Origin of the sequence: Bacillus sp. PPSBB_2 (assembly GCF_045291115.1) — a bacterium.
GTDB lineage: Bacteria > Bacillota > Bacilli > Bacillales > Bacillaceae_G > Bacillus_A > Bacillus_A cereus.
Map to the genome: position 1 here is coordinate 4,694,232 of NZ_CP147983.1, position 115,343 is coordinate 4,809,574.

A 115,343-nucleotide genomic window follows, 5' to 3' on the forward strand; every position below is an offset into this window, starting at 1 on the left:
AGTTCTACATGTATCCCGAAGCGGGTATTATAGATGGCGAAATCACACCAAAAGTCCCAAGCAAATATCAAGGGAACACTTAACTAAAGAAATACATTGTATTTTTCTAGAGCCACGTTGTTTATATGGAAGCCCGAAGGTAACATCTGTGTTACGCCAAAAAGGAAAGTATATTTCACAAAAAACAGTGACCAGAATCATAAAAGAACAAGGGTTACAATCAAAAACTATAAAAAAAGATAAAGCTACTACAAATTCCAAATATTCTTATCCGATACATAACAATATGTTGGATCGTCAATTCAAGGTAGAAACGCCAAATCAAGCTTAGGTAGCTTATATTATTTATATACCGACGAAAGAAGTTTAGTTTATTTAGCAAGTCTGATGGACTTGTATTCTAAAAAAATTGTGGGTTGCCATGCTAATCCAGGGTATTTTTTGTCCGATTTTAAGACAAATTCATCAGTGCTTTTATACAGATGCAATGTTATCCTTAGACATGTAACTTGTAGTTACATGCAGTTTCCCTAAACAAGTATCCTGTAGGCCCTAGACTCATTCTAGGGCTTCTTCCCATTTATCTAGAGTGATATCTTGTGTACTTCCCTCCCTTAATAAAGTACTCAGATGGATACTTTCACTCTAAATCCTTATTTATTTTTTCAATTCTAAATACTGAAGGTATATGAGGTTGCATTCTTATATTTGACTCTTCAATCGCTACTATATACCGCGGATTTAAAGCAACTTGCATTTCGTTTCCTGTTTCCACATCTATATGAGGTAACACAACAAACGTATTAAGAAATTCTCCCTCACCATTTACAAGTGTCTTTCCAATGAGGGAACCAAGCTGAATCGATACAATATATTCTTTCCCATTTGATAAAATAATTTTAGCCAAACTGTCCATCCGTATCCCACTCCTCACTTTGTCAAAATAACCAATTTATCATATATTTTCTATATACTTTATATGCCCATTTTTCATATCTATGCCTCTTTCTATAAAAGTACATATGGACGTAAAAAGAGAGCGACCAAGGGAATGGCTGCTCTTGCATCATTTATATAGAAAGGAAGGTCTTTGGAAAAGCACTATCAATAAGTGTTGTCCGATGCTTCATTATATGCTTATTCTTTAAAAAAAGTTCTAGACAACACATTATTTTTGGTTTTAAAAACCATTTTTCTACATATACTAAAAATGGTTGGAAAACTGACGCTGTCTACTGTTTATTTCAGACCCTTAACTTAGTAAGCAGTTACAATCCATCTGTTTTCCTCCAACATTTCTTTCAGAAGGGTGAAGAATGCGAATGGGTATCCCTTATCCCGAAATTAACCTACCACACATCTATATCTTTGCATTCTTCATTCCTTCATACATCTCTTACCACCTTCATCCATCACCCCATTATAAATCCTATAAAAAAGAGGGTTCTGGTGCAAAGAATATAATACTTGTGCAATGAATTTTTAAATCTTGGACATACTGATACTATTACTCTACAAAGGAGATGTGATCAGTATGAAAAAGGACAATTTGTTTAAATGGAAGCATTACCAACCAGATATCATTCTATTAACTGTTCGTTGGTACCTGCGGTACAATCTAAGTTTTCGAGATTTGGTGGAAATGATGGAAGAAAGAGGATTAACCTTATCCCATACAACGATTATGCGTTGGGTCCATCAATACGGACCGGAACTAGATAAACGGATCCGACGTCATCTGAAACAAACAAATGATTCCTGGCGAGTGGATGAAACATATATAAAAGTAAAAGGGCAATGGGTGTATTTATACCGTGCTGTTGATTCTGAAGGAAATACGATTGACTTCTATCTCAGTAAAACTAGAAATCATAAGGCTGCAAAGCGATTCTTTAAGAAGGCTTTGCAGTCTTTCCATGTCTCAAAACCTCGTACAATCACAATTGATAAAAATCCTGCTTATCCAGTTGCCCTCACTAAATTAAAGAGCGAGAAAAAAGTGCCGTTAGGCACTCAAATTCGGCAGATAAAATATCTAAATAATGTAGTGGAGCAAGACCACCGGTTCATTAAAAAACGTGTACGCTCTATGTTAGGATTTAAATCTTTTGGCACAGCTACATGTATTCTTGCAGGAGTAGAAGCCATGCATATGATAAAAAAAGAACAGGTTGATTTACGGGATCAGTCTGTTCAAAATCAAAAAGAATTTATTTATCAATTATTTGGATTAACAGCGTAAAGAATGATTCCAGTAGGAATCTTCATTATTTCTTGGGACTGTATCCTTATCTTTGCACCAGAACCAAAAAGAGCACCTCAATAATAAAAGTGCTCTCTTCTAGTACAACTTGTACTGCATGTACCTATTATTAAAAAATTACCCTAAAAACGTAATCTAACATTATGTATTATTTAGCCCCTCTTTCAACCGCTAAGCATATATGTTTAACTTTCCCGGTTATACATTCATGTCTAAAACTTAGCGGCTGAAAGAAGAGCAAAAGCTCTTCCGAATTACAATGGATGCCCGTAAATCTATTTATACATATATTGTAAAAGTGGTTTCCACCATCATTTACCTAATTTAAAATACCATACAATCCTATATTCAACTATCTATTTTTTGTCCTTTATTAAAGAACACTTTTCTCTCCTCGCTACAAGTCCTGCATGTTAAAATACATATATCCTAATTAAATTTCTGCGAGGACGTAAAAACTCACTTGTCCTCCTACTCACTTCCAGAGCTACATGACTTGTCTTATACAGACCATGTAGCTCTCTTTTTTATAGCAAGCTATAGACTTATCTTGCACATTAGCATTCTGTGAGAACATACGAAAAAATTATAATTTTTTAATAACTTTATCCCTATTTTTTCTTTTCCTCCTTACATATAAAAATAACGATTACATTCTTATCACCATTATCTGAACCTCATAATATAATACTATTGATATAAATTACTTTTAAAGGATGAATAACTATGAAGTTCAAAAAATTACTCTTAACTGTCTTATGTTTCTCATTATTCCTAATTATACCCTCGATTAGCGTGAGCGCTCAAAAAGGACAACCTATCATTTCTGATAAAAATACAACGAATCACTCTGTCTCTATCTCTCCTTTCTTTCCATCCATCCTTCCCAGTTTCCAAAAACTGCACACACCATCACCGGCGAATCTTCCTCAACAACTTATCATCGTCCAAACTTCCGGCAACTATAATCAACAAGAAGCCGCCAATATGATACAGCGTATTAGCAACATTGATAGCAAAACTCTATATGCTCTTTACCATAAAAATATTCGTATTAAACTCATTAACTTTCCAATCACTTATTTACCCGAATATTCTTATTTAAGAGGGCAAATCCCTAGAGGCTGGGAAGGTACAGGCTATACCTGGGACTCTGTTCCAGGTATTGGCGGGAATCCTGTTGTTGCTCGTATAGGATATAGTAATTACGGTAATATGCATACTTCAATCAATCTTGAATTACACGAAACAGCTCACGCTATTGATCGNGTAGGCAAATAAAATTTGTAAAATGGATTGATTTTGATCAAAATTGGTTATCATACTAGTAAATCCGTCCTTTCTGGAGATAGTTTTAGGATACTATCATTCTTCCAGGAAAACGGGTTTCTTTATGCATTCATTTTTGGATATTTATGAGTTTTGCAACACCCTCTTTAATGATTATTTCTAATAGTTCTTCATTTAACATGAATCACAATTACCTCCCCTTACAGTTTATATTTATGTATATACACCATCCGATTTCTCGATACCTGCAGTTACCCATATCTTATATTGTGTGTAACTGACGCCTTCGCTGAACCCCTTGGTATCATTGATTTCATTTCACTTTCTCTTTTGAGTTACACAGTACGAAATTTATGAGTAACTGTATAGATTTTAAACCTAGTCATTGCTTTATCCATTGCATTTTGGTTTACACCTATATAACGTAACGTGACCTTCTCTGACGAATGATTGAATATCTCCATGAGTAGTAATACTATGTTTTTTGTTTACATGTACATATGATACCCATACGTCTTTCTCAGTGTATGTGTTCCTATTTCATCTAGCCCAAATTCTTCTGCAGCTATACTTAATATCACTTATATGCCATGCTACGACCGGTTGGAAGATTCTTCCCCTGTCTACTTTGCAATAAATACTCACTATCTTCTCTTTCTTCAATAAACCATTTGAGTTCTCTTTTCAATGCTGCAGTAATTTGTATTCGTTTCTGTTTCCCGGTTTTCTTTTCTCTTATAGATATATGACTATCTTTGACATCCCCTACCTTCAATTTCAAAATTTCCGATATTCTCAAACCTGTATTGATTCCCATAATGAAGAGAATGTAATTACGTAAGCTCTTTTCTTTAAAATACTCTTTTAGCTGCTGTATTTGCTCTGGATTACGTATAGGCTGAACAAAATTCATGATTCATTACCTCCCGTTTCTTCAGTCTCATAAACTTCTAATCTAAGAGCAAAAGCAAGTTTATAAAATACTCTAGCCTTAACACGTCGATACGTACGCTCATGCCGATTTCGCTATATACCATATAATCACATACATCTTCATCTTCTAAATAACGTTTAATGATGATGTCTCTTTGATCCTTTCCTGCGCGCCCATTACCCAAACGACTAAGAAACTGGTCAATACGAAATGATGTTTGCTTAATCCACTCTTCTCTTTTACTTTGTTGAATATTAACCATCGCTACATCATTTGTAGGTCCATGATATCTAATTTCATAAGAAGGAGTGACTTTCATTTCTTCATGCATCATTCCAAACTGTCTATATAAACGTACATTTTCGAGAACACCTTCTAATTTTTTCTGCGTTGCTATTCTATCAATTTTTTGTAAGAAAGATAATCATTTCGTCATACAAGACCACTCCTTTTTATTACTTTTGTCTTAATGCTCTAAGTCTACATTCATAATGCGAACCACGAACCCCTATTCATTCTTCAATTTCACGCATACTTAATTTTTATTTTCCACTTGTTTTCCCCACTCATGTAATTAATCCTTTAGTGTCTTCCTTCCCCATCTCCCTTCCAAAATAAAAGAGGCCACCATTTCTTAAGACAGCTGCAATTGCTGTTTTAAAAATTGGTGGCCTCTAGTTTTTTAGCCAGACTCTATCCAAATTCCATTTATTTCAAATAACCAGTTCGTACAAAAATATTCCTCCAAGCCTTATCAAACTGATATTTTTCCACTACCTTCGCACGACGCGCAATTGCTTTTCTAATTTTTCTTTTCTTCAAAGCTTTCATTCTTCTACCCTCACTTTACAACAGCATTTTTATTTTATGGTTTTTAAAACCATTTTTCTCCCTAATTAAGAATAAATCATTTAACTCCGAATATATTATAAACATCTCCCCTTCAGGAGAAATCCCATATTTGAGTCACCATCGAAGTTAAGCACTTAGTTTTACTAACTTGCTCAACTTTGGTTATTTTAACCAAATAATTCGATTACCATACATAAAAAAAATACAATCAACCATTACAAGGAGGATTTAATAATGAACGGTATTAAGCAGAAAAACCTCTTTACTAACAATACTGACTTTTACATTTTACTTGGTGATTATACAGATATTGTAAGCTATCACGAAACATGGAACGATGCCACAATAACTTTAAGGTCTATTCATATCTCTGATAGTAGCTGGACTTCCATTTGGATTTTGAAACCAGGTGAAACCCTTTCAGGTACTTACATAAATGCTCCCCACGAGGAACATAGGGATGTTTCATATAGATCATAAAAATCCCTTTAATTCGATTGAAAACATCATAGGTGTTAAATAAGATACTGAATTGTTATATAACAATTCATATTTCTAACTCATTCAGTAGCTCACCAATGCCTTCCTAAAACAGGTTTATTTTTCATTCTCAAATTCTTAATTTCTACCCGTCTATCTTTTCATGACCGATTAACAAAATCATCGTTCAACATTAGGTATATATAACCAAACACTCATGACTCCCTGGTATAAAAAACGGACTCATGTGCATACTGTAAACACCTCCTTTAATCGAGTTTTTGTTATTTCGGTCACCCTTTTGTTTAAGCAGTTAGCTTTTGCTAGCTGCTATTTTTTGGTTCTAAGAACCAATCACTCCAGCATACATATACTATCTTGAATCCTTACTTTCCTAATTATTCCTTGTTCATGACTCACACACATAAACATAAATAAAATGGTTTAAGGTTTCATAAGCGAGCACTCTGGCACAAGTGCTCGTTTTTATTAAATAACTATCCTTGCTATTGCAATCACTATTGTTATAAGCGACATTCCTATCAAATATGCTGTCCATGAAACGGATTAAATCCCATCATCTTTCATCACCTGCCTTTACTTCCGTGCGTGATAGGTAAGGCTTTGATATTATTTCCACCTTTTCCCCCACCTAACACCGTACGTGTCAGTTTCCCGACATACGGCGTCCCATCTTATCCTTTTATACTAAAAGCAACTAGATTACAAATAATGTTGTACTCACCAACGTATTAATTCCCCTTTCTTATGAAAGGTCACATCATCTTACTCGATCCTGTGAGTTACATCTAATTGATTTAGTCTTCAACGAACAAAACTAGGGACTATCCCTCCACATTCATTACATGATTCGTCGGTACTGTGTCCCCACCTTCACAAGAATAAAGCAATTTCGGTTCGTTAGAACCTTATATGCACCTGTCTGCTAGTAGGCGTTTGTGACAGTTTCTTGCTTACCACGTTCCGATTGATTTAGCTATACATGTATTCTTAGGTGCTTGCTGTAAGCCTGTTATCTTTACATCCTCATCGTTAGATGTTCCGAAGTTCATATTATTCAATCTTACTTTTCGGTAGATAACGTCGTCATTGACGACATACACATTTCTAATGTATTAAGCGTTTAGACCCATACATTCACATGTTCGTCAGTCCTTTTTGGACATTCTCACCATAGATATTTTGTAGCATCCCGGCCTATCCATCACCATATGATTTCTCACTTAGGTTTTGTTCAGCCGACTTCACCTAGCTTCATACAATTTATGACTACTCTCACGCCTTGCATGTAGGAGTATCAGATAAGTAGTTTCAGCTCAACCTGACGGCTTTCATTCCTACTTTCAGCCAATCAGTTGTTGCTATCAAATTGATAACCCTCCTATTTCGTATATACACACTTATAAGGAAACGTGTCGCACAAATAAAGCTTTTGTTTGATTGTCATCCGCCTATATTAGGATTGATACATTCCCACATGTAATCATCAAATTCAATCTCTACGTTCTTAATAATTTCGCCCTTATAAATTTCAACATCTTGATTAAATTCCATACCACGCCCAAAAATATAAATTTTTATATCTACGTTGTATTCTTTAGACAAGGTTACTAATAGAACTACATCTATTTCCCAAGCCGCTTTATAACCTTCCAGTATACATATCTCTAATTTGTCTTCATCATCTACAAAATGAAGTGAGTTACATGAATTACTTATTATTAGAAAATCATCCTAAAACCTAATTTTAAATTATATATTATTTAACTTCTCTTCCAAACAAACATACGTTTAACTTTCCCAATTATATATTCATGTCTCAAACTTAACCGCTGAAAGAAGAGCGCAAACTCTTCTGCTACTTCAACACTTTTAATTCGCTAACCTCGTCTAGAAATAAGACATCAAAATAAAACTGACAAGTCTATAATTCTCCCCCTTCATTCATACAAAAATAAAAAATAGAGAGCCGATGGCTCTCCTTCCCCTAATATAAAAATTAAACAACTATCCTCTACTTCAATTCTTATCCCTATAAGAGGGGATCCTAAAATAATTAATAAATAGAACAAAAAATAGCCAGTGTACCCTCCGATAGTAATCTTCATTCCCCTACCCTTCACTATGTATACCTAAAATTAAAGCTTCACGATTTAATACATTTATTGATTAAAAAAACATTTAAATCAATATAATCAACTTAACGACACAACAGATATATACGCAGCTCATATTTTAAATTAAGATAGGGCAAAAGTGAGATACATGATTATTTTCAATGCTAATATAATTTCGCCCTATATTTTTTATTAGGATAAGAGTACTTCAATTCCGATAATCTGGCCGCATTCTACTAAGCGTTTTGTTACTGCAATATCTTCACGGCTCGGCGTGGGATCTCCTGAGGGATGGTTATGAAGACATATGATAGAGGCTGCTGCACGACGGAAGGCTTCTTTAAAAACTTCCCTCGGGTGTACAATTGACGTGTTTAAACTTCCAATAAAGATCGTTTGCCTATGTATAACTTGATTTTTTGTATTTAAATATAAACATATAAAGTTCACGTAAATACGAAAAATTACAAAACAAAAGAGCACAGCGTGTATAAGTAGTGCTACCAACACTCTTATACCGTTCACCTGAGCTGACCAGGTAAACACTTGCTATACTCTCATGAGTTATTGTACATCATGCAGGGTCTATTAAGCAACGTTTACCATATTATTGGTGACGTTGCTTTTTTGTTTCCAAGAAGGAGACATATAATATGGAAAAGAAATGCATAGATGTTATAGCAAGTGAAGAATCATTCCGTAACTTATCACCATTTATAGAATTAGAAGAATTGAACAAAACTATACGTACATATAGAGACATTATCCGTATGTCTATTAAGCGTACCGATGTACAATCTAAACTAATTGAATTACTTGAAATTTTAAAGCGCCACAGCTGCAAATATGTAGGCGTTAGTTTCCTTTGCAAAAATTCAATTGCTGACATGATAGGAGTTTCATATAAAACTGTACAACGTTTAATGAAGAAACTTGTGGATCTAGAGATGATTCAGCAAGTAGCGATGAAACGTAAAAAAGATATGCTTCAAACTTCTAACGCTATTATCATTCAACCAATTGTGGAAGAAGTGTCCAACAAGGTAGATGCAAAAAGTCCTACAAAGTGTCCTACCATTAAAACAAAACCTGTTTCCTTAAAACAAAATATAAAAGATATAAACAAACGTAATAGTAATGAGAATAGCAATGCTCTAGAAGAGAATATTGAACAAGCTGATTTTGTTGCTCACTGGGTACCAGAACGTTTTGTTTCTTTAGTTAACTCTTTTCACAGTGAATCTAAAACAATTCAAGAACTGTGGAAGGTCGTAAGACAGTGTAATAAAGTTACAAACTTCTCTACAGGTGATAAAGCATTTACTAAAGACCAAGAACTTACTATTGGCTTAAAAGCTATTAAAGAATTTGTTATGAAGATTAAATCCGGAGTAAAAATGAAGAAAGGTAAATTCGCTTATTTCAACGGGATTGTAAATAACTTAATGGACAAGTTCTACTTTGATAAAGAGTTTATGGGAGCATAACCCCCTAAAAATACGAACAAGCGTTTGGTTTATTCTCAATGTCTTGGTATCATATGGTTAGATATTCCATGCATAAAGTGAGGTATACACCATGAAACCATTAACAAGTAGACAAGCTGAAATTTTAACTTTCATCCAAGAAAAAGTAGTAGAAAACGGATATCCTCCCACTGTTAGAGAAATTTGCCAAGCAACCGGACTCGCCTCTAGTTCTACAGTACATATGCACTTAATACACTTGGAAGAAAAGGGATATATCCAACGCGATCCATCTAAACCACGTACAATAAAAATTTTGAAAGGAGGATTTATATGATAACGAACCAGGTAGCATACGACAAAAAACTATTAGGAAACAAAATCGAAGGAACATTTAAAGAGGTTAGTTCTTTATTAAGGCTACATGATTCAAGTGAAACTATGTATATTATGGGAGATTGGCACGCCTTTAATGACTTCTGGTCAAAACATGCAGACCTAGCGGAAATTTCTTTAGAAGAAACTCAAGAGCGCCTTCAACAAGTAACGGATTTACTTGAACGAGTTAAAAACCTCTAAAAGCGAAATTAAACGTAATATTTACAGTTGTTGCATGAAATTGGTATGATTTAGGTATTATACCAATTTAATTTTAAGGAGTGGATTTTTTGTTAAACGCATTAGAAGTGATACTATTTCTAGTATCTATTGTGTCAATTATCGTTCTAATTATAGGTTTATTCATGCCTAAAATTGTATTAAGAGGAGAGAAAATCAATCGTTTACGAGTAGTAAAAATTTATCTTTCTACAGCTCTAATTTCATTTATTGTATGTATGGTTTGTATCAATTTAAATCCTGATCGCAAAGATTCTAATAACCAAGACAAAAAGACAGTCGCTACAACTACTGCATCTAGCCAATGGAAGAGTAAAATTACAGAGATAGCTTCAAGTAATAAAACTCCAAATGAAAAATTTGATGAAATTAGTAGATATGCTCATAGTTATAAACCAACTAAAGATGAAATTAAGACTTTTGGAGATGAAATCATTAAAGAATATACAAATAAAACATATATTAAAGATGTATCTAATCATGAATACATGCTCACAAATATCTTTAAATCTGAAGTTGTTGAGAGAAATGCATCCGAAAAGCCATTAAAAGATTTCGCTTTCGACTTCTGGCAAAACTCTAAATACAACTACCGTGGTGTTGAAAATGCAACAAGTAGCGCAACACAAGCAAATGAACGTCAAATGGATAAAGCTTTAGGGAAAATGAACAAATAATGGAGGGACTTTTGCATGAGTTATGACACGATTGCATCGCTACAGCGTATGCAACAATTAGAACAAGCTCAAGCTTCATCTGGTAAACGTTTAGTTCTAAAAAGAGTTTATGAATCAGATAAGATTTCTGCCCTTATTCTCGTTCTCTGTCTCATTGCCATTCCATTTACATTGTGTATATCCCTTTTAGTGGGATTAATTATCTATTACATTAGGGAATTCAAACGCACAACTTATCTGGTTAAAAATGTTGCTACTGGAGAGAAATTCAGAGTGGATAAACAAGACTTCAAACAGTATAAGAAGAATTTTAAGAAGAAAGAAAAGCAAGTTAGAAGAATTTCTGATTTATAATAAAAATCCCCCTCTAAATATAGAAGGGGATTTTTTAAAATATATGTTGGAGAACTCTTTTTCGATAGCACTACATCACCTAAGTAACAATGTAGTAGAAGTTTAGAACAAACAGTGCGCTATCAAAAAACAACATGTAAAATATACAATATTTAAATGTAGAATGTCAATATACTCTTATTTAATTTCTACATAATAAGAACTAGCTGTAATATAAAACACATTACCTCTACTATTCTTCACTTTATATTGCTGCGAGCCATTTACAGATACTTTATCAATGATTGTAAATCCTAATCCTTCATCGACAGTTCCTGCTACATCTCTATCAGCTCAGGAAGCTTTTGAATAGAATCGTAAATCATTCACTTTAGAAACCACACACTTATGATAGAAGTATCCACTATACTTTTCATAATTGTATCCATATTTCATATACGAATGCAGCCATACCAAAAACATTCCATCTAGTTCACCAACTCAGTATACTTTCTTGCAAATTACAACCATTTGACTACATAGACTCATACTGCGTGAGGAAAACATCAACAATTTTCTTTACCCCAAAGAGTACCTTCTCCTCACTCTGAAGGCGCTCTTTATTGTGACATTCCCCGCACCTCACCGTCGTTCGATGAGGCAACTACAACATATAATTTTCTTTTTATCATTTTACAAATGATAATATTTCCCTACAAATTTAGTAATAGATTGAAAAGCATTTCTTGTATCAAAAATAATTTTCGCATGATTAGCAATCTGCTGATATTCAAAATCTGTATGATCTGTAGCTAAAAGAACCAATTGAGCGTTNCCTACACGTGAAAAAGTAGAAACGTGAGGAACGAAATATAAACCACAAGATACACGAAATGAAGGATATTGATGCAAAAAACGTGTTAATTTGCGTAAAGAGTCAATTTGAAATACAGTTTTCAAGAAAAAGCATTTCAGTAAGGCTTTTCTACAGATTGGTGGGCGACCTGTCACAGGCGGAACGCCTTCAATAGTTAAACTGTCTACGTATGCAAATAAAATCTGTAAAATGGATTGATTTTCATCAAATTTGGTTATCATACTAGTAAATCCGTCCTTTCTGGAGATAGTTTCGGTTACTATCATTTTTCCAGGAAAACGGATTTTTTTATGCATTCATTTTTGGATATTTATGAGTTTTGCAACACCCTCTTTATATTTAATTACCACATATACACCATTACACTTTGTTTCCTTTTGAATCATTTAAGTTCACTCTCCTTATAATGATTAATCCATGTAGCAATCTTCATTGTTAATAAAGCAGGCCAGAATATTGCTAAAAGAAAAACCAAAAATAAAGATGACATTAGAATTATATATCCATGCTCCTTATCCTTTTTAATTGCTTCCCTTATGGCTGAATAAATATCTAACGATGCATAAACCATACCTACTATTAGATAAGCTAATAACCAAAGCATTGTCATACACCACCTATATAATTATTTGCTTTCTTCCAAGTCTCAAACTCTTCTTTAGCAAGCCCCAAGCCTTTATCTAACCATTGCAACTGTATCTTGTTTTGTTCCACAATCTCAGAGCTAGTTTTAATTGTTACTACAATCTGTTCTCTTCTAGCCTCTTGTTCTTTAATCCACGCATCCATTTGCTTTACATATATCTCATCTGGACTCATTTACTTAACACCCTCCTTTTTAAATGCAACACGTTTGCGCTTATCTTTACCTAGATAACCTCAAGAACTCTCTCATGCCATCTACAACCTCTTTATCGTTTTCAACAAGCTTACCTTTAACATAGATATCTCCATTGCTTTTCAGAGATACCATTTCTTGTTCACCAACTTTTAAAATGATACTGTCCTGTGAAGTATCTCTTGCTAACTTATTCAAATCTCCATTATGCAACGTTAAAGTCATCTCTACACCACCTATATAATTTTTACATAATAAAAAAACACTCCATAAGGAATGCCTCTTCAATCCTTTGCAAACAATATTGTTTAAAAGGAGCATGTTATGAAATTCTCACAAATACTAATCATTATCTTTGCTGTTATCATTATTATATGGATATGGTTTGTCTAATTAAAAAGAGCAACCGTGCACCAGTTACCCTTTCGTCAATTTCTTATGTTATTACTATAATTCATATTTTCAATAGTTTCGTTTCCCTAAAAGTACCTTCCCTAAAAGTAACCTTACAGATCATCCACAAACTTGATTATCTTTCTTACTTCGGCATGCTTACGTTTAATGTAATTTGGACTATAATTCAAATCACATGCAATTTGTTCTAATGTCATACCATATATGTATTTCTTTACAAGTATTTGATTATCTAGCCCTTTAAACTTACTAATCAATTCCATAAGGTCATACATGGCATTCATTTCATTTGCTAACTCATATTCAATTGCTTCAATACGTTCTTCTACTTTTGCACCTTCCGATTCAACAGTTAAACGTATCTCTCGCAAATCACCACTGACCCAGCGTTTTAATTCAGCTTTTGTTTTATCTAAGTTGTAATCTAAGTATGCAATTCTTTCTTCTAATTTCTGATAGTCTTTCAGCCAGTCAAACAAATGATGATTCACCTACTTTCTATAAAAAACAACAAATCTCTTAAAACACGTTTATTTTCCTTTCTGAGACGCTTTAAAACTTGTACATCTATTTGTATTCAGAAAGAAATAAAACTTCAAATCACTATGATTCTGACGGTCATTTTCATATCGGAACATGTCGATTAGATTCAAACATTGCTTTTATTCCATATCATTAATTTTTAAAACAGAATGACTAGTATCTTGATAATCTAATTTCTCTTGATCCATTGACTCCACTTTTTTCTCAACCAACCTTTGGAAATCATCACTGTTTGCATCTTCTGGTATTTCAACTTCAACAAGAGCTTTATACGTTTTCGTTACTTCCACTTCTACTTGATACTTTTCCATCTTTATACCCCTCCATTTTTTAATAAAATTCTAATTGTATTAATATCCTGAGCCGAAGCCCAGGACACATTTTTATTCAGCAATCGTTTCTTCATCAACAATCTTCAATTGCCCCGGAGCAACATCATTTGTTCCATCAGGATTAACGTTATACTCGACACCTTCATGTTGTTCTTCGTAAAACTCATCAATCGACATTTGCGAAGGTTCTAGAGTAATAGAAACATTTTCACCCGCGAATGGATAAAGTTTATTAATTTTATCTTTCGTATCGCCTTTTACATTGAATTTAAGAACGGTCTTCTTGCTATCACGTTGAATAGAAACAAATTCAGCACCAATTGCTTCAACATCGCTTTTTTCCACAGTTAGATGAACAATAGTACCTGGCATCTTCAATAACTCATCAGCATGTGGTAATTCATCACTTAATACGTGGAACATCAAAACTTCCTTTTTATCATCTTTTTGCATTTTCTTAAATAATACGTTCAATTGAATTTTAGTCATGGTTTATTTCTCCTTTAATTGTTTTAGGTTTCATCAGATAACGCCCTTCTTCAAATACTCACGAGCCATATATAAGAAATGATGATATATGTAATTACCGGTTGTAGTTGGCTCAATAAATACCGTTGAAAATCCATATCGTACTTCAAATGTTTTTAAACTACCAAGTAACGCTTCTGGTTTGTATTGACTTATATACTCACCTTTTAATATTTTTTGATAGCCTTTTAAATCTTCCACAAGAAGAACAAATGGATGTTTAGCAGCACGAATCAATTCATTTTCAAATCTCGTACGATCTTTAATTGATTGAACCAATTCATCTACGCCATTTTTACGTTCTACCCCAGCACTTAAATAAACATCTCGTGTAATGCCCATTTCAGGATTTTTAGGAATTACCGCTGAATAATCGGCTGTATCAATTTTTCTAAGTCTGAATTTAACATCCTTTTTACGGAAATAATCAAGTACATGTTGGTTTTTCTGTTCCCTTGTATCCACCATGATTTCTAATGTATCCAGGATTTCCTTTAACTCTTTTTCTGAGTATCGATAATGTATAGCACTCATATTTATCGCTCCAATAACTCTGGATTTTCGTAAATATTTCCGATGACTTCAATCTCTGTTGCTTCGTTAAATATCGACCATCCGTTACTTCCGTCTGTCTTTTCAAACAGAAAGGCACATTCTATAAACTTAACTATTCCTATTTCGTCAATGTCGCATCCTGGCGTAACGCTATACATATGAACAATATCCCCTTCATAGATCTCCTTACCGTTTTTGTCTTTTAATCCTGTATATTGCTGTGGATCTAAACACACCAACCAATTATCATCTTCATTATTTAATATCCACCAATTGATGCCATCTTTTGATATACATTCGCTATAAACCCAATCCGTTCCATCCCAAGCACGGAATTTTATCTCTCTCATTTTCATGCCCCTTTCTTAAAATAAGCCATCGCACGATTATATAAATTCAATGAAAGCTCGTCCGTTAATTTATTTTCATAGTTAGCCACAGATTCTTTTACATATAACCAACCGTTAAGTGAGAAGTTTAAAGTTAATTCCATAACTAACCTTGCTGCAACTTCATCATGATTAAACCAATCATTTATTTTTGGATTCATGTCTTGCTCAACACCGATAAAAAAATTAATAATTTTATCTATCGTTTGTTTTACTGCATGATCTTGGTCTGAATAATTACCTTGTAAATATTTAATAATCCGTAGCTTGTATTCTTTAATAACCGATTCAATTTCAGGAGCAACCTTTTCAGGATTCTCAATATATAAATCACTTCCATCAAAAACGAGCTTCGCTCCCATCGATTGAACATCAGCACATATTTGTTTTGGATGCATTCAATCACCTATTTCAAAGTTAGTCCAAAAATATAAAGTTTATTATTATTTGATTTCTTTAATACAAGACCCATATTTTTTAGGTTTTTATAAAAAGTTCTTGTACCAATGAACGAAACTTTAGTTAAACCAAATGCTTTCATACAAGCTTTATAAAATAATTGGGCTTCAATTTTTTTATCGATAGCAACAATACATCTTTGTTGAATAAATTCATCTAGATTTTGCGGTTGATTCACTTTTTCAAGATGTTCCATATCACAATCCCCTTAAAAGGAGTTACTGAAGTTATTGAATGAAAATTTTCGATAACTCACCAAAAACCAGTCATATCAATGGTTTAAAGCATATTGAGTTATCAAAGTTACTAAAGTTATCCATTTTTCTATTAAAGGCTATATATTATATATATTTTTTTATTTATTTATTTTCTTAAGAGCCGATATAGGAAACTCAGTAACTTCAATAACTATTCATCTATAAACATTGTTATATCAACGTTTATAAGAGTTATCGAAAAAAGCAGTTCAGTAACTTTAGTAACTATTATCTAAACTTTTTTCCTATTGATTGCAGTTACATTGTGTTTTTCTTCTTTATCTCCAGTTGAGAATAGATTTGCTCCCGCAAATTGATTTAATGTAATTCCAGTAATAAATGTTTTATTACCTGTACCCTTTTCTTTCTTAAATCCACGAATCTCTAATTGACGATAAAAGGCACGATTCTTTAAATCCATTTCATTATTTTGATAGCACCACTTGGTATAACTTTCATAAAGTGATTTCGCTTCAATTTGCGCCGTAGAATGAACCGTACAATTTTCATCAATAAATGGTCCTAATATATCCATGTCTTCACGATATTCGGCTGTCGCTGCCTTCACGGCTTCAGGAGCATGCAATCCTTCGGTCTGCCACTTCATGCAACCTTCAACAGCCCACCGTAAAACTCCAGGCATCTCTTTTGCTAATTTATCAGGTAGATCATAATCAATCTTGTCTTTTGGGATTGTTACGGTAAATGGAATAAGCATAATCCTTCTCCATATACCTTCATCCGAACCTTTTACAATCGGCTTATGGTTGGTAGTGAAGAATACTTTAAATTCAGGTGTAAACTCGAAATATTCCTGGCGTAAGAAACGAGCTGACATCTTTTCTCCACCGGTGATTTGTTTAACCAGAGCTTCAGATAATTGTTGCCCCTCTTCACTCTCAACGGCCGATACAAAACGCGCTCCATCTAATCTGGCCACATCGTTATTGATTCCTGAATCATTTCTCTTTTTCAAGAACGTGTCACTGTTTGTCTGTCTTCCATAATCACCGAGTAGATCCTGGATGATATTAATAAAAGTAGATTTACCATTACGGCCATTACCGAATAAGAAAAACATTACTTGCTCTTTGGTTACACCGGTTAATGAATAACCAATTGCTTTCTGCAGGTAATTTATTAATTCATAATCCGCTTCACCTGCAGGTGTTTTAAAAATACTCTCCAAGAAAGCTTTCCAGTTTGGACACTCAGCATTTCTGTCATACTTGATTGGAGAAATCTTTGTTAATAACAAGTCACGGTCATGCGGTAATAATTCACCTGTTTTTAAATCGATAACTCCGTTATCACAGTTAAATAAAAAGTTATGAGAATCTAATTCTTTCTTTTTCACTGATACCATAGGTCTCACATCCAATATGCTATTTATTCTAATTGACCGTCTTTCACATTTCTTTGCCCAATCATGTAATAACTTTGATTGATATTTATCTTCTGTAGCCTTCGCTTCTCCATATATGGCCCTAAGTGTTTTAGCCGTGATAGCTTCAATCTGTCTCTTACTATCCTCATGCCAATGTTTACCGTTCCATATAAGCCATTCCAATTCATTACAATAACGAACATTCTCGCCATGATAATATGCAATACGTTCTGCATTTCCTAGCTCAGTTAAATGAAACTTTGGTGCTTCATCAATAATTTCCTCAGTATCTTCAATTGAGTTATCGGATATATAAACTTCATATTTTTTCTCTTCGGGCGGTTCATAATCAGCTATTGTGGAAGGAGTTGAAAGAATTGCTGTATCAATTGTCATTTGGCCATATGTGCGGCCATCACTTGAATGTGGTTTATCCCACTTCTCACGAAGTAAGGAAGACTCTCTAAACATCGAATCCATCTTTGCAGCATCTTTATCCGTCCAAAATGCTAAATGGTTGCATAAAGCCATATCAGTTGAAGAATGATCTCCGTTAATCAACATACCCTGGAATAAATCTTTAATGGCTGCACCGCTTTTACTATCAAACATTCGCTCCCATAATTCTGCATTCGATAAACTAGTAATATCTTCTCGTTCGAATGAAGTAGTGCTTTGTTTCTTTTCTGGCTTTGGCTTTTCTTTCAAATACTTCTCAAATAAAACTTTTAATTCTTCTGTTCTATCTTCCACAGGAACTTGATCCAAGCAATCACCGGTGAAAGTAAAATAGCGTCCATGTCTGTACACTTCTAATCCGATATCAACATTTTTCCGTCCTGTACCTGGTCCTTTTAATGGTAGCTTACCTTTTGCAATAATGTGGATGCCATCACCACTTGGTGAATATTCCGTGTAACTATTTACGATTTCAATAACATCCTCAGCTAAACTTGTAAGAGCACCTTCCTGAATACAATGGTCAATATCTATTCCAATGAATGGATCATCCTTTGAAAACATGAATCCAATTCCGTCATAATCTCCTTGTTCAAAGAATTTTATGATCGTTGGGAACGTTGACCAGCTCCGTTTATTATTCGATTGAGCCATTTCCCCATTGATTTGATAAGGAACTTTTGTTTTCTTACCATTTCTTACTTCTGACCGCCATAAGATCCAATGAGGAGTATTTTTAAGCTCTGCCGGTATTTGATTAAATTTATATCTCATTTGATTTTCTCCCTTTGGAAAAGGGAGCCGTTAGTAGCTCCCTCCTATTTGAATCTTGTTAATTAACTTTTAGAACGGAACATCCTCATCCGAAACTGTAAATCCAGTACTTGGAGCCGATGCTTCTGATTCTTTAAATCCATTTACTTGTGGATATTTTTTACCGTTATATTCACGCTCACCTACTACTACACGAAGATGTTTATTTAAAAGTGTATCTGCCCATTCTTTATAAGAAGCAAACTTCATTCCTGTTGGAAAAGCTGCCGCTTTAGAAATCGCTTGTAATCTCCACATTGATTTTTTAGTTACAACAAAATTATCAAATAAGAGCTTCTGTCCTTGGAATGCCTGGTCTACATCACTACGAATTTCATAATCCACAACAATCATGTTGTTTCCAGATTCAGCGTTTTTTAATTCATAATTAACAACTATTACCTCATATTCTCCTGGCTTAACTTGTTCAAATCCTTTAGCTTGTTCATGATCTACTGTAAACATTATTTTTCCTCCTTGTTGTTAAAAACTTGTAATCTATCTAAAGCAGCATTTAAATATTTAAGATTGAAATCTTGAAGTTTTTGTTTTGTTTTAAACTCAATTTCATCTAGCATCTTCGCTGCTTCATCACTGGATTCAACAATTTCTATAATTTTTGCAATAAGAGCATTTCTTTCATTCTCTTGCTCCGCTCTTACATCCACACCAAGTTCTAACCATTTATAAATGATTGCACCATGCTCTGGCTTAATTAATTCACCATTTTCATTTATTAAATTAGAATTATCTTTAGTTGGGGTAGCTGTATGATTTTGCTCCATACGTAGAACAATCATGAATTCGTACTCCAAATCATCTTTCTGAATTGGTTTTAATCCTAACTTACGAATTTGAAGCTTATCATTATCATCACGCTCAGCTTGATATTCTTGTTTAGTACGTAACGTAGCGATAATATGAACATCATTTTCTGTAAGTGATTTAATGAACTCTTTAATAACCGGCTTCATTGTTTTCCAATCTTGAAAACGCCCACCTAAATCTTGCTGCTGGTCCAAGATACCTCCGATACCTTCCCAAGCATGTGAAAGACTATCTGCAATAACAACCTCACAACCACTTTTCTTTAATAATTCAATCGCTTGTTGGTATCGCACTGTAGAATATGGTGCATCAAGTTCTACATATTTAAAGCTACCAATCTTGTAACCTTTAATTGTATTGTTCGCATAAAGAAGTGAGCGTTTGTGCTCCGTATCAATAACACCAATCTTCTTCCACAATACTTCTTCTGGTAAATCAGGATAAGCTTCTTTCATCATTCCATATGCCAGGATTAAAGAAGTTAATGTTTTACCTCCGCCACTTGCACCGAATAATGCTATACAAGCTTTCAGTTTTTCACGTTGTGCATCGGTTACTTGCAACATATTTATACCTCCACACTATAAGAGATAAATTCAGGTTTAACCGTAATCCCTGGAACAATTTGTCCATTTTCATCCACAACGACTTTTTCTTCACCGATTTCTACAATCTTTAATTTCTTCTTAAAATCAGCCCATTTGACTTCTGTTTTTAAGCAATCATCAAGCTCGTTTTCAATGGCATATTGAAGTACCTGGGCTTTATCTTTTTGCTCCGGCGCTTCACTACTCTTACGAGTTTTTGATTTACCATAAGGCGTACTAATTGTTTTCTGTTTTGGATCCATTTCAAGCTGTTCCATATGATAACGTCGGATATGAGTTTCAAAGAATGAAATATCATTGTGGATGGGTTTCAATTCACTTTGCTCCCATTGTGTAATGCGATCACGTTCAACATTTGCTAGTGTTGTAACTTCTTTTTCTTGCGCTTTAAGTGCTGAAATTTTACGGAATGCCCAGTTCAAACTATTAATATCCGTAATTTCAAACTGTTGCTCTGCATCTTGCAATTGGTCTACTTCTAATAATTCATTTTGTTGTAATGCATTCATCGATATTACCTCCAAGTTTAGTTTTTAATTTTTCTAAAGTATAAAGAGAGAAATAAATCACATGGTCACTAATAAACGAAACTTCATAAGGATAATCCTTTGATTCACGTTTTAGTATTAATGGTTTAACCTTTGATTCATCCAACAATGATTCCAATACTTCATTACTGAGATGAACCTCTTTTCCACGAACACTGATAATGCCATGTTCATTTCGTGCTTCACGAATAGCTTGTACAGCTTTAGCAACTTCTTTAATACTCATTAATATGTAACCTCCTAATCTATAAGTTTGGAATTTTACGAGTCGCACCAGTAGTTCGATGAACCAAATGCATTTCTCCATTTACTTTCTTATAAATCAACCAATCCTCTGAATTTAAATCATGTGATTGAATATGAATCTTTTCACGTTTGTTTGGCTTTTTACCGTTCTTCATGTTTGTCCTCCTTAATCATCATTGGAGTAAGTTCAAATGTCTTATCAACAATACTTTTTATATCAATCGTTAATTCTTCAAAGGCCTTATTTTTTCATTGTAAAAGCCAACTACAATACTTAACGGCTTTACAAATTTAACAATGCAAGGTGTACTAATTTCTGTACGTCTGCTGTAGTTGTATTTACTCAACCAATATGCAGTTCCACTTTGAATGTTTTCCGTATCAAATTGCGGTTTATTTACTATCATGCCTTTCACTCCTTTACACAAAGTCAATTCATGCTATAATGACCTCAACATGTGTTTTTATTAGACCGTCAGCCCCAACTGGCGGTTTCTCTTCAATGTTCGCTTTCCTAAGAAAAATGTTCTTAAATTTAACGGTGTATACTTAGGATTGATTTTGAGAAATGCTTCATTTTTCTTTTTATTCACTGTGGATTTCCCCATCTCAAATTTCCTTGCAATTTCTCTTGTCGTATATCCCTCACCCACGTGCAGAATGATTAATTTTTCCTTTTCTTCTAGCACGCTTGTTACTTCTTCAAATTCAACTGATAACAGTGCTTCTTCTTCCACATTGATAGGAGAAACTGCATAAAATTCATTTACTGTTTCTTCATCTCGATGCAAATCAATTGAATGAATATTGATTTGATTTTTCTCCTCATGACTCACTTTTCTACTTACTTTAAAAGGCGTTCCTCTCATATGCAGTTCATCACTCATTGCCCATTTCATACCTTTCATACCTTTCATACCTTTCATAACATATGCATTAAAGGTTTCCGCTCTCCCTGGATCATATTTCACACAACAAGCCCATAAGTGCATACGACCAACTTGAATTAAATCGTCCAACTCCATGTTGTTCATTTCTGCAATTTGCTTGGCTCTTAACATACTTCCAAACCTTTGTTTAATTGCCGCTATCACTAAATGTTGTTTCTATTCAAACAACTCTTCAGGTGTCATTTTCTTTTACCACCCTTTCTTTAATTATTGAACTTGATAGCATTCAACTTCGTATTCTTCTGTCAAATATTGCTTTAAATTCTGTTCAAGTACAACATCGCAATCAAACACAAAGTAAGTTTCATCTTTCATAATTTCATTACCATAAAAATCTTCAATTGGATAATCCGGTTCCTTAACCGATTCCTTTTCAGTGATGTCTTCCACAAATATTGCATCGATATTACTTAAACCAATGTGGAATGGAATTTTCTCATTAGCACCTGCATATTCGATTTTTGTTAAAGAACCAAACCCATTTTTAAATGTTGCAAATTCCTTAGCTGTAAAGCTTACTGTTGCTCCTGACTTAAAAATAACCGTTACTTCCTTCAATTAATTCACCTCATTCATTTTCTTTTCCATTTCAACCCACTCTTGCGGAAATACAATCTTTCCATCGAGTGCATGAATTACAGTAAAATCATCTTCATCGCAAATTCGAACTTCAGGGAAAATACACTTTTGTAAATTTACGTAATTCCAAGTTTCTTGTGCATTTGCAAGGTTAACCGCTGGACAAAATTCTCCGTCTTTCTCAATAAAGCAATAACCTTTGAACAATTAACTCACCTCCCTTCGATTTGAAACCTTACGGTTCATTTCCCTTAATTGACACTTTGCTTCTAATTCAGTAATGAGTAATAACGCTGGACTATTTCTCATTTCTGCACATCTTTTTACAACATCTGATGCTTTCATTAATTTACTTGCGGATAATACTCCGTTCATGATTGGTCACCTTCCTTATATAATTTTTCTTTACGTTCTTCTTCTAAAATACGAGGGATAGATGTTTTCATGAAGAATTCCACCATTCTTAACTTTGTTTCTTCACTTGGTGGATTATCCAATACAGTTCGTTCCATTAACAGCACCATCCATCTCCGAAACTTCATGTTTCATGAAGTTAGTTGGTAAAAAAATTTCTTCAATACCTTTTCCAAGTTTTTGAGCGATCAAGAACATTTCATTGGCTTTAAATTGGGTAACTCCATGCTCTTTATTAACATATGTTCTTTTATCAGTTCCTATTAAATCAGCCATATCTTGCTGCGTTAACCTGTTATACATACGCAATGATACTAGTTTTTCTTGCAAAATAATCCACCTCACTTTCAATAACTTCATATTACATGAAGTTATGACATAATTCAACAATTATTTTCATATTTTATGAAATTTATTATTTATTTTCTTGTTATATGAAATTTTTAGTTTAAAACTTCATGAAATATGATATAATAAAGTAAGAAAGAAGGTGAAACTTCATGAAACAAGATGTTTCTAAATATGTTGGTCAACAAATTAAAAACTTTAGGAAACTAAAGAAAATGACACAAAAAGAATTGGGTTTACAAATAGGAAAAAAACATAATACAATTTCATCTTATGAAAATGGTACAAATGAACCTGAGCAAGATGTGCTCTTCGCAATTGCACAAGCATTAGATATATCCATTAATGATTTGTTTCCGCCTACAAATGAGGTGTATAAAGCTAATAATCAAATTATTTCTTTAGTAAATGAATCTGATTACACTTATTTCCCAACTTCAATTTCAGCTGGTTTACCTATACAAGTTGACGGAATGACAGAAATGGATTTGGAAACTATACGTATTCCTGATTCATTAATGGGGAAATGGGCAGGTAGAGAAGATATTTTTATGACTCGTGTTAATGGTGATTCAATGAATAAAGTCATACCTCACTCTTCTTTAATTGCCGTAAAAGAAGTGACATTAGAAGAACTTTATGATAATGACATGGTTGTTTTTAGTAATGGGTGTGATTATTGTGTAAAGCGTTTCTTTAATGACAAGGAAAATAAACGGTTAATATTCCGACCAGACTCTTATGATAATTGTTTCTTTGATTACACAGTATCTTACGAAGATGCCGCTAATATAAAAATACACGGTAAAGTAGTAATGTACTTAGTTTCATTAGACTAATACAAAAGGTGATTAAATCCTTAGCGCTAGGAATTTAATGGACAGCCCGTACAGCTGTCCTATTTTTTTAAAAGGAGAGATAATAGTGACTGTTGGGATTTATATAAGAGTAAGTACAGAGGAACAAGCACGAGATGGTTTTTCTATCTCAGCTCAACGCGAAAAATTAAAAGCATATTGTGTAGCACAAGACTGGGATAATTTTAAGTTTTATGTGGATGAAGGTGTATCAGCAAAGGATACGAATCGACCACAATTAAGTATTTTATTAAATCATATTCAGCAAGGCTTAATCACTACTGTTCTCGTTTATCGTTTAGATCGTTTAACTCGTTCTGTTATGGATCTGTACAAGTTACTTGATGCATTTGATAAATATAACTGTGCTTTTAAATCTGCAACAGAGGTTTATGATACTTCTACAGCAATGGGAAGAATGTTCATTACAATTGTTGCTGCACTTGCTCAATGGGAACGAGAAAATTTAGGTGAACGTGTAAGAATGGGTCAATTAGAAAAAGCTAGACAAGGAGAATATTCAGCAAAAGCTCCTTTTGGATTCGATAAAAATAAACATAACAAACTTGTAATAAATGAGATTGAAAGTAAAGTGGTTTTAGATATGGTAAGAAAAATTGAAGAAGGTTACTCCATCAGACAACTCGCCATCCATCTAGACAGCTACGTTAAGCCTATAAGGGGCTACAAATGGCATATACGTACCATATTAGATATTCTTTCTAATAACGCCCTGTACGGAGCTATAAAGTGGTCTAACGAAATAATTGAAGGTGCACATGAAGGAATCCTTACTAAGGAGTGGTTTATACAATTACAAAAGATATTATCTAGCAGACAAAACATTAAAAAGAGACAAACACATTCAATTTTTATATACCAAATGAAATTAATATGTCCTAATTGTGGGAATCGTTTAAGTAGTGAACGATCCAGATATTACAGAAAAAAAGATGAGCAACATGTGGAGTGTAATCAATATCGATGCCAGTCGTGTGCACTGAATAAACTTACAACTAAACCTTTTGCTACTAGTGAAAGAAAGTTAGAAACTGCATTAATGAATTACATTTCAAATTTACAGTTTAAACAAGTACCTAAAATAAATAATGAAAATAACGAATTAGAAATACTAAAAAAACAAATAAAAAAAGTGGAAAAACAAAGAGAAAAATACCAAAAGGCTTGGTCAAACGACTTAATGACAGACGATGAATTTACAGAACGGATGAATGAAACAAAAATACTATTGAATTCTGCCAAAGAAAAGTTACAAACTTTAGAGGTGAATAACCATCAAGAGATAGATGTAGCTGTGATAAAAGAAAAAGTGAATAATATCAAAAAGAATTGGTCTCATCTATCTCCTGACGAAAAGAAACAATTTATGAGCATGTTTATAGAGAGTATCAAAATTGATAAAAAAGATGGAGTAACAGAAGTATTAGATATAGAATTTTATTAGTGTTTATGTTACATTTACACAAACAAAATGCTCTTGTTGTAAAAAACGCATTTCTTCCATCATGTATTTCGCACAATCTTCTGGACTTCGAATACTATATCTATTTTGATATTCTAAACGTACCATTCTTCTGCCTAGTTCAAAGGCTGCCATAAGTTGCGATGCCTTTGAAATCCCAATACCATGTATACTAATTAGCTCTTCTAATGTTGCATCTTTCAACATACGTAAGCCATCAAATTGATGTAAAATTTTATCTGACAACTTTAAAACTGTTTCTTCTTTAGAACCTGTTCTGAGTAACACTGCGAGAAGCTCTCGATTTGATAAACTTCCAGCACCTTCTAACAATAAACGCTCCCGTGGCTGTTCTTCTCTTACAACATCACGAATACCGTTCATCTCTCCACCCCTTTATTTGTTCTCTCAAAGAAAACCCCATGCAATTTTACGCATGGGTTACATCAATATCAAATTGTTTTAATTCCCGAACGAGACGTGCAATTGGTAAGCCAACTACACTATAGTAGTCCCCTTGAATATTTTGAACGAAAATAGATCCTTTACCTTGAATCCCATAACTACCGGCTTTATCAAGAGGTTCTTTCGACGCGACGTATGTATCAATTTCCTCTTCTGTTAACTCCCAAAATGTAACTTCTGTACGCTCATAAAAAGTAACCGTTTTTTCTTTTGCTATAATCGCAACACCTGTATACACTTCATGTGTTTTCCCTGATAGTAATTGTAACATCTCTTTCGCCTCATCCTCATTAGAAGGCTTACCAAGAATACGCGATTCATATGTAACAATTGTATCTGCACCTAACACAATGTGATCACTATTATTTTCTGCCACCGCTGATGCTTTTTGCAAGGCAAGCGACATTACAATATCAGAAGGCGATGAATATGCACCAATTGTTTCCTCTACTTCACTTACAACGATTTCAAATGGCACACTAGCTAACTCAAGCAATTCCTTCCTCCGAGGTGACCCTGAAGCTAAAATTATTTTTCTCATATTTTCTCCTTCCTTTCTCACATGAAGCAGAACAATTTATATTAATCGTATCAAAGGAATAGTTTGCCCACAAATGAAAGAAATATTAATTTCTCTAACTAAAATAACACTTCTTTATTGCATACGATTATATTCCTGTCATAGAGAAAGCACTTTGCTCTAAATTCAAAAGAAAAGAAAGAAGTACATGTACTTCTTTCTTACTCATTTTATTATCCTATCATTTCACTTTCTACGAAACAATTTTTTCATACGAGAGTAAACCATCAATAATAACTTGATTTAATTTCGCCAAAGATTCCTTATCCATCTTCCCATCTTTTACTGTTTGTACAGCTACCGACGTATACATATACAGTTTCTTTGCTTCTTCTTGTTTCATACTTTTCCCTTCTTTTTCAACCTTTTTCCATTCTTTTTCAATTGCTTCTATATCTTTTGCGCTGCTTTTTCCACCAACTTGTACGCTAGAAGCATATTTTGCTAAATGAGTGTATAATGGCTGCACTTTTGTTAAAAATGTCCCTACTTCTTTATCATCTTTCAGCAATGCTTTATCTGTTATATCCCAGTTCTTTTTTAAAACGGAGACACCATCATTTTTATACTTAGTCATTAATTGATTTATAGACTGTTCATCGCTAGCAATACCAACAACTATTGCATACTTATCACCGCTCGGTCTCAAAGCACCAATGCCCCCATTGCCTTTCCATTCTTCAAGAGCTGCCTGTCCCTTTTCTTCAGAAGAATAAAGCCCCCCTTGAACAAAAAATAATTTCATCGGATCCAATGACGTTCCTGCCTGTGCTTTTTGTTTTTCTTCTTTCGGTGCTGGTGTTTGTTCTGCCGTTCCACCCACCTTTGATTCTCCATTTCCAGTCGGCCTTGAAGCTGTCACTTCACTTCCTCCTGTCGTTCCTTGTCCAGTAAGTAAATGAAGCATCCCCATTCCAAACGCCGTACCGATAATGATTGCAGTTGCAACGATTACAATTAATGTATTACTCCACTTCTTTCGGTATTTTTCCACAGACATTGATTTCGCTTTTTGAAACGGAACAACATTTTTCGGTCGTTCACTTTCTACTACCATCCATTCAAATTCATCTTTCTTTTTTTCCTCATACTTCGCTTCTGTTCCATTCACTTTCACTGAGATCGTTCGTGATTGCTTGTCCATACACTCACACCTCACCTCTTATCGTTGTCCGCATCATATCATATTCATTCCATAAAAAAACGAGATATTTGTCAGAGGAATTCGCCAAATAACCCTATATATTTATCTTATATGTATGCATTTGACTTCATTTGTAGAACAAAAAAACTAGATAGCAAAGACTATCTAGTTTTTCTCGCGAATATATTTTCGTACTTCAGAAATGAAATAAAGAGAACCTGTTATGATAAAAACATCATTTTCTGCTATCATTTCAACTTTTGTATCAATTGCCTCTTTCCAATTTTCAAAAACTAATTTTGATTCTTTCTGTGAATATGATGCAAGCTTATCAGCAGAAATAGCACGATCAAAGGCGAATGTTGTAAAAATAATTTCATCTGCAATGGTTTCTAATTGGCCTACCATGTTATGTAATTGTTTATCACCAAGGGCAGTAAATAACACTATTACATTTTTATCTTTGTAATGCGCTTCTACTGTTTTCACAAGGCTTTCGATACCTTCTGGATTATGAGCACCATCTATAATAATATCTGGATTACTTTGCAGTTTTTCAAAGCGCCCCACCCAATACGCTTCCTGTAATCCAGTTCTTATTTCTTCTTCCTCAATTAAAAATGATAAGTATGTTTTTACATACATGACTGCCATAAGCGCAAGTGCTGCGTTTCCTACTTGGTGGCTGCCTTTCATTGTGATTCGCACATCTTCAAAAGAGGCGAAAGGACAAGTGAAATCGAACTGTTCTCCATCTTCACTAGACTGTTTATGTAATGCTGTAAAATGGTTGCCCATCTCGTATAAGTTTGCATGATTTTCCTTTGCAACATTTTGAATGACTTGCAAAGCTTCTTCATCTTGTACACCAGTAATTACCGGCACGCCAGACTTAATAATCCCCGCCTTTTCATATGCAATTTCTCCTAGTGTATTTCCTAAAATATGCATATGATCGTGACCGATATTCGTAATAATCGTGAGAACAGGGTGTATAACATTGGTAGAATCAAAACGTCCACCAAGCCCTGTTTCAAATAAAACAACATCACAGAAATTGAATTTGCCGAAATAGCAAATCGCCATAACAGTAATAATTTCAAACTCTGTCGCTTCCCCTAAATCCGTTTCATCTAGTTTTTCCACGACTGGTTTTACCAGCTTTACAAGTTCAGTAATCTCTTCGTCTGCAATTGGTGTTTCATTCACACTAATGCGTTCATTAAATGATTCGATGTAAGGAGAGGTAAACGTTCCTACCTTATATTTCGCGCCTTCTAACATGTAACGCATATATGTTAACGTTGAACCTTTTCCATTTGTACCAGCAAGATGAACACATTTTATATGACGCTCTGGATTTCCAAGTTCTTCTAACATCCATCTCATTCTTTCTAATCCTGGCTTAATTCCAAATTTCAATCGGCTATGGATCCACCCTATCGCTTCTTCGTATGTATGTATCACGTATGTTTTTCCCCTTTCAAAAGACAACTTTCATAGTTCTATTATACGCAAAGAAAAGAGACTCACCAATATAGTGAGTCTCTAAAAACATTTTTACTTTTCAAGATCTGCTAGACGTTGACGAACTGCTTCGCGTTTTTCTAGGTAATCTTGCTCTTTCGCACGCTCTCCTTCAATAACCGCTGCAGGAGCTTTCGCTACGAAACCTTGGTTAGAAAGTTTCTTCTGTACACGTTCTACTTCTTTATCGAACTTCTCAAGTTCTTTCTCAAGACGAGCTCTCTCTTCATCAAGATTGATAAGATCAGCTAACGGTAAGAATAACTCTGCACCTGATACGATTGCAGTCATTGCCTTTTCTGGCGCTTGTAAGTCTGTTTGAATTGTTAATTCGCTTGGGTTACAGAAACGCTCAATGTAAGAGCTATTTTTCGTAAGTTGAGCAAGTACAGCCTCATCTTTTGCTTTAATTTGCATTTGAACTTTTTTGCTCATTGGCGTATTTACTTCTGCACGGATGTTACGAACAGAGCGAATGATATCAACTAGAAGGTGCATTTCTGCCGCAGCCTCCGTATCTTGTAAATCTTCGCGAACTGTTGGCCACGCAGCTACTGTAATAGACTCGCCTTCATGCGGTAAATGTTGCCAAATTTTCTCTGTTACGAATGGCATGAATGGGTGTAATAGACGCATTGTTTGATCTAATACGTAAGCTAAAATAGAACGAGTTGTTTTCTTAGCTGCTTCATCTTCACCGTATAGTGGAAGTTTCGCCATTTCAATATACCAATCACAGAAATCGTCCCAAATGAAGTTGTATAATGAACGACCAGCTTCACCGAACTCATATTTATCCATGTTACGTGTTACGCTTTCGATTGTTTCGTTTAAGCGAGTTAAGATCCACTTATCCGCAACTGATTTTTCACCAGTTAAATCGATTTCTTCATACTTCATATCATCCATGTTCATTAATACGAAACGTGATGCGTTCCAAATTTTATTAATGAAGTTCCAAGTAGATTCTACTTTTTCCATGCTGAAACGTAAATCTTGACCTGGTGCACTTCCTGTTGATAAGAAGAAACGCATTGCATCTGCACCGTACTTCTCGATAACATCCATTGGGTCAATACCGTTACCAAGAGATTTACTCATTTTACGACCTTGCTCGTCACGAACTAAACCGTGAATTAATACATCTTTAAATGGACGCTCGCCTGTAAACTCTAAACCTTGGAAAATCATACGAGATACCCAGAAGAAGATGATATCATAACCCGTTACTAGTGCATCTGTTGAATAGTAACGTTTGAAGTCTGCTGAATCTTCATTTGGCCAACCAAGTGTTGAGAATGGCCATAACGCTGAACTGAACCATGTATCAAGTACATCGTTATCTTGATTCCAGTTTTCAATATCTGCTGGTGCTTCTGTACCTACGTATACTTCACCAGTTTCTTTATGGTACCAAGCTGGAATACGGTGTCCCCACCATAATTGACGAGAAATACACCAGTCATGAATATTTTCCATCCAACGTAAATATGTGTTTTCAAAACGCTCTGGTACGAACGTTACTTTTTCTTCTTCTTTTTGTTGAAGCGCTACTGCTTTTTCAGCAAGTGGAGCCATTTTTACGAACCACTGTGTTGATAAATAAGGCTCAACAACTGCACCGCTACGCTCACTATGACCTACTGAATGCATATGTGGCTCGATTTCTACTAATACGCCAGCTTCTTGTAAGTCTTTTACTAATTCTTTACGGCATTCGAAACGATCCATACCGTTATACTTACCAGCTTTTTCGTTCATTGTTCCATCTTCGTTCATTACTAAAATGCGTGGTAAGTCATGACGGTTACCTACTTCAAAGTCATTCGGGTCATGAGCTGGTGTAATTTTTACAACGCCCGTTCCGAAATCTTTTTCTACGTACTCATCAGCAATAATCGGAATCTCACGGCCTACGATTGGAAGTGTAACTGTTTTTCCGATTAAATGTTTGTAACGATCGTCTTCTGGATGAACTGCTACTGCTGTATCACCAAGCATCGTTTCTGGACGAGTTGTCGCAAGACGAATATGACCAGAACCATCTGTTAACGGATAGTTCATATGGTAGAATGCACCTTGAACTTCTTTATGAATTACTTCAATATCAGAAAGAGCTGTACGTGTAGCTGGATCCCAGTTGATGATATATTCACCACGGTAAATTAAGCCTTTTTCGTATAATTGAACGAATACTTTATTAACCGCATCTGATAAACCTTTGTCTAATGTGAAACGTTCACGAGAATAGTCTAGTCCTAAACCAACTTTCCCCCATTGTTGACGAATGTGAGAAGCGTACTCTTCTTTCCACTCCCAAGCTTTTTCAAGGAATTTTTCACGGCCAAGATCGTAACGTGAAATACCTTCTTCACGAAGTTTTCCTTCTACTTTCGCTTGTGTTGCGATACCAGCATGGTCCATTCCTGGAAGCCATAGTACATCGTATCCTTGCATACGCTTCGTACGAGTTAAAATATCTTGAAGAGTTGTATCCCAAGCATGACCTAAGTGTAACTTACCAGTTACGTTCGGAGGTGGAATTACAATTGTATACGGTTGTTTCTTCTCGTCTCCTGTTGCTTCAAAATATTTGCCTTCAAGCCACCATTGATAAAGGCCTTCTTCAACGGACATATGATCATATTTAGTTGGTAAATTCTGTTCCGTGTTTGACATTATTTTCCCTCCTTAAAATAAAAAATGTCCCTCATCCAAAAAGGACGAGGGACATCGCGGTACCACCTTTATTTACAAACAAATTCATAATTTGCTTATACTCTTAATTTGATAACGGACAAATCCGTCTTTTCCTAATAAGAACTATTCTGTTCAGAAAAGATGCTCCAGGGCTACCTTCTAACATAACTATCTAGAGAATCTCCCAGCTAATGATTCTCCTCTCTGAAGACGTTTCATGTTATACTCTTCCCCTTCAAGGCATTTATATGATTGTTAATTATTATATACAATAGTGTAAAAAACGAAACCTTATTCGTCAAGATAAATTTAAAACTACAGCTTTTCGTGCCAAAAAGAAGATAAGTAGAATCCTCTACTTATCTTCTTTACCACGCTATTTGTGGGCAGTAAGACCTCCACCTCAAAACTCAGCTGAAGCAAAGAAGTTAGATGGGAGCCCTGCTGCCCGTAAACGCCCAATTGGTGAAGGCTAATCATCAGCGGGGAATGTTTACTTTATCCGTTCCCTTGCTGGGCAGCTTGTAATTGTGACAGGAAATATTCTATATTGCTAACGAGCCAATGCGATTGTTGCAAACTCTTTACTCCGCGCAGTTCATTTTCCTCGTTGCGATTATCTCTTCTTTTCTTATAAGACTGGATTTGCCGAATAAATTGTGATGGATACGTCATATACGCAAACATAAGTAGTTGCTCTTCTTTCGTAAAAGGGAAATTTTTTTGATACATTTGAAACCATTCAAACCGATCACTTCTTGCGATTGGATATGTGTTTAAAGACCGTGAATAAAAACCTACTATATCTTGCACAGGCGTTGCAAACTTCGATTTTTCTAAACTAATAAAATAGCCATTCCGCTCATAGTCAAATAAAAAATGATTCAGTGACACATTACCATGCACAAAAGTAATACGCGTTTTCTCTTTTTCTTTCATCGCATCGTTCCACTCATTTAATTGCTTCGTTGCAAATTCACGCGCTCTCATTACATGATGATAGTACGTACAATATTGCAATTCAAACGGGGACATATACCATTTTGATTCAGATTCTACGAGAAACTCTTCTAACATCTCACCATCATTTTCCCAACGATCGGATATACTTGTATAATGTTTTTCTAAATCTTCTTCCGTATACGTTTCTTCCTTCACAGTTTTTTGATGCAACGTTCCAAGTGTCTGAAACATTTTATGGTATTGATCATTGTCCTCACCGTTTCCTTCTGCACGTTCTAACCAAGGCATTAAATAATAATTATACGTCCCGTCACTTAAAATATAACTTCCATCCGTCGCATGATATATAGGTACATAATTTGAAAAACCTTTCTCCTTCAAATATTGAATATGATGCAGAAAGTTATTCCGCTCTAACTTTCTGCCTTCTATTTTCTTGAGTGCATATGGACCTTGATTCGTATAAATTTTCATTACATTTCCGTGCTCTTCCATATGCTGCGTATCCAATCTATATTGCCTCACGATAGGTTCATAGTGATTTCGCAACTCAATATCCATACGAATAACCCTTTCTATTCAAAACATAGCCTCTAAGAAAGGAAGTGAGTGAAAACACTCACTTCCTTATTTCGCCTTTACCCTTGAAACGGGAATATAAATAATTTGCCCCGTATTTAAAAATATATCTTCTGTTTGATTGACACGGTATAAATTTTGTACAGACGTTTCATAACGGTCTGCAATAGATTCAATTGTATCCCCTTCTTGCACGAAATACATTCTTAACTTTGTAAATTCTTCTTCCGGTTCTTTCGTAAATAGTTTTGTTAAATAAAGCGCATTTTCATCTCGCTGTGAGTACTCTTCTTCTTGTTCTTCCTGCTTTTTCGCTTTTTCTTTCTTGAAATCTTTTCGTCCGAACAGTTCAAATTGCGGCGTTGTTTCTTGCTCCTCTTCACGTTCCACAAATTCATGTTCTTCTATTTTCTCTTCTTCTAATTCCTGCTCTTTTCTTTCCTCTAATTGGAACGGTTCAAACGCGTAATCTTCCCACTCATCTGATTCCTTATATGCTGGTTCTTCTACATGCGGCGCCGGTCTATTTTCATCCTCTTGCGCTGAATCTTCTTCTAACTCAGCATACACCGTTTCTTCCTCTTCAACTTCATCCTCGCTTCTCTCTTCATCACACAAACCGGTAATAGATATATCCGCTAATAATTGTAAGCAACCATTTTCCTTTAATTCATAATCAAATTCCTCGATTGATACATATAGCTCTTCAATTACTTTCACTCGATTTCTCGGAATTGATATTTCAAGTGGAAAGGAATGAACAAGTTCATTAACCCCATCTTCTCTTGTTTCTACATAATCAATTGACTTTGCTGGCGATAGTTCTCTTAATGAATACGCGGAATCATCTTTTCGTGCAACATACTCTCCCGTTAAATCTAATTGTCCTCTCACGATTACTTCATGATCAAGCTCTTCTATCTCAACGTCTGGATCTAACGAAATTGACAAAAGTTCTTCGACTTCCTGTCCTTTTTGGAACCACACAGATTCTTTTAATGAAAATCGTAATGAATGATCTGTAGCCACTTCTTTTCCCCCTCCCAAACTATATGTCATTACAGATTTATGTGTGGGAAGCTTACTTTATGAATAAAAAAAATCGCTCCCCTTATGGAGAGCGATTTTCTCTAATACACTACGCTTTTAATTTTGACATTGCAATTTCAGCTGCTGCAATCGTCGCTTCAATATCTGCATCACTATGTGCTGTCGATAAGAATAAACCTTCGAATTGAGATGGTGGTAAGAATACACCTTGTTCTACCATTTCACGATAGTAAGCCGCAAAGAATTCTAAGTTTGAAGATTTTGCTGCATCGTAATTAATAACGGGTTCATCTGTAAAGAAAATACCAATCATAGAGCCTGCACGGTTAATATGATGCGGAATGCCATGTTTTTCAGCTGCTTTACGTAATCCAGCTTCTAACATTTCAGCTTTACGCTCAAATTCTACATATGATTCTGGCGTTAACTGTACTAACGTTTCATAACCTGCCGCCATTGCAAGTGGGTTACCTGATAAAGTACCAGCTTGGTAAATCGGTCCGCTTGGCGCAACTTGGCGCATAATTTCCGCTTTACCACCGTATGCTCCTACCGGTAAACCACCACCGATTACTTTACCTAGGCATGTTAAATCAGGCGTTACGCCATAATAACCTTGGCCACAATTATAAGCTACTCGGAACCCTGTCATTACTTCATCAAAAATAAGCAATGCACCGTTTTCTTCTGTTACTTCACGAAGACCTTCTAAAAATCCAGGCTGCGGAGGAACGACCCCCATATTTCCTGCTACTGGTTCTACAATTACACAAGCAATATCATCACCGAATTGTTCAAACGCGTATTTTACGCTTTCTAAATCGTTATAAGCTACTGTAATCGTATTTTTCGCTACACCTTCTGGTACACCAGGACTATCTGGTAAACCTAAAGTCGCCACACCAGAACCAGCTTTAATTAATAACGAATCACCATGACCGTGGTAACAACCAATAAATTTCAAGATTTTATTACGACCTGTATAACCACGAGCTAAACGTAGTGCACTCATTGTTGCTTCCGTTCCAGAGTTAACCATACGCACAATCTCAATTGATGGCACGCGCTCAATAACAAGTTTTGCTAATTTATTTTCAATTTCTGTTGGTGCACCGAAGCTTGTACCTCTTTCAGCAACAGATTTTAACGCTTCTACAACACGATCATTTGCATGACCATGAATTAAAGGACCCCATGATAATACGTAGTCGATGTATTCATTCCCATCGATATCATATACTTTAGAGCCTTTTCCACGCTCCATAAACAACGGATTCATCCCAACAGACTTAAAGGCACGAACCGGGCTATTTACGCCACCAGGCATTAAGTCTTGCGCCTCTTCAAACGCTGCAATTGACTTATCAAACTTTTTCATTATTTAGCGCCTCCTTCTTGTAACCATCTTGCTGCATCTTTTGCATGATACGTAATAATTAAATCTGCCCCTGCACGTTTCATACTAATTAATTTTTCAAGAACAACTTCTTTTTCATTAATCCAACCATTTTGCGCTGCCGCTTTAATCATCGAATATTCACCACTTACATTATAAGCGACAACTGGTAAATTAAAGTTATTTTTCACATCACGAACAATATCTAAGTAAGAAAGAGCTGGTTTTACGATTAAGAAATCTGCACCTTCCATTACATCTGATTCTGCTTCACGGAATGCTTCCATACGGTTTGCCGGATCCATTTGATATGTTTTACGGTCACCAAATTGCGGTGCACCGTGCGCAGCATCACGGAATGGTCCATAAAATGCTGATGAATATTTCACAGCGTACGACATAACTGGCACGTGTCCAAAACCATTTTCGTCTAATGCATGACGAATTGCTGTTACGAAGCCGTCCATCATGTTTGATGGTGCAATAATGTCCGCTCCTGCTTTCGCTTGACTTACAGCTGTTTTCGCAAGAACTGCAAGAGACTCGTCATTTAAAATAATCCCATCTTCAATTACACCGCAATGGCCATGGCTTGTAAATTGACATAAACATGTGTCTGCAACTACTACTAGCTCAGGGAAATCACCTTTAATTTGCTGAATAGCACGTTGTACAATTCCATGATCACAATATGCTGATGATCCAACTTCATCCTTTTCAGCAGGTAAACCAAATACAATAACAGAACGAATACCTAAATCAACAACTTCTTGCATTTCAGCTTGCAATAAATCTAAAGACATTTGATATACGCCCGGCATAGAAGGAACTTCATTACGAACATTTTCACCTTCTAATACAAAAATAGGGTAAATAAAATCTTCCGTATGTAAAAACGTTTCACGCACAAGTGCACGCATGCCCCCGCTTTGTCTTAAACGACGATGACGATTAAATTGTAAAGAGTTCATAGATTTCTATCCCCATTCTTTCATTTTATAGATTCACAAACATATTGTAGTAATGCTTCTACAGTGTACTCTTTCGGCACAATAACAGACGGAAAATAAAGACTTGCCTCTTTTTCCGTAATAGGTCCTATACAAGCAATTGTACATTTTTTTGTCCATTCTCTCCAGTTTGTACCCTCAAGTAAACGAACAAAACTAGTAACAGTTGAAGGGCTCGTAAATGTAATAATGTCTACTTTCCCTAACTTCAATGCTGCTATAAGCTCTTGCTTTTTTTCTATATTCACTTTCGTACCGTATACGATTAGCTCATCAAGAGAAACACCAATTTCCCGAAATGCAACCGGAATTATCTCTCTTGCTAAATTCCCTTTCGGAAATAAAATACGTTCGTTTCCACTTAATTCTTTTAGAAACTCTTCTGCAAATGCTTCTGCAACAAATGAAGTCGGAACAAAATGAACTTGATAGCCCCTTTTTTCTAACTCTAATTTTGTTTTCACACCTACCGCAGCGATTTTAATGGTTAGTGGTAGTTTCTTTTTTAAACTATCTAGAAAAAAAGCTACACCATTTCTGCTCGTAAAAATAACCCAGTCGTATGAATGTAGCTGCTCTTCAATATGTTGAATTTGCCTATGAGACATACCTTCCATACGCAAAAGCGGAATTTCCAATGGAATTCCGCTCTTTTCTTTCACTGCTACACTCATTTGTTTCGCTTGATGCTGGGCACGTGTAATCAATACCGTTTTTCCAGCGAGAGCGTTCATATTTATTGTTGCTCCTTATTTGCAGCAAGAATGAGTTCTTTGGCGCCTTGTTTAATTAAACGGTCCGCGGCCTCTAACCCTACTTCCTCAGGATTAGTACCCACTACTGTCTCTTTTAATAAAACAGAGCCATCCATAGAGCCGACAAGAGCTGTTAATTCGATTGCATCGTTTTCTGTAAGGGTTGCATATCCAGCAATTGGAACTTGGCATCCACCTTCAAGTTTATGAAGAAATACTCGCTCCGCTGCCACTGTTCTTTCTGTTATCGTATCATTAATATGCGCTAACAACTGCAATAAATCCTTATCATCCTCACGACACTCAATCGCTAATGCACCTTGTCCTACAGCAGGTACACATAACGTATCATCTAAATGTTCTGTAATAACATCATCATCCCAGCCCATTCTTTGTAATCCAGCTGTCGCTAAAATAATCGCATCGTAATCTTCTTCTTTTAATTTACGTAAACGTGTATCGATATTCCCGCGAATCCACTTCACTTGTAAATCTGGTCTCGCAGCGAGTAGCTGTGCACTACGTCTTAAACTACTCGTACCTAAAATAGCACCTTCCGCTAATTCTTTAAACGATGCTCCATTTTTTGAGATAAAAGCATCACGAGGATCAACACGCTTTGGTGTACAGCCAATCATTAAACCTTCTGGAAGTACGGCTGGCATATCTTTCATACTATGTACAGCCATATCGATTTCTTTCGTAAGTAACGCATGCTCAATTTCTTTAACGAACAAGCCTTTTCCGCCTACTTTTGAAAGAGTAACATCTAAAATAACATCACCTTTTGTGACAATTTCTTTCACTTCAAATTCATATGGTAGACCTAGGGCTTTTAACTGATCAATAAACCAGTTTGTTTGCGTTAATGCTAGTTTACTCTTTCGTGATCCTACAATAATTTTGCGCATAATTCTCTCTCCTCATTATAAATACCAAAAGTGGAAATTGGACAAACTGCTTAATAGAAAAATGTTTACTAGCATTACGAGAAACGATCCGATATTCCACTGTACAATTTTCTTACCTTGCAACACATCTGCCGCTCGTAAATATAAACCTGTGCAATACACAAATAGAACGACAAAAGATCCGATTACTTTCGTATCATACCAATGGAAATTATCCAATTTTGTATATCCCCATATACATCCTAATAAAATTGCTAGTAAGAAAAATGGAACAGAAAATAAATTTAATCCGTAAGACATAGATTCTAGCTTCGGTAAATTCCCTAACCTTCTTAATCTCGCATTCCATTTTTTCTTTTTTAATAGGCGATATTGCAATAAATACATAATAGAAAAAATGAACGATACAGTAAACGTTGCGTAAGAAATAATTGCCATACCGACATGCACGTATACAAGTTCTGAAACTAATTGTTCCGCAAGTACTGGCGACATCTTTCCGAGCGGTGTAAAAATAGAAAAAGCGCTTACGCCAAATGCTACAACATTTGTAAAAAAGACTAAAAAGTCAATTCTCATAAATCGATTAATAACTAACGACATCGTAATCAATAACCAAACATAAAAATAAATCCCTGATAATAAAGTTAAAATAGGATTCGTTTCTGAATCTGTAGCTCTAAGCAACATAAAAATAGACTGCAGGACCCATACAATCGCAAGTAACCAAAAAGCAAATCGGTTCGCCTTTCGGTTACTTTGGAAATAATCTATAAAATATAAACTAATGCTACAAGCATATAAAATAATTGCAATATGATAAATAATACTGTTATTTAAAAAACTCATCCGATCATCCTTCCAAATTATAAAGATGGAACGGATGGTGTCCACACTCTTTTATGTTCTACTTCTTCCGCACGACTCTCTACTTCTTCCGTTTCTAAATCAAAAATCTTTGCAAATAACGCTAATTTTTCGCTCGCTCCCTCTTCAGCAGCTATTTCTTTCGCTACTAAAATTGGGTCTTTTAATAATTGATTAATAATACTTTTCGTATGCTTACTAATAACTTTTTTCTCACGATCACTAAGGTTTGGTATTTTTCGCTCTAGGCTTACCATCGTTTCACTTTGGATTGCAAGTGCCTTATCACGAAGAGCTGATATTAATGGAACAACACCAAGTGTACTTAACCACGTTTTAAATAGAACAATTTCCTCTTCAATCATAAATTGAATTTTCTCTGCCTCTTTCAAACGCTCAGCACGGTTTGCCTCCACTACTCCTTGTAAATCATCAATATCATACAAGAAAGAACCTTCTAGCTCATCAATCGCTGGATCAATATCACGCGGCACTGCAATGTCAACCATAAATAATGGACGACCAGAGCGCATTTTCTCCACCTTTGTCATCATCTCTTTCGTAATGACATACTCAGATGCACCAGTTGAACTAATTAAAATATCTGCTTCTAATAATGCACATTGTAATTCGCTTAACGATTTTGCATGTCCCATATATTTCTCAGCCATTACTTCTGCTTTCGAAAGCGTCCTATTCATAACTGTTACTTTACGAGCACCACTTCCATATAAGTTTTGTAGTGCAAGTTCGCCCATTTTACCAGCACCAAGAATAAGCACATGACAATCTGTTAACTCGCCAAATATTTTCTTTCCAAGCTCAACAGCAGCATAACTAACAGATATCGCACTTTCACCAATTGTTGTTTCTGAGTGGGCACGTTTTGCTAATGTAATGACTTGCTTAAACAATTCATTAAAAATTGTGCCTGTTGCTTTAACTTGTTGCGCTTCTAAAAAGCTATCTTTTATTTGACCTAAAATCTGTGTTTCTCCGACTACCATTGAATCTAAACCGCACGTTACGCGGAATAAATGATCTATTGCGCCATCTTGTTCAAAAATAGTTAAATATGGCGCGACTTCTTCTATTTCAAGCTGAAACCAATCAGCTAAAAACTTCTTAATATAATACCGTCCCGTGTGTAATTGATCGACAACAGCATAAATCTCAGTGCGATTACAAGTTGATACAATGACATTCTCTAACACGCTCTTTTGATTTTGTAATGTAGTCATCGCTCGCTCTAGTTCTGCTGCCTGAAATGTGAGTTTCTCACGAAATTCTACAGGGGCTGTTCGATAATTTACACTAACAACAAGAATATGCACGCAGCATGTCCCCCTTCACCCGTTTTATCACTTTATCTACTATCATAATACAACTTTCCTCTTATGAATCTGACAATCGTGTGAACAACCGATTATTTTTTAATTATTCTCCGTATGTAATACAGGAGATTCAGTAACACTAATAAAAAAAATTCTACTTTATAATGATTATAAATTAATAACTCTATTTGTACGTTACCAAAAAAAGCCCTCATAATCAAGTGATGGAAACTATTCCATATAAATTATAACATCATCTTCCCTATCTTCTTTCATCATGAAGGAAAATATGTATGATTGTTCCAAAATGTAACAAAGACTTTCTCAATACAATGTATTTGACATTGCATTTCTTTTTCGTTATATTAGTTTTACAAAATTAAATTGTGCACAACTTAATTAGAAGGGAGTTATTTATGACAGAAGACTCTTTGTATCTAGATAACCAACTTTGTTTTTCTATTTACGCCTGCTCTAGAGAGGTTACTCGTTTTTATCGACCTTATTTAGAAGAAATGGGTATTACGTATCCCCAGTACATTACTTTACTCGTACTATGGGAGCAAGATGGACTAACAGTAAAAGAAATTGGAGAACGTCTATTTTTAGATTCTGGTACGTTAACACCTATGTTAAAACGTATGGAATCATTAAAACTTGTAAAACGTGTTCGTTCCAAAGAAGACGAGCGAAAAGTTTGTATTGAATTAACAGAACAGGGCAAAGATTTAAAGGAAAAGGCTTGTTCATTACCGACAACGATGGCTACAAACTTAGGAATTACAGAGCAAGAATATCGCTCTTTATTAATTCAACTAAATAAACTGATTGACACAATGAAAACAATTAATGATGGAAAAGGGGAATAAATATGGATAAATTATATACTGCTTCAGTAACAGCAACAGGTGGAAGAAATGGGAAAGTAGTTTCAGATGATGGCATATTAAATCTTGATGTAAAAATGCCGAAAGCACTAGGTGGTGCAGGCGGAGAAGCAACAAATCCAGAACAACTATTTGCAGCTGGTTATGCAGCTTGTTTCGATAGTGCATTACAACTTGTCATTCGTACAAAACGTGTGAAAGTAGAAAGTACAGAAGTAACTGCTCACGTTTCTATCGGAAAAGATACAGATGGTGGTTTCGGCCTATCTGCTGTACTTGATGTACATGTGGCTGGCGTTTCACATAGCGAAGCACAAGAACTTGTGGAAGCGGCTCACGGTGTATGTCCTTACTCGAAAGCAACACGAGGAAATATTGAAGTTACATTAAACGTACGCTAAAAAATTTAGCAAAACAAAAACGCGCGACATTCGTCACGCGTTTTTTGTTTTTGTAAATTTATGAATTGCTTTCCACGCTTCTTCTTTTCCAAGTCCTGTTTCAGAAGAGAATAGAACAATTTCATCGCCAATTTCAACAGCAAGCGTTTCTTTTACAACTTTTAAATGCTTTTGCCATTTCCCTTTCGGAATTTTATCGGCTTTCGTCGCAATAATAATTGTTGGGATTTCATAATGCTTTAAGAAATCATACATCATCACGTCATCACTTGTTGGTTGGTGACGTAAATCAACTACTAATACAGCTGCGTCTAATTGTTCACGCGTTGTAAAGTACGTTTCAATCATTTTCCCCCATGCAGCGCGCTCCGATTTAGATACTTTCGCATATCCATAACCTGGAACGTCAACAAAGTGCATCATCTCATTGATTAAGAAAAAGTTCAGCGTTTGCGTTTTTCCTGGTTTAGAAGAAATACGTACTAACTTTTTACGATTTAAAATTTTATTAATAAAGGAAGACTTCCCCACATTTGAACGACCTGCTAATGCAATTTCTGGTAAATCACTGTCTGGATATTGTTCTGGTTTAACAGCACTAATTACAATATCTGCTTTTGTTACTTTCATTGTTTCACTCCTACTAATGCGTGCTCCAATACTTCATCTAAATGAGATGCAAGCACAAACGTAAGGTTTTCTTTTACGCTCTCTGGAATATCATCTAAATCTTTCTCGTTTTCTGCTGGCAAAATAATTTTTGTTAAGCCTGCGCGGTGAGCACTTAATGTTTTTTCTTTTAAACCACCAATTGGTAATACACGACCACGAAGTGTAATTTCACCTGTCATACCCACTTCTTTACTTACAGGAATACCTGTTAGCGCAGAAATAAGTGCCGTTGCCATCGTAATACCTGCTGACGGTCCGTCTTTTGGAACTGCTCCTTCTGGAACGTGAATATGAATATCATTTTTCTCATGGAAATTCGGATCGATCTGAAGCTCTTCTGCACGAGAACGTATATAACTAAACGCAGCTTGTGCTGATTCTTTCATAACATCCCCAAGTTTCCCTGTTAAAATTAGTTTCCCTTTTCCTGGCGCTACAGAAACTTCAATGGCAAGTGTATCGCCGCCTGCTGCTGTGTAAGCTAGACCTGTTGCCATACCAACTTGGTCTGTTTTTTCAGCTTGCCCATAACGGAATATGTGTTTACCAAGTAAATCAACAATCTTTTTCTCTGTCACAACGATACGTTTACGTTCTGCTGTAACGATAATCTTCGCTACTTTACGGCAAACTTTTGCAATTTGGCGCTCTAGCGTACGAACACCAGCCTCACGTGTATAATAACGAATAATCTCAAGCAGCGCTTCATCACGCACTTGTAAATTACCTTTTCGTAAGCCATGTTCTTTTAATTGTTTCGGCAATAAATGCTCACGAGCAATGTGTACTTTTTCAAGTTCTGTATAGCCAGCAATCGAAATGATTTCCATACGGTCAAGTAATGGACCTGGAATACTTGAAAGTGTATTAGCAGTTGCTACAAACATAACTTTTGATAGATCATATGGCTCTTCAATGTAATGATCACTGAAGTTATGGTTTTGTTCTGGATCTAATACTTCAAGTAATGCCGCTGATGGATCTCCACGGAAATCGTTAGACATTTTATCAATCTCATCTAATAAGAAGACTGGATTAACTGTTTTCGCCTTTTTCATACCTTGAATAATGCGTCCTGGCATTGCTCCAACATATGTACGGCGGTGACCACGAATTTCAGATTCATCACGCACACCACCAAGAGATACACGGACGAAGTTACGATTCAATGATGTTGCAATTGAACGCGCTAACGAAGTTTTGCCGACCCCAGGAGGGCCTACTAAACAAAGGATAGGTCCTTTTAATGAATTCGTTAACTTCTGTACAGCTAAATATTCAAGTACACGCTCTTTCACTTTTTCAAGACCGTAATGATCGTTATTTAAAATCTCTTCCGAATGAGCAAGATCAATTATATCTTCTGTTGCCTCTGTCCACGGAAGCGCTAATAACCAATCAATATAATTGCGAATAACACCACTCTCCGCAGAACTTGCTGGTAACTTTTCATAACGATCTAATTCTTTCAGCGCAGCCTTCATTGTTTCTTCCGGCATTCCTGACTGTTCAATTTTCTCACGAAGTTCTTCTACTTCTCCGCCCTTGCCTTCTTTGTCGCCAAGTTCAGTTTGAATCGCCTTCATTTGCTCACGTAAGAAATATTCTTTTTGCGTGCGCTCCATGGAACGTTTCACTTTTTGCCCAATTTTCTTTTCTAGGCTAAGTAACTCTTGTTCATCTTGAATAATTGAAATAAGTGTTTGTAATCGTTCTTTTACAGATACAATCTCTAGAATCTCTTGTTTCTGCTTCGTTTTAATCGGCAAGTGAGAAGCAATTAAATCAGCTAATCTCCCTGGTTCTTCCACATCAGCTACCGTTGCAAATGTTTCATTTGAAACTTTTTTCGAGACTTTAATATATTGTTCGAAATGCTCCAGTAACGTACGCATAAAAGCTTTCTCTTCTAAATCATCTTCTACTTCTTCAGTTACCGTTTTAATAGACACTTGTACTACATTTTCTTCTTCGATAAACTCTATTACTTCTGCTCTATGTAAACCTTCCACAAGGACACGAAGCGTACCGTTCGGCAATTTTAACATTTGCTTCACTTTCGCCACCGTACCTACACTATATATGTCATCTTCTTTCGGATCATCGATATTCATTTCTTTTTGCATTGCTAAAAAGATGATATTTTCATCCATTGCCGCCTGCTCTAGTGCTTGTATCGATTTATCACGTCCTACATCAAGATGCAAAACCATCGTTGGATATACGAGAACGCCTCTTAATGGTAGGAGGGGCACGATTCTTTCGTTCGTATTCATACTAGACATAGCACCTCCATAATAAATTAAACTCCTGTTCAACTATTTTATATTACAATACACCTAGATGCAATTGCTGAGATTCCGCGCAATTGTAAATAGCTTGTTTTTCTACCTCACGAAAAGAAAAAAGACTCCGATTAAGCATACAAACTTAAACGAAGTCTGGCAAATTTTATTATTGTTTATTTTTACATAGATTGTGCATCTGTTTCGTCTACGTGAGTATGTACATCTAGCTCTCTATGCATATTTTCTTGCATAAACGTTAACTCAAATACTTCTTTTAACTTACGGACAGGAATAATTTCAATTCCCTTGATCGTATACAAAAATGGTTGCATATTTTCAGCAGGAATAATGACTTTCTTAGCTCCCGCTTTTTTCGCAGCTTTTATTTTTGCGTACACGCCACCAATAGGTTTTACTTCTCCGTGTATACTTATTTCCCCTGTCATCGCTACTTCATTATTTACATACGTGCGGTGCACCGCAGAATATACACCTGTTGCCATAGCGATTCCTGCAGAAGGTCCATCAATTGGGATACCACCTGGAAAATTAATATGTATATCATATCCTTCTGGCAACACATCTAAAGAACGAAGTACTGTTAATACATTATCAACAGAGCCTTTCGCCATACTTTTACGACGAATCGATTTCGTTTGACTACCAATACTTTCTTCTTCCACAATTCCGGTAACATTTACCGATCCTTTATCTTTCGCCTTGATTGCTGTTACTTCAATTTCTAATAACGCACCTGTATTTGGTCCGTATACAGCAAGACCATTTACAAGACCAATCCTTGGAATCGGATAAATGTGCTTTTCATATTTCGGTGTAAGCTGACTTGAGTGAACAACCCACTCTATATCTTCATCCTTAATGAAAGAACGTTCTTCATTTATCGCCATACCAGCAGAGATTTGCACGAGATTAATCGCTTCTCGTCCATTCCTTGCATACATCCCGATCATTTCAATACCATTTTCACCTATTTGCATTTCCACTTTTTCCGCGGCATTTTTCGCTACTTTTTGAATTTCTTCCGTATCTAATTCACGGAAAAATACTTCTAAGCAACGTGACCGAATAGCAGGAGGAATTTCCTCTGGCGAACGTGTCGTTGCTCCAACTAAGCGAAAATCTGCCGGTAAGCCTTTTTGGAAAATATCATGTATATATGTTGGGATCATCGTATTTTCTTCACTATAGTACGCACTTTCTAAAAATACTTTTCGATCTTCTAACACCTTTAACATTTTATTCATTTGAATCGGATGGAGCTCGCCAATCTCATCAATAAACAAAATACCACCATGTGCATCTGTTACAGCACCTTTTTTCGGTTGCGGAATACCTGCTTGCCCCATCGCCCCAGCACCTTGATAAATCGGATCATGCACCGAACCTATTAAAGGGTCTGCGATACCACGTTCATCAAACCGAGCTGTTGTCGCATCAAGTTCAATAAATGTTGCATTCGTACGAAATGGAGATTTAGGATTTCGTTTCGCTTCTTCTAATACAAGACGTGCTGCCGCTGTTTTCCCAACACCTGGCGGGCCATATATGATTACATGTTGCGGATTCGGACCACAAAGAGCCGCTTTTAACGACTTAATTCCGTCCTCTTGCCCTACAATATCTAAAAAGGTTGTAGGACGCACCTTTTCTGCTAGCGGCTCTGTTAAAGAAATCTCACGCATTTTACGAAGCTGTTCTAATTCTTTTTTCGATTCTCGATCAATTGAAACTTTTTGTGTTCGTTGATTTCGAAGTAAATGCCAGAAATACAATCCGACAATTACACCAAAAACAAGTTGAACAACTAAAAATATATTTGTCCAGCTCATTATTTATTTCCTCCCGCAATATTTTATCTCTTAGTATTTCCGCGGAGGAACGTAGCTAAACATAAAGAAAAACAGCAATTATAAAAATTGCTGTTTCCCTTTCGCATTATGCAGATGTTTTTGTATCAAGTACAGTACCGTCTTGTAACACCAATTTTGGCGGCTCATTATCAGCTACTGTTTCTTTTGTAAGAATACACTTCTCGATATCTTTACGAGATGGAAGTTCGAACATTACATCAAGCATTAAGCCTTCAATAATAGAACGAAGTCCACGAGCACCCGTTTTACGTTCAATTGCTTTTTTCGCAATTTCGATTAGTGCACCTTCTTCAAACTCTAACTCAACATCGTCAAGCTCCAATAATTTTTGGAATTGCTTAACAAGTGCATTTTTCGGTTTCGTTAAAATATCAACAAGAGCATCTTCATCAAGTGGCTCTAGGTTCGCAATAACTGGAAGACGACCGATAAACTCTGGAATTAAACCAAATCTTAAAAGATCCTCTGGTAATACGTGAGATAAAACATGCTTCTCATTCACATCAGCATTTTTCTTCTCAGAACCAAATCCAATTACTTTTTCACCAAGGCGACGTTTAATAATCGGCTCAATGCCATCAAACGCTCCACCACAAATGAATAAGATGTTCGTTGTATCAATTTGAATAAACTCTTGGTGCGGATGCTTACGACCACCTTGAGGTGGAACGCTTGCTACAGTACCCTCTAAAATTTTCAGAAGTGCCTGCTGCACACCTTCACCAGATACATCACGTGTAATTGATGGATTTTCGGACTTACGTGCCACTTTATCAATCTCATCAATATAAATGATTCCTTTTTCCGCTTTCTCTACATCATAATCAGCTGCTTGAATTAATTTTAGTAAGATATTTTCTACATCTTCCCCAACATATCCAGCTTCTGTTAAAGATGTTGCGTCCGCGATTGCAAATGGAACATTTAAAATACGCGCTAAAGTTTGTGCCAGTAATGTTTTACCACTACCTGTTGGCCCGATAAGTGCGATATTACTCTTCGCTAATTCTACATCATCAATTTTGCTGTTAGAATTAATGCGTTTGTAATGGTTATATACCGCTACCGCTAGTGCTTTTTTCGCGCTATCTTGCCCGATGACATACTCATCTAAGATTTCACGAATTTCTACCGGTTTCGGTACATCTTTGAATTCTACTTCTTCGTCCTTCGCAAGCTCCTCTTGTACAATTTCAGTACAAAGTTCGATACACTCGTCACAAATGTAAACACCTGGACCTGCCACTAACTTTCGAACTTGCGTTTGTGTTTTACCACAGAAAGAACATTTTAATTGCCCTTTTTCATCATTAAATTTAAACATATTTTCACACCCCTTACAAAGTGCTAACCTCTTGCCTTCGTATGTACACGATAAATGTATCGTATGTAAATACATATTATGTCACTACGTGGCGAGAAATACAAATAATATGACTAGTTATGTACAAATAAAAAATTTTTAAAACTTTTGAAATATGTATATTCGACTTGTAAAGGAACTTTTCCTTCTCCATCGAAAAGTTTTATAAATATATTTCTATATTTATAAAACAAGGCACGATTTTAATCGTGCCTTGTTATTTTATTATGCAGCGTTTTCTACTAAGAAGTCTACAGCTTTACGCACTTTAAGATCTTCAGCTAAAGCGTCTACGCTTCCAAGAGCTTGCTTGATAGCGTCTACTGGCATACCGTACATTTCAGCCATTTTTTCAACTTCTGCAGTTACTTCTTCTTCAGTAACTTCGATGTTTTCAGCTTCAATGATAGCTTCAAGAACAAGATTGATTCTTACACGTTTTTGTGCATCTTCTTTCATTTGCTCTTTTAATTTGTCAGCATCAGTACCTGTGAATTGGTAGTAAAGCTCAAGGTTCATACCTTGTTGGCCTAAACGTTGCTCGAATTCACGAACCATACGATCTAACTCAGTGTTGATCATAGCTTCTGGAATTTCGATTTCAGCGTTAGCAGCAGCTAATTCTACTACTTCGTCACGTACTTTGTGCTCAGCTTCGTGCTTTTTGCCTTCTTCTAAGTTTGTGCGAAGTTTTGCTTTTAATTCATCAAGAGTTGCAACCGCTTCGTCTGCTTCTTTAGCGAACTCGTCGTTTAACTCAGGAAGTTCTTTTGTTTTGATTTCGTGAATTGTTACTTTGAATGTTGCTGGTTTGCCAGCTAATTCAGCAGCATGGTACTCTTCTGGGAATGATACTTCAACGTCTTTAGACTCACCAGATTTAAGACCGATTACTTGCTCTTCGAAACCTGGGATGAATGTACCAGAACCGATTGCTAGAGAGTAGTTTTCGCCTTTTCCGCCTTCAAATGCTTCGCCATCAACGAAACCTTCGAAGTCGATTACAGCTGTATCACCGTTTTCAACAGTTCCTTCTTCTTTAACAACTAGTTCAGCTTGACGTTCTTGTAAAGATTTTAATTCGTTCTCTACATCTTCGTCAGTTACAGTTGTTTCAACTTTTTCTACTGCTAAACCTTTGTACTCACCTAATTTAACTTCAGGTTTCACTGTAACTTTTGCAGTGAAGATAAGGTTAGCATTTTTTTCGAACTTCTCGATGTCGATTTCAGGATGATCAACTGGGAAGATACCAGCTTCTTCAATCGCTTCACCGTATGCTTTTGGTAAAATGATATCTAAAGCATCTTGGTATAAAGATTCAATACCAAAGCGTTGTTCGAATAATGGACGAGGCATTTTTCCTTTACGGAAACCTGGTACGTTAATTGTTTTTACTACTTTTTTGAACGCAGCGTCGATAGAGTTGTTTACTTCTTTAGCATCAACTTCGATTGTTAAAACGCCAACGTTACCTTCTAATTTTTCCCATTTTGTAGACATTTATTCTTTCCCTCCAACTATAATAATGTATGCACATACCTCTATAGATTAAGATCTTCATTATCTCTTTTTTGAAATAACAAATACACAAATAATCCTCTAGCAAAAGCTTTCAGATATAATGTTCCAATCTACTAATTGCCCAGAAGACAACTACGGTATATTTTGTTCGAGAATAATATGAAACATATTAAGTAAGAGAATTACACTTCTCTTCTCTTACAAACAGGCAGTTTTCTGCCTTTTGCAACCCTTACATTATAACATAGAATATGCTCGTTTCAAGAACTGAACGATTCTTTTTCATAATTATACGGGCAAATATCCTTCTCTTTCAACACGTAATAACCATTGATAGGCAATATGAAACTCTTCCAATTCGATATTGTATGCTGCCATAAGCTCTTCTTCATCAATAGCCAATCCGAAACGCTTTCTTCCAATTCTCTCTAAAACAGCTGACCAAATCTCTTCTTTATCCATTAATAGAGCGAATGGGAAAATGCTAATTTGCAATTCTTTCCAATATGTAACCATCGCTTCAAATATATCGGGATAATTTTGCTCTAATCGACTTGATAATTTATGTATAATGTTATTGGATTGCTCCTCATTATGACCTGTAAATGCTGGAATTACCTTAATCGTATTCCCAAACTTTTCTACCTCTATTTCCTCTTCTACCTGACTTTCTATCATTTTATACAAAATAGAAGTTTTCAAATAGGGGTGTTGCTCTTCATCTATTAAAAATTTCTTTAAAATAGGTAATGCAAGATCTAAGTCTTTTAATGAAAGTCGCTGAATCGCTCTTAGCTTCTGTCCAAAGTTTTCTCCAAAAATTTCATTAGTAAACTCATTCAACTCAAAATTTGAATCCACTAGCGATGCGTCTCCCTCATTTAGCATACCTTCTGCAAATAAAGCAAGCTGCGCTAATTTTTCCTTTTGATCAGGCATTATATCTTTCGTTTGTAAAACCTTTTCAACAGTTTCAATAACACCTTCATAATCATTTGTTTGAACTAAAATAGTCACGTACGTTTCAAGAATATCACCAAATAAGACAACTCCTGTTTTAAGCAACTGTTCACATTTGTCTTTCGCTTCTTCCATACGTTTTAATTCGAGTAAACAAATAACTGAAGCTAATTCCGTTTGTTCCGTTTCCGCATTATACTGACGTAATATTTCAAAGCAGCGCAATGCATCTTCGAACTTCCGCTCTTTCAACGCTAAAAAACCTTCATCAATATAGCGCTCTGATAGCTGCGGAAACAATACGACCGTATTTTCTTTTTTATCCATACGTCCGCCTCTTTTTCTTGATTTTAATTATGTTCAAAGTAAATATATCAAATGCGTAATGAGAACACAACATCCCCAAATTATTTGTTTGAAATATGAAAATATTTAATTTTTACATTCCAATACGAATAAATCTCTACTAAAAATTAAAATTGTACAAATAAAAATCCCCAGCAACAAACGCAGAGGATTCATCATTAATGGAAAGCTTTTATAATTGTGGGGTATATTACAAGGGTAATAATTTGGAGAACAATAATTGCCATAACAATCATGCTAAAATAGAAGATTGGCTTACTTCGCTTCATTAAAAACATAATAATAAGCATCGTACAAGCAAACAAACTTAAGAAGAACAAACTTGTTGTCGAACTAAGTATACCACTTGGGACAAAGAACAATAACACTACACTACAAGTACCTATAATTCCAAATAACCATTCCATTCATTCACTCATTCCCTTTCCCTCTCATGGCTGTTTTCTCTAAGCAATCAAATGTTTCACAACATCAACTACATACGTTAATTTCTCATACGCTACAAATCCAAAAGCAACCGTTAAGCCCGTTACAACTAATCCTTTCATCATTTCTGCCTCCTCGTTTTATCGTTGTTATCTTCATTATAAAAGATTAGCAATTTGTTACCATCGAACTACCTTACAGTTACCTTACAGAATTGTAAGATTTCAAAAGAGGATAGAAAAACACCTCACATAGCTTGAGGTGCTTTCACGGAATTTCTCTATAATCACTTGCAAAATTAACTTTTTTCTCTTGGTTATTTTTCGAAGAATCCAATCTTAAACTAATAGATTTACTAAATAATTTAGGATCAAAATAATTATTCATTACTTTTCTTAACTTACCTTCAGATATTTTCGTATTACAAGAAAACAAAGGATGAAAATCATGTTAATATATTTTTGTACAATTAAGAATTTAATTTACAAGGGGGATTATATATGTTTAAAAAAATGGCCGCAGATGTATTAGGACTAAGCGATGTAGGTTCTGTTATTACACCTAAAGACTATGATAAGGTCGATGCCGATGATTATGTAATGCATGAAGATGGGGAGAAAATTTACTTTCTAATTAAATCGAAATCAGATGAATATTGCTTCACAAACAAAGGGTTAATTCACTTAGACGGTACAAGCGCAACAAGTAAAAAACGTACACTACGCCGCTTTAGTTATAGTAAATATCAAATTAAAAACGTAGCACTTGAAACTGCAGGAACGATTGATTTAGATGTAGAAATTAAGTTTCAAATGGGCGATGAACATTACTCAATTGATGTTCATAAAAAACATATTGAAGAATTAAAAGATTTATATAAGACTTTACTTAAAATCGAAGAAATTTCATACGACAACGATATTACATTACAATATGCACATAAAAGTTTAGATATGGCATCTAATGCCTTTAGCCGCATTTCAAACGCACAAGTAAATTTAGCAGAGCAATTTAAAGAAATGAACGAGATTGCCTTTAACTGGCTTGTTGATACGAAGAAACAATATAATGTGAAAGATTATGGTTTTGTATTTGAGAAGTTTATTAATAGCTAAACAGAAAACCTTGTTATCAAAAGATAACAAGGTTTTTGTAGCGTACCAGGAGAGATTCGAGCTCCCGCTCCGCCCATTTCCGTACTATTTTATATATTTTGATCGCAGTCTTAATATATCTTCTCCTTCGCGAATGCCTGCCGATCCCTTCCTCACATTTTTTACGATAGTCCAATTCGGGTTAGTTTCATCACCGATGTTCTGTACTGTAAAATTGCCATCACCATATTTTCGGTGACCTTCTGCCAATTTCTCCGTTAAATCGTTCTCATTTGATCTCGCCATCTTTGCGCCATCTCCCTTTTTTATACGACCTTCTTAAACCATCTAACCAATCACAGGTCCAGTCAATTGGAGATTCTCGTTTTCCGCTTCTATTAATTGTAACACACTCACAGGGATAAGTTCCGATAACTGCTGCTCAATCGTACTAGAATGGTAAAGAGTTTTATAATATTGTAAGTAAACAATTAAGAGAATCTGGATATGGATTTGAGTTCCATCATAAACCTATTGATTCTTTAAATTAAATAAGAGGAATAGGGCGCATAAATGGTCCTCTTTTTATTTAAGAAAAAGAAGTACATATGCAACTGCTTAATATCAAAGGAAAGGTCGCAAATATTAAGCATGAACTACACTTATAACCCAAACAAAAAACCTTGTTATCAAAAGATAACAAGGTTTTTTTAGCGTCCCAGGAGAGATTCGAACTCCCGACCGTACGCTTAGAAGGCGTATGCTCTATCCGGCTGAGCTACTGGGACATGGAGCGGGTGAAGAGAATCGAACTCTCGACCAGAGCTTGGAAGGCTCTTGTTTTACCACTAAACTACACCCGCATATGTTATTTTCTTTTCTTCGTTAGCGCCGTTGCCCTATCGACAATATTTATTATATGTATAACCACACATAAAGTCAACACCTTTTTTAAAAGAGGATAAATTTTCTTATCCTCTTTTAAAAACTGCCTGTTCAACTAGTTGTCCGTCTAACGTTTCAAAACGAACTTCCATTTGATTTTCATCCATTTCTAATAAAGCAAATGTCTTTTCTACACGCTGACGTGGTAATAAAATACTGCCTGGATTAATAAATAAAACGCCCTCGATTAATTCCGCACCTAATACGTGAGAATGTCCGAAGCATGCAACTTGCGCTCCCACTTCTTCAGCATGGTACGCTAGCGTTTGTAATGTCATTTTCACATTATGGCGATGTCCATGCACAACTAAGAAGCGAATTCCATCTACATCAGTTACAATTTCATCTTGAAAGTTAGCATAATCACAGTTTCCTTTTACAACATGGAAACCTTGCAGTTCTTCATGAGCAGATGTTAGCTCTGAATCACCGCAATGAATCATGATATCTACTTTCCCTTCATACTTCTCTTTCAACTGCTGTAATTCCTTCACAGAGCTATGACTATCGCTTACGATTAAAGCTTTCATCATTCTCTCTCCCTTATTCTCCTAAAAACCATTCCGGGATTTTTTCTTCTAACTTACGAAGAGCACGTCCGCGGTGACTAATAGCATTTTTTTCATCTGAACTTAATTCCGCCATTGCTTTTTTATACTCTTCCACATAAAAGATCGGATCGTATCCAAAGCCATTTTCTCCGCGGCGTTGTTCTAAAATAAATCCTTCACATGTCCCGTTTACAATGACAGGCTTTTTATCACCTTCAGGGAAAGCTACTGCTAATGCACAGTAGAAGCGAGCTTTACGCTTATCAAACGGTATTTCATTTAATTCTTGTAAAACTTTATCAATATTCGCTTGATCATCTTTTGGCTCTCCAGCAAAACGAGCTGAATACACGCCTGGTTTCCCGTTTAACGCATCTACAATAAGACCTGAATCATCCGCAATTACAATTGCATTCGACTGTCTACTCAAACTATCCGCTTTTAAGATCGCATTTTCTTCAAATGTTTCACCAGTTTCTTCGACTTCTTCAATATGAGGAAAATCGTGTAATGATTTCACTTCTAAATCAAATCGCTCAAATAACTCAGCAAATTCACGTACTTTCCCCATATTTTTTGTCGCTACAACAACTTGTTTCATACTTTCCACCTCTACTCTATATGAGATACGATGTCACCTAACGCTTCTTTTTGCATATCAATCAGTTGGAAAATGCCTTGTTCTGCTGCATCAAGTAATTCATTTAACTGCGCTCTACTAAACGTCGCTTCTTCTCCAGTTCCTTGCACTTCAACGAACTGACCTTTTCCAGTCATAATTACATTCATATCAACGTCTGCTTTAGAATCTTCTGCATAGTTTAAATCTAAAACAACACCTTGCTCTTCAACAATTCCTACTGATGTTGCTGCTAAATAATCTTTTACTGGAATTTTAGATACTTTTTCTGCTTGTAATAATTTCTCGAAAGCTAATACCATCGCTACATATGCACCTGTAATAGAAGCTGTTCTCGTTCCACCATCTGCTTGGATGACATCACAGTCAATCCAAACTGTTCTCTCGCCAAGCGCTTCTAAATCAACTACCGCACGTAATGCTCGTCCTATTAAGCGCTGGATTTCCATTGTACGTCCTGTTACTTTCCCTTTGCTTGACTCCCTAATTGTACGTTGTTCTGTCGCACGTGGAATCATCGCATATTCAGCTGTTACCCAGCCCTTTCCTTCTCCACGCATAAATGGCGGGACACGCTCTTCAATTGTCGCTGAGCAAATTACCTTTGTATCCCCAACCTCAATTAACACTGATCCTTCTGGATGTTTTAAATAATTCGTATGAATATGTATATGGCGTAATTCTGTTTTCTCTCTACCATCTACTCGCATAAAAATAACCTCCTCATAACTACTTGTTAGTATAGCCAAATTTAAATGTATGATATGTATACAATAAAAGAAGAGGAACCCAAAAAGCAATTCCTCTTTCTTACTTAAGTATATCAAATTATTGACGATTAAAAACTACCTGTATTCACGTTTTCTGGACGATCTACAGGTTTTATTAACTTTCCGCCCTTTTCATCTATAAGATTTGCTTTTCCATTCACTTCAATAGAAATATTTTTCACACCTTTCTTTTCTGTTAAAGATAAAACTAACGACTTCAATACGTAATTTGAGATCATATTTTTATCTGGGTTTACAAATATATTTTCATTAAAGTTTAATGTAAGATTTCCGTCTTGTAATTTCGGATTCGTAATAAGCTTAACGCCTGGATTAAAATCATTCAGGAGCGATTGATGGATCGGACCTTTTACAAGTTCATCTATAATTGTTGCATAGTCATTTTCTTTACCTTCCGCAACGCGGCGTGTGACTGGTACGTAGTATTGCTGTTTATTATTATTTTGCGCCATAAAATACAGTGTGACTGGTTTTGTATTTGTTACATCTGCTACTTGTTCATCATCGAAGTTAATACCATTTGCACGGCTCACTCCTTCACCAAGCGGTGTACCACCAACCGGCATCTTTGCCAATTTCTCACCATTTATTTGGAACTGCACTTGTTTTATCTCTGTAAATTGCGTCAACGTCCAAGCTATAGATTCAACGATTTGACGCTCTTCTTCTTTCGCATAGTTTTTCATTTCTTTAGAGAAATCAATAACTGCCGTTCCGTCCTTTTTCAAATCTAAGGTCATCGTTGTATTCGCCGGAATGACTGCACGAAACCCATTCGGTAATAAATTCGTTACCGGTCCATCTTTCACAAGGTATTCTAACGTTTGCTTCACAGTCTCATTTGCTTTCGGAGTAGGTATAGCTAACGTTTGTGGTACAACATAACCATTTTTATCAACAAGGTATAGTTCTCTATTTACCATTTGCCCTTGCTTATCTTTTTTAGCTACTTCTTTCTTCCCACCCTCTGTATACGTAACTTGTTTTGGCGGATCAATTTGTTCAGTTGCTTTCTCTTGATTTATAAAGCCACACCCTGTTAGTAAAACAGCACTCACAGTAGCACCAACAACCCATTTAAAAGTGGATTTAGGCATGCCATTCCCCCCTAAAATCTAAGTTTGTACTATTATGTATACGAGCTGTTTCACGTTTTAGAACAAGCTGCGCCTCTTATAAATTGAAACTTTAATCAACAGGGGTCTTACTCCCCAGCAAATAGCAAGATAAAACAAAAACTCCTGATTTCTCAGGAGCTCACTTATATAAATTCTACTATTATTCTTTTTCTAAATGAATATGCTTCACATTTTCAATCGGTTGACCGAACCATTTTGATGCAATTTCTTTAAACAAGCCTATTTTTCCTGTTGTTAAGAAGAGATGATCGCTTTGTTCTTCTCCTTCATTCAACATTTTACTATGATATAAGATTGTACTTACTTCACGTGCTGTTTCATCACCAGAACTAATTAGTTGCACTTTATCTCCCATTACTTTTTTAATAACAGGTCCTAAAATCGGATAATGTGTACACCCCAATATAAGTGTATCAATATCGGTACTTTTCAGTGGTTGCAACGTTTCTCTTACAACTTCATACGCCATTTCACTTTCGAAATTCCCACTCTCTACAAGTTCAACGAAAGGTGGACAAGCTAAACTTTCTACCATAACACGGTTATTAATAGACTTTAACGCCTCTTCGTATGCACCACTTTTCACCGTTCCAATCGTTCCAATAATCCCAACGTGATACGTGTTTGTCACTTTTAAAGCTGTACGTGATCCTGGGTGAATAACTCCTACTACTGGAATTGGTAATTGTTTTTGCATCTCTTCTAATACAACTGCAGTTGCTGTATTACACGCAATAACTAACATTTTAATATTTAAATCTAGTAAATGCTCTGTCATTTCCCACGTAAATTGACGTACTTCTTCTCGAGAACGTGGACCATAAGGACAACGTGCTGTATCTCCTAAATATATGATACGCTCTTTCGGCAACTGACGAATTAATTCCTTCGCTACTGTTAAACCGCCAACTCCTGAATCGATAACACCGATTGCTCTATTCAACTTCATCACCCGTTTTCTCATTCATCATCTTTTATGTTTATCATTATATTTTACACACTTTAAGTTCGCTCACTTCAAATGCTTCTGTATGAAAATTTTCATTTTCCCATGTATAGACTAGGACCTTTTTTATTTTGCTCCTTTTTTTCGTAATTTGCAAGACAGAAAAATAACCGACCTTCTATAAGAAAGTCGGTTTCTTCTATATAAAGTGCATATTCATTGCTCCATCTTTTTTTGAAAAGAAGACATTCCCATTAATAAGAAGAAATGAGCAGCAATTAAAATGACGATCAAAATAAAATTCAATCGATAACTATTTGTAGATTCCATAATTTTGCTCGCTACAGCTGGTCCAAATGCCATACCGAAAAAGTTAATTAAATTATATAAACCAAGACCGACTCCAACTTTAGCTGGATTTAATGTTTTCGGGATAAATGTGTTTAATGATACTTGAATTGCCGAATAACTCATAAATGTTAAAATAACCGCAAATAAAATAAAGAGTAAGTTCCCGTCCGGAATAATCCCTAAAATTAAAAAGCCAATGATCATAACTACAGAAGCTACATACATCATCTTCACATTCCCAAACGAAGGAATAATCTTTCCGGTAATAAAACTAGATACAATACCAAAGAGAGATGCAATAAACAATACAATTCCAATAACGAATGGAGACAATCCATGTCCTCTTCCTAACAGTAATGGTAATAATAATAAACTAGCACATAACGCCACATTAATGATAAATCCGACCGCTATTAAACGAAGTAATGGTTTATTTGTAAATAACTCAATATCAATAAACGGCGACTCTGTTCTCTTCATATGAGCCTTAAATAAAAATAGAAAAACAACAGATAACACAAAAAGCCCACTATTAATATTAACTCCTAATAAAATGGTCGTAATCAATACAAATAATAAAACTGCTCCAATGAAATCAAAGCGAAACACTTCATCTGTATGTCGCGCCTCTTCTGGCATAAATTTTACGAGTAAGAAAATACCAATCATTGAAATAACCATAAATAAAAATAAATACGGCCACCCTAACGTATTTGTAATTGCCCCACCTACTAAAGGTCCAATACCAACCGCTAATGCAATAGAAGAACTAATCATTGCTAACGCACCTGGTTTTTTAGCTGGAGCAACTAATTTCGCCACCGCAATCATACTAAGCGCAATAAACGCTGCTCCCCCGCTCGCCTGCACTAACCTTGCGAAAATGATAATTTCATAAGATTGATTCACAAATCCAACAATAGAACCAGCTACAAATATGATAATAGAAATAATTAATAGTCTTTTTACACTGTAACGATCAGCCAGCTTTCCATATATTATCGAACCAATACCGACAACTAAGGAATACCCTACTACAACCCAGCTTACTTTCGATTGACTAATTGATAAATCATTGGCAATATCCTCTAGCGCTACATTAAATAACACAGCGTTCATCGGTCCTAACAAAACAATAAAACATAATGTAAAAACAAACCATTTCGAATGGTTTCTTATATCTTTCCCCATGTGTAACACTCTCCTGATTGCAATTTTAAAACTGTCAAACTATAGATAAAAAAATGAAGTTATTTAAATGTTGTATCACCACTAAATAACTTCATTAAATGTGTAAAAGTTGCTAATTTATCGCGCGATAAAGTGAAACTTTAATCAGTGAGGTTTGTGTTCATCCCCCACTGATTATTAGCCCTCACCAATCGGGCTTTTACAGGCAGCCCAACCCCCACCTAACTTCTTTGCTTCCGCTGAATTTTGAGATGGGGGTCTTACTGCCCGTTAATGCGGGGTAAATTGAATTCGAAACGAAACACGTATGTTGTTCGATATTCATGGAACTATCATAGTTTCAGCATTACAGTTTGTCAATGAAAAAATATACAAAGTAAACTAATTAAACCTTTTTAGTTTACTTTGTTCAAAAGTTATTATACACTAATTTCGAAGCCGATATAAGGAGGACTGGCATGATTATTCAAATTTACATTTTTTAACTTAATAAAATGAAACGCATACAGAACTTTTATATAGAAGAGACATTATAGGAGGATTATGATGAAAAGAAAAATGTTAGTTGTATTAACAAGCGTAGAAAAATATCCAAATTTAAATAGGGCTACCGGACTTTGGCTTGGTGAAGCTGTACATTTCGTAAAAAAAGTAGAAGAAGCGGGTTACGAAGTTGATTACGTCAGTCCACAAGGCGGTTATACACCAATTGATCCACATAGTTTAGCAATGGCGGAGAGCATCGATTGGGAATGGTATCAAAAGAAAGAGTTTATGAATCGCCTCGGTTCTACAATGAAACCAAGTGAAGTGAATCCAGAAGACTACGCTGTTATTTATTACGCAGGTGGCCACGGGGTTATTTGGGACTTCCCAGAAAATAAAGAACTTCAAAATATTAGCCGCAATATTTATGAAAACGGCGGAATTGTTTCTTCCGTTTGTCATGGAGCTGCTGGTTTATTTCATATTACATTAAGCAATGGGGATCGTTTAATTAGCGGTAAGAAGGTAACAGGCTTTTCAAATGAAGAAGAAAAATTAGCTGAATTAGATCAATTCGTTCCATTTTTAACAGAAGATGAACTCATTAAAAATGGAGGACTTTACGAAAAAGCCGCGCAACCGTGGGAAGCTTATGCTCTAGAAGATAATCGTGTTATCACTGGTCAAAACCCAGCTTCAGGTGGTCCAGTAGCCGAATTAGTATTAAAGCAGTTGCAAAAATAATATGTACTAAAAAAGCAGATTCTCCTCTATTAAGGGAGATCTGCTTTTTTACGAAATCATTTGCAAAATAGCAATAACTTCTTTTTCAATTTCAGAATCATCAATTGCTTCTATATACTCTGGTTTAAAAAGTTGATACTTCTTTAATTGATAAAAATCAAGTATCGCTTTCTTTAACGTAATATCGTACTGAATACAAAAAGAATGATCTATAATACGTCTTAACATCACATCATCTTGTACCATAAATAATTGTGCATTCATTTTATTAAAATAACCTTGTTCCATACCCGCTTCAAAAAACATTTGCAAATTATGATTACGATTTTGTTGGGCAGCGACTAATTGATCCGACAAATGCGGATATGCTTCTTTCAAATCTTGCAAAAAAACATCCGAAATATATGTCACACATTTTAAAGAATGGATAAACGTCTTTTGGAAACGTTCTGTAAATGACATACTTTCATCTTGATTATCCGCATCACCTTCGAGTAGATAGTTCATGAAATCCTCTACTACCGCCTCAATAATTTCATCTTTCGAAGAAAAACGTTTATATAAAGTAGCTTTACTAATATCCATATATTTCGCAATTTCATCTATTTTCAATTGGCTAAAACTTGTCTTTCTAATAATGGGCTTTATTTTATTAATATAAGTATTTGCACATGCGACTTTTCTCATTTAAAAGAGCCTCCCCTTTTGTCCATACAAAATAGTATAGCAAATTCACGAATGATTATAAATGAAGTTATTATACTCATTATGCCTTTTTAGTTTATTACATTTTCATATACTATACATAAAAAACTATAATCAATTATTACCAACTGGACGGTTACAAACCAATTTTGAGGCGGGAATTTTAGAATAAAGTGAAACTTTAATCAGTGGGAGTTTTGTTCATCCCCCACTGATTATTAGCCCTCACCAATCGCGGTCCTACTACCTGGAAAATAGAGGGATAAAAATACCCACTACCTTTGTTAGTAGCGGGTATTTTTTCTATAATTTATTTACAGCCCTTTTTATAGCCTTACCTATTTCCACGCTAGACTGTGGATTTTGTCCTGTAATTAAATGACCATCTACTACTACATGCGGCGTAAAATTGGGGGCTACATAAAACAAAGCTCCTTCTTCTTTCAACTTACTTTCTAGCAAAAACGGAACGCGCTTTTCTAAATGTACAGCTCTTTCTTCATCGTTTGTATAACCTGTTATACGCTTACCCGCAACAAAAAACGAGCCATCCTTATTTTCACACCGACTAAAGAGCTTACTCCGTGACAAACAGCCGCTACAATCCGGTTATTGTTATACATATTCTCAATCAAATTTGCTACATATGGATTACCTGGAAAATCTACAATCGCCCCGTGCCCACCACCAAATAAAACCGCATCATAATCCGAAAAATGAACATTTGAAATCGGCCTCGTATTTTGCAATAAAGAAGCTACATGCTTGAATTCGCGAGGTATACCATTCGGAATAGACACTCTATCTATAGGTACTCTCCCACCTTTTATTGACACAATATCAACATCAAACTTAGCCTTTTTTAATACATGATAAGGAGCTGCGAGCTCTTCAAGCCACAAACCAGTCGGGTGTCCATTCATATCATGAGCACTTGTTGAAACTAACAGTATCCTTTTCAACATATCCCCTCCTTATTACCTATTTATGTATGAAACGTTTTTATCATTCATATAGCAAGTGAAGCAAACAAAAAAATAGCCGACTTTTATATAAAAGTCGGCTGCTTTCTTATAATTCGAGCTCTCCCATACGAAGAAGCTCCACAACTGCTTGTGAACGTCCTTTAACCCCTAGCTTTTGCATTGCGTTTGAGATGTGGTTGCGAACTGTCTTTTCACTTATAAAAAGTTCACCTGCAATTTCCTTCGTTGTTTTATCTTGAACCAGCAATTCAAATACTTCTCTCTCTCTCTTTGTGAGTAAAGGTTTAGATTGATACGCTTTTTCCTTCAACTGGTATAACCCTCCTTGCTTAAGCCAGAGCTGTGTATGTGTAAGTTGGGTGTTTATTTAGTCAAGATATTGTATGAACGAAATGTGCAGGTGGTGAATGAAAATGGGCTTTATTTCCTATGTTATTTTAGACTTTTATACAGTGCGTACACTCTTTTTATCCACTTACTTTCCAACGCGCCATATTTGTTCTAGCAATATACTTACAACCGTACCTACGAATAAACCATTACCGAATATATATTGCATAACAGACGGCAAGGATTGGAGTGCTCCAGACGGTAAAAACATAACGCCGCTGCCAAATAATACTGCAACGCCTAAAATCGTCACATTCCTTTCACTCATCGGCACTTGTTTTATATTATTAAATCCAATTCCAATTAACTGTACGAACGAAGCCATTAAAACAGCCGATGCGACAGCTGATGGTAAAGATGCTAAGTAACGAATAATACTTGGAAAAAGAGACATTACGACTAGTAACGCACATGCCATTAAGAACGATCGTATATACTTTTGTTTTGTTAAACGTATAAATCCTGCCGTTGCTGGTAACGGAACGACACCTACAGTTGAAAATACAGAAGAGATGATATGCGAAATCCCTCCAACCCATGTTCCATCTTTCAACTGTTTTTGTTCAATAGTCGCTTTATGAATAGTTGCTTGATTAATTGCTATAATAGCTGCCACCGTATTCGAAACTAAAATACATACCATAACAAAACTTGATACAGCCATACCTGTATTCCATTTTGGAAGTCCCCAAGCAAATATATGTGGAAGTTGCACAAAATGAGTTACTTGAGATGGGATTGTCACTTTTCCTGCAATGAGAAAAATAACCCACCCACTAATTAATCCTATTAAAACTGCATAACTTTTGACAAAGCCTTTTCCAAAATTAGATAGTATAATAACGAACAGAAATATACTAAACGCGATCATTGCTGTAAATCCGTCGATTTGAGAAATAGTAGCTGTAATTCCTAACATTCCTTTTAAAAATACACCACTTAATTGTAAACATAATAAAAGTAAAAACGTCCCTGTCACAAGCGGCGTAAATAAAAATAAAATACGTCCTATAAAACCAGTTACTCCTAATCCTATTAGAATAACACCGGAGATTATCATTCCTAATTCTAAAATTTGCAGTGTACTATGTAATTGATCTTGTCCGGCCGTTGCATAAGCAAGTACGGTAAATACACCAACCCAAGATCCAGCCGGCCCATCCGCAATTGGCAGTCTATGCCCAAGCCATCCTTGTAAAAAAGAAGATATACCAACTACAAAAAACGTACGCTGCATTAAATAAAATATTTCTTCCGTCGTAAGATGAAATAATCCGCCAACGACAATTGGTAGTGCGATTGAATTTGCTAATAAAAATATAAGCCATTGTAAAGTTCCCATAATATGATTTTGGTTATGTTGATTGTCCAATTTTTTCATCCCTTCTAGCTTTCCTATAAAAATATATTGTAAGAATAAAAAAGAAGAGTTCTATACTCACCATTAGAACCCTCCTCAAAATATTTAAACGATTCTTCTACACAAGATTATTTAATTCCACCTCATTTAAACTTCCAACAACAATATTTCCTTTATACACGACTAAACGTTTTTCTGTTTGACGTGCTACTGCTTCAGCAGCGCATGTCGCATTCGTCAAAACAAAGCTCGCTTCATCCCCTACATTCGGCCATACTCGTTTCCCTTCCTTATTTAACGTTTCTTTTCCTCCTGTAATAAAGCGGAGTGCTTTTCCTAAAGACCTTTCGTCACTCCACCCAAAACGCTCTGCTAATCGATTCGCCTTTTGAAGCATATCACCTGTTCCAAACGGTGACCAATGATCTGTAATGCTATCATTGCCTAATGAAACCTTAACACCTTTTTTATCTAATAACGGAATTGGGATTACTTGTTTACCAATTGGCACTGTTGAAGTAATATCAATATTTACATTTGCGAGTCTTTCTGCCACTTCTTCAGCCTCTTTATCAGTAACACCACCAAGTCCAAGTGCATGACTAATCGTTACACGGCCTTGCCAATCTCTTCATCGTAAACGTTCCAAGATTATTCGCATCGTGCAAATGAATATCAACATCCGCATTAAATTCGACTGCGATATCCATAATTGTATGTAATGACTTTTCAATGTCATTATCCACTGTAGCTGGATCTACTCCTCCGACTAGATGAGCACCCATACGCATCGCATCTTTCACGAGTTGCACAGAATTACTGCGCAATAATCCATGTTGCGGAAACGCAACAATTCTACTAGATACTCGATTTTTATATGTTTCTAATGCCGCTAACGTCGCCTCCAAATTACCAAGCCCAATAATTGGATCAACATTACAATGCGTTCTAATATTCGTTGCACCATTTTGCAGTAGTAACTCTAGCATATTTTCCGCTCTATTTTGGGCAGTCGCTAATTGCTTTGGTAAAATTTTTTCTTCTTCATTAAAACGTGTAAAAATACTTTCTGCTGGCATACAAGCTTTCCATGGGCCACTATAATATGTTTTATCAATGTGAATGTGCATCTCTTTGAAAGCTGGCAACATTAATAAGTTCTTAGCATCAAAAGTTACTATATCTTCCTCTTGAACAATCCCTTTTATAATTTTTTTAATTCGACCATCTTCAATAAGTAAACTGCATAATTCTGTTTCTGTTTGTGAAATTCTCTCTTCTTCATATGTATATCCTGATTCAAGCATTACGTTAGTCAACCAATATACTGTCATCTCTATTTCCCCACCCTTTATTAAAAATCACCTCATAACTACAAGTTTAATATCCACTGAAAATTAAGACAATTAATACGATCCCTTCTCGCAAAAAAATGTAATACAACCCCATAGTCTTCTCATAAATTTCCATATAGAATAAAAGTATGCAGTTTGATATAAAAAGGAGTTGATTGGAATATGTCAAAAAAGTTATGTAAATCCGAAACTGATAAAATGCTATTTGGTATATGTGGTGGTTTAGGAGAATATTTTGATATTAGCTCTACTCTTATTCGTATCATTTGGGTTATTGCTGTTTTATGTTTTGGGACAGGATTTTTAGTTTATTTCATTTGTTTATTACTTATGCCACGTTCGTACTAACGGCATTATTTCACATACTTAAGAAGAGCAAATCACCTATAGAATCCTATAGGTGATTTTTTCATGAAGAATATTTCATCGTTAAATGTAATACCGCCACTTCTTCTTCTTCATTTTTATAAATATGCTTCTTATTCGCTTCAAATTGAATGGAATCAAACTCATTTAATTCGTATACATCATTCTCCACTTGAATAGACACTTTCCCTTTCATTACCGTTACAAGCTCAATCGCACCTTCATGATGAGCTTCTGGCTCATATATACTATTTGATCGTAAACAAGCACGGTGCATTTCCATCCCTGTTTCTTTCGTATAACGGAACATCGTTTCTAAATGCCACGCTTGTCCTTCATCTACTGCAAATCCTTCTCCACAGCGTGCAACAGCTACAGGTTCTCCAACAACCATTAATCTGGATAAAGGAATTGATAACCCTTTCGTTATTTTCCAAATGACAGCTAGTGTCGGATTTGTTTCCCCTCTTTCGATCTTTCCTAATGTTAATTTACTAACTCCTGTTTTATGGGCTAATTCTTCTAAACTTAATTTCTGTTCATTTCGAATTTGTCTCAATAACTGTCCAACTTGTTGAATGACTTCTTTCGTTTGCATATCTTCATTTTCTTTCATATATAAAACCACCTCAAAGTATAAAATAGTTTACTTTTAATAATTAAAAGTATATCATACTATACATAATTATTTATTTTCGAAAGGAGTGCTATACTTCATGCGCGCAATTTTATTAGGTCTTTTATCATCGGCCTTTTTTTCTGCAACCTTTATTATTAATAGAGCAATGAATGTATCTGGAACGAGCTGGGCTTGGACAGCTTCCTTCCGTTTTTTATTTGCTCTTCCTATTTTATTCCTTATCGTTTTATTTCGCAAAAACTTTAGGGAATTATGGGAAGAGTTAAAAAAACATCCATTGGCATGGATCGGATGGGGTTCTGTTGCCGGTATTGGTTTTTATTCTTTATTAAGTTTCGCAGCTGTCTTTTCTCCAGCTTGGCTCGTTGCTGGAACTTGGCAAGTTACGATTTTAGCTGGTTTACTACTATCACCACTATTTTTCGTGAAAATAGAAACAAAATCAGGTACGAAACTTGTACGCGGAAAAATTCCACTTCGTAGCTTATATGTTGCATTATTTATTTTACTTGGTGTAATTTGTATGCAAGCAACTGCCGCAGGCCATATTACAATGACTCAGTTCATTTCAGGTTTTTTACCTGTCGTATTAGCCGCTTTCTTATATCCGTTCGGTAACCGAAAAATGATGGAGCTTGTTGGTGGACGCCTTGATACATTCCAACGTGTATTAGGAATGGCAATTGGAAGTCTTCCTATAACAATCTTGCTTGGTATATACGGATTTTCTACTACTGGCATTCCAACATCCAACCAAATGCTTCAAGGATTTTTGTTAGCGTTATGTTCCGGCGTTATTGCAACGATGACATTTTTCTTTGCTACTGACTTAGCAAAAGATAACCTCGCTCTACTTGGAGCTGTTGAAGCAACACAAGCTGGAACGATGGTCTTTACCGTACTTGGAGAAATCATTTTCTTAAATGGTTCACTCCCTGGAGGACTTTCTCTCATCGGAATGATTATTATCATGTTAGGAATGGTTGCAAATAGTATTTTAAACCGTTCTGTTCCAGTCGTTAAACAGAAAAAATCGGCATAAAAAAAGGGTATGGTTCTATAGAGATGAACCATACTCTTTTTTATTGTCCCCCTATTTCGCCTTATCAGAATAGTATTTCATTGGCTGTTTATACTAAAACTTATGTTATAATACGTTTCATGCGCATTAATAGGAGGTAAATTATGTTAAAAAAAGCAATCGCTGAATTTATTGGTACATTTGTACTTGTATTATTCGGAACTGGAGTAGCTGTCACTGGCGGCGGAATTGAAGGAATTGGAACATTAGGAATCGCTATGGCTTTCGGCTTATCTATTGTAGCTATGGCATATAGCATCGGAACAATTTCTGGATGTCACATTAACCCAGCAGTATCAGTAGCTATGTTCATCAACAAACGAATGAACGCTATGGAACTTTGTTATTATGTATTAGCTCAAATTTTAGGTGGTTTATTAGGAACTGCAACGTTAGTAACAATTTTAAAATCTGCTAAAACACCTTTAGATAATTTAGGACAAAATGGTTTCGGAACTCTTGGTTTATCTGGAGCATTTTTAGTTGAGTTCATTTTAACTTTCGTATTTATTTTAGTTATCGTTGCTGTAACAGGTAAAAAAGGAAGTTCTTCTTTAGCTGGACTAGTAATTGGTTTCACATTAGTTTTAATTCACTTATTAGGAATTCCGTTAACTGGAACATCTGTTAACCCAGCTCGTAGTATCGCACCAGCTTTATTTGTTGGTGGAGAAGCACTTTCTCAACTATGGGTATTCATCGTAGCACCAATTCTTGGTGGTATCTTTGCAGCTATCGTAGGTAAATTCATTTTAAATACTGAAAAATAGAATTTTCAATATTTCTGAATAAAAAAATGCGAGCCCTCATTATGAGGAAGCTCGCTTTTTTTATTCTTTCATTTTAGACTTTAAATTTGTAACTAATTGATCTACCGTTACATTTGCAAGTACGTTTTCCATCGCTTCTTGCGCTTGCATTAAAATAATTTCTAATACTGATTGAATATTAGCTCCTACTGGACATTCAATGTTGGGATTTTCATGGAAGGAAAATAGTTGTCCTTCTTCTACAACTTCCACTGCTTTATATACATCAAGTAATGTAATTTCTTCTAAATCTCGAGCAAGTGTCGTACCACCTTTACCAGCTTGTACATCAACAAGCCCTGCTCTCTTCAACATTCCTGTAATGCGACGAATCACAACTGGATTTGTATTCACACTACCGGCAATCCATTCAGAGGTACAGCGAGAGTTTCGATCTATCGCAAGTAATGTCAGCATATGAACACCTACTGTAAAACGACTACTAATCCCCATCTGCACACCCTCCTTTTTATTCATTCTATTAAAAGACGACTCTTATTATTATATACTATTTTTAATTTATACATAAAGAAAAAGCATGATTTCAATAGGAAATCATGCTTTTCTCTCATTATTGACGCTTTATAAATTTCGCTAAATCTTTAAATTTCACTTTATCTGAGTAATTCATTACGCCGTTTACGTAAATGCGGCTTGTAACAGCATTTAATACCGCAATTGTCGCCAATAAGACTGCTAATGTTATCGTAATTTCTAGCATACCTGCTTCACCAGCTACAATACGTGAGAAGGTAACCATCGGTGTAAAAAATGGAACGTAAGAACTTACAACAACGATAGTACTATTCGGATCACTTAATGATTTAATACTAATAAAGAATGCAGCCATAATTAAAATCATTACCGGGAAAGATACAGCTTGTAAATCCTCCGTCTTAGACACGACAGCTCCAGCAGCAGCATACATCATCGCATAAAGTAAATATCCCGTAATGAAATAAACAAGAAACATGCTGATAACCTTTGCATCTAATTTCGTAAAGTCAATTGGAATACCAAATAGTGAGGCACTTTCTAAATCGACCCAGCCTAACAAATATGGAATAAGATAACCACACGCCAATATGACAAGTTGCAATAACGCCGTTGAAACAACCGCTAAAATTTTCGCATACATCATCGTAAGAGGCTTCACTTTCGGAAGCATTACTTCCATTACACGTGACGCCTTTTCAGATGCAATATTCATTGCGATTGTATTTCCGAACGCTACAATAAACATATATAAAGCAAATGTAAAGAAATAGGCAATTCCGAAAGAAGATGTACGATCTTTTATCGCTTCTTGCTTTACTTGAATTTCTGTTTGTAATTGCTGTGCAATTTCTGGTGAAACATTATTTTTGGCAATCGTCACCATCGTATATTGTTGCTTTAAATATCCTGCCATAATTGCAGAAGTTGCTTGGCTTGGAAATCCATTATACATATATGTAATCGATGGAGCCCCACCCTTTTCCGTCACATGGAATAGACCATCTAAATCGCCTTCTTCTACTTGCTTATGCAGTTTATCAAAATCATCCTTTGAATCAATTGTTATTTTTGCTGATGGCAATAGCTTATTTAGCTCATCTTTTTGTACTTTATATGTGGAACTCTCTACTACAACTGCAATTTTATCTTTATCCTTATTTTTATCATCGCCTGAAGTAAAATGATTAAATGCAAAAATCCCAAACACAACTAAAAATAAAATCGCACTCGTAATTAATGATTTCTTAGATAAAAACGCTTCCCTAAAATAAAATGAAAATACGTGAGAAAATTTACGCATCGTTATTTCGCCCTCTCTACAAAGATTTCGTTTAACGTCGGCTCTAACATTTTGAATTGTCGTAAGCTAACACCTTGCTCTTGCAACTGTTGCAAAATCTTGAGAGCTTCCGCATCGTCTTGTACTTTCACATAAAGAAGGCCTTGTTGTTTTTCATACGATACATGTATAGCTTCTAATCCCTTTTCATTCTCTACTGTATCTTCAATCGTTAAATTACGGAAACCGTATTCTTTCTTAATATCACTTAGCTGTCCTTTTACGACTGCTTCACCTTTTTTCAAAATACATACATGTTGGCAAAAAGCCTCTACTTGTTCCATACGATGACTTGATAAAATAATCGTCTTTCCGCTCTGTACTTGTTCTTCAATAATACTAGCTAGCATCCCAGCATTAACTGGATCAAGGCCGCTGAATGGTTCATCTAAAATGAGAAGTTCCGGATTATGAAGAAGAGCAGCAATTAATTGTATTTTTTGCTGATTCCCTTTTGAAAGCTCTCCAGCCGTTTTAAATTTATATTCTGGTATCGCTAAACGCTCTAACCAGTGATCAATAGCGTGATCCACTTCTTTCTTCGACATTCCTTCTAATCTACCAAAATATCGCAGCTGATCTATTACTCTACTTTTTGTATATAAACCTCTTTCTTCTGGTAAATACCCAATTGTTACACCACTATTTCCAAATGCTTTTCCATCCCATGTAATCGAACCTTCATTAGGCGTTAATAATCCGAGAAGCATTTTGATTGTTGTTGTTTTCCCTGCACCATTTCGTCCAAGTAACCCTAGTACTTCACCTTTTGGTAACGAAATTTGCAAACCGTTAACTGCTCTTGATTCCCCAAATTGTTTCGTTAAGTTTTGAATTTGTAAACTCAAGTATAAAGCCTCCCCTTTAGTATCATTCGTACTCTCTTTCAAAGACTATGTTTATTCAAGACAAAATATAGCACCACGCTTCATTCTCTTATATGTAAACATCGTCATGAATCCATCATTTGTTCTATTTAGTTAAAATTGTAAATAAAAAAGTTCTTTTTGTCAATTATAATTGTCATTACGACAATAAAACTTGTCAAAACAACTATTATTATTTTGCTCATCTTTCTAATATAGGACATACTACTATATATACAAAAGACAATATGCAAATGTTCATATAAAAATATTATATTTTAATATATAATATAAAATGATTTTCTAACATCAAGGAGGATACATATGAAGATGAAGAGGGGCATTACCACTTTATTATCTGTAGCGGTTCTATCTACATCACTTGTAGCATGTTCAGGAACACCAGAGAAAACAGTGGCGAAAGAAGAGAAAGTAAAATTAACAGAACAACAATTAATGGCTGATTTATGGTATCAAACAGCCGGTGAAACGAAAGCACTTTACTACCAAGGGTACAACATTGGTCAATTAAAGCTTGATGCAATTCTTGCAAAAGGGACAGAGAAAAAACCTGCTATCGTGCTTGATTTAGACGAAACTGTTTTAGATAACAGTCCTCATCAGGCAATGAGCGTAAAAACAGGCAAAGGCTATCCTTACAAATGGGATGATTGGATTAACAAAGCTGAAGCTGAAGCCCTTCCAGGCGCAATTGATTTCTTAAAATATACAGAGTCTAAAGGTGTAGATATTTACTACATCTCAAATCGTAAAACGAATCAACTAGATGCAACAATTAAAAATCTTGAGCGTGTAGGTGCTCCTCAAGCAACGAAAGAACATATATTACTACAAGATCCGAAAGAAAAAGGAAAAGAAAAACGCCGTGAACTCGTTTCTCAAACCCATGATATTGTCTTATTCTTCGGTGATAACTTATCTGATTTCACAGGTTTTGATGGAAAATCTGTAAAAGATCGTAACCAAACAGTAGCAGATTCAAAAGCACAATTTGGTGAGAAATTCATTATTTTCCCGAATCCAATGTATGGCGATTGGGAAGGCGCTTTATATGATTATGATTTCAAAAAATCAGATGCAGAAAAAGATAAAATCCGTCGCGACAACTTAAAATCATTTGATGTAAAATAAAAGAGGATGGCATTCGCCATCCTCTTTTATTTTACTTTCTCTGTTAAAGGCAAGATAAATACTTCCACACGTCTATTCTTTGCCTTTCCTTCTTGTGTATCGTTTGGAGCAATTGAACGGTATTCTCCGTATCCAATCGCACTAAATTTTTCTGGTTGTAATTCTTTATTTTGCAGTAATACTTGCATAAAATTAACTGCCCGCTGCGTACTTAATTCCCAATTCGACGCAAACTGCGCATTGGCAATAGGGACATTATCCGTATGACCCGATACTGTAATTTCACGAGGTGACGCTGAAACAAGTAAGCTAGACATCTCTTTTGCAATCCCTAAAGATTCTAATTTCACATCTGCTTTCCCCGAATCAAACAGTATATTTTCTAATATTGTCACCATTAATCCCTTTTCAGTTAATTTAGTTTGAAAAGAAGAAGATAATTGTTTTTCATTAATATATTGATCAATCTTTTTTTGTAATGCTTTCAATTCAGCCATCTCTTTTTTTTCTTTAGCTCTAGCTTCTTCTTGTTTTTTTGCTTGTTCTGCCTCAAGGCTACTTGCTGATAATTCTTTTTCATCATTTGGCTTTTGATCACTTAAAAATTCTTTGTTACCTGTTCCCCCAGCTAATTCACTTCGAAAAGCAACTGCCATCTGTTTAAACTTCGCAGCATCTATACTACTCATTGCGAATAAAACGATAAACAATGCAAATAACAACGTTAACATATCAGAATATGGGATTAACCACGTTTCATCGATATGCTCATCATGTTTTTTCTTTTTGCCTCTTCTATTTTTCTTACTCCGCATTTTTTTCTGCTCCTTTTTCTAGCTTTTTACGCTCAGTTGCAGAAAGTGCACCTAAAATGCGGTTCTTCATAATAAACGGATATGTACCTTCTTGTAACATTAATAAACAATCAATGATTAAACGTTTTTTCTCAATTTCAGCTGAAGATTTTTGCTTTAACTTATTTGCAAATGGATGCCATAATACGTAACCTGAAAAAATACCAAAAATCGTTGCAATAAACGCACCAGAAATAGCATGACCTAACTTTTCAATATCAGTTAAGTTACCAAGCGCAGCTACAAGACCGATAACAGCACCTAAAACTCCTAATGTCGGTGCATACGTACCAGCTTGTGAAAAAATAGCAGCTCCCTTTGCATGTCTTTCTTCAATTGCCTCTAATTCAGATTCCAAAATCTGCTCTAAATCTTCTGCGGATACGCCATCAATCACAAATTTCATACCGCGCAAAAGAAATTCATCTTGAATTTTGTCTAATTGTTGCTCTAAAGACAAAATACCGTATTTTCTACTTTCAGATGTCCAATGAACAAATAATTCTAGCAACTGTTCATAACTTAAATCCTTTTTATTTGAACCAAAAAGAACTTTAAATAGTTTTGGAACCCTTTTTAGTTGATTCATCGGAAATGCAATACATACTGCAGCAAATGTACCGATAAAAATAATTAATGCTGCGGCAGGATTTAATAAGGCTGTTATGTCAGCGCCCTTGACGACCATCCCTACTACCACTGCTACAAATCCTAAAATAAGTCCAATAATTGTTGCAAAATCCATTCCCATTCACTCCTAGTCTATACAAGAAGTTCTTTATTCTCGATAATCGCTACATCTTCTTATGTATATATATTACATAAAAAATGCAAATCATGAAAGATAAGAAATGAATTATATAAAAAAATACTACAAATTCACACATTTTCTGACATTTTCTTTGCATTTCTATTACGTTATGACTCTTATATTCCTTTTCCAACAAACTAGATTTATAATAAAAAAACAATACACATTTTATGAAGAAGGGACTGTGATTACAAGGCATCATGAAAAAGATAATAATTATTTCTGCCACTACTATTGTAATCGGGATCACATCTTTCGCTTACTTTGGTTCTAAAACACCACTACATAATGAAGCAAAAGCTGTCGAAAGTCAAAAGCATAATAACCATAAAAAAGAAGAGATTCCTGCTTTTCCAAAAGCTGATCATAATGCAAAGAAAATAGACAATGACTTTTCAGTTGTAACAAATCCAAAATCTAATCTTGTCTTAATTAATAAACATCGAAAACTACCAGATGGATACATTCCTGAAGACTTAACGAGACCAAATGTACCATTTATTAGTCCAAAAGATAAAGAAAAAACATTGCTGCGCAAAGATGCTGCCGAGGCACTTGAAAACATGTTCAAAGCTGCGAAAAAAGAAGGGCTTGATCTTACAGCTGTATCTGGTTATCGTTCATACAAACGCCAAAAATCGTTGCATGATACATACGTTAGACGTCAAGGAAAAGCCGAAGCTAATTCGGTAAGCGCAATTCCTGGTACAAGTGAACACCAAACGGGTTTAGCAATGGATATTAGTTCAAAATCAGCTAAATTTCAATTAGAGCCTATCTTCGGAGAGACAGCAGAAGGAAAATGGGTCGCGGAACATGCTCATGAATTCGGTTTTGTCATTCGTTACTTAGAAGATAAAACAGATACAACAGAATATGCCTATGAACCATGGCACTTACGCTACGTTGGTAATCCATACGCTACATACCTATATAAACATCACTTAACATTAGAAGAAGCGATGGAAGACAAAAAATAAGAGAGCAAATTGCTCTCTTATTTTTCTTTCACTCTATTATTGTAGTAATTTCTTCTTCCATTCTTCAGGCCATGGTTCGCCTCTTCCTGTTTTTTTCGAAGCTTGAACCATCATTCCACGACCTACTAAACAAACCTCTCCTGCTGCATTCTTCACCATATAATGTAAATCTAAAGAAGAATTCCCGACCGATCCTGCCTTTACATACACCTTCAGCTGTTCATCAAAATATATTTGCTTAATAAAATTACATTGTAAATCCGCAACAACGATCATCGTTTCTGATGATGCATGTGTCCACTCTTGCATAAATCCAAGTTCTTTAAACAACGCAATACGAGCTTCTTCAAAATAAGTAAAAGCAACGACATTATTTACATGTCCAAACATATCTACTTCACCAAAACGAACCTTTACAGGGTTGTAAAACGAAAAACCACTTTCCCATTGCTCAAAGTCTTCAATATAAGAAATCCTCTTCATTGTTATCTCTCCTTTTCACCTTGAAATAAACAGAATAAACAGAAAAATACAGTTATAAATATTGCCTCTTCGATATGAAGAGGCAATATTTATTAATAGTTATTATCGCTACCAAAGAAATCTTTGAACGATTGAATTGTTGTATCACGGTTTAATGCCGCAATTGAAGTTGTTAAAGGAATACCCTTCGGACATGATTGCACACAGTTTTGAGAGTTACCACAGTTTGCTAGTCCTCCATCTCCCATAATTGCACGTAAGCGATCTGCTTTATGCATTTCACCCGTTGGATGTGAGTTGAATAAGCGAGCTTGTGATAACGGTGCTGGTCCAATAAAGTCAGACTTACTGTTTACGTTTGGACATGATTCTAAGCAAACACCACATGTCATACATTTTGAAAGCTCATAAGCCCATTGACGCTTTTTCTCAGGCATTCTTGGTCCTGGACCTAGGTCATACGTACCATCAATTGGAATCCACGCTTTAACGCGTTTTAGAGCATTAAACATGCGACTACGATCAACTTGTAAGTCACGTACAACCGGGAATGTCTTCATCGGTTTTAAGCGAATTGGTTGCTCTAATTGATCAATAAGTGCCGTACATGATTGACGTGGTTTTCCGTTAATCACCATCGAACATGCACCACATACTTCCTCTAAGCAGTTCATATCCCATGCAATCGGAGTTGTTTGGTTCCCTTTTGAATCAACAGGATTACGACGGATTTCCATAAGTGCTGAGATAATATTCATATTCGGACGATATGGAATTTCAAACTCTTGGTCAAACGCTTGCGCATCTGGCCCGTCTTGTCTCGTAATGATGAGGCGGATTGTTTTCTCAGACATGTTGTTTATCCCCCTTCTCTTCACCCTTAGCAGCTACATCGTGTTTTGAAGAATAATCACGTTTACGCGGTTTAATTAACGAAATATCAACGTCCTCGTAATGGAATGCTGGTGCATTTCCTTCTCCCTCAAATTTTGCCATCGTAGTTTTTAAGAAGTTTGCATCATCACGATTTGGGAATTCAGGTTTGTAATGCGCCCCACGGCTCTCATTACGGTTATATGCGCCAATTGTAATAACACGTGCTAACTCAAACATATTTGCAAGTTGGCGTGTAAATGAAGCACCTTGGTTACTCCATCTTGCTGTATCGTTAATGTTAATACGTTTGTAACGAGCCATTAATTCTTCAATTTTCGCATCTGTTTCTAATAATTTTTTATTTTCACGAACTACTGTAACGTTATCTGTCATCCATTCTCCAAGCTCTTTATGAAGAACATACGCATTTTCGTTACCATCCATCGTTAAAATATTGTTAAATTTCTCTGTTTCGATTAATTCATTTTGCTCATATACAGTAGATGAAACAGCATCAGATGATTTAGAAAGACCTTTCATATACTCAATTGCGTTTGGTCCTGCTACCATACCACCATAAATTGCTGATAATAGTGAGTTCGCACCAAGACGGTTACCACCGTGCATAGAATAATCACACTCACCTGCTGCAAATAAACCTGGAATATTTGTCATCTGTTTATAATCAACCCATAGTCCGCCCATTGAATAGTGAACAGCTGGGAAGATTTTCATCGGTAGTTTACGAGGATCATCCCCTGTAAATTTCTCATAGATTTCAATAATTCCACCTAGTTTAATATCTAGTTCTTTTGGATCTTTATGAGAAAGATCTAAGTACACCATGTTTTCACCGTTAATACCTAGTTTTTGCTCTACGCAAACATCAAAGATTTCACGCGTTGCGATGTCACGAGGTACAAGGTTTCCGTAAGCCGGATATTTTTCTTCTAAGAAGTACCATGGTTTACCATCTTTATATGTCCAAACACGTCCACCTTCACCACGTGCAGATTCACTCATAAGACGTAATTTATCGTCTCCAGGAATTGCCGTTGGGTGAATTTGAATGAACTCACCGTTTGCATAATATGCGCCTTGTTGATATACAGCAGAAGCTGCTGTACCTGTATTGATAATGGAGTTTGTTGATTTTCCGAAAATGATACCAGGGCCCCCTGTTGCCATAATCACGGCATCTGCTCCGAAACTTCTAATCTCCATAGTTTGTAAGTCTTGTGCAACGATTCCTCGGCACACACCTTCATCATCAACAACAGCTCGTAAGAAATCCCAACCTTCATATTTCGTTACAAGTCCTGCTACTTCGTGACGACGTACTTGCTCATCTAATGCGTAAAGTAATTGCTGTCCAGTTGTTGCACCAGCAAATGCTGTACGGTGATGTTGCGTTCCACCAAATCGACGGAAATCAAGAAGTCCTTCTTCCGTACGGTTGAACATAACACCCATACGGTCCATTAAATGAATGATACCAGGTGCTGCTTCACACATTGCTTTAACTGGTGGTTGGTTCGCTAAGAAGTCCCCACCATAAATTGTATCGTCAAAGTGGATCCATGGAGAATCCCCTTCACCTTTCGTATTTACGGCACCGTTAATTCCGCCCTGAGCACATACAGAATGTGAACGTTTTACTGGTACTAAAGAAAACAGTTCAACATTTACTCCTGCTTCTGCCGCTTTAATCGTTGCCATTAAGCCAGCCAAGCCACCGCCGACTACTATAAGTTTCCCTTTCATGCTCTCCCACTCCTTACTGGTTTGCTAGCTGTGGATCGATGAACGCTAATAATGCACTCACACCTACATAAGATAAACCTAAGAAAATAGCTAATGTTACATAAGTAGAGATTCTTTGTGAACGTGGAGATACTGTAATTCCCCAGCTGATGCAGAATGTCCATAGTCCATTTGCAAAGTGGAAAATTGTTGAAACAACACCAACTAAGTAGAATGCAAACATAGCTGGATTGTTTAAAATATCTGCCATCATATCATAGTTTACCTCTTTACCTAACATTGCTTGAATACGAGTTTCCCAGACGTGCCAAGAAATGAAGATCAGCGTAACGATACCTGAAATTCTTTGGAAGACGAACATCCAGTTACGGAAATAACCGTAAGAAACCGCATTGTTCTTAGCTGTAAATGCAATATATAAGCCATATATAGCATGGTACAGTATCGGTAAAAAGATGATGAAAATTTCTAGCGCATACCGGAATGGAAGGAGCTCCATAAAGCCTGCAGCTTTGTTAAAAGCCTCTGCTCCTCGTGTTGCAAAGTTGTTTACAATTAAATGTTGCGTCAAAAAGACACCAACCGGGATGACCCCCATTAATGAGTGCCACTTACGAAACGTATACTCGCGGCCTTTCATGTCCCCATTACCCCCCTTGAATGTTTGACTGCTGTTTTCAGATTAGTTTATGACAATAATGTTTTTTCACTATTGGCATAAGAAAAACTGAAAAAAATTATTCGAAATATTTCAGCATAATTTGATACCAAGTTCATTTTACTCCTATTTTTGTCGAAGCGTCAAGAAAACGTATACATAATTTGCATATAATTTGCCAATTCTTTTTTTCTTCTTATATATTCAGATTTTCCTAAAGAAAAATCTGTTTTTATAAATGTGAAATGTTATATAATAATCCCTATAGAAAGAGGGGAATATTGTGAGTAAAAATACAATCGATACAACATCTTTAGAAGATGTTTCATTGAACGCCTTCGCTTATGAATTGCTACGTGAAGAATTACTACCTGATTTAATCGGCAACGATTTAGATGGTATTTTATACTGGTCTGGTAGAAACCTTGCAAGAAAATATCCGCTAGAAACAATTGAAGAAATCATTCAGTTCTTTGAAAAGGCTGGCTGGGGCACTTTAAGCATTGTTGAACATAAGCGTCGTGAAATGCAGTTCCAACTTAAAGGCACACTCATCGCAGAACGTCAAAAACAAAAACGACATTCTTCTTATCAACTAGAAGCCGGATTCATCGCTGAACAAATCCAAAAGCAACGGAACGTCGTTGCAGAGTCATACGAAGAAAAGAAAAAACGTTCTGACTCTATTACATTTCTTGTAAAATGGGATATAAAAGATCTCATTGAAGTGTAAGCATTACCTACAGTCAACTAGACATATCAGTTTAGTTGACTTTTTTGTATTTTCATTCAGATGAGTTTATTTTAAATCTTCAGAAATTATACCAAAAAACAGAAGACGTTGTAAACTACAACGTCTTCTTATCTGTTAAATACGTATAAATCGTCTCCGCGACATTTTTCGGCATACCCGCTTCGACAAATTCCTCTATAGAAGCTTCTTTCATCTTCTTTAATGAACCAAAATGTTTTAACAATACCTTTTTCCGTTTATCACCGATTCCTGGAATATCATCCAATGCTGATTGAATGACAGATTTCCCATGTAATTGACGATGGAATGTAATCGCAAATCGATGCACCTCATCTTGAATACGCTGCAATAAATAAAATTCTTGGCTATTTCTCTCAAGCATCACAGGTTCCGGTGGATCCCCAATAATTAAATGGGAGGTTTTATGTTTATCATCTTTTACAAGACCTGCCATCGGAATATATAATCCGAGCTCATTCTCTAAAATATCACTTGCAGCCGCTAGATGGCCTTTTCCTCCATCAATAATAATCAAATCAGGTAAAGGTGAATTTTCTTTAAGTGCCCTTGTATAACGGCGCCTCACAACTTCTCTCATAGACTCATAATCATCTGGCCCTTGAACCGTTTTAATTTTATATTTTCGATACTCTTTCTTCGCCGGTTTCCCATCGATAAAAGCAATCATTGCAGAAACGGGATTTGTTCCTTGAATATTTGAGTTATCAAACGCTTCAATACGATACGGCTTTTCAATCCCAAGCTGCTTCCCTAAATGATCTACCGCTTTAATCGTTCGTTCTTCATCACGTTCAATTAAGTAAAACTTCTCTTCAAGAGCAATCTTCGCATTTTTATTTGCCAATTCTACAAGGTCTTTTTTCTTACCACGTTTCGGCTGCGTCGCTTCCACTTCTAAAAAGCGCTCTACTAATTCCGAGTCTATACTTCCTGGAACGACAATTTCCTTCGGCTTAAAATGACTACTGTTTTCATAAAATTGGCCGACAAACGTTAAAAAACCCTCTTCTGGTTCATCGTAAATTGGAAACATAGAAACATCACGTTCAATTAGCTTTCCTTTTCGAACGAAGAAAACTTGAACACACATCCATCCTTTATCCACTGCATACCCAAACACATCACGATCCACTAAGTCACTCATAATCATCTTTTGTTTTTCCATAATCGCATCAATATGAGCAATTTGATCACGCAACTCTTTTGCACGTTCAAACTCTAGTTTCTCTGAGGCCTCATACATTTTTATTTCTAGTTCTGAACGAACTTCTTTATGTCCACCGTTTAAAAACTTAATAATTTCATCTACAATTTCTTTATTTTGTTCTTCCGTCACTTCTTTCACACAAGGCGCTAAACATTGACCCATATGATAATACAAACAAACTTTATCTGGCATATTCGTGCATTTCCGAAGTGGATACATACGATCTAGCAGTTTTTTCGTTTCATGAGCAGATTGTGCATTTGGATAAGGACCAAAATATTTCCCTTTATCCTTTTTTACGTTTCGAGTAATGAGTAAGCGCGGTTGCTTCTCCGCCGTAATTTTAATAAAAGGATATGTTTTATCATCTTTTAATTGAATATTATATTTCGGATCATATTTTTTAATTAGATTTAACTCTAAAATAAGTGCTTCTAAATTCGAAGAGGTTACAATATATTCAAAATCAACAATTTCTCCTACAAGCCGCAGTGTTTTCCCATCATGTGAACCAGTAAAGTACGAGCGCACACGATTTTTAAGCACTTTTGCCTTTCCGACATATATAACCGTTCCTTGCTTATCTTTCATCAAATAACAACCAGGTTGATCTGGTAAAATAGCCAACTTCTCTTTCAAATGTTCGTGCACTCGTCTCCCTCCATTTCTACATACTTAGCATTTTTATTTTCCCTTGAAAACATACTATGCCCAAACACCCAACATACGTTCTTTTATTGTAACGGAAAGACTGTAAAAAAGAAAATAAAAAAAGCTACCAAATGGTAGCTTTTTTTATTTTAGAAGTGTTTAGAAACTAATTCTACTAACGCTTCTTTCGGTTTGTAACCTAACGCTTGATCAACTACTTTACCGTCTTTTAATACGAAAAGAGCTGGAATGCTCATTACTTCGAATTGACGAGCAGTTTCTTGGTTTTCATCAACGTCTACTTTTACTACTTTTACTTTTTCGCCTAGTTCTGCATCAATTTCCTCTAATACAGGAGCGATCATTTTACAAGGTCCACACCAAGGTGCCCAGAAATCTAATAATACAACACCTTCGCTAGTTTCTGCTGCGAAGCTTTGGTCATTTGCGTTTACAATTGCCATTTTATTTCCTCCTTCAAGTATATTCTACCAAGAGTATATCATTAACTTATATACGTGGCGAATAATATGTATCGTTATGTATTGTAACAAAAAAATGTTCCTTTATACTATATAAAAATACGGATTAAATACTAAAAAGATGAGAGACAGGGGATCTCTCACCTTTTTCTATATATAGGGGTACTTCACTTGGAACTCAAGGGTACTTAAATCATGAATGTACTTTTAACTTTTTAAACTCTTCTGTTAAAAGAGGTACAACTTCGAATAAGTCACCGACAATACCATAGTCAGCTACTTTAAAGATACTTGCTTCTGGATCTTTATTGATCGCAACGATTATTTTTGAGTTAGACATACCTGCTAAATGCTGAATCGCACCAGAAATACCACATGCAATGTATAAGTCTGGCGTAACAACTTTACCAGTTTGACCAATTTGTAATGAGTAATCACAGTATTCAGCGTCACAAGCACCACGAGATGCCCCAACAGCGCCGCCTAGTACGTCTGCTAACTCTTTTAATGGCTTAAAGCCTTCTTCACTCTTCACACCACGTCCACCAGCGATAATAACTTTTGCTTCAGAAAGATCCACACCTTCTGCTGTTTTACGGACAACATCTTGAATGATTGTACGTAAATCTTTCACATCAACTGTAATAGAAGATACGTCACCGCTGCGAGACTCATCTTTTTCCAGAGTTGCAATGTTATTTGGACGCACTGTCGCAAATAAGATGCCGTCTGTTACAATCTTCTTCTCGAATGCTTTACCAGAGTAAATTGGACGAGTGAAGATAACATTTCCACCTTCAACCTCTAAAGCAGTTACGTCAGAAACTAAACCAGCTTCAAGCTTCGCTGCTAATTTTGGTGATAAATCTTTACCAAGTGCTGTATGTCCAAAAACGATACCTTCTGGATTTTCTTCAGCATGTACAGCTAAAAACGCTTGTGCATAACCATCAGATGTATATGATTTTAATTTATCATTTTCAACTGTCACAACGCGATCTGCACCGTAATGAATCAATTCATTTGCAAAAGAGGCAACGCTGTCTCCAATTAGAAGACCTACTACTTCACCGCCTTCTGCAATTGTTTTTGCTGCTGCTACCGCTTCAAAAGAAACGTTACGTAGCGATCCATCACGAACTTCACCCATTACTAATACTTTACGAGCCATAGATTTTCCCTCCTGCATATATAATTTCGTATTTTATTAGATTACTTTCGCTTCTGTATGGAGCAACGATACAAGTTCTTTTACTTGATCTTGCAGCTCGCCTTGTAACACTTTTCCTGCATCTTTCTTAGGAGGCAAATAGATTTCAATTGTTTTTGTCTTTGCTTCCACATCATCTTCTTCTAAATCTAAATCATTTAATTCTAATTCTTCTAGCGGCTTTTTCTTCGCTTTCATAATACCTGGAAGCGATGGATAACGCGGTTCATTTAAACCTTGCTGTGCTGTTACTAAAACTGGTAATGAAGTTGCAATCACTTCTGTATCACCTTCAACATCACGCTCAATCTTCACATTTGTACCGTCAATTTCAAGTTTTGTAATTGTCGTTACATACGGAATATTTAACGCTTCAGCTACGCGTGGTCCTACTTGTCCAGATGCACCATCAATTGCAACGTTTCCGCCTAAAATTAAATCTGCATCTTTATCTTTTAAATATTCAGCAAGCACTTTTGCTGTCGTGAACTGGTCACCATTTTCTACATCATCTTCAATATTAATTAATACAGCTTTATCACAGCCCATTGCTAATGCAGTACGAAGTTCTTTCTCACTATCTTCGCCACCAACTGTTACAACTGTAACTTCTCCACCTTGTGCGTCTCTTACTTGAATTGCTTCTTCAATTGCATATTCATCGTAAGGGTTGATGATGAATTCCGCTTCGCCATCGTAAATTGCACCGTTTTTAATTACGATTTTTTCTTCTGTATCAAATGTTCGTTTCATGAGTACGTAGATGTTCATTCCATTTACCCCCTTGTTTTTCAGAAAGATTCTATCAATTTTAATTTTCTGTTAATTTATATTAAAAAATAATTGAACTACCTGCCACTAAATGAAGGTTTACGCTTTTCTAAAAATGCAGCTACACCTTCTCTTCCATCTTCACTCGTAAATACTTCACCAAAAATCTGTGATTCACGTTGTACACCTTCATAGTAATGAGACGATTTTGTCGTTTGCAATAACTCTAGTACAGCACGAGTTGTTGCTGGACTTTTTCCAGCAATTTGTTTTGCAACTTTAAGCGTATCATCTAAAAGAGATTCTTCAGAGAACAATCCGTTAACAAGTCCCCACTTTAATGCTTCTGCACCAGTAATTGGTGTACTTGTTAACATCATTTCACAAGCTTTCGCTTTCCCAACATAACGTGGTAAGCGCTGTGTACCTGCAAAGCCAGGAATTAATCCAAGTGTTAATTCAGGTAAACCAAGTTTTGCACTTTCAGTTGCAAAGCGCATGTGGCAAGACATAGCAAACTCAAGGCCGCCGCCCAGTGCCGCTCCATGAATTGCCGCAATAACTGGTTTTGAACATTTTTCAACACGCTCAAACGTAACTTGTCCAAGCTGTGCTAATTCTGTTGCTTGCTTCGCTTCAGTAACAGATGTAAATTCTTTAATATCTGCTCCCGCTGAGAAGAAACGTCCTTCACCGTGAATAACAACAACACGAATGTTATCATCCTTTTCCACTTGATCAATTAATTCAGTAACGTCATGCATAACTTGTGAAGACATCGCATTCGCTGGTGCGTGATTTAATGTCGCCACCGCGATATGATCTTCAACTCTTACAGATAGGAATTTCAACATGATCCCTCCCATTATTGACGATAACCACAAGCTGCAATAAGTAGCCCGTGTACCGTTTTTGAAAGTGCGACCAGATCATACTTATGATCGCTCATTACCCAATTGGTCACTACTTCATCTACTGTTCCAAAGATCATTTGTCTTGCCACGCGAACATTTAAATCTGCTTGAAATTCACCTTGTTTTATACCAGTCTCTAAAATCTCATCCATAACTTGTAAGTAGCCTTTTAATACTTCATTTATTTTAAGGCGCAAGTCTTGATTGGACTGCCTCAGCTCTAATTGCGTAACGATAGCAAGAGGATCATTTTGCGACAACAGCAAGAAGTGCGTTTCTACCAACATGAATAACTTCGATACAGCGCTTTCAATTCCTGCTGTTTTTTGACGAATTGTTTCGACAAATTCTCCCATCTTCTCTTGGAATAAGGATATTAATATATCTTCTTTATTTTTAAAATATAAATAAATCGTGCCATCAGCTACCCCAGCTTGCTTTGCGATTTTAGAAACTTGCGCTTGGTGGTACCCATTCTCCGCAATCACAATGACTGCCGCATCAATAATTTGATTGTATTTCGGTCTATTTTTCTTCACTTTACTGTCCCCTTCAAGAAGATGACTGAATGAATAGTCATTCATATTCTTATAATACTGACTATTTAGAAAAGTGTCAATCCTATTTTTTCAAAAAGAAAGGGCCTTAGCCCGTTTGCTCATCCTCATTCTTTCTCTTCTCTTCATCTATTAGAACACGGCGTAAAATTTTCCCTACTGTCGTTTTTGGCAATTCATCTCTAAACTCATATACTTTCGGCACTTTATAAGCCGCTAAATATTTACGTGCAAACTGATTTAATTCTTCCTCAGAGCACTCCGTACCTTCTTTTAACACAACAAATGCTTTAACTGTCTCTCCTCGGTACGGATCTGGAACTCCAATTGTCACTACTTCTTGCACTTTTTCATGCTCATATAATACTTCTTCAACTTCACGAGGATACACATTAAATCCACTCGCGACAATCATATCTTTCTTGCGATCTTTTACATAGAAGAATCCATCTTCATCCATGTAGCCAACATCACCTGTATGGAGCCAGCCATCTTGCAATACAGCCGCTGTTTCCTCTGGCTTATTCCAATATCCTTTCATAATTTGAGGGCCTTTCACTACAATTTCACCTATTTCTCCTGGCGGTAATGCCTCACCAGTTTCAAGCGACATAATGATTGCTTCTGTATCTGGCCACGGAACTCCGATGCTACCTGGCACTCGCTTTTCCCATAAAAAATTACTATGTGTAACCGGAGAGGATTCTGTTAAACCATATCCCTCTACTAGTTTACCACCTGTAACTTTTTCGAACTTTTCCTGTACTTCTACTGGCAGTGGTGCTGATCCACTAATACAAGCACGAATAGAAGAAATATCGTATTCTTTTAAAAGCGGACTATTTAAAAGAGCGATATAAATAGTTGGTGCCCCTGGAAACAATGTCACTTTATGCTTCTTAATCGCTTCAAAAACCATTTTCATATCAAACTTTGGAATAAGGACCATTTTGTATCCTTGCATAATACTTAAATTCATAACAGCTGTCATACCATAAACATGGAAAAATGGAAGAACCCCAAGAACGACTTCTTCTCCTTCTTTGCAATTATATAACCATTGAACTCCCATTAACGTGTTAGAGACGAGGTTTTTATGCGTTAACATAACTCCTTTCGGAAATCCGGTTGTTCCTCCTGTGTACTGTAAAAGAGCTAGATCATTTTCAGGATCACAAGGCACCTCAACATCCGTATTCACTTCTTTTTCTACTGAATTCCAAAGATGAATCGTTTCACTCTCTGATACTTTCACAACTAAATTTGACTGTTTTTTCTGCACAAATGGATACAATAGATTTTTAGGGAATGGTAAAAAGTCCGCAATACGAGTTACGATAATATGCTTAATTTTTGTAGCAGATTGAACATTCGTTACTCTTGGAAACACTAAATCGAGACAAAGAATTACTTTTGCTCCCGAGTCATGAAGCTGATATTCTAATTCTCTTTCTGTATACAGTGGGTTTGTTTGTACTACGATACCTCCCGCAAGTAATGTGCCGTAATAACCAATTACAGCTTGCGGACAATTCGGCAACATAATAGCAACTCGATCACCCTTTTCCACACCGAGCTTTTGAAGATAATTTGCAAACCTCTTCACCTTATCATGGAAGTCCGAAAACGTAATATCCTTCCCTAAAAAGTGAAGCGCTTTCTTTTCTGGGTAGCGAGATGCCATCTGTTCTACATATCTATGAAGCGGCTGAATATCATAAGAAATCGTACTAGGAATTTCCTCTGGATAACTTTTCAACCATGGTTTTTCCACCTTCATTCCCCCTTCAAATATATAAAAAATAAATGAATGTTCATTCATGATGGTTATTTTCATTTCATTATATTATAGTCACCATAACGTTACAATCATAATATTCTGACTTTTATATAACTATGCTTTACTTCATTAACTTCTTATTATATGTAGAAACTCTCTTACTCTTAAAAGAGTAAGAGAGTTATGGCTTAGCTCAATCTTATTATCGTTAACACTGCTCCTGGAGTAGTTGTTGATAATGTTGCGACAGCTAACAAACCAAATAATTGCAAGCTAATAGCATCTCCTGCTGCAAGAGTTGTAATGATTGTTGCGCTAAATGATGTGGTCGCTACAGCAGGAGAATTGATTGTTCCGGCAAGTGGTGCTCCATTGATTGTAATCCGTGAACTAACTAATAATGAAGCCGTTATATTAATCGAATATGAAATATAGTAATTTCCAGCATTTGCAACCGTAAATACTGTATTTCCCCCGGAAACCGTAATACCTGGACCAATATTTTGATTATTCGGAAGCGGGACATTCGTTCCACCTAGAAGTACTGATATCGCTGTTCCTGAGGTATTATTTGCAAATGCATATGTCGCCGTGATACTTGTACCTGTAGCCCCGGTTGAGCCTGTTGCTCCTGTTATTCCCGTCGCTCCCGTTGGACCTGTTGGACCTGTTGAGCCTGTTGCTCCTGTTATTCCTGTCGCTCCCGTTGGACCTGTTGAGCCCGTTGCTCCTGTTATTCCTGTCGCTCCCGTTGGACCTGTTGAACCCGTTGCTCCTGTTATTCCCGTCGCTCCCGTTGGACCTGTTGAGCCTGTTGCCCCTGTTATTCCTGTCGCTCCCGTTGGACCTGTTGAGCCCGTTGCTCCTGTTATTCCTGTCGCTCCCGTTGGACCTGTTGAACCTGTCGCTCCCGTTGGGCCTGTTGAACCTGTCGCTCCCGTTGGACCTGTTGAACCTGTCGCTCCCGTTGAACCTGTCGCTCCTGTTGAACCCGTTGCTCCTGTTATTCCCGTTGCTCCCGTTGGACCTGTGTCGCCTGTCGCTCCCGTTGGACCTGTTGAACCTGTCGGACCAACCTTAGGAACTGTCCCATCGCAACTAAAACAGCATGAATCAACATGTACACCATTTTGATTATTACACCCACAATATCCATTTATGTTATTGCTCCATGAAGACATGTTGATCACTTCCTTTACATTCGATCTTTTTAGCGCAATCACCGAATTAAAAAACACCTATCTAAATAACAAAGAAATACTTTGCCTAGTCGGGGATAAAACACAGATTTCCTCCATACATTCTAGTAATTATTACATGCGATTCTCACTCCTTTTGCTTGTACTTTCGCCCCCTCTCCACAGATTATTAACCATACACATTACACTTTCGTACACAGCCAAGTTCCCATTTAAACTTTTCACATTCGCCAATATTTTTAGTAAAGAGACTTACTCTCCATAAAGTGAAACTTTAATCAGCCCGACTCCCACCTAACTTCTTTGCTCCATCCAAATTTTGAGATGTGAATCTTACAGCCGGACAAATAGCGGGATAAATAACGACTATAATATATAAAAATTCATATAATTTGTTATTTTTCGTCAAAATTTTAAAAATATATTGACACTTAAAATATCCTCATAGTATGATTTGGGTGCTGTAATTGATAACCATTTTCACTTATGGTACTAGTTACAAAAAACACTTAATTTGGGGGCAGAAGATGAAGAAAATTCTCAGTATTTTCATAGTAGTTCTTTTATTCGCTGTTGGATGCGGACAGCAAAAAGAGGAGAAAAAAGAAACAAAAGCGGACAATAAAAATCAAGCTATAACAATTAAACACGCTGAAGGGGAAACGAAGTTAGATAAACCAGCAAAAAAAGTAGTTGTACTTGAGTGGGTATATTCTGAAGACTTATTAGCACTTGGTGTTCAGCCAGTAGGGATGGCAGACATTAAGAATTATAATAAATGGGTAAATACAAAAACAAAACCGAGTAAAGATGTTGTAGATGTAGGGACACGTCAACAACCAAACTTAGAAGAAATTAGCCGTTTAAAACCAGACTTAATTATTACAGCTTCATTCCGTGGTAAAGCAATTAAAAATGAATTAGAGCAAATTGCACCAACAGTTATGTTTGATCCATCAACAAGCAATAACGATCACTTTGCTGAAATGACAGAAACATTTAAACAAATTGCAAAAGCAGTTGGAAAAGAAGAAGAAGGTAAAAAAGTATTAGCTGATATGGATAAAGCATTCGCTGATGCAAAAGCAAAAATTGAGAAAGCAGACTTAAAAGATAAAAACATCGCAATGGCACAAGCATTTACTGCTAAAAACGTACCAACATTCCGTATCTTAACTGACAATTCTTTAGCTTTACAAGTTACAAAAAAATTAGGTCTAACAAATACTTTTGAAGCAGGAAAATCTGAGCCAGATGGTTTCAAACAAACAACTGTAGAATCATTACAAAGTGTACAAGATTCAAACTTCATTTACATTGTAGCGGATGAAGATAACATTTTTGACACGCAACTAAAAGGCAACCCTGCTTGGGAAGAATTAAAGTTCAAAAAAGAAAACAAAATGTATAAATTAAAAGGCGACACTTGGATTTTCGGTGGTCCTGAGTCTGCAACATCTTTAGCAACACAAGTAGCAGATGTAATGACAGCGAAGAAGTGATTACACGATGAATAGCCTAAAACATACACTTCGAGCAAGTCTTGTATTCGGAGGAGGAGCAGCTCTCTTGCTCCTCCTTTTCTTTATTCATATCGGACAAGGTCAAGCAAACATTTCCTATAGTATGATTATTGATGCTCTTATCTCACCGAACCAATCGCTAGAACATCAAGCTTTAATCATGCTTCGATTACCTAGAGCTGTAATTGCCATTTTAGCTGGAGGCGCTCTTGCTGCATCAGGGGTTATTTTACAAACGTTAACGAAAAATCCACTTGCTGAATCCAGTACAATGGGTATTCACTCTGGCGCATATTTCTTTCTAGTAGCGGCTACAATTTTCTTACCGAAAGATTTACAAATTAATTCTCTTCTGTTCACATTTATCGGTGGTGCTATTACTGCTTTATTTGTATACCGTATTTCTGGTGGAAAAAAGGGAACCCCACTTAGAATGGCATTAGCTGGTATGGTCGTTACATTAATGCTCTCTGCCTTTACCGGAACGATGCAGCTTTTCTATGAAAATGAAACAGCTGGTTTATTTTTATGGGGAGCTGGCTCTCTTATTCAAAATAACTGGGATGGCGTTCAATTTGCTTTTCCATTTATCATTATTTCTTTCCTAGTTTTACTATTTATGTCTCGTAAACTCAACATTCTCTTACTTGGTGATGATGTTGCTATTTCTCTTGGTGAAAAAACAGCAGTAACACGTCTTATCGCCTTCATTGCTGCAATCTTTTAACAGCAGTAATTGTTACTGTTGTTGGACCAATTGGCTTTGTCGGCTTAGTTGCACCTCATTTAATGCGCCTTATCGGATACCGTCAACACTTTACTCTTCTTCTCTCTTCTTTCTTATGGGGGGCAGTATTATTGCTTGGAGCAGATGTTGTCGGTAGATTAATAGATCCAACCGGTGCAGAACTTCCTGTTGGGGCAGTCACAGCAATGATTGGATCTCCTTGGCTTATTTACTTAGTGTATCGAATGATGAAGTCGAAACAATATATGAATGATAACGGTGCGAATGCAGCTGGAGCTAGTTCCCGCTATTACTCTTATAAAAAGGTAATCATTATATCTATCACACTTTGTATTGTGACGATTGCTCTTGGTGTTACAATCGGTAGTAACGCTTATATCGAAAGCATTACTAATGTTATATCAGGTCAATTAACACAATTTGACAAAAATATGATGATGAATCTTCGTTTACCAAGAATGCTCGTTGCTGCTATTGCTGGCGCATGCCTTGCAATAAGTGGGCTTGTTTTCCAAAGTATATTACGAAACCCACTTGCCGATCCTTCTATTATTGGTATTTCATCGGGAGCTGGTGTCGGTGCTTTAACGATTATGTATGTCTTTCCTGCACTTCCTGGTTTCTTCCTACCAATTGGTTCATTTATTGGCGGACTACTTGCAGTTGGAATTGTCCTCTTCTTCTCTTGGAAATCAGGATTTAGTCCAACAGCTCTCGCTTTAATAGGGATTGGTATTTCTGCACTTGGCTCAGCAATTATTCAAATCTTTATCGTTAGAGCCAATTTGAATGTTGCCGCTGCTTTAACATGGTTATCTGGCAGTACGTATGCAAGAGGGTGGAATCATTAGAAAATATCATTCTATATCCATCTCTAATTCTTGTATTCATTATCTTTTTCTTAATAAAACAACTTGACGTTCTCGTACTGGGAGACGATTTAGCAACTGGACTTGGGCAACCAGTAAATAAAACACGTCTTGCTCTAATTGTGCTAGCGACACTACTTGCATCAGTAAATATCGCTGCTGTCGGTACAATTGCCTTTTTAGGCCTTGTCGCACCTCACTTAGCAAGAATTGTTGTTGGTATGAACCATCAAAGACTATTCGTTTGTTCAGCACTATTTGGAGCAATCCTTCTTTCTGTTGCTGACTTACTTGGACGTACAATCGCATATCCGAAAGAAATTCCTTCTGGCCTTGTCGTTGCTGTACTTGGAGCACCTTATTTCTTATGGTTGATGAGGAAGAGTGGGAAGAAAGTTAATTAAAAAGGAGGCTTCGTTTTAGAAGCCTCCTTTTTATATACTAAATAAAGTGAAACTTTAATTAGTGGGGGGGTTCTTCATCCCCACTGATTATTAACCCAAACCAATTGGGCTTTTATGAGCAGTGGATCTCCCACCTAACTTCTTTGCTCCAGCCGAATCTTGAGGTGGGAATTTTACTGCAGGTGAATAGCGGGATAAATTACTCTGATCTCACTAATTTCACAGATTTAGTCCCTCCCATAAACTCATGATGTACAGTTAATGTGTTCTCCTCAAGTTTCAAATCAACCTTCTGTTTTCTTTCTCCCATTAAAAATACAAGCTCTATGGAAATAATCCCTTGGTCCACACTTAATATTCGAAAGTCTCCTATAGTAGTCCCTTTCCCAAAAATATTATGTTCCATAAATTCTCCGCCTGTTTTCTCACTATTAATAGATTCTATTTCCAACCCAACTGGCCTGTCTGTACTTTCTGATGACATCCAAGACCCCTTTAACTTTCCAATATCAGCCTCTTTTTTCTTTTCATTTTTTAACTTTTCATTTTTTAACTCTTCCTCTTTTTTCTTAACTTCTGCTTGTTGAGTTAGTAAGCCATCTATTTGCTTATTCAGCTCTTCGGCCCGTTGATTTTCCGAAATAAATTGTTGATTTTGGCCAGTATCGTTAACAATTTTATTTACTATCCCTTTAGCCTCTTCATACTTTTTATCATTCTTTAACTTCTCTGCCTTTTCCAATTGACCTATATATTGACCTTTTAACTCTTTATGCTCTATGAGCGAATCTTTTTGTTCTTTCGCTTGACTTTGAAGGATTGCGGAACCATCTTTCATCTTTTCTACTTCTTGAAACAAACCTATTGCTTGTTCTATATTTCCACTCGATTTCTCTTTTATCGAACTTATCATCTTAGTAGTTTGGTCTTTTAATACCTTTGCTTCTTTATCATCCTTTTTCTCTTCTAATGCTAGCTCAAATGATGCTACTGCCGTGTCATATTCTTTACTCGCTAACGCCAATTTCCCTTGATCCATTGCTTTTTTATAGGTTTCATTGCTACATCCTACCATTAAAAATAAAATTATGATTCCTAAAATCAATCTTTTCATAATATCCCCCTAAATTAATATAATTCTATATACACTAAATAGTATCATAAAATTTATATATAAAATTTTAAATACCATCATTAAAACATAAAGGGAACTTGTCATTTCTTCTCGAACTTAATCTATGAACATAAGTAGAGGGGGATAACAATAATGTACCAAACAATTGACGGCTTCTTGCAATCATGGACATACGAAGCAGAGTCTACTCAGAAAATGCTTGATTCATTAACCGATGCATCTTTATCACAAGAAATTGCACCTGGACATTGGACGTTAGGAAGAGTCGCTTGGCATATCGTGACGGCAATTCCTGTTATACTATCTGGCACAGGGCTAAAGTTTGAAGGAGAAACGAAAGATTATCCTGTTCCAACTTCTGCAAAAACAATTGCAGATGAGTACCGTAAAGTGAATGCGGCTTTTGTTGAAGCACTTCAAAGCGAATGGACTAATAAAGATTTAGCAACTATTAATGACTTCTTTGGTCGCCCTATGCCGAATTCTATATTTTTAATGACACTTATTAATCATCAAAATCATCACCGCGGGCAAATGACGGTTTTAATGCGACAAGCCGGCTTAACAGTTCCTGGCGTATATGGCCCCGCAAAAGAAGAATGGGCTGCGGCTGGAATGGAAGCTCCTAAAATGTAACGACAAAAAAGACAAGGTGTTTACACATCTTGTCTTTTTCTGTAACTTGTTTCATGTGAAACTATTTTTTCTAAATGGTTGTTTTATGGAATATATAGGTTAAAATGAATACATATTACGAAGAGGGGTAACCAAATTGAATACAAAAAATAAAAAAATAGCTATGGGAACTATTTTACTAACTTCTATTATTGGAGTTATTAGTATATCTCTTTATTTCACCTATTATGGTACCCCTTGGGGAAAACAAACAGCAATTACGGAATCAAAAGAATATATTACAAAATACTTCGATTTAGATGCGGCAGTCAAAAATACTTCTTACGATGCTAAAATGAATAGCTATGCGATCTCCTTTAAAACAAGTACCGACGGAGAGTTTACTATCGAATATAAAAGTCCAAATAACTTTAACATTTCTCCAGGAGTACAAGATTATTTAAGTAAACACTCTAAATTTACAGAGTAGTAACGAAGCATATATATACAAAAAAGGAGTTAGTATAACACCAACTCCTTTTACGTATTCTTATCATACTGCTATATCTTCCTTCTCTATATTTTTAATGCCGTAATACGCAATCACAACTCCAATTGCTGCGAGTGCTAGTTGAAGGGGAAGAAAAGTTGCTGTAGAAAACTCTGGGTTGCCATTCATTGCAATTGTGACAACGATAAGAGATGAAACAATTGTAGTTGGCACGGAACGTTTACGCATTCCGAAATATAATGGGATTAAACTCATCCCCGCAGTTGCAATGGCCAAAGGAACTAGTTTTATTCCTTCTTGCATCAATTGATCTACTGTAAATGAATTAGGAAGAATTGAAAAATAGCTATCTATACCAAAGAAAACTCCTACTACTAAAATGTTAGATACAATAACTGTTATAAATGTTACTATTGCTGCAATAGCCAACTTACTAGCCATCATTTTCTTCCGATTAATAGGGTAAGAAAACATAAGTAGTATTGTTTTATTTTTATATTCACCAATTATTAGCCTTGCGATTAATACACTACCAAAAACAATAAACGTTGCTCTTACTATTGTGCTAGCCATTAACAATATCGTCTCTGGATTCCTTATTTCTGCATCACCTTCTACTTGAGCAATGATGCTCACAAAGATCATTAATGCCAGTATAACAATATTTGCAATAATTGCTCTCTTCACGTACCAACCAAGCTTAAACTTTTTCAATTCTAGCTTCATTAAATGTAGCATGATAGTGTCCTCCTTCCTCCTAAGATTTAATCAATATAAATGACTCCTGTTTCACTTAAAATCTTCGCTTCATTTTTTGCATCACCAATCGTTCCTACTTTTATTTTTTCTGTATTTTTATCTTTCTTAAGTCCTTTTAAATCTACTATTACGTCAGCCGAATTACTTTTAGCCATAAGCTTCAATGATGCCGGGACACCTTTATACCGTACGCCAATATCCCCTGATTTTGTTTCTATAAATAATGATTTTCCTTCTGTCATATCTTTCAGCAATACTTCCCCAGATGTTGAAGTGATGTTCATATTTGAGTTACTTACATTTGTTATATAGTTATCACCAGTCGTAGACTTTATATTTAATTCTTGTACTGAACTATCTTTTACAACTAACTCTCCACTTTGCGATATGAATTCACCTTTCTCGGCTGATAGTCCTACAATCATTCCATCCCCAGATTTGCCTTTCGTCATGATACTTTTTACTACTAGATCTCTTATTTTCACATCACCCGATTTATTATTTACTATAATTTTATCTATCTCTTTCTTCGGAATAGCTATACATATACTATTCTTCTTCCTAAACGTAAAACCATTAAAAAATTTGTTCGCCTCTTGTTTTTGCTTAACCATAATTTTATTTTCATCATTTTCTATTTTGACGGGATCTATCTCTTTATCTGCTTGTTCACCTTGAGCGGAAATTACTATTTTATTAGCGTCTGTACTTTTAAATTCAAGATTCCAGTTTTCATTGTCTACTTGTATTTCTTTTATATTATTTATCTCAAAAGACTTTTCTTTCTTAAAATCTTTCCCCTGAAACACCTTAATACCAAAAACTACACTAGCAATTGTAATGAATAATATTGCAATTACTATTATTTTTTTCACCAGTCATACCCCAGTTCGTTGTTGTTTTAGGCTTGCTTCACGCCACATCGATCTTGTCGATTTTACGAAACGATAGATAACTAATGAAAATTCCTAATAAACAGAGCACGATTGGGATAGCTATAAAATCAAACATACTTACTTGACCGTTTCCAGGACCATAGTTACCACTAATCAGCAAGCCAATTATTACTGCTGAAGTAATCGTTGTCGGTGTCGATTTCTTTCTCATTCCAAAAAATAAAGGAATTAAACTTATACCAGATATCATAAATGCACTTATAATAGTACCTGGAACGATAGCTATTATTTCACCTATCGTAGCAGGTGTTTCAATCAGTCCCATCATTGGACTCACAAAATATACGAGCAAGCTAATAATGAAAGTCGCGATAATCGTGCTCACAAAACAAAAACAGAAAACAATTGTTAATTTCGCACTCATTAGCATTTTCCTTTGTAGCGGATACATAAATGATAGTTGTATCGTTTTGTTCTTATACTCATCAATTACTAAACGTGATAAAATGACTGAACTAAAAATAATGAATGTTATCCTAATAAAAATATTTACTAAAGCCATGTTCTGTGTGAAGTCAAAGAAGAGCACGTCTCCCTCGGCTTTCATTCCCCATGCCATAAGGCTTACTGCAGCGAAAATTGCTATAATACAAATTGCTACACTTTTAAAGTAACTAGATAATTGATGTTTCTTCCATTCGAGCTTCATTAATTTAAACATATAAACCACGCCTCCATTCTTTATATACCTGTCTCTACGCTGCTAACATTCTAATTCCAGCAGTAACGAAGCTTAACATTCCTATCACTAGTACAATGAACAACCATTTCCGCTCTGGTTTTCTATAATATAAAATTCCACTTATTAGCATTACGATAAATCCACTTACCAGGTTCAGCCACAGTCCATTAAGCATGAATACCTTCTCCATCCATTACATTTAAGAAATATTCCTCTAAAGAACTATGTTTCTTATTAATACTTTCAATTTCCACATCGTTCATAATAAGTGCTTTTGAAATGGCTTGCTGTGTCACCGCCACTTCATAAACCCGAATCATGTTTCCACTCATTATTTTGTAGTTTTTTATACCAAGTTTATCTTCTAAAATATAAGCTGCACGCTTCACATCAGGAACAGTAATTTCAATGTACTCTGTTTGTTTTCCGTTAATACTCTTCATTGAAACTTCTTTTATTAGTTTTCCATTTTGAATGACACCAATTGTATCCGCCATTAATTCCATCTCACCTAAAATATGGCTAGAAACTAATAATGTAATGCCATATTCTTTGCAGAGCATTTTAAATAAGTCTCTTAATTCTTTAATACCAATTGGATCTAAACCGTTAATGGGTTCATCTAAAATGAGTAATTCTGGCTTTGTTACGATTGCCCTTGCAATACCGAGTCGTTGTTTCATTCCTAATGAAAAATCTTTTACTTTTTTATTATCTATACCTTGCAGCTTCACTAAATGTAAAGCATGGTCAATTTCATTTCTATCGTAATAGCCCATATATTCACAATGTAATTCTAAGTTTTCTTTCGCCGTTAATTTATCATAAAAGATTGGGTATTCAATAATTGTCCCCATTCTCTTTAATACTTCATAAGATGTATCTGTTAACTTCTCACCGAAAATTTCAATCTCACCGCTCGTCGGTTTTATTAAATTTGTAATCATTTTCATAATCGTTGTTTTACCAGCACCGTTTGGTCCTAAGAAACCGTAAATTTCTCCTTTTTTCACATGCATGTTAACACCGGAAATAACTTCTTTCCCTTTAAACACTTTCGTTAACTGATTTGTTTTTAATATATATGTCATGTTACTTTCCCCTTTCGCAATACTCTATATTTCTATAATAGACAACGGAAATCTCTTTTTTCTTACCCGTTTCTTACAAATTCCTTACGCTGAAAAAAAAGCTTGTAGAATCTACTTCTCTACAAGCTAAAACTGCATCTTTTTTAATGCAACTGTAAAAATTGTTTTTTCATACGGCTTACTAGAAAGATGAATTTTTCCATCCATCGCTTCCACAAGCCTTTTCGTAATCGTTAACCCTAAACCGCTCCCTTGGTACAATCTATTTCTTGAATCTTCAAGTGTGTACATACGCTCGAACACTTTATCAATATGCGATTCATCAATTCCTTTTCCTGTATCCCATACGTCTATATACACATTCGTTTCATCATCTCTTAACGTCATACCAAGTGTCTTTCCATCGTCTCCATATGTAATCGCATTTGATATTAAATTGTTCAATACCCTGCCTAATACTTCTACATTTCCAAGTGCATATATATTTCTTTCCGGTATATCAATATGAACATGAAAACCTTTCGATGTTACTAAATCATAAAAAGATAAAATCTTCTCACGACAAACCTCATTCATATTTACTTTTGTCATCTCGATTGCCTTGTCACCAGATTCTAGTTTTGCTAAATCAAAAAACTTATGAATCAGTTCCATTACTTCTAGTGTTTTCACATGCACCTTTTCAAGTAATATTTGCTGTTCTTCTTTATTCATCGTTTTGTCCTTATTTAACATTTCTGTATATCCAAGAATAACTGTTAGTGGCGTCTTTAAATCATGTGAAATATTTGAAAGCATTTTTCTCATCGAAATTTCTACTTTTGCATGATCTGCATTCGTTTTCTGTTTTGCATCTAATAATTGATTAATTGCCACTAATAATTTTTGCAATTCTAGATCATCTGTCATAACGAGTAACTTCTCGCCCGTTTGTACATTTACAATATTTTCTAACTTTTCATATGTGTATCGTAAATTTTTACTACTATTTTTTCTCATTTTATATTGTATGTAAATGACACATAACAATATAAAAATAATACTTATTAACAAATTGACCATATTACATCACTTCCAACTTATAGCCGATACCCCATAACGTTTTAATATATTCTGGATTAGATGGATCACTTTCGATTTTCTCACGCAACCTTCTCATATGAACATTAATAACGTTATCGTCACCGTAATACTCTTCGTTCCAAATTAGTGTATATATTTGTGCTTTTGTAAATACACGATTTTGATTCTTTACAAACAATTTTAGAATCTCAAATTCTTTTAAAGTAAGTTTGAGAGGCTTCCCGTTTTTTTCTACAGTAAAATTAATTGGATCAATCGTTAAATCACCAATTTGAATCATCTTTTCTGTTGTTTCTGTAGCCGAATATTTCGTAGATCTTCGAATACCTGCCTTTACACGTGCAGCTAATTCAATCATAGAAAATGGCTTACAAATGTAATCATCTGCTCCAAGTCCTAATCCAACAGCTTTATCAACATCTGTATCTTTTGCCGACATCATTAAAATCGGAACAGCACTTTTTTCTCGAATGATTCGTACAACCTCTAAGCCATCTAGCTTCGGCATCATAATGTCGAGGATAATCAAATCAAATGAACCTTTTAAATATGTGTTCACGCCTTCTTCTCCATCAGACGCAATTGTTACTTGAAAGCCCTCTTTTATCAAATACTTTTCCACCATCTCTTGAATTGAGAGATCATCTTCAACTAATAAAATATGATGTGACATATGTCTATCCCCTTTTTACAAACGTTAAGAACTCAATTGTATCGTAACTACTACAGACTGGAAACAAATATATGAATTTTCAAACCAACTTCCCTTCCTTCCTTAACAATGATATGATGAAATTCACTATGATTGTTCATAATTAACTTTATATAAAGGAGACTTATCATGTCAGAAAACAAAAAAGTAAGCTTAGCTGATTTAATGCGTGAACAACTTGCTAAGAAAAAGCAAGGAAATGGAAATGGTCAAAATGCAAAAAATCAAAGCCAAGAAACAAAAAAACTACAAAATCAACAAACGAAAAAGACAAACAACCAACGTAGACGTACAGGTGTGTAAATGAACGGACAAAAACGTTCTAATATCGCACCCGGTCTTGAAGTTGATATTGTATTAAAACAAGATCAACGAACAGGTAAATTAACACGTGGCATTGTAAAAGATATTTTAACAAACTCCCCTTCCCATCCGCATGGCATTAAAGTGCGATTGCAGGACGGACAAGTCGGTAGAGTACAAAATATCGTTCAATAAGAAAAGGAGCTCAAGTAAACTCGAGCTCCTTTTCTTTATTAACCTTTAATTTTCTCGATGAAAACTACTTTTAAATAGTCTCCTTCTTTAAATTGATCAATGGTACGGAAATCTTCTGGTAAAGAATGTTCTTCTAATATTTTATATTTGCCATTCATTTCTTTAAAGGCTGTATCGATAAAGCCTTTAAACTTTTTCATATCGAATGCGCTACAATTTGTAGAAGCAACGATAATTCCGTTATTTTCTGTAATGGCAATTGTTTCTTTTAATAAGTTTTTATAATCTTTCGCTGCACTAAATGTATATTTTTTTGATCGGGCGAAGCTTGGAGGATCAAGTACGACCATATCAAATTTCATCTTTTTCTTAGCTGCATATTTGAAGTAAAGAAATACATCTTCTACAATAATATCTTGTGCTTCATAATCAACTTCATTTACACTAAACTGCTCAATCGTTTTACTTAAACTACGATTTGCAAGGTCGACACTCGTCGTTTTACTCGCTCCACCAAGCGCTGCAAATACAGAGAAAGCACCTGTATAAGAGAACATATTTAACACAGTTCTTCCCTTCGCATATTTATCACGAATTTGTTTTCGCACGTTACGTTGATCTAAAAATACGCCAACCATCGCTCCGTCATTTAAATAAACAGCGAAGTTCACACCATTCTCTTTTACGATAAGCGGGAACTCACCGCGCTCTCCTGCTACGAAATCATCGCCTTCAATGTATTTCCCTTTCGTATCAAAACGCTTTTTCTCATAAATACCTTTAAAGTTTGCTACTTTTTGAAGAGCGGCTATAATCTCATCTCTGAAAGTGTAAATCCCTTCACTATACCAACTTACTACGTAGTAGCCATCATAATAATCGATAATTAGTCCTCCAAGACCATCACCTTCACCATTCACCACACGGAATGCTGTCGTATCACTTGATTTGTAAAATTGCTTTCGTTTATGTAAGGCAGATTTGATTTTACTTTCAAAGAAAGATTGATTAATTTGTTCACTCTCTTTTCTCGTTAAAATCCAGCCATATCCTTTATTTTGTTTTCCATAATAACCTTTTCCGACAAAGTTGTTCTTCTCATCTACTACTTTAATGATTGTTCCTTCTTCCTGAACATCATTTAAATTTTGAATCGCATCTTTTAAAATAAGCGGATATCCACTTTTAATTTCTTTTATAAATTTCGGTTTTATTTTTACTGTTACTTCTGATCGCATATAATAACTTCCTTTCCATTTGCATGCTTTCTCTACAGGAAGCATTTAAAAAACGAGACTGAAAAAACAGCCTCGTTTCACTATACCATATTATTGCTTTGCTAGTACAACTAGCTCATTCTCGCACTTAATCGCCACATATTTACTACGTTTTGAAATGAAAATCTCACTGTCCAAAATAATAGAAAAAAACTTATATATTTCACATTTATCATTGACAATGATAATGATTTTCATTATCATTTAATGTATATGAGTTCTTGAAAATATAGCTACATTTATAGGAGGAATAAACATGATTATTGTTACAAATACAGCTAAAATTACAAAGGGAAATGGACATAAATTAATTGAGCGTTTTAATAAAGTAGGTAAAGTTGAAACGATGCCAGGCTTTTTAGGTCTAGAAGTTCTTTTAACGCAAAATACAGTTGATTATGATGAAGTAACAATTAGCACTCGCTGGAATGCAAAAGAAGATTTCCAAGGTTGGACAAAGAGCGCTGCATTTAAAGATGCTCACTCACATCAAGGCGGAATGCCAGAATATATTCTTGATAATAAAATTGCTTACTATGATGTAAAAGTTGTACGTATGCCAATGGCTGCAGCACAGTAAAAACAGTCCTTTTTTAAAGTATAGAATATGAGAAGCGTTACCTATCACTTCTCATATTCTATACTTTTTTCTTTAATTTCTTTTTACTAATTTTGCGTGTACAACTAGCCTTCCAGCCTCTGGATCAAGCGCATAATCACAAGTAGAAAGTGTTACGATTTCATCATTAGCCGTCAATTCCGTATCCGTTTTGTACAGTGATTTTTCTTGAATTTCCTTTAAGAACGATGTATATGCTGCATCATTTTCAAAATCCGTTTCAATGTAATAAAAGTCCGTTGTTGTCGTGTATACTGAAAAAACTTCCACGTCGTATCCTTCAAATAATGTATCGTAATATAATTTACGATGAGACATAAAAAAGTCTTCATCCAACATCTTTTTTAAACTACCAAACATAGAACCGTCTTTCATACGATGGCCATATAAAATCGTATTTCGATTTTGAGATTTCACATCATTACGATGGTCCATAAAAATGCTTCCCGCTCTCATATCTTCACCTTTATAATTACGAAATAAATAGTAATCATTATCTTTTGCTTGAACGATTGGATAATTAATTTGTGTATCATCCATCGTAATCCATCCGACTATCTCTGGATTAATTTTCTGGAGATCCTGAAACTGTTTACGTACCTCTCCATCTTCTGATTTTTCTTCCATTGGACTTCTTTTATAAATATGTTGTGCCTCAGCCATTACTTTACGATTTTCATAATAATCCATGAAAATCCCGCCCAACTCATAAATTGAATAGAAAAAGATTCCTAAAAACACAATTGTAAGTATGCGTTGAAAAAAAGAATTCTTTTTCCGTCCTTTCTTACTATTCAAATTATCACCTCAAAACGGATTATGCTCAGCCTTTAGATTCCCATAGGTACCATGTACAATCCGGTATCTTCATCCTGCTTTACAATGACATCTACACCATATATTGCTTTAACCATTTCTTCTGTTATTACATCATTAGGAATACCTTTCGTAATGATTTCTCCATCTTTCATAACGATAATATGGTCGCTATAACGAATGGCTTGATTAATATCATGTAATACCATTACAATCGTTAGTCCATGCACTTCATTTAACTCTTTCACTAACTCTAATATTTCTAACTGATAGTAAATATCTAAATATGTGGTCGGTTCATCTAAGAAGAGCATTGGTGTATTTTGAGCTAATGTCATCGCGATCCAAACTCGCTGCCTCTCTCCACCAGATAAAGCATAAATTGGCTTATCACGCTTACTTTGTAAATTCGTACATACTAGTGCACGCTCAATCGCTTCTCTATCTTCATCTGTTTGCGGAGAGAATATATTTTTATATGGCATACGCCCGAAGCTTATTAGCTTTTCCACTGCAATATCTGCTGGAGCCTCATTTTGTTGATGGACAACCGCTAGCTTTCTAGCAAACTCTTTCGGTTTATATTCACCAATCGCTTTCCCATCAAGTATTACTTCTCCACTGCTAGGAGCGTGGTTTCTAGACATGACACTAAGTAATGTTGATTTCCCACATCCATTCGGTCCAATGATTGTTGTAATTTTCCCAATTTCTATTTCACCACTAACAGACTTTAAACGATTTGTTACGTTATCGTATGAAAAGGTTACATTTTTAATTTCCATGAACTTTATCACTCTTTCTAAGCAAAAATATTAAGAATGGACCACCAATAACCGCCATAATTGTTGCTGCTGGAATTTCGTTAGGTGGCACAATTAACCTTCCAATTGTATCTGCCGTCAAAATTAATAACGCCCCTGCAAGAGCAGAAAATGGAATTAATACTTTATGGTCTGAACCGACTAATTGTCTTGAAATATGCGGAACTAGTAATCCTACAAAAGCAATAACACCTGCAATCGCTGTTGATACTGCCGCTAAGAGTACTGCAATGGCAGAAATAATAAGACGAACTCTCGTCACGTGCAAGCCTAAGTTTTTCGCAGTCTTATCTTGTAGCGATAATAAGTTACACCAAGCTCCTACGAACAGAGCAAGAATAAGACCAATCGTTCCATAAGTCACCATTATTTCTACATCGCCCCACGTCTTCATTGTTATGTTAGAAGTCGTCGTTTGCTTAATACTCTTAATAAAATACCCACAAATCGTAACGAATGATTCATTTAATCCAGTAAACATTGCATTAATGGCAATACCAATTAAAATAATGCGAAGCGGGCTTAATCCTGATTTCCATGAAAACGAATAAACGAGATAACATGCAAGCGCACCACCTAAAAAGGCGAATACGGGTGTCCAGAAAAAGAATTGCGGGAACAACGTAATAATAACGAGTGTCATAAAACTTGCTCCTGAAGATATACCGATTACCCCAGCATCGGCGAGTGGATTTTTCATAACAGCTTGAAAAAGCACACCTGAAACAGCGAGAGCCGCTCCAGTGAACAACGCAATAATAATACGCGGGAAACGTAAATCTTTAATGACTTCAACATCTTCATTTCCACCTGTAAATATCCCTTGTACAAGTTCAACAATACCTACTTCTAAACTCCCTTTCATCGCTGACAATGATGTCATAACAATAAGCAATGCAGTAACAATGAGGAAACTCCAAGTTTTTTTATTCATTCTACTCTTCCTTTATATTAAAATGCATCACGGATACATCATTTTTTTCAATTCATCTAACGCTTCAATTGCTGCTAAATTGCCTGTCGTTCCAAATAAACGCTCTTCTAAATCGTAAACACGGTTATTTTTAACCGCAGCAAAGTGTTTCCAAATATCATTTGTTTTAAATTCTTTATCAAACATTTTTACAACTTCATCAGGCATACCATGAGCTGCTCGTAAAATAATATCTGGATCAGCTTTCTTTAAATACTCTGTATTAGAAGCTAAATATTCTACTTGTTCACCTTGCACAATATTTTTACCACCTAGTTGTTTCACTAAATCTCCAATATAAGAATGCTCTGTTGCTACTAAATAACTTCCCGGCACACCTAATAAAACAAGTACTGTCGGTTCTTTCTTTCCTTTTACTTCTTTTTGAATGCTAGCAACCTTTTTATCTAATTTAGTTACTACTGCTTCGGCCTGTTTTTCACGCCCATATTTCTTACCTAAATGGCTAATAGAACTTTGCATATTTTTCAAACTCGTTAAATCTAAAAAGTTTGCTTTCATACCCACACCATCAAAAACTGGCTTTAATTCATATTCAAGTGTTGTCACAGATAACACTTCTGAAGGCTTTAATGACTTTACCTTTTCCATATCTGGACTCATTGGATTCCCAACTTCAGGTAAACCTTTATATCGCTTCGGTAAAGTTTTAGAGCTTGTTGGAACGCCAACTAAATCTACTTCTAACGCATCCATAATTTCAGTAACAGCCACTGTTGTTGCAACAACGCGCTCTTTACTCTCACTCTTTACCTGCTTTGCTGTTTCTTTTTTTGGTGATGAGCACCCGGCTATACTCATTAACAAAATGATAGCCATTAGTACACTTGCAATTTTCTTCACTCTCAATCACCACTCCTTTCCATACAATATGAAACAAGTCTTGATACACGCGAATATGCATCAAGACTCCAAAAATTACAATCTACCTGCTCTATATTTACGAATTAGTAAAGCAAGTGAACCTAGCAGTAACACCATGTATAAACCAAGTTGTGCTGTATCTGCAGTTTTTGAGTTTTTCTCTTTTTTTGAATCATTTTTTGTATCTTCTTTTTTCTTCTGACCATCTGCATTTCGGTTAAAATCAGGAGTACCTACTGTTTTTACATTATCTACTTTCGGTGTAGTCACTGGATTTTTCGGTTCATTTTTCGGTTCCTCTTTAATAGTTCCTAACGCGCCGATATTATTTGTATCAAATTGAATTTGTACATCGTAGAAATGATGGTAGTTCATCTCATCGATGTCTACCTTTACTTTTGCATTTAATTTTTTAAATAGATCTTCTACTTCAAACTGTACTACTCGCGTATTTGCATTTTTATCTTCGCTTACTACTTTCGCATCAGCGAATAGTTCCTTATTTTCCGTTTGGAATTTCGTAATCCACGCACTATTTTTCAGCGTCATCTCAATGTATTTTTTACCATCTTTTACGATTAATTTCGCTGGATTTACAACATAGTCATGCATCTTTGAAATCTCATCTGTTTTATCTTTTAATACTTTAAATGTAATATCATATTGGCCATCTACTAAATTTTTCGGATCAACTATTACTCTCGGTTTATTATTTTCATCTTGGTTGTTGTTTCCACCTTGGTTGTCGTTTCCGCCTTGGTTGTCGTTTCCACCTTGGTTGTCGTTTCCGCCTTGGTTGTCGTTTTCACCTTGGTTGTCGTTTCCGCCTTGGTTGTCGTTTCCGCCTTGGTTCCCTAAAGCTTTAATACTGTCTTGATCAAATACAAATTGAACATCATAGACATGGTGATAATTCATTGAATCAATATCTACTTTTACTTTTGCATTTAATTTTTTAGACAAATCGTTTACTTCTACTTCTACTACTCTTGTATTTTGTTCTTTATTTTCACTTAACACTTTTGCATTAACGAAAGAACCATTTTTCTCAAATTCAAATTTCGTAATCCATGTACTATTTGTTAATGTAAACGATACGTATTTCTTACCATCTTTTACTTTTAATACACCTGGGCTTTTTGTGTATGTGTTCATCATTGAGATTTCATCTGTTTGATCTTTTAACACTTTAAAGCCAATTCTGTATTCACCATCTTTAAGAGCTTTTGGATCAATTGTTGTGTTATTATCTTGGTTGGTGTTTTCACCTTGGTTGGTGTTTCCACCTTGGTTGGTGTTTTCACCTTGGTTGGTGTTTTCACCTTGGTTGGTGTTTTCACCTTGGTTGGTGTTTTCACCTTGGTTGGTGTTTCCACCTTGGTTGGTGTTTCCACCTTGGTTGGTGTTTTCACCTTGGTTATCTAACGGCTTAATGCTACCTTTATCAAATGCAAATTGAATATCGTAAAAATGGTGATAATTCATTGAATCGATATCTACTTTTACTTTTGCATTTAACTTTTTCGATAAATCTGGTACTTCTACTTCCACTACGCGTGTATCAGTTTTTTTATCTTCACTTATTACATTTGCATCAACAAACGAACTATTTTTCTCAAATTCAAATTTTGTAATCCAAGAACTGTTCGTTAACGTAAATGATACATACTTCTTACCATCTTTTACTTTTAGCACACCTGGACTTTTTGTATATGTGTTCATCATTGAAATTTCGTCTGTTTGATCTTTTAATGCCTTAAAATTGATGCTGTATTCACCATCTTTAATTGTTTCAGCATCTGGTTTTTTATTTTCATCTGGTTTTTCTACTTCCGGTTTTTCTACTTCTGGTTTTTCTGCTTCCGGTTTTTCTACTTCTGGTTTTTCTACTTCTGGTTGTTTCTCTTCATTTTTAATTTGTTCAAGTTTATCTTGTTCAAATAAAAGTTGTACATCATGCGTTTGCTTATAATTTCTTGATGCCATTTCGATAAATACTTTTGTATTTAGTTTTTTAGATAAATCGTTTACTTCAAACTCTACTACTCTTGTATCTTTTTCCTTATCCTCACTCACTACTTTTGCATCAACAAATGCGCCATCTTTTTCCGTTTGGAAATTTTTAATTAATGAGCTACTTTTTAGTGTTACAATTGCTTTTTTCTTACCGTCTTCTACTTTTAATACTCCTGGATTTACCATGTAACTATTCATCTTAGATTCTTCATCTGTTTGATCTTTTAACACTTTAAATGGAATGCTGTACGCACCATCTGTAATTGTGTTAGAATTTGGTTGTTGATCTGGGTCAGGCTTTTGGTCGGGCTTCTGACCTGGATCGGTAGTTTCATTTGGATCTGGCTTATTAGCTGGGTCCTCTTTTTCATTTGGTTTTTCTACATGAATTGGTGTAATGCTATTTTGATCAAATGCAATACGAACGTCGTACTCATGATGATAATTTAAAAAATCAATATCTACTTTTACTTTTGCATTTAATACCTTTTCTACATCTTCTACATCAAATTTTACTACTCTTGTATCTTTTTCTTTATCTTCACTAATTACATTTGTCGCAACTAGCTTACCTGCTTTTTCTGTTTCAAACTTCGTAATCCATGAACTATTCGTTAATGTAAAGGATACTTTCTTTTTCCCATCCTTCACTTTTAAAGTTCCCGGACTTACTGAATATTGATTCATCATCGATTCTTCATCTGATGTATCTTTTAAAACTTTGAAGCCAATTGAATATTCACCGTCAGCCAACTTGGTAGCTGCTTGAACTGCAAGTGGTTGTAATGTTGATACGAATGTAAATATCATTAAAAACATAGCAACAATAATTTTTGTATACCTGTTCAATGGAACGACTCTCCCTTTTGAAAATTATTTAATACTGTTCCCATCAAATACAAAGCGAATATCATACGAAGCATTATAATTAATAATTGGAATATTAATTTTCACCTTGCCATTTAGTTTTTTTGACAAGTCAGCAACTTCAAATTCTACAACTCTAGTATTATCTTTTTTGTTTTCACTTAACACGGTTGTTTCTACAAATTGACCATCTTTTTCTACTTGGAAACTTTTAATAGAAGCACTATCTTTCACTTTAAATGAAACATATTGTTTTCCATTTTTAACTGTTAATGTTGCTGGGCTTTCAAAATAACTATTCATTCTAGACGGTTCATCTTTATCGCCTTTCCATACAGTAAAAGCAATATTATATTTTCCATCAGCTAGTTTTGTAGCAGCCTTTGCATCTTGTAAACCTAGTGTTGCGATAAATGTAAATAAAACAGCAAATACGGCAATAATCATTTTAAATTGTTTAAACATATATTCATCACCCTTCAAAAGATTTATTTACTCAAGTTCACTTTACGAATTAAGAAAGCACCTGAAATAAGAATTAACGCTGCAAACAATCCAATACGTGCTTCATCGCCTGTTTTTGGGTTATCTGTTTTTTCAGCTTTTCCATTTTCATTTTTTGTTTCTTTGTTCACTTCTTTAGCTGTTTCCTTACTCTCTACTTTTGCTCCCTCTTCTTTTACTTGTGTATCTGTTTTCGCTTGATCATTATTTTTTGTTGTAGCAGCTACGCCATTATCGCCACCTACAGCTTTTACATTTGCATCAAATGCAAAACGAATTGTGTAGTGGTGGTCATAGTTTGCACTTGGTACAACAACATGAATTTTTACAGCTGCCGGTTTGGATAAATCATCTACTTTAAACTCTACTGTTCTTTTATCTGCCGATTCATCTTTACTAACAACTTTCGCATCAACAAAATTTCCGTTCTCTGGTGCTTTAAATTCTGTAATCCAAGCACTATGATTCATCGGAACTTGTACTCTCATCTCACCGTTTTTCACTATTAATTTTGCTGGCTTTTCAAAATAGTCATTTGCCATTGAAGCTGAATCATTTTCCGCTTTTTGAATTACGTAATTAATATCGTAAGTACCATCAGCTAGTTTTGCTGAAGCATTGCCGTATGGCATTACAAGAAAAGCTAGCATACATACGAACGTTATAATAAAAGCGGGTAATACAGAAACCTTTTTCATTTTTCTTGTTTCCTCCTTGGTTATCTTTCATTTCACTTTTCCGAAAATGATAATTATTCTCAATTCATAAGAAAAAAATAATCTCTTCTACCTATTATTTAATTAGCATTCTTTTATGTAACATAAGCATTATTGATTATCATTCTCAATGTAAGTCAAAAAAAATAAACTTTCTCTTCTCCTCTTCTTTCACCTCTTCCCATAACAACACTATAGTTATAGAAACCCCGTTTCCCTCACTTCCCTTCCAATATTTCCACAACTAAGTCAATCTTAGCCTACTCATAAATTTTTTGTCAACTATATTACGTATAAAATTTTTAATATCTAAATTTCTCTATATGCGGCTTTTTTTACAAAAAAAGAGACTTTCTATTATAGAAAGCCTCTTTTCTCTATTTTTCTACAGCAATTTCCTGCTTTTGAAACTTAGAAACTATATAACCAAATCCTATACCGATTATGCCTGGAACTAACCAACCAATTCCTACACTATATAATGGAATCTTATCTAAAATAGGTGCTAGCGCTGCAATTTGAAGGTTTGCATTGTGTAACCCATCAAAGAAACTTATTGCAAATGCTCCTACAATCCCGCCCACATACATCGCTAATGGAAGACGAACGTAGTTTTCAACAAGTGATAATACGATAAGTACGATTCCAATTGGATAAATTGCGATTAAGATTGGTAATGCTAATGCATTTAACTGAGTTAACCCAAGGTTTGCTACCATAAATGCTAATACACAGAAAATGAAAACGACTTTTTGATAAGAAAGCTTTGGTAATAAAGAAGAGAAGTAATCACCACAAGCTGCAACAATACCTACAGAAGTTGTTAAACATGCTGCTGTAATTGCGATCCCTAGTAATAAAGTTCCGTAGCTACCAAATAAATGATTCACGACATTTGTTAAAATAATTCCTCCGTTTGCGCCCATTCCAAGTGACACACTAGAAGCTCCAAGATAAGCAAGTGCTAAATAGACAAGTAGTAGACCTAGCGCTGCAATAAATCCCGCAAAGATTGTTACTTTTGCAATACTGTTTTTATTTGTAATGCCTTTTTCTTTTAACGCATGAATTACAACATTTCCGAATACCAGTGCTGCAAGTCCATCTAAAGTTAAATATCCATCAATAAATCCTTTAAAGAGAGGAGCACTATACGCTTCTGTCGGTGCACCAAATTCTCCAATTGGTGTAATAAGTGCTTTACCTACGATAATTGCAATAACAGCTAATAATATTGGAGTTAGCACTTTACCAATACGACCCACTAATTTCGAAGGGTTTAAAGCTAAATAGAAAGTTACGGCAAAGAAAATGAATGTAAAGATAACAAGTGGATACGATTGACCAGCTATGTCACTTGGTAAAAACGGTGCGACACTCATTTCATAAGCAACAGTTCCTGTACGCGGCACACTTACGAATACGCCTAAACATAAATAAATTGCAGTGATAAAAACAAGTGCGAATATAGGGTGCACACGCCCTGCTAGCTCATTTATATCTCCCTTTAAAGCTATAACAATAACTCCTAATAAAGGTAATCCAACACCCGTTACGATAAAACCAAACAATGCGATCCATACATCTGTTCCAGCCCCTTGTCCTAATGCTGGTGGAAAAATCATATTACCCGCACCGAAAAATAGTGCAAATAACATTAAACTTATTGCAAACATCTCAGAAAACTTTAAAGATGATTTCATTTCTACTAACCTCCTAAATAATTATAAATTAACAAAATATTCTGAATTGAAATCCGTCACATATCCTCTTTCAAGCATACTTCCCCGTAAAAGAACGCAAAAAACACCCGTCCCTAACAAAGGGACGAGTGTTGAAATCGTGGTTCCACCCTTATTCTAATAAAATGAATTTATAACGAAATAAGCTCATTTTATAGCTCGTGTAAATTGATAACGGTTTTATCCGCCAAGAATTACAATGCATCATGTATGCAGTTCACTCTTGAAGTTTAGAGGTGGTAAGCTTGTCTTTTCGTATTAGGAAGCTCACAGCCTAAGGCTTCCCTCTCTGAGAATCGTAAAATACAACTCATGTCCTCATCATTACTTTTATAAAATATCTTGTCGAAACTTGTTGTTTTTTATTATATGGGCTATTTTTTAAAAAATCAATAGTTTTATTTTTTCTGACAAAAAAATATAGGGAGAAAATTTCCCCTCCCTATAACTGCCCTATTAAAATTTCTAACTCTTCAGCTGTAACGCTCCGCCACTTTCCAACTTCAAGCTCATTTAGCTCTATATTCATAATGCGTACTCGCTTTAGCTTTATTACAGTAAATCCGAAAGCACGACTCATTCTACGAATTTGCCTGTTCATTCCTTGCGTTAAAACGATACGAAATGTTGATTGATCGACTCTTGTCACTTTGCACGGCTTCGTCATTCCATCTTTAATCTTTACACCGCGGGACATCTCATCAATAAACCAGTCCGTAAAAGGTTTATCGACTGTGACAACATATTCTTTCTCGTGCTCATGATCACCGTGTAAAATTTGATTCGCAATGCCGCCGTCATTCGTTAATAAGATAAGTCCTTCCGATGCTTTATCTAATCGCCCAACTGGAAAGATTCGCTCTGGGTAATTGATATAATCAATAATATTATCTTCAATATGATCGGCTGCTGTACAAGTAATTCCGACTGGTTTATGAAATGCGATATACACTTTTTCTTTCTCTTCTTTTACAATAACTTGCCCATCAATCGTTACCCTATCACCATCGCTTACGAGTGCACCGTGCGTACATATTTCGCCGTTAATAGCCACGCGTCCAGCTTTAATGAGACGATCTGTTTCACGTCTGGAGCATGATTTTGCTTCGCTTATGTATTGGTTGATTTTCATGTTCTATTCCTTTTCACATATATTAAAAGCGTCAATCTATGGCAATATCATTCTGCCACGATTGACGCTTTTTCACTTCGCAAAAACAACTAAATAAATAACCCCAATCACCAAAAATATTCCACAACAAGCTAACAATACTTTTGCAAGTTTGTCCATAAACATATAATGGTTTCCCCTTTGTTTCGTTGTTTTCTATTTTAATTCGACAACTGTTACGCCTAGGCCTCCCTCGCCCATGTCACCGTAACGGAAGGTTTTTACACCGCGATGCTTCTTCAAGTAATCTTGTACACCTTGGCGAAGTGCTCCTGTCCCTTTACCGTGAATGATTGATACGCGAGGATAGCTTGCAAGCTGGGCATCGTCTAAGTATTTCTCAACGCGCGCCATTGCATTTTCAAATCGTTCACCACGAAGGTCAAGTTCTAATGAAACGTGATAGTCTCTACCTTTTACCGTTGCAACTGCTTTTTTCTCTGTTTGCTTCGGTGTGTTAATGTATTCCATATTAGATTCTTTCACTTTCATCTTCAGAATACCGATTTGTACGCTCCACTCTGTATCGCTTACTTTTTCAAGTAGTTGACCTTTTTGACCGAACGTTAATACTTTCACTTCATCACCTGCACGTAACTGTTGTTTCGGTGCAGTATTTTTCACATTTACTTTTTGTTTCTTAACAAGCTCTGGCGCTGCGCCTTCTAGACGACTCTTCGCTTCAATTAGCTCGTGGTCTTTCACATTTGCAAGCTGTGCTTTACGCAATTGACGAAGTTCTTGAATAATGCCTTCTGCTTCTTTCTTTGCAGCTTCGACTTTTTCTTCTCCTTCTTTTTGCGCTTTTAATAATCGTTCATCGCGATCTTCGTTAAATTCAATGATTTGACGTTGTAACTCACGATGAAGTTTCTCAGATTGTTTGCAAAGCGCTTCTGCTTCGTTCCAGTCACGCTCTGCGTTCTTCTGGCTTTCTTCTAACTTCGCAATCATATTTTCAATTTTATTCGTATCTGTACTAATGTGATTGCGTGCTTGCTCAATAACGCGATCAGATAATCCAAGACGTTTCGAAATTTCAAAGGCATTACTACGGCCTGGTACACCGATTAATAATTTATAAGTTGGACTTAATGTATTTACATCAAACTCAACACTCGCATTAATAACTTGCTCACGGTTATATCCGTATGCTTTTAATTCTGGATAATGCGTCGTTGCAACAACGCGAGCACCGCGATTACATACTTCATCTAAAATTGAAATGGCAAGTGCAGCCCCTTCTTGCGGGTCTGTTCCAGCACCTAATTCATCGAATAAAACTAAGCTTTCAAAATCAGCTTTTTCTAAAATATCAACGATGTTCACCATATGTGAGGAGAACGTACTTAAACTCTGTTCAATCGATTGCTCATCACCGATATCAGCAAAGATATTTTTGAATACACAAATCTCTGACTCATCCATTACTGGAATGTGAAGGCCAGATTGCGCCATTAACACACAAATACCAACTGTTTTCAGCGTAACTGTTTTACCACCTGTATTCGGTCCTGTAATAACAATTGTCGTGAAATCTTTACCTAACATAATGTTATTTGGCACGATTATTTCTGGATCGATAAGCGGATGGCGTGCTTGTCTTAAGTCCATGTAACGCTCGTTATTTACAATCGGCTTTGTCGCTTTAATTCGCTTCGCATAAAAAGCTTTCGCAAAGATGAAATCAAGATTTGCAACTACTTCTACGTTTGATAAAACGATATCCGCTTCTACTGCCACTTCTTCTGTTAACATTAATAAGATGCGTTCGATTTCTTGTTTTTCTTTCACACGTGCTTCTTGCAGTGCATTATTTAATTCTACAATGACTTGTGGCTCAATAAATAACGTTTGTCCAGAAGCCGATTGATCGTGAACAATACCACCATATACGCCGCGATATTCTTGTTTTACTGGGATTACGTAACGTTCGTTACGAATCGTTACAATCGAATCAGACAGCATCTTTTGCGCGTTTGAAGAGCGCGTCATATTTTCTAACTTTTCACGAATACGACTTTCCGCAGTACGAATTTGAGTACGAATACCACGCAGTTTATCACTTGCGCTATCGACTACTTCACCGCCGTCACCGATGCAATTTGTAATTTTCTTTTCTAAATCATATAAAGATACAATTTGAGCGACGTGAGTTTCTAAAATCGGAAGCTCGACACCGTTATCAGCCATATCTTCAATGAAGCGTTTCATATTACGACTACCATACATCGTATTTGCAATATCAAGTAATTCATTTGGACTTAACATACTCCCAATTTTTGCACGCTTCACATTTGAGCGAATATCCGTAATACCACCTAATGGTGCACTACCTTTTAAACGAATAACTTTCGCTGCTTCATCCGTTGTATCTTGCATTTCTACAATTTCTTCAAAATCAGTGCTCGGCACTAAATGCTTCACTTTGTCACGACCAAGTGAAGATGCTGTATGTTCAAGTAATTGTTCTTTTACTTTATTGTATTCTAATACACGCAACGTTCTTTCTAACATGTTGCAGGTCCCCCTTGTATTACTTATTACGTTTAATATAGTCTAATAAACGTTCAATATCCCACGTGTTAATCACGTTATCTTTTTGAATCCAACCTTTACGTGCTGCTGCTACACCTGTTTCCATATCTTCTAACATTTCAAGCGTATGAGCATCCGTATTAATCGCTACTTTCACACCAGCATCTTGTGCTTGTTTTAATAATTTCGCGCTTAAATCTAGACGGTTCGGATTCGCATTTAATTCTAAAACTGTATTTGTCTCTTTTGCTAGTTCAATTAATAAATCTGTATCTACATCATAACCCTCACGACGCCCGAGAAGACGTCCTGTAGGATGGGCAATCATTGTGACATGTTTATTCTCAAGTGCAGTACGTAGACGCTTCATAATCGTTTCACGGTCTTGTGAGAAGCTAGAGTGAATCGCTCCAATGACATAATCTAATTCTGCTAATACTTCATCATCAAAATCAAGCGAGGCATCTGGTAAAATGTCCATTTCAATTCCGCGTAAAATTGTAATGTCTGGATACTTTTCATTCATACGTTCAATTTCTTTCGCTTGCTCACGAAGACGCTCTTTCGTTAAACCGTTCGCCACTTTCAA

At 35.6% G+C, this 115,343-nt stretch carries 119 protein-coding genes, 2 tRNA genes, 9 pseudogenes and 2 other annotated features (2 of these 132 cut by a window edge); of the genes and pseudogenes, 28 read left to right on the top strand and 102 right to left on the bottom strand.

Annotation, left to right across the window (positions count from 1 at the left end; genetic code table 11):
* Positions 1 to 331, top strand: the 3' portion of a protein-coding gene (locus tag V6946_RS23675) for an IS3 family transposase (RefSeq protein ID WP_321540900.1). Its footprint begins 8 nt before the window's first position; 331 of the gene's 339 nt are visible here — the last part of the coding sequence; the start codon falls outside the window, past its left edge; its stop codon occupies positions 329 to 331.
* Positions 332 to 640: 309 nt separating this feature from the next.
* Here V6946_RS23675 and V6946_RS23680 read toward each other — a convergent pair whose 3' ends face one another.
* On the bottom strand, positions 641 to 916 hold the full coding sequence (locus tag V6946_RS23680; RefSeq protein ID WP_061688029.1) for a hypothetical protein: 276 nt from the start codon (positions 914 to 916) through the stop codon (positions 641 to 643).
* Positions 917 to 1,534: 618 nt separating this feature from the next.
* Between V6946_RS23680 and V6946_RS23685 the strand changes: the two genes are divergently transcribed.
* Both V6946_RS23685 and V6946_RS23690 read left to right on the top strand, forming a co-directional pair.
* The gene (locus V6946_RS23685; protein ID WP_366981387.1) at positions 1,535 to 2,242 is read left to right on the top strand and encodes an IS6 family transposase; all 708 of its coding nucleotides are present in this window, start codon (positions 1,535 to 1,537) and stop codon (positions 2,240 to 2,242) included.
* A gap of 747 nt (positions 2,243 to 2,989) precedes the next feature.
* Positions 2,990 to 3,544, top strand: coding sequence for an anthrax toxin lethal factor-related metalloendopeptidase (locus tag V6946_RS23690; RefSeq protein WP_406622127.1), 555 nt, complete (start codon positions 2,990 to 2,992; stop codon positions 3,542 to 3,544).
* A gap of 344 nt (positions 3,545 to 3,888) precedes the next feature.
* On the opposite strand, the pseudogene V6946_RS23695 reads toward V6946_RS23690, so the two are convergent.
* The 3 genes and pseudogenes from V6946_RS23695 to V6946_RS23705 form a co-directional block, all read right to left on the bottom strand.
* Positions 3,889 to 4,466 (bottom strand): annotated as a pseudogene (locus V6946_RS23695) (site-specific integrase).
* Positions 4,463 to 4,893: pseudogene (locus tag V6946_RS23700) on the bottom strand (ArpU family transcriptional regulator). Before V6946_RS23700 ends, V6946_RS23695 begins: the two co-directional pseudogenes overlap by 4 nt.
* 302 nt (positions 4,894 to 5,195) lie before the next feature.
* Positions 5,196 to 5,318, bottom strand: a complete 123-nt coding sequence (locus tag V6946_RS23705; RefSeq protein ID WP_000645584.1) for a DUF3983 domain-containing protein — start codon at positions 5,316 to 5,318, stop codon at positions 5,196 to 5,198.
* Between the two features lie 255 nt (positions 5,319 to 5,573).
* Here V6946_RS23705 and V6946_RS23710 point away from each other — a divergent pair, with 255 nt between their 5' ends.
* Positions 5,574 to 5,819, top strand: a complete 246-nt coding sequence (locus V6946_RS23710; RefSeq protein ID WP_061688031.1) for a hypothetical protein — start codon at positions 5,574 to 5,576, stop codon at positions 5,817 to 5,819.
* Between the two features lie 2,330 nt (positions 5,820 to 8,149).
* Here V6946_RS23710 and V6946_RS23715 read toward each other — a convergent pair.
* Positions 8,150 to 8,404: pseudogene (locus tag V6946_RS23715) on the bottom strand (JAB domain-containing protein); the annotation flags it as partial.
* A 206-nt stretch (positions 8,405 to 8,610) separates the two neighbouring features.
* Between V6946_RS23715 and V6946_RS23720 the strand changes: the two are divergent.
* From V6946_RS23720 to V6946_RS23740, 5 genes are all read left to right on the top strand, one after another.
* The gene (locus V6946_RS23720; RefSeq protein ID WP_006927533.1) at positions 8,611 to 9,444 is read left to right on the top strand and encodes a hypothetical protein; all 834 of its coding nucleotides are present in this window, start codon (positions 8,611 to 8,613) and stop codon (positions 9,442 to 9,444) included.
* Positions 9,445 to 9,535: 91 nt separating this feature from the next.
* Positions 9,536 to 9,760 carry a helix-turn-helix domain-containing protein gene (locus V6946_RS23725; RefSeq protein WP_006927531.1) on the top strand — a complete coding sequence of 75 codons (225 nt, stop codon included), beginning with the start codon at positions 9,536 to 9,538 and terminating at the stop codon, positions 9,758 to 9,760.
* A complete protein-coding gene (locus tag V6946_RS23730; protein ID WP_006927529.1) occupies positions 9,757 to 10,002 on the top strand; it encodes a hypothetical protein in 246 nt (81 codons plus the stop codon). Before V6946_RS23725 ends, V6946_RS23730 begins: the two co-directional genes overlap by 4 nt.
* 89 nt (positions 10,003 to 10,091) lie before the next feature.
* Positions 10,092 to 10,718: a hypothetical protein gene (locus V6946_RS23735; protein ID WP_006928792.1), complete on the top strand. Its 627-nt coding sequence runs from the start codon at positions 10,092 to 10,094 to the stop codon at positions 10,716 to 10,718.
* A gap of 15 nt (positions 10,719 to 10,733) precedes the next feature.
* A complete protein-coding gene (locus V6946_RS23740) occupies positions 10,734 to 11,072 on the top strand; it encodes a hypothetical protein (RefSeq protein WP_366982238.1) in 339 nt (112 codons plus the stop codon).
* 177 nt (positions 11,073 to 11,249) lie between these two features.
* Here V6946_RS23740 and V6946_RS23745 read toward each other — a convergent pair.
* From V6946_RS23745 to V6946_RS23865, 25 genes and pseudogenes are all read right to left on the bottom strand, one after another.
* A pseudogene (locus V6946_RS23745) lies at positions 11,250 to 11,459 on the bottom strand (N-acetylmuramoyl-L-alanine amidase); the annotation flags it as partial.
* A gap of 429 nt (positions 11,460 to 11,888) precedes the next feature.
* Positions 11,889 to 12,149: pseudogene (locus tag V6946_RS23750) on the bottom strand (transposase); the annotation flags it as partial.
* 161 nt (positions 12,150 to 12,310) lie between these two features.
* Entirely contained in the window at positions 12,311 to 12,532 is a 222-nt protein-coding gene (locus V6946_RS23755; protein ID WP_033692844.1) for a hypothetical protein, read from the bottom strand.
* 2 nt (positions 12,533 to 12,534) lie between these two features.
* Positions 12,535 to 12,747, bottom strand: coding sequence for a hypothetical protein (locus tag V6946_RS23760; protein WP_006927166.1), 213 nt, complete (start codon positions 12,745 to 12,747; stop codon positions 12,535 to 12,537).
* 46 nt (positions 12,748 to 12,793) lie between these two features.
* A complete protein-coding gene (locus V6946_RS23765) occupies positions 12,794 to 12,991 on the bottom strand; it encodes a hypothetical protein (protein ID WP_366981640.1) in 198 nt (65 codons plus the stop codon).
* 281 nt (positions 12,992 to 13,272) lie between these two features.
* Positions 13,273 to 13,659, bottom strand: coding sequence for a hypothetical protein (locus tag V6946_RS23770; RefSeq protein WP_006927170.1), 387 nt, complete (start codon positions 13,657 to 13,659; stop codon positions 13,273 to 13,275).
* 183 nt (positions 13,660 to 13,842) lie between these two features.
* Positions 13,843 to 14,034, bottom strand: a complete 192-nt coding sequence (locus V6946_RS23775) for a hypothetical protein (protein ID WP_000417532.1) — start codon at positions 14,032 to 14,034, stop codon at positions 13,843 to 13,845.
* A 72-nt stretch (positions 14,035 to 14,106) separates the two neighbouring features.
* A complete protein-coding gene (locus tag V6946_RS23780) occupies positions 14,107 to 14,544 on the bottom strand; it encodes a hypothetical protein (RefSeq protein WP_006927174.1) in 438 nt (145 codons plus the stop codon).
* Positions 14,545 to 14,577: 33 nt separating this feature from the next.
* Positions 14,578 to 15,117, bottom strand: a complete 540-nt coding sequence (locus tag V6946_RS23785; protein ID WP_006927176.1) for an ERCC4 domain-containing protein — start codon at positions 15,115 to 15,117, stop codon at positions 14,578 to 14,580.
* 2 nt (positions 15,118 to 15,119) lie between these two features.
* Complete coding sequence (locus tag V6946_RS23790; protein ID WP_006927178.1) at positions 15,120 to 15,488, bottom strand: YopX family protein; 369 nt, start codon at positions 15,486 to 15,488, stop codon at positions 15,120 to 15,122.
* 2 nt (positions 15,489 to 15,490) lie between these two features.
* Positions 15,491 to 15,925, bottom strand: coding sequence for a hypothetical protein (locus V6946_RS23795; protein ID WP_006927181.1), 435 nt, complete (start codon positions 15,923 to 15,925; stop codon positions 15,491 to 15,493).
* A gap of 8 nt (positions 15,926 to 15,933) precedes the next feature.
* The gene (locus tag V6946_RS23800) at positions 15,934 to 16,182 is read right to left on the bottom strand and encodes a hypothetical protein (protein WP_006927183.1); all 249 of its coding nucleotides are present in this window, start codon (positions 16,180 to 16,182) and stop codon (positions 15,934 to 15,936) included.
* Positions 16,183 to 16,475: 293 nt separating this feature from the next.
* Complete coding sequence (locus tag V6946_RS23805; protein ID WP_406622128.1) at positions 16,476 to 18,863, bottom strand: phage/plasmid primase, P4 family; 2,388 nt, start codon at positions 18,861 to 18,863, stop codon at positions 16,476 to 16,478.
* Between the two features lie 69 nt (positions 18,864 to 18,932).
* Entirely contained in the window at positions 18,933 to 19,367 is a 435-nt protein-coding gene (locus tag V6946_RS23810) for a DUF669 domain-containing protein (protein ID WP_006927188.1), read from the bottom strand.
* Complete coding sequence (locus tag V6946_RS23815) at positions 19,367 to 20,296, bottom strand: AAA family ATPase (RefSeq protein ID WP_006927190.1); 930 nt, start codon at positions 20,294 to 20,296, stop codon at positions 19,367 to 19,369. Before V6946_RS23815 ends, V6946_RS23810 begins: the two co-directional genes overlap by 1 nt.
* A gap of 2 nt (positions 20,297 to 20,298) precedes the next feature.
* Positions 20,299 to 20,847, bottom strand: coding sequence for a host-nuclease inhibitor Gam family protein (locus tag V6946_RS23820; RefSeq protein ID WP_366981638.1), 549 nt, complete (start codon positions 20,845 to 20,847; stop codon positions 20,299 to 20,301).
* The gene (locus tag V6946_RS23825; RefSeq protein WP_000023094.1) at positions 20,825 to 21,112 is read right to left on the bottom strand and encodes a hypothetical protein; all 288 of its coding nucleotides are present in this window, start codon (positions 21,110 to 21,112) and stop codon (positions 20,825 to 20,827) included. Before V6946_RS23825 ends, V6946_RS23820 begins: the two co-directional genes overlap by 23 nt.
* A gap of 19 nt (positions 21,113 to 21,131) precedes the next feature.
* On the bottom strand, positions 21,132 to 21,287 hold the full coding sequence (locus V6946_RS23830) for a DUF6906 family protein (RefSeq protein WP_006927194.1): 156 nt from the start codon (positions 21,285 to 21,287) through the stop codon (positions 21,132 to 21,134).
* Positions 21,288 to 21,356: 69 nt separating this feature from the next.
* Entirely contained in the window at positions 21,357 to 21,539 is a 183-nt protein-coding gene (locus V6946_RS23835) for a hypothetical protein (protein WP_366981636.1), read from the bottom strand.
* 60 nt (positions 21,540 to 21,599) lie between these two features.
* The gene (locus V6946_RS23840; RefSeq protein WP_366981635.1) at positions 21,600 to 22,226 is read right to left on the bottom strand and encodes a sigma-70 family RNA polymerase sigma factor; all 627 of its coding nucleotides are present in this window, start codon (positions 22,224 to 22,226) and stop codon (positions 21,600 to 21,602) included.
* Between the two features lie 63 nt (positions 22,227 to 22,289).
* Positions 22,290 to 22,640 (bottom strand): YqaI family protein, encoded by a 351-nt coding sequence (locus tag V6946_RS23845; RefSeq protein ID WP_406622129.1) that lies wholly within the window; start codon positions 22,638 to 22,640, stop codon positions 22,290 to 22,292.
* Positions 22,641 to 22,868, bottom strand: coding sequence for a hypothetical protein (locus V6946_RS23850; protein WP_006921265.1), 228 nt, complete (start codon positions 22,866 to 22,868; stop codon positions 22,641 to 22,643).
* Positions 22,869 to 23,036: a hypothetical protein gene (locus V6946_RS23855; RefSeq protein WP_006921264.1), complete on the bottom strand. Its 168-nt coding sequence runs from the start codon at positions 23,034 to 23,036 to the stop codon at positions 22,869 to 22,871.
* The gene (locus V6946_RS23860) at positions 23,033 to 23,173 is read right to left on the bottom strand and encodes a hypothetical protein (protein WP_006921263.1); all 141 of its coding nucleotides are present in this window, start codon (positions 23,171 to 23,173) and stop codon (positions 23,033 to 23,035) included. Before V6946_RS23860 ends, V6946_RS23855 begins: the two co-directional genes overlap by 4 nt.
* Positions 23,151 to 23,405, bottom strand: coding sequence for a helix-turn-helix transcriptional regulator (locus tag V6946_RS23865; protein ID WP_006921261.1), 255 nt, complete (start codon positions 23,403 to 23,405; stop codon positions 23,151 to 23,153). The genes V6946_RS23860 and V6946_RS23865 overlap by 23 nt, the downstream gene beginning before the upstream one ends.
* A 170-nt stretch (positions 23,406 to 23,575) precedes the next feature.
* Here V6946_RS23865 and V6946_RS23870 point away from each other — a divergent pair, with 170 nt between their 5' ends.
* Together V6946_RS23870 and V6946_RS23875 are read left to right on the top strand one after the other, a co-directional pair.
* On the top strand, positions 23,576 to 24,262 hold the full coding sequence (locus V6946_RS23870) for an XRE family transcriptional regulator (protein ID WP_000806798.1): 687 nt from the start codon (positions 23,576 to 23,578) through the stop codon (positions 24,260 to 24,262).
* Between the two features lie 85 nt (positions 24,263 to 24,347).
* Positions 24,348 to 25,745, top strand: coding sequence for a recombinase family protein (locus V6946_RS23875; protein ID WP_406622130.1), 1,398 nt, complete (start codon positions 24,348 to 24,350; stop codon positions 25,743 to 25,745).
* Positions 25,746 to 25,760: 15 nt separating this feature from the next.
* Here the strand turns inward: V6946_RS23875 and V6946_RS23880 are convergent.
* The 13 genes and pseudogenes from V6946_RS23880 to hemA form a co-directional block, all read right to left on the bottom strand.
* Positions 25,761 to 26,147, bottom strand: a pseudogene (locus V6946_RS23880) (UPF0758 domain-containing protein); the annotation flags it as partial.
* A gap of 46 nt (positions 26,148 to 26,193) precedes the next feature.
* Complete coding sequence (locus V6946_RS23885) at positions 26,194 to 26,769, bottom strand: nucleoside triphosphate pyrophosphatase (RefSeq protein ID WP_001226291.1); 576 nt, start codon at positions 26,767 to 26,769, stop codon at positions 26,194 to 26,196.
* A gap of 232 nt (positions 26,770 to 27,001) precedes the next feature.
* Complete coding sequence (locus tag V6946_RS23890) at positions 27,002 to 27,952, bottom strand: hypothetical protein (protein WP_000361007.1); 951 nt, start codon at positions 27,950 to 27,952, stop codon at positions 27,002 to 27,004.
* 165 nt (positions 27,953 to 28,117) lie between these two features.
* Entirely contained in the window at positions 28,118 to 29,419 is a 1,302-nt protein-coding gene (folC, locus tag V6946_RS23895) for a bifunctional tetrahydrofolate synthase/dihydrofolate synthase (RefSeq protein WP_006921244.1), read from the bottom strand.
* A 93-nt stretch (positions 29,420 to 29,512) separates the two neighbouring features.
* Positions 29,513 to 32,158 (bottom strand): valine--tRNA ligase, encoded by a 2,646-nt coding sequence (locus tag V6946_RS23900; RefSeq protein WP_366981633.1) that lies wholly within the window; start codon positions 32,156 to 32,158, stop codon positions 29,513 to 29,515.
* 37 nt (positions 32,159 to 32,195) lie between these two features.
* Positions 32,196 to 32,427: a binding site (T-box leader), on the bottom strand.
* Positions 32,428 to 32,677: 250 nt separating this feature from the next.
* A complete protein-coding gene (ysxE, locus tag V6946_RS23905; protein WP_000350658.1) occupies positions 32,678 to 33,703 on the bottom strand; it encodes a spore coat protein YsxE in 1,026 nt (341 codons plus the stop codon).
* A 66-nt stretch (positions 33,704 to 33,769) separates the two neighbouring features.
* Positions 33,770 to 34,780, bottom strand: coding sequence for a stage VI sporulation protein D (gene spoVID, locus V6946_RS23910; protein WP_002024850.1), 1,011 nt, complete (start codon positions 34,778 to 34,780; stop codon positions 33,770 to 33,772).
* A 79-nt stretch (positions 34,781 to 34,859) separates the two neighbouring features.
* A complete protein-coding gene (hemL, locus tag V6946_RS23915; RefSeq protein WP_000712937.1) occupies positions 34,860 to 36,149 on the bottom strand; it encodes a glutamate-1-semialdehyde 2,1-aminomutase in 1,290 nt (429 codons plus the stop codon).
* Positions 36,149 to 37,138 carry a porphobilinogen synthase gene (gene hemB / locus V6946_RS23920; protein WP_001087065.1) on the bottom strand — a complete coding sequence of 330 codons (990 nt, stop codon included), beginning with the start codon at positions 37,136 to 37,138 and terminating at the stop codon, positions 36,149 to 36,151. Before hemB ends, hemL begins: the two co-directional genes overlap by 1 nt.
* Positions 37,139 to 37,158: 20 nt before the next feature.
* Entirely contained in the window at positions 37,159 to 37,911 is a 753-nt protein-coding gene (hemD, locus tag V6946_RS23925) for a uroporphyrinogen-III synthase (protein WP_006921237.1), read from the bottom strand.
* Positions 37,912 to 37,913: 2 nt separating this feature from the next.
* Complete coding sequence (gene hemC / locus V6946_RS23930) at positions 37,914 to 38,843, bottom strand: hydroxymethylbilane synthase (RefSeq protein WP_001226395.1); 930 nt, start codon at positions 38,841 to 38,843, stop codon at positions 37,914 to 37,916.
* Between the two features lie 15 nt (positions 38,844 to 38,858).
* On the bottom strand, positions 38,859 to 39,692 hold the full coding sequence (locus tag V6946_RS23935) for a cytochrome c biogenesis protein (protein ID WP_000008991.1): 834 nt from the start codon (positions 39,690 to 39,692) through the stop codon (positions 38,859 to 38,861).
* 17 nt (positions 39,693 to 39,709) lie between these two features.
* On the bottom strand, positions 39,710 to 41,044 hold the full coding sequence (gene hemA / locus V6946_RS23940) for a glutamyl-tRNA reductase (RefSeq protein ID WP_006921234.1): 1,335 nt from the start codon (positions 41,042 to 41,044) through the stop codon (positions 39,710 to 39,712).
* 416 nt (positions 41,045 to 41,460) lie between these two features.
* Between hemA and V6946_RS23945 the strand changes: the two genes are divergently transcribed.
* Entirely contained in the window at positions 41,461 to 41,913 is a 453-nt protein-coding gene (locus V6946_RS23945; protein ID WP_006921233.1) for a MarR family winged helix-turn-helix transcriptional regulator, read from the top strand.
* 2 nt (positions 41,914 to 41,915) lie between these two features.
* Positions 41,916 to 42,332 carry an organic hydroperoxide resistance protein gene (locus tag V6946_RS23950; protein WP_000359781.1) on the top strand — a complete coding sequence of 139 codons (417 nt, stop codon included), beginning with the start codon at positions 41,916 to 41,918 and terminating at the stop codon, positions 42,330 to 42,332.
* 33 nt (positions 42,333 to 42,365) lie between these two features.
* Here V6946_RS23950 and ysxC read toward each other — a convergent pair whose 3' ends face one another.
* The 7 genes from ysxC to V6946_RS23985 form a co-directional block, all read right to left on the bottom strand.
* Positions 42,366 to 42,962: a ribosome biogenesis GTP-binding protein YsxC gene (gene ysxC, locus V6946_RS23955; protein ID WP_000869116.1), complete on the bottom strand. Its 597-nt coding sequence runs from the start codon at positions 42,960 to 42,962 to the stop codon at positions 42,366 to 42,368.
* Positions 42,959 to 45,289 carry an endopeptidase La gene (lon, locus tag V6946_RS23960; protein ID WP_000097285.1) on the bottom strand — a complete coding sequence of 777 codons (2,331 nt, stop codon included), beginning with the start codon at positions 45,287 to 45,289 and terminating at the stop codon, positions 42,959 to 42,961. The genes ysxC and lon overlap by 4 nt, the downstream gene beginning before the upstream one ends.
* A gap of 182 nt (positions 45,290 to 45,471) precedes the next feature.
* Positions 45,472 to 47,142 carry an ATP-dependent protease LonB gene (gene lonB / locus V6946_RS23965; protein WP_000119170.1) on the bottom strand — a complete coding sequence of 557 codons (1,671 nt, stop codon included), beginning with the start codon at positions 47,140 to 47,142 and terminating at the stop codon, positions 45,472 to 45,474.
* Positions 47,143 to 47,248: 106 nt separating this feature from the next.
* Positions 47,249 to 48,508 (bottom strand): ATP-dependent protease ATP-binding subunit ClpX, encoded by a 1,260-nt coding sequence (clpX, locus tag V6946_RS23970; protein ID WP_000472289.1) that lies wholly within the window; start codon positions 48,506 to 48,508, stop codon positions 47,249 to 47,251.
* Between the two features lie 264 nt (positions 48,509 to 48,772).
* Entirely contained in the window at positions 48,773 to 50,050 is a 1,278-nt protein-coding gene (tig, locus tag V6946_RS23975) for a trigger factor (protein ID WP_366981632.1), read from the bottom strand.
* Between the two features lie 309 nt (positions 50,051 to 50,359).
* Positions 50,360 to 51,358, bottom strand: a complete 999-nt coding sequence (locus V6946_RS23980; protein ID WP_006921228.1) for a hypothetical protein — start codon at positions 51,356 to 51,358, stop codon at positions 50,360 to 50,362.
* Positions 51,359 to 51,555: 197 nt separating this feature from the next.
* Entirely contained in the window at positions 51,556 to 51,804 is a 249-nt protein-coding gene (locus tag V6946_RS23985) for a hypothetical protein (RefSeq protein WP_001983650.1), read from the bottom strand.
* A gap of 519 nt (positions 51,805 to 52,323) precedes the next feature.
* Here V6946_RS23985 and V6946_RS23990 point away from each other — a divergent pair.
* The gene (locus V6946_RS23990; RefSeq protein WP_366981631.1) at positions 52,324 to 52,938 is read left to right on the top strand and encodes a PH domain-containing protein; all 615 of its coding nucleotides are present in this window, start codon (positions 52,324 to 52,326) and stop codon (positions 52,936 to 52,938) included.
* 84 nt (positions 52,939 to 53,022) lie between these two features.
* On the opposite strand, the gene V6946_RS23995 is transcribed toward V6946_RS23990, so the two are convergent.
* From V6946_RS23995 to V6946_RS24035, 9 genes are all read right to left on the bottom strand, one after another.
* Positions 53,023 to 53,223, bottom strand: coding sequence for a hypothetical protein (locus tag V6946_RS23995; protein WP_000124459.1), 201 nt, complete (start codon positions 53,221 to 53,223; stop codon positions 53,023 to 53,025).
* Between the two features lie 408 nt (positions 53,224 to 53,631).
* Positions 53,632 to 53,705, bottom strand: a tRNA-Arg gene (locus tag V6946_RS24000).
* 1 nt (position 53,706) lies between these two features.
* Positions 53,707 to 53,780 (bottom strand) — tRNA-Gly (locus tag V6946_RS24005).
* 108 nt (positions 53,781 to 53,888) lie between these two features.
* Positions 53,889 to 54,392, bottom strand: a complete 504-nt coding sequence (locus tag V6946_RS24010; RefSeq protein ID WP_000645511.1) for a metallophosphoesterase — start codon at positions 54,390 to 54,392, stop codon at positions 53,889 to 53,891.
* A gap of 13 nt (positions 54,393 to 54,405) precedes the next feature.
* A complete protein-coding gene (locus V6946_RS24015; protein WP_006921224.1) occupies positions 54,406 to 55,014 on the bottom strand; it encodes an XTP/dITP diphosphatase in 609 nt (202 codons plus the stop codon).
* 11 nt (positions 55,015 to 55,025) lie between these two features.
* A complete protein-coding gene (rph, locus tag V6946_RS24020) occupies positions 55,026 to 55,763 on the bottom strand; it encodes a ribonuclease PH (RefSeq protein ID WP_001261765.1) in 738 nt (245 codons plus the stop codon).
* 128 nt (positions 55,764 to 55,891) lie between these two features.
* Positions 55,892 to 56,941, bottom strand: coding sequence for a spore germination protein GerM (gene gerM, locus V6946_RS24025; protein WP_001126748.1), 1,050 nt, complete (start codon positions 56,939 to 56,941; stop codon positions 55,892 to 55,894).
* Between the two features lie 181 nt (positions 56,942 to 57,122).
* Complete coding sequence (racE, locus tag V6946_RS24030) at positions 57,123 to 57,932, bottom strand: glutamate racemase (RefSeq protein ID WP_000774005.1); 810 nt, start codon at positions 57,930 to 57,932, stop codon at positions 57,123 to 57,125.
* 213 nt (positions 57,933 to 58,145) lie between these two features.
* Entirely contained in the window at positions 58,146 to 59,471 is a 1,326-nt protein-coding gene (locus tag V6946_RS24035; RefSeq protein WP_006921220.1) for an MFS transporter, read from the bottom strand.
* Between the two features lie 546 nt (positions 59,472 to 60,017).
* On the opposite strand from V6946_RS24035, the gene V6946_RS24040 reads away from it, so the two are divergent.
* On the top strand, positions 60,018 to 60,701 hold the full coding sequence (locus V6946_RS24040; RefSeq protein WP_000823848.1) for a type 1 glutamine amidotransferase domain-containing protein: 684 nt from the start codon (positions 60,018 to 60,020) through the stop codon (positions 60,699 to 60,701).
* A 48-nt stretch (positions 60,702 to 60,749) separates the two neighbouring features.
* Here V6946_RS24040 and V6946_RS24045 read toward each other — a convergent pair whose 3' ends face one another.
* The 5 genes and pseudogenes from V6946_RS24045 to V6946_RS24065 form a co-directional block, all read right to left on the bottom strand.
* The gene (locus tag V6946_RS24045) at positions 60,750 to 61,388 is read right to left on the bottom strand and encodes a TetR/AcrR family transcriptional regulator (RefSeq protein WP_001233006.1); all 639 of its coding nucleotides are present in this window, start codon (positions 61,386 to 61,388) and stop codon (positions 60,750 to 60,752) included.
* A 321-nt stretch (positions 61,389 to 61,709) separates the two neighbouring features.
* Positions 61,710 to 62,371: pseudogene (locus tag V6946_RS24050) on the bottom strand (type 1 glutamine amidotransferase domain-containing protein).
* Between the two features lie 106 nt (positions 62,372 to 62,477).
* The gene (gerE, locus tag V6946_RS24055) at positions 62,478 to 62,702 is read right to left on the bottom strand and encodes a spore germination transcription factor GerE (protein ID WP_000659484.1); all 225 of its coding nucleotides are present in this window, start codon (positions 62,700 to 62,702) and stop codon (positions 62,478 to 62,480) included.
* 165 nt (positions 62,703 to 62,867) lie between these two features.
* Positions 62,868 to 64,163, bottom strand: a complete 1,296-nt coding sequence (locus tag V6946_RS24060; RefSeq protein ID WP_336455929.1) for a purine/pyrimidine permease — start codon at positions 64,161 to 64,163, stop codon at positions 62,868 to 62,870.
* 97 nt (positions 64,164 to 64,260) lie between these two features.
* Positions 64,261 to 65,476 (bottom strand): annotated as a pseudogene (locus V6946_RS24065) (amidohydrolase family protein).
* A gap of 183 nt (positions 65,477 to 65,659) precedes the next feature.
* Here V6946_RS24065 and V6946_RS24070 point away from each other — a divergent pair.
* A complete protein-coding gene (locus V6946_RS24070) occupies positions 65,660 to 65,845 on the top strand; it encodes a PspC domain-containing protein (protein ID WP_000038411.1) in 186 nt (61 codons plus the stop codon).
* A 61-nt stretch (positions 65,846 to 65,906) separates the two neighbouring features.
* Here the strand turns inward: V6946_RS24070 and V6946_RS24075 are convergent, their stop codons facing one another.
* On the bottom strand, positions 65,907 to 66,479 hold the full coding sequence (locus V6946_RS24075; RefSeq protein ID WP_000661924.1) for a helix-turn-helix domain-containing protein: 573 nt from the start codon (positions 66,477 to 66,479) through the stop codon (positions 65,907 to 65,909).
* A gap of 100 nt (positions 66,480 to 66,579) precedes the next feature.
* Here V6946_RS24075 and V6946_RS24080 point away from each other — a divergent pair, with 100 nt between their 5' ends.
* Together V6946_RS24080 and V6946_RS24085 are read left to right on the top strand one after the other, a co-directional pair.
* Positions 66,580 to 67,545, top strand: a complete 966-nt coding sequence (locus tag V6946_RS24080; protein WP_006921208.1) for a multidrug resistance efflux transporter family protein — start codon at positions 66,580 to 66,582, stop codon at positions 67,543 to 67,545.
* Positions 67,546 to 67,688: 143 nt separating this feature from the next.
* Entirely contained in the window at positions 67,689 to 68,354 is a 666-nt protein-coding gene (locus tag V6946_RS24085) for an aquaporin (RefSeq protein ID WP_000913213.1), read from the top strand.
* Positions 68,355 to 68,414: 60 nt separating this feature from the next.
* On the opposite strand, the gene V6946_RS24090 is transcribed toward V6946_RS24085, so the two are convergent.
* From V6946_RS24090 to V6946_RS24100, 3 genes are all read right to left on the bottom strand, one after another.
* Complete coding sequence (locus V6946_RS24090) at positions 68,415 to 68,846, bottom strand: Rrf2 family transcriptional regulator (RefSeq protein WP_000512998.1); 432 nt, start codon at positions 68,844 to 68,846, stop codon at positions 68,415 to 68,417.
* Between the two features lie 118 nt (positions 68,847 to 68,964).
* Positions 68,965 to 70,191, bottom strand: a complete 1,227-nt coding sequence (locus V6946_RS24095; protein ID WP_006921206.1) for an ABC transporter permease — start codon at positions 70,189 to 70,191, stop codon at positions 68,965 to 68,967.
* A gap of 2 nt (positions 70,192 to 70,193) precedes the next feature.
* Positions 70,194 to 71,078: an ABC transporter ATP-binding protein gene (locus V6946_RS24100; protein ID WP_006921204.1), complete on the bottom strand. Its 885-nt coding sequence runs from the start codon at positions 71,076 to 71,078 to the stop codon at positions 70,194 to 70,196.
* A gap of 342 nt (positions 71,079 to 71,420) precedes the next feature.
* Between V6946_RS24100 and V6946_RS24105 the strand changes: the two genes are divergently transcribed.
* On the top strand, positions 71,421 to 72,248 hold the full coding sequence (locus V6946_RS24105; RefSeq protein WP_000782767.1) for a 5'-nucleotidase, lipoprotein e(P4) family: 828 nt from the start codon (positions 71,421 to 71,423) through the stop codon (positions 72,246 to 72,248).
* A 26-nt stretch (positions 72,249 to 72,274) separates the two neighbouring features.
* On the opposite strand, the gene motB is transcribed toward V6946_RS24105, so the two are convergent.
* Both motB and motA read right to left on the bottom strand, forming a co-directional pair.
* On the bottom strand, positions 72,275 to 73,063 hold the full coding sequence (gene motB / locus V6946_RS24110; RefSeq protein WP_366981629.1) for a flagellar motor protein MotB: 789 nt from the start codon (positions 73,061 to 73,063) through the stop codon (positions 72,275 to 72,277).
* Positions 73,053 to 73,847 carry a flagellar motor stator protein MotA gene (gene motA / locus V6946_RS24115; RefSeq protein WP_000344853.1) on the bottom strand — a complete coding sequence of 265 codons (795 nt, stop codon included), beginning with the start codon at positions 73,845 to 73,847 and terminating at the stop codon, positions 73,053 to 73,055. The genes motB and motA overlap by 11 nt, the downstream gene beginning before the upstream one ends.
* Before the next feature lie 266 nt (positions 73,848 to 74,113).
* On the opposite strand from motA, the gene V6946_RS24120 reads away from it, so the two are divergent.
* Positions 74,114 to 74,893, top strand: a complete 780-nt coding sequence (locus V6946_RS24120; RefSeq protein ID WP_000720201.1) for a D-alanyl-D-alanine carboxypeptidase family protein — start codon at positions 74,114 to 74,116, stop codon at positions 74,891 to 74,893.
* Between the two features lie 36 nt (positions 74,894 to 74,929).
* On the opposite strand, the gene V6946_RS24125 is transcribed toward V6946_RS24120, so the two are convergent.
* From V6946_RS24125 to sdhC, 4 genes are all read right to left on the bottom strand, one after another.
* Positions 74,930 to 75,376, bottom strand: coding sequence for a thioesterase family protein (locus V6946_RS24125; protein WP_000822734.1), 447 nt, complete (start codon positions 75,374 to 75,376; stop codon positions 74,930 to 74,932).
* Positions 75,377 to 75,468: 92 nt separating this feature from the next.
* Positions 75,469 to 76,230, bottom strand: a complete 762-nt coding sequence (gene sdhB, locus V6946_RS24130) for a succinate dehydrogenase iron-sulfur subunit (protein ID WP_001291827.1) — start codon at positions 76,228 to 76,230, stop codon at positions 75,469 to 75,471.
* Positions 76,223 to 78,016 carry a succinate dehydrogenase flavoprotein subunit gene (gene sdhA / locus V6946_RS24135; protein WP_000676750.1) on the bottom strand — a complete coding sequence of 598 codons (1,794 nt, stop codon included), beginning with the start codon at positions 78,014 to 78,016 and terminating at the stop codon, positions 76,223 to 76,225. Before sdhA ends, sdhB begins: the two co-directional genes overlap by 8 nt.
* 13 nt (positions 78,017 to 78,029) lie before the next feature.
* Positions 78,030 to 78,656 (bottom strand): succinate dehydrogenase cytochrome B558, encoded by a 627-nt coding sequence (gene sdhC, locus V6946_RS24140; RefSeq protein ID WP_000678354.1) that lies wholly within the window; start codon positions 78,654 to 78,656, stop codon positions 78,030 to 78,032.
* Between the two features lie 301 nt (positions 78,657 to 78,957).
* Here sdhC and V6946_RS24145 point away from each other — a divergent pair, with 301 nt between their 5' ends.
* Positions 78,958 to 79,407, top strand: a complete 450-nt coding sequence (locus V6946_RS24145) for a YslB family protein (RefSeq protein ID WP_000042221.1) — start codon at positions 78,958 to 78,960, stop codon at positions 79,405 to 79,407.
* Between the two features lie 115 nt (positions 79,408 to 79,522).
* On the opposite strand, the gene uvrC is transcribed toward V6946_RS24145, so the two are convergent.
* The 8 genes from uvrC to V6946_RS24185 all read right to left on the bottom strand — a co-directional run bounded on the left by uvrC (position 79,523) and on the right by V6946_RS24185 (position 88,202).
* Complete coding sequence (uvrC, locus tag V6946_RS24150) at positions 79,523 to 81,307, bottom strand: excinuclease ABC subunit C (protein ID WP_406622131.1); 1,785 nt, start codon at positions 81,305 to 81,307, stop codon at positions 79,523 to 79,525.
* Positions 81,308 to 81,456: 149 nt separating this feature from the next.
* Entirely contained in the window at positions 81,457 to 81,771 is a 315-nt protein-coding gene (gene trxA, locus V6946_RS24155; protein WP_001018943.1) for a thioredoxin, read from the bottom strand.
* A gap of 211 nt (positions 81,772 to 81,982) precedes the next feature.
* Positions 81,983 to 82,960 carry an electron transfer flavoprotein subunit alpha gene (gene etfA, locus V6946_RS24160; protein ID WP_000101945.1) on the bottom strand — a complete coding sequence of 326 codons (978 nt, stop codon included), beginning with the start codon at positions 82,958 to 82,960 and terminating at the stop codon, positions 81,983 to 81,985.
* A gap of 36 nt (positions 82,961 to 82,996) precedes the next feature.
* Positions 82,997 to 83,770 (bottom strand): electron transfer flavoprotein subunit beta, encoded by a 774-nt coding sequence (gene etfB, locus V6946_RS24165; RefSeq protein WP_366981626.1) that lies wholly within the window; start codon positions 83,768 to 83,770, stop codon positions 82,997 to 82,999.
* A 77-nt stretch (positions 83,771 to 83,847) separates the two neighbouring features.
* Complete coding sequence (locus tag V6946_RS24170) at positions 83,848 to 84,624, bottom strand: enoyl-CoA hydratase (RefSeq protein WP_000911292.1); 777 nt, start codon at positions 84,622 to 84,624, stop codon at positions 83,848 to 83,850.
* Positions 84,625 to 84,635: 11 nt separating this feature from the next.
* Positions 84,636 to 85,268 (bottom strand): TetR/AcrR family transcriptional regulator, encoded by a 633-nt coding sequence (locus tag V6946_RS24175; RefSeq protein ID WP_002001012.1) that lies wholly within the window; start codon positions 85,266 to 85,268, stop codon positions 84,636 to 84,638.
* A 61-nt stretch (positions 85,269 to 85,329) separates the two neighbouring features.
* On the bottom strand, positions 85,330 to 87,015 hold the full coding sequence (locus tag V6946_RS24180) for a long-chain-fatty-acid--CoA ligase (RefSeq protein WP_033692276.1): 1,686 nt from the start codon (positions 87,013 to 87,015) through the stop codon (positions 85,330 to 85,332).
* Between the two features lie 194 nt (positions 87,016 to 87,209).
* Entirely contained in the window at positions 87,210 to 88,202 is a 993-nt protein-coding gene (locus V6946_RS24185; protein WP_406622132.1) for a BclA C-terminal domain-containing protein, read from the bottom strand.
* A gap of 545 nt (positions 88,203 to 88,747) precedes the next feature.
* On the opposite strand from V6946_RS24185, the gene V6946_RS24190 reads away from it, so the two are divergent.
* Together V6946_RS24190 and fhuB are read left to right on the top strand one after the other, a co-directional pair.
* A complete protein-coding gene (locus V6946_RS24190; RefSeq protein ID WP_000722821.1) occupies positions 88,748 to 89,722 on the top strand; it encodes an ABC transporter substrate-binding protein in 975 nt (324 codons plus the stop codon).
* Positions 89,723 to 89,729: 7 nt separating this feature from the next.
* Positions 89,730 to 91,764 (top strand): annotated as a pseudogene (fhuB, locus tag V6946_RS24195) (Fe(3+)-hydroxamate ABC transporter permease FhuB).
* Between the two features lie 199 nt (positions 91,765 to 91,963).
* Here fhuB and V6946_RS24200 read toward each other — a convergent pair.
* Positions 91,964 to 92,878, bottom strand: a complete 915-nt coding sequence (locus tag V6946_RS24200) for a hypothetical protein (protein WP_336455925.1) — start codon at positions 92,876 to 92,878, stop codon at positions 91,964 to 91,966.
* 153 nt (positions 92,879 to 93,031) lie between these two features.
* Between V6946_RS24200 and V6946_RS24205 the strand changes: the two genes are divergently transcribed.
* Both V6946_RS24205 and V6946_RS24210 read left to right on the top strand, forming a co-directional pair.
* Positions 93,032 to 93,535: a DinB family protein gene (locus tag V6946_RS24205; RefSeq protein ID WP_000284954.1), complete on the top strand. Its 504-nt coding sequence runs from the start codon at positions 93,032 to 93,034 to the stop codon at positions 93,533 to 93,535.
* Positions 93,536 to 93,671: 136 nt separating this feature from the next.
* Positions 93,672 to 94,004, top strand: a complete 333-nt coding sequence (locus V6946_RS24210; protein ID WP_016123428.1) for a hypothetical protein — start codon at positions 93,672 to 93,674, stop codon at positions 94,002 to 94,004.
* 63 nt (positions 94,005 to 94,067) lie between these two features.
* Here the strand turns inward: V6946_RS24210 and V6946_RS24215 are convergent, their stop codons facing one another.
* The 7 genes from V6946_RS24215 to V6946_RS24245 form a co-directional block, all read right to left on the bottom strand.
* Positions 94,068 to 94,763, bottom strand: a complete 696-nt coding sequence (locus V6946_RS24215; protein WP_006917761.1) for an ABC transporter permease — start codon at positions 94,761 to 94,763, stop codon at positions 94,068 to 94,070.
* Between the two features lie 26 nt (positions 94,764 to 94,789).
* A complete protein-coding gene (locus V6946_RS24220) occupies positions 94,790 to 95,659 on the bottom strand; it encodes a DUF4097 family beta strand repeat-containing protein (RefSeq protein ID WP_000721005.1) in 870 nt (289 codons plus the stop codon).
* 37 nt (positions 95,660 to 95,696) lie between these two features.
* Complete coding sequence (locus V6946_RS24225) at positions 95,697 to 96,401, bottom strand: ABC transporter permease (RefSeq protein ID WP_000475549.1); 705 nt, start codon at positions 96,399 to 96,401, stop codon at positions 95,697 to 95,699.
* Between the two features lie 34 nt (positions 96,402 to 96,435).
* The gene (locus V6946_RS24230) at positions 96,436 to 96,597 is read right to left on the bottom strand and encodes a hypothetical protein (protein WP_000931813.1); all 162 of its coding nucleotides are present in this window, start codon (positions 96,595 to 96,597) and stop codon (positions 96,436 to 96,438) included.
* Positions 96,590 to 97,513 carry an ABC transporter ATP-binding protein gene (locus V6946_RS24235; protein ID WP_000221071.1) on the bottom strand — a complete coding sequence of 308 codons (924 nt, stop codon included), beginning with the start codon at positions 97,511 to 97,513 and terminating at the stop codon, positions 96,590 to 96,592. The genes V6946_RS24230 and V6946_RS24235 overlap by 8 nt, the downstream gene beginning before the upstream one ends.
* Before the next feature lie 126 nt (positions 97,514 to 97,639).
* A complete protein-coding gene (locus V6946_RS24240; protein ID WP_016125943.1) occupies positions 97,640 to 98,575 on the bottom strand; it encodes a HAMP domain-containing histidine kinase in 936 nt (311 codons plus the stop codon).
* Position 98,576: 1 nt separating this feature from the next.
* Complete coding sequence (locus tag V6946_RS24245) at positions 98,577 to 99,269, bottom strand: response regulator transcription factor (RefSeq protein ID WP_000018056.1); 693 nt, start codon at positions 99,267 to 99,269, stop codon at positions 98,577 to 98,579.
* 168 nt (positions 99,270 to 99,437) lie between these two features.
* Here V6946_RS24245 and V6946_RS24250 point away from each other — a divergent pair, with 168 nt between their 5' ends.
* Together V6946_RS24250 and V6946_RS24255 are read left to right on the top strand one after the other, a co-directional pair.
* The gene (locus V6946_RS24250; protein ID WP_001293578.1) at positions 99,438 to 99,611 is read left to right on the top strand and encodes a hypothetical protein; all 174 of its coding nucleotides are present in this window, start codon (positions 99,438 to 99,440) and stop codon (positions 99,609 to 99,611) included.
* The gene (locus V6946_RS24255) at positions 99,612 to 99,806 is read left to right on the top strand and encodes a YwbE family protein (RefSeq protein WP_001014310.1); all 195 of its coding nucleotides are present in this window, start codon (positions 99,612 to 99,614) and stop codon (positions 99,804 to 99,806) included. It begins immediately after the preceding gene.
* 38 nt (positions 99,807 to 99,844) lie between these two features.
* Here the strand turns inward: V6946_RS24255 and V6946_RS24260 are convergent, their stop codons facing one another.
* Entirely contained in the window at positions 99,845 to 101,044 is a 1,200-nt protein-coding gene (locus tag V6946_RS24260) for a class I SAM-dependent rRNA methyltransferase (protein WP_006916399.1), read from the bottom strand.
* Between the two features lie 295 nt (positions 101,045 to 101,339).
* Here V6946_RS24260 and isdG point away from each other — a divergent pair, with 295 nt between their 5' ends.
* Positions 101,340 to 101,663: a heme oxygenase gene (isdG, locus tag V6946_RS24265; protein WP_000587818.1), complete on the top strand. Its 324-nt coding sequence runs from the start codon at positions 101,340 to 101,342 to the stop codon at positions 101,661 to 101,663.
* A gap of 72 nt (positions 101,664 to 101,735) precedes the next feature.
* On the opposite strand, the gene srtB is transcribed toward isdG, so the two are convergent.
* From srtB to polX, 11 genes are all read right to left on the bottom strand, one after another.
* A complete protein-coding gene (srtB, locus tag V6946_RS24270; RefSeq protein ID WP_001086120.1) occupies positions 101,736 to 102,500 on the bottom strand; it encodes a class B sortase in 765 nt (254 codons plus the stop codon).
* Between the two features lie 32 nt (positions 102,501 to 102,532).
* On the bottom strand, positions 102,533 to 103,303 hold the full coding sequence (locus tag V6946_RS24275; protein WP_366982252.1) for an ABC transporter ATP-binding protein: 771 nt from the start codon (positions 103,301 to 103,303) through the stop codon (positions 102,533 to 102,535).
* Positions 103,293 to 104,276 carry an iron ABC transporter permease gene (locus V6946_RS24280; RefSeq protein ID WP_001036848.1) on the bottom strand — a complete coding sequence of 328 codons (984 nt, stop codon included), beginning with the start codon at positions 104,274 to 104,276 and terminating at the stop codon, positions 103,293 to 103,295. The genes V6946_RS24275 and V6946_RS24280 overlap by 11 nt, the downstream gene beginning before the upstream one ends.
* 27 nt (positions 104,277 to 104,303) lie before the next feature.
* Positions 104,304 to 105,185 carry a heme ABC transporter substrate-binding protein IsdE gene (isdE, locus tag V6946_RS24285; RefSeq protein ID WP_006926504.1) on the bottom strand — a complete coding sequence of 294 codons (882 nt, stop codon included), beginning with the start codon at positions 105,183 to 105,185 and terminating at the stop codon, positions 104,304 to 104,306.
* Between the two features lie 69 nt (positions 105,186 to 105,254).
* A complete protein-coding gene (locus V6946_RS24290) occupies positions 105,255 to 108,065 on the bottom strand; it encodes an NEAT domain-containing protein (RefSeq protein WP_366982251.1) in 2,811 nt (936 codons plus the stop codon).
* Between the two features lie 24 nt (positions 108,066 to 108,089).
* Positions 108,090 to 108,548 carry an NEAT domain-containing protein gene (locus V6946_RS24295; protein ID WP_006926502.1) on the bottom strand — a complete coding sequence of 153 codons (459 nt, stop codon included), beginning with the start codon at positions 108,546 to 108,548 and terminating at the stop codon, positions 108,090 to 108,092.
* A gap of 23 nt (positions 108,549 to 108,571) precedes the next feature.
* The gene (gene isdC, locus V6946_RS24300) at positions 108,572 to 109,285 is read right to left on the bottom strand and encodes a heme uptake protein IsdC (RefSeq protein WP_006926501.1); all 714 of its coding nucleotides are present in this window, start codon (positions 109,283 to 109,285) and stop codon (positions 108,572 to 108,574) included.
* A gap of 395 nt (positions 109,286 to 109,680) precedes the next feature.
* Positions 109,681 to 111,006, bottom strand: a complete 1,326-nt coding sequence (brnQ6, locus tag V6946_RS24305) for a branched-chain amino acid transport system II carrier protein BrnQ6 (RefSeq protein ID WP_006926500.1) — start codon at positions 111,004 to 111,006, stop codon at positions 109,681 to 109,683.
* Between the two features lie 117 nt (positions 111,007 to 111,123).
* Positions 111,124 to 111,379 (bottom strand) — a binding site (T-box leader).
* 108 nt (positions 111,380 to 111,487) lie between these two features.
* Positions 111,488 to 112,177 carry a 23S rRNA pseudouridine(2604) synthase RluF gene (locus V6946_RS24310; RefSeq protein WP_000700729.1) on the bottom strand — a complete coding sequence of 230 codons (690 nt, stop codon included), beginning with the start codon at positions 112,175 to 112,177 and terminating at the stop codon, positions 111,488 to 111,490.
* A 195-nt stretch (positions 112,178 to 112,372) separates the two neighbouring features.
* Positions 112,373 to 114,733, bottom strand: a complete 2,361-nt coding sequence (locus tag V6946_RS24315; RefSeq protein WP_366981543.1) for an endonuclease MutS2 — start codon at positions 114,731 to 114,733, stop codon at positions 112,373 to 112,375.
* Positions 114,734 to 114,752: 19 nt separating this feature from the next.
* Positions 114,753 to 115,343 carry the end of a DNA polymerase/3'-5' exonuclease PolX gene (polX, locus tag V6946_RS24320; protein ID WP_000867532.1) on the bottom strand. It continues 1,128 nt past the right edge of the window, so the window shows 591 of its 1,719 coding nt (coding positions 1,129–1,719); the start codon falls outside the window, past its right edge; the stop codon is at positions 114,753 to 114,755.

Coding starts and splice junctions, on each gene's coding strand:
- V6946_RS23680 (WP_061688029.1), bottom strand. CDS start 916: ATGGACAGTTTGGCTAAAATTATTTTATCAAATGGGAAAGAATATATT.
- V6946_RS23685 (WP_366981387.1), top strand. CDS start 1,535: ATGAAAAAGGACAATTTGTTTAAATGGAAGCATTACCAACCAGATATC.
- V6946_RS23705 (WP_000645584.1), bottom strand. CDS start 5,318: ATGAAAGCTTTGAAGAAAAGAAAAATTAGAAAAGCAATTGCGCGTCGT.
- V6946_RS23710 (WP_061688031.1), top strand. CDS start 5,574: ATGAACGGTATTAAGCAGAAAAACCTCTTTACTAACAATACTGACTTT.
- V6946_RS23720 (WP_006927533.1), top strand. CDS start 8,611: ATGGAAAAGAAATGCATAGATGTTATAGCAAGTGAAGAATCATTCCGT.
- V6946_RS23725 (WP_006927531.1), top strand. CDS start 9,536: ATGAAACCATTAACAAGTAGACAAGCTGAAATTTTAACTTTCATCCAA.
- V6946_RS23730 (WP_006927529.1), top strand. CDS start 9,757: ATGATAACGAACCAGGTAGCATACGACAAAAAACTATTAGGAAACAAA.
- V6946_RS23740 (WP_366982238.1), top strand. CDS start 10,734: ATGAGTTATGACACGATTGCATCGCTACAGCGTATGCAACAATTAGAA.
- V6946_RS23755 (WP_033692844.1), bottom strand. CDS start 12,532: ATGCTTTGGTTATTAGCTTATCTAATAGTAGGTATGGTTTATGCATCG.
- V6946_RS23760 (WP_006927166.1), bottom strand. CDS start 12,747: ATGAGTCCAGATGAGATATATGTAAAGCAAATGGATGCGTGGATTAAA.
- V6946_RS23765 (WP_366981640.1), bottom strand. CDS start 12,991: ATGACTTTAACGTTGCATAATGGAGATTTGAATAAGTTAGCAAGAGAT.
- V6946_RS23775 (WP_000417532.1), bottom strand. CDS start 14,034: ATGGAAAAGTATCAAGTAGAAGTGGAAGTAACGAAAACGTATAAAGCT.
- V6946_RS23780 (WP_006927174.1), bottom strand. CDS start 14,544: ATGACTAAAATTCAATTGAACGTATTATTTAAGAAAATGCAAAAAGAT.
- V6946_RS23785 (WP_006927176.1), bottom strand. CDS start 15,117: ATGAGTGCTATACATTATCGATACTCAGAAAAAGAGTTAAAGGAAATC.
- V6946_RS23790 (WP_006927178.1), bottom strand. CDS start 15,488: ATGAGAGAGATAAAATTCCGTGCTTGGGATGGAACGGATTGGGTTTAT.
- V6946_RS23795 (WP_006927181.1), bottom strand. CDS start 15,925: ATGCATCCAAAACAAATATGTGCTGATGTTCAATCGATGGGAGCGAAG.
- V6946_RS23800 (WP_006927183.1), bottom strand. CDS start 16,182: ATGGAACATCTTGAAAAAGTGAATCAACCGCAAAATCTAGATGAATTT.
- V6946_RS23805 (WP_406622128.1), bottom strand. CDS start 18,863: ATGAGATATAAATTTAATCAAATACCGGCAGAGCTTAAAAATACTCCT.
- V6946_RS23810 (WP_006927188.1), bottom strand. CDS start 19,367: ATGTTTACAGTAGATCATGAACAAGCTAAAGGATTTGAACAAGTTAAG.
- V6946_RS23815 (WP_006927190.1), bottom strand. CDS start 20,296: ATGTTGCAAGTAACCGATGCACAACGTGAAAAACTGAAAGCTTGTATA.
- V6946_RS23820 (WP_366981638.1), bottom strand. CDS start 20,847: ATGAATGCATTACAACAAAATGAATTATTAGAAGTAGACCAATTGCAA.
- V6946_RS23825 (WP_000023094.1), bottom strand. CDS start 21,112: ATGAGTATTAAAGAAGTTGCTAAAGCTGTACAAGCTATTCGTGAAGCA.
- V6946_RS23830 (WP_006927194.1), bottom strand. CDS start 21,287: ATGAAGAACGGTAAAAAGCCAAACAAACGTGAAAAGATTCATATTCAA.
- V6946_RS23835 (WP_366981636.1), bottom strand. CDS start 21,539: ATGATAGTAAATAAACCGCAATTTGATACGGAAAACATTCAAAGTGGA.
- V6946_RS23855 (WP_006921264.1), bottom strand. CDS start 23,036: ATGAACGGAGTATTATCCGCAAGTAAATTAATGAAAGCATCAGATGTT.
- V6946_RS23860 (WP_006921263.1), bottom strand. CDS start 23,173: ATGGAACGAACTGTATTGGATAATCCACCAAGTGAAGAAACAAAGTTA.
- V6946_RS23870 (WP_000806798.1), top strand. CDS start 23,576: ATGAAACAAGATGTTTCTAAATATGTTGGTCAACAAATTAAAAACTTT.
- V6946_RS23885 (WP_001226291.1), bottom strand. CDS start 26,769: ATGAGAAAAATAATTTTAGCTTCAGGGTCACCTCGGAGGAAGGAATTG.
- V6946_RS23890 (WP_000361007.1), bottom strand. CDS start 27,952: ATGGACAAGCAATCACGAACGATCTCAGTGAAAGTGAATGGAACAGAA.
- V6946_RS23900 (WP_366981633.1), bottom strand. CDS start 32,158: ATGTCAAACACGGAACAGAATTTACCAACTAAATATGATCATATGTCC.
- ysxE (WP_000350658.1), bottom strand. CDS start 33,703: ATGGATATTGAGTTGCGAAATCACTATGAACCTATCGTGAGGCAATAT.
- spoVID (WP_002024850.1), bottom strand. CDS start 34,780: ATGACATATAGTTTGGGAGGGGGAAAAGAAGTGGCTACAGATCATTCA.
- hemL (WP_000712937.1), bottom strand. CDS start 36,149: ATGAAAAAGTTTGATAAGTCAATTGCAGCGTTTGAAGAGGCGCAAGAC.
- hemB (WP_001087065.1), bottom strand. CDS start 37,138: ATGAACTCTTTACAATTTAATCGTCATCGTCGTTTAAGACAAAGCGGG.
- hemD (WP_006921237.1), bottom strand. CDS start 37,911: ATGAACGCTCTCGCTGGAAAAACGGTATTGATTACACGTGCCCAGCAT.
- hemC (WP_001226395.1), bottom strand. CDS start 38,843: ATGCGCAAAATTATTGTAGGATCACGAAAGAGTAAACTAGCATTAACG.
- V6946_RS23935 (WP_000008991.1), bottom strand. CDS start 39,692: ATGAGTTTTTTAAATAACAGTATTATTTATCATATTGCAATTATTTTA.
- V6946_RS23945 (WP_006921233.1), top strand. CDS start 41,461: ATGACAGAAGACTCTTTGTATCTAGATAACCAACTTTGTTTTTCTATT.
- V6946_RS23950 (WP_000359781.1), top strand. CDS start 41,916: ATGGATAAATTATATACTGCTTCAGTAACAGCAACAGGTGGAAGAAAT.
- ysxC (WP_000869116.1), bottom strand. CDS start 42,962: ATGAAAGTAACAAAAGCAGATATTGTAATTAGTGCTGTTAAACCAGAA.
- lon (WP_000097285.1), bottom strand. CDS start 45,289: ATGTCTAGTATGAATACGAACGAAAGAATCGTGCCCCTCCTACCATTA.
- lonB (WP_000119170.1), bottom strand. CDS start 47,142: ATGAGCTGGACAAATATATTTTTAGTTGTTCAACTTGTTTTTGGTGTA.
- clpX (WP_000472289.1), bottom strand. CDS start 48,508: ATGTTTAAATTTAATGATGAAAAAGGGCAATTAAAATGTTCTTTCTGT.
- tig (WP_366981632.1), bottom strand. CDS start 50,050: ATGTCTACAAAATGGGAAAAATTAGAAGGTAACGTTGGCGTTTTAACA.
- V6946_RS23980 (WP_006921228.1), bottom strand. CDS start 51,358: ATGGATAAAAAAGAAAATACGGTCGTATTGTTTCCGCAGCTATCAGAG.
- V6946_RS23985 (WP_001983650.1), bottom strand. CDS start 51,804: ATGGAATGGTTATTTGGAATTATAGGTACTTGTAGTGTAGTGTTATTG.
- V6946_RS23990 (WP_366981631.1), top strand. CDS start 52,324: ATGTTTAAAAAAATGGCCGCAGATGTATTAGGACTAAGCGATGTAGGT.
- V6946_RS23995 (WP_000124459.1), bottom strand. CDS start 53,223: ATGGCGAGATCAAATGAGAACGATTTAACGGAGAAATTGGCAGAAGGT.
- V6946_RS24010 (WP_000645511.1), bottom strand. CDS start 54,392: ATGAAAGCTTTAATCGTAAGCGATAGTCATAGCTCTGTGAAGGAATTA.
- V6946_RS24015 (WP_006921224.1), bottom strand. CDS start 55,014: ATGAAACAAGTTGTTGTAGCGACAAAAAATATGGGGAAAGTACGTGAA.
- rph (WP_001261765.1), bottom strand. CDS start 55,763: ATGCGAGTAGATGGTAGAGAGAAAACAGAATTACGCCATATACATATT.
- gerM (WP_001126748.1), bottom strand. CDS start 56,941: ATGCCTAAATCCACTTTTAAATGGGTTGTTGGTGCTACTGTGAGTGCT.
- racE (WP_000774005.1), bottom strand. CDS start 57,932: ATGAAGTTGAATAGAGCAATCGGTGTTATCGATTCAGGAGTTGGCGGT.
- V6946_RS24035 (WP_006921220.1), bottom strand. CDS start 59,471: ATGGGGAAAGATATAAGAAACCATTCGAAATGGTTTGTTTTTACATTA.
- V6946_RS24040 (WP_000823848.1), top strand. CDS start 60,018: ATGAAAAGAAAAATGTTAGTTGTATTAACAAGCGTAGAAAAATATCCA.
- V6946_RS24045 (WP_001233006.1), bottom strand. CDS start 61,388: ATGAGAAAAGTCGCATGTGCAAATACTTATATTAATAAAATAAAGCCC.
- V6946_RS24060 (WP_336455929.1), bottom strand. CDS start 64,163: ATGAAAAAATTGGACAATCAACATAACCAAAATCATATTATGGGAACT.
- V6946_RS24070 (WP_000038411.1), top strand. CDS start 65,660: ATGTCAAAAAAGTTATGTAAATCCGAAACTGATAAAATGCTATTTGGT.
- V6946_RS24075 (WP_000661924.1), bottom strand. CDS start 66,479: ATGAAAGAAAATGAAGATATGCAAACGAAAGAAGTCATTCAACAAGTT.
- V6946_RS24080 (WP_006921208.1), top strand. CDS start 66,580: ATGCGCGCAATTTTATTAGGTCTTTTATCATCGGCCTTTTTTTCTGCA.
- V6946_RS24085 (WP_000913213.1), top strand. CDS start 67,689: ATGTTAAAAAAAGCAATCGCTGAATTTATTGGTACATTTGTACTTGTA.
- V6946_RS24090 (WP_000512998.1), bottom strand. CDS start 68,846: ATGGGGATTAGTAGTCGTTTTACAGTAGGTGTTCATATGCTGACATTA.
- V6946_RS24095 (WP_006921206.1), bottom strand. CDS start 70,191: ATGCGTAAATTTTCTCACGTATTTTCATTTTATTTTAGGGAAGCGTTT.
- V6946_RS24105 (WP_000782767.1), top strand. CDS start 71,421: ATGAAGATGAAGAGGGGCATTACCACTTTATTATCTGTAGCGGTTCTA.
- motB (WP_366981629.1), bottom strand. CDS start 73,063: ATGCGGAGTAAGAAAAATAGAAGAGGCAAAAAGAAAAAACATGATGAG.
- motA (WP_000344853.1), bottom strand. CDS start 73,847: ATGGATTTTGCAACAATTATTGGACTTATTTTAGGATTTGTAGCAGTG.
- V6946_RS24120 (WP_000720201.1), top strand. CDS start 74,114: ATGAAAAAGATAATAATTATTTCTGCCACTACTATTGTAATCGGGATC.
- V6946_RS24125 (WP_000822734.1), bottom strand. CDS start 75,376: ATGAAGAGGATTTCTTATATTGAAGACTTTGAGCAATGGGAAAGTGGT.
- sdhB (WP_001291827.1), bottom strand. CDS start 76,230: ATGTCTGAGAAAACAATCCGCCTCATCATTACGAGACAAGACGGGCCA.
- sdhA (WP_000676750.1), bottom strand. CDS start 78,016: ATGAAAGGGAAACTTATAGTAGTCGGCGGTGGCTTGGCTGGCTTAATG.
- sdhC (WP_000678354.1), bottom strand. CDS start 78,656: ATGAAAGGCCGCGAGTATACGTTTCGTAAGTGGCACTCATTAATGGGG.
- trxA (WP_001018943.1), bottom strand. CDS start 81,771: ATGGCAATTGTAAACGCAAATGACCAAAGCTTCGCAGCAGAAACTAGC.
- etfA (WP_000101945.1), bottom strand. CDS start 82,960: ATGGCTCGTAAAGTATTAGTAATGGGTGAAGTTCGTGATGGATCGCTA.
- etfB (WP_366981626.1), bottom strand. CDS start 83,770: ATGAACATCTACGTACTCATGAAACGAACATTTGATACAGAAGAAAAA.
- V6946_RS24170 (WP_000911292.1), bottom strand. CDS start 84,624: ATGTTGAAATTCCTATCTGTAAGAGTTGAAGATCATATCGCGGTGGCG.
- V6946_RS24175 (WP_002001012.1), bottom strand. CDS start 85,268: ATGAATGACTATTCATTCAGTCATCTTCTTGAAGGGGACAGTAAAGTG.
- V6946_RS24185 (WP_406622132.1), bottom strand. CDS start 88,202: ATGTCTTCATGGAGCAATAACATAAATGGATATTGTGGGTGTAATAAT.
- V6946_RS24190 (WP_000722821.1), top strand. CDS start 88,748: ATGAAGAAAATTCTCAGTATTTTCATAGTAGTTCTTTTATTCGCTGTT.
- V6946_RS24200 (WP_336455925.1), bottom strand. CDS start 92,878: ATGAAAAGATTGATTTTAGGAATCATAATTTTATTTTTAATGGTAGGA.
- V6946_RS24205 (WP_000284954.1), top strand. CDS start 93,032: ATGTACCAAACAATTGACGGCTTCTTGCAATCATGGACATACGAAGCA.
- V6946_RS24215 (WP_006917761.1), bottom strand. CDS start 94,763: ATGCTACATTTAATGAAGCTAGAATTGAAAAAGTTTAAGCTTGGTTGG.
- V6946_RS24225 (WP_000475549.1), bottom strand. CDS start 96,401: ATGTTTAAATTAATGAAGCTCGAATGGAAGAAACATCAATTATCTAGT.
- V6946_RS24230 (WP_000931813.1), bottom strand. CDS start 96,597: ATGCTTAATGGACTGTGGCTGAACCTGGTAAGTGGATTTATCGTAATG.
- V6946_RS24235 (WP_000221071.1), bottom strand. CDS start 97,513: ATGACATATATATTAAAAACAAATCAGTTAACGAAAGTGTTTAAAGGG.
- V6946_RS24240 (WP_016125943.1), bottom strand. CDS start 98,575: ATGGTCAATTTGTTAATAAGTATTATTTTTATATTGTTATGTGTCATT.
- V6946_RS24245 (WP_000018056.1), bottom strand. CDS start 99,269: ATGTCACATCATATTTTATTAGTTGAAGATGATCTCTCAATTCAAGAG.
- V6946_RS24250 (WP_001293578.1), top strand. CDS start 99,438: ATGTCAGAAAACAAAAAAGTAAGCTTAGCTGATTTAATGCGTGAACAA.
- V6946_RS24255 (WP_001014310.1), top strand. CDS start 99,612: ATGAACGGACAAAAACGTTCTAATATCGCACCCGGTCTTGAAGTTGAT.
- V6946_RS24260 (WP_006916399.1), bottom strand. CDS start 101,044: ATGCGATCAGAAGTAACAGTAAAAATAAAACCGAAATTTATAAAAGAA.
- isdG (WP_000587818.1), top strand. CDS start 101,340: ATGATTATTGTTACAAATACAGCTAAAATTACAAAGGGAAATGGACAT.
- V6946_RS24275 (WP_366982252.1), bottom strand. CDS start 103,303: ATGGAAATTAAAAATGTAACCTTTTCATACGATAACGTAACAAATCGT.
- V6946_RS24280 (WP_001036848.1), bottom strand. CDS start 104,276: ATGAATAAAAAAACTTGGAGTTTCCTCATTGTTACTGCATTGCTTATT.
- V6946_RS24295 (WP_006926502.1), bottom strand. CDS start 108,548: ATGTTTAAACAATTTAAAATGATTATTGCCGTATTTGCTGTTTTATTT.
- isdC (WP_006926501.1), bottom strand. CDS start 109,285: ATGAAAAAGGTTTCTGTATTACCCGCTTTTATTATAACGTTCGTATGT.
- brnQ6 (WP_006926500.1), bottom strand. CDS start 111,006: ATGAAATCATCTTTAAAGTTTTCTGAGATGTTTGCAATAAGTTTAATG.
- V6946_RS24310 (WP_000700729.1), bottom strand. CDS start 112,177: ATGAAAATCAACCAATACATAAGCGAAGCAAAATCATGCTCCAGACGT.
- V6946_RS24315 (WP_366981543.1), bottom strand. CDS start 114,733: ATGTTAGAAAGAACGTTGCGTGTATTAGAATACAATAAAGTAAAAGAA.